Raw genomic sequence first — 88,081 nt, 5'->3', positions numbered from 1 at the left:
AATGGACGATGCCTATTCAAAATTGGGGAATTGTTTTAAACCAATTTACCCTTATATTTGATAAAAGGCTCCGATTATAAAACCGAAGCCTTGACTTTTCAACTTACACACTTTATGGGACAGTGTCACATTGACACCTTTTTATTATATGATTGAAAAGAATATTAATATCTTCCTCCTCTGTCTCCACCTCCACGGTTGTCTCCACCACGGCTGTTTCCACCACCATAACCACCGCGTGAATCTCCACCACGACTGTTATTGTTAAAACTTCTTCTTTCACCTTCTGGTTTTGGTTCAGATTTGTTTACTACGATTGCACGTCCTTGAACAGTAGCTCCGTTCAATTCGTCAATAGCTTTTTGAGCTTCATCATCATTTGTCATTTCAACAAAACCAAATCCTTTACTTCTTCCTGTAAATTTATCTGTGATAATTTTAACTGAATCAACTGCTCCGTAAGCCTCGAAAGACTCTCTTAAATCTGCTTCCTCAATACTGAATGGAAGGCTTCCAACAAAAATATTCATAAGTACTTATTTATAATAATTAGAGCAAATGTACTCTATTTTTATTCTAATCAACTATAAATTAGCATATTTATGATTTAATTTGTGATTTAAAGCTTTTTAACTTTATAACAAATCACTATTTCAACACCGAAAAACTAACTTTTGTTCCTTTATCAATTTCAGAATCAACTGATATAGCGCCGCCAAGGCCTTCAATTAATTTTTTTACTGTAGAAAGCCCAATCCCATTTCCTTTCTTTCCAAATCGATCTTCAACTCCTAAAATCTCAAAAATTTTAAAAATTCTCTCTTGATACTCTTTGGCAATCCCCATTCCATTATCTGAAACATAAAATTGATATTCGAATTCAGACTCTGTAAATCCTATCTCGATTTCAACCTGCTCCTTGTCATTATATTTTACACTATTACTTATTAAGTTTATAAAGATTTGCTGCAAAGCGACTTTATTAACCGCTATTGTTTGATTTTCAAACGATGTTGTAAAACTATAATTCCCTCTTCCATCTATCAGCTGAATAGTATCTTGTATAAAAGATTTTAAATCAAAAACATCTTCCTTCTTTTGTAGAATTGTACCGGTTTTGCTATGATGCAAAATTCCGTCAACTAAATCTTTAAGCGTAATAGATGACATATTCAGCATCTTCACTAATTCTTTTCCGTCATCATCTAGTAGACTATTGTAATCATCCATCAAAACCTCTGTTAAGGCAGTGATGTTTTTAAGAGGAGACCTCATATCATGTGCAGCCACATTAGCAAACATTTCCAATTCGGCTCGCTGTGTTTCCAGTTCTATATTTATTTTTTCTAAAAGCAAATTTGCTTTTTTGAGCTCAAAAAGACTGATAATCTTATTGGACAGCACTTCCATTGCTTTTTGCTGCGTAGCTGTCAATATTTTTGGCTTATTATCCAAAACACACAAAGTCCCCAAAGACAATCCCTCCGAAGTCACTAATGGTGCTCCAGCATAAAAAACCACATTTGGAAGTCCTAACACTAATGGATTATCATAAAATCTTTCGTCGAGACGAGAATTTTCAACTGTAAACAATTGACCTTCATTTAAAATAGCATGTCCACAAAAAGATATTTCTCGGGATGTTTCTTCAAGATCTATGCCAACTTTTGATTTAAACCATTGTCTATCCCCATCAATTAGTGATATTAAAGACATTGGGGTTTCACAAATGATGGAGGCCAAAAGAGTTATCTCATCAAATTCTTTTTCAGAAAAAGTATCAAGAATGGAAAATGACTTTAATGCCTTAATTCTAATTGTTTCATTATCTGGTATTTTGGGCGCTATCATACTATTAGTGTCGATTTGGTATTCAAAAAAAATTCGAAATTATTCTAATAAAAAATTAATTAAACAAACAAAAGTATTTTAGCAATAAGATTTAGAGGCGTCTTTATACATTAATAATTCTTGGTATTCATTGCGAAAGTCAAAAAAAAAGTTGCCTTAAAAAACTATAAATAACCTTGTTTTTAGTGAACAAAAATAAAGGTTTTCAAACTCAATTACCTCTTATCAATATTTAAATTTAACTTAAAAAAAAAGCTAATAAACTATTAGTCATTAAAATAATAAACTTTTTAGATTGTTTCGATAAAAGATGTATCTTTGCACCCTTAATTAATCGAGGTCGAGTACCTCAAAATTTAATCATACGATTATGTCAGTAAAAATTAGATTACAAAGACACGGAAAAAAAGGAAAACCTTTTTACTGGGTTGTAGCTGCAGATGCACGCTCAAAAAGAGATGGTAAATACCTAGAAAAAATTGGTACTTACAATCCAAACACAAATCCTGCTACTGTTGAGTTAAACCTTGATAGCGCAGTAAAATGGTTGCACAATGGTGCTCAACCTACTGATACTGCAAAAGCTATTCTTTCTTACAAAGGAGCTTTATTGAAACACCACCTAGATGGAGGTATTCGTAAAGGTGCTTTGACTCAAGAACAAGCTGACGCAAAATTAGCTGCTTGGTTAGAAGCTAAAGCTGGAAAAGTTGATGCTAAAAAAGAAGGTTTGACTAAAGCTCAAGCTGCTGATAAAGCAAAAGCTTTCAAAGCTGAACAAGAAGTAAACGCAAAACGTTTAGCTGCTGCTGCACAAGCTGAAGCTGATGCTATAGCTGCTGCAACTCCTGCTGTTGAAGAAGAAGTTGCTACTGAAGAAGCTCCTGCTGCCGAAGAAAACAACGAAACAACTGAAGCATAATTTAGAAGGCGAAAATGCGTAAAGAAGATTGTTTCTATTTGGGTAAAATCGCCAAAAAATTTAGTTTTAAAGGAGAAGTCCTTGCCTATTTAGACACCGACGAACCTGAGTTATACGAAAACTTGGAATCAGTGTTTGTTGAATGCAACAAACACTTGGTTCCTTTTTTTATTGAAAATAGCTCATTGCACAAAAATGATTTCCTCAGAATACGTTTTGAAGATGTCACTACCGAAGAAGAAGCCGATGCCATACTTGGCAATGACCTTTATCTTCCTCTAAAAATGTTACCCAAACTTTCAGGTAACAAATTCTACTTTCACGAAGTTATTGGATTTAAAGTAGAAGACAAACGTCTTGGATTTGTTGGTGAAATTCAATCCATCAATGATACTACCGCTCAACCACTTTTCGAAGTACTGAATGGTGATACCGAAATTTTAATACCTATGATTGACCATTTTCTTGTAAAAATTGACAGGGAAAACAAAAAAGTTATCATGGATTTACCAGAAGGGTTAATCGAAATGTACCTTTAGGAACTTTAATCGGTTATTTGGTTAATCTAAAAAATTGAAAGTCACTATGTCTACATTCCAATTCAAACAATTTTCAGTTGACCAAAATCGTTGCGCCATGAAAATTGGTACCGATGGTGTTTTATTGGGTGCTTGGACTCCGATAGAAAAAAATCCATATAGCATTCTCGATATAGGAACCGGAACTGGAATTATAGCTTTAATGCTTTCGCAGAGAAGTCATGCAGAGCAAATTGACGCACTGGAAATTGATGAAGACGCTTACGAGCAAGCTGTAGATAATTTTGAAAATTCTCCTTGGAGCGATCGTTTATTCTGCTTTCATGCCGGAGTAGATGAATTTGTTGAAGAACCCGAAGATGAATATGATCTAATCGTTTCCAACCCTCCCTTTTATACCGAAGATTACAAAAGCGAAAACCAGCAACGTGATTTGGCTCGTTTTGCTGATGCGTTGCCTTTTGAAGATTTAATTGAAGCCGCAGCATTATTGCTTTCAGAAAACGGAATCTTCAGTGTAATTATTCCTTATAAAGAAGAAGAAAATTTCATAGCTATTGCTAAAGATTACGAGTTACATCCTTTAAAAATCACGAGAGTCAAAGGCACACCAACCACCGAAATCAAACGCAGTTTATTGGCTTTCAGCCGAAATGAAAGCGACACCATTTTAACGAATGATTTAATTATCGAAACAGCTAGACATATTTATACTCCTGAATATATCGCACTGACCAAGGATTTTTATTTGAAGATGTAGCACTACAATGCCTTTTCACCTTTCCTTATTAATATTGATTCAAAAATCAACTACGCTGCATTCACTATTTATAATTTAATTCCATTTTATCAGCTTTTCTATATGAAAAAAAAAGCTGTGCCTTGTTAATTCTTTGCTTTAAATCTTATTTTATTTACAAAAAATTACTTAAATTTGATTTGCTTCGAAGAAAAATAAGAATTCAACAACATGCATTTGCCTGACATAAAAACAATTACTAGATCAAAATCGATATAAATTGGTTTAAATTACCAATGGCGCTATTTAAATAGCAATTCGAAAGAAACTTAAAAAGCAAAATACATGAAAAAACATTTAATACTCCTATTCGTTTTTTTATTAACACTAGAATTGTTTTCTCAAGCTCCCGCAATCTCAAACAAAATGTTTTCACTTGGTAGTTATGGCCGAGCAGGAATAGGTTATAGCCTGGGAGCTACAGATAGTGATTTCCCGCAGTCTCTCAACTTAAATGGAATGGGATCCATTGGAGGGCGTTTTGAAGAGAACGATTACTTTGAATTGGCTACAGCCATGCACTTTAAACCAACTGTTGCAGGAAAAGACACAACCAAAATCAATGTCCAAGCGCGATTTTCATTCTATACCACTCAAGGACAATTAATTGGCAATGTATCCAACAAATCAATCGGAGGAATTACAACCGCTTTACCCGAATTATTTGCCGAGGCAAACAACATAATGGGCAGTAATTGGAGTGTATGGCTGGGAGCACGATTATATCGAGGTGATGATATTCACATTATTGATCATTATTATTTCGACGATCATTCGGGGCAAGGTATTGGAATCAAACACAAAAACACTCAATTTACGGTAATTTTCACAGGGTCAATTGACACTACATCAACATTACCTCCCAATTTCTATCTTAATATTGTAAACGGTACTCCTACGTTAGGATTACGCAACAGATATGTTTCTATTTTAGAACATACCCTAATGACTAACAAGGGTTATGTAAAATTACTTGGAGAATTTCAACGTCTTCCATCTGGCACCACTCAAGATGCAACCACAAAATACAATTACCCAGCTGACTTTGGCTATGTTGTAGGTGTAAAATACTACAAAAATATTTCATCCAAACTCCCCGGTTCGTTTAATGCAGTAAGTGCACGTTATGGGGCTGGAATAGCTAATGGAGGTGATGGAGGCAGCAGTCGAACATATATGACCTATGGGGGGCCAAATCTAGAAACAAATAGTTTTAGAAAAGCCTATTCTGTTGCGCTCACCGAAACTTTTTTACTAAACGTAAACAAAAATTATTCTCTGAATGGATATGCTATTTATACGAAAAGCAGAGGAGCCAGCGACAGCTTAAACACAACGACTGATTACCTTGGAAAACAAATATTATTCAATAGAAAACAAGATATAGCACTTGGAGCCAGAGGCACTTGGTACATTAAAAACTGGTTGCATTTATTGCATGAATTTGACCTAGCTTGGCGAAAAGACGGCACCCAGGATTTTGCACAAATGACCAAATTTACTATTGCGCCTACATTGGTCCCAACCTCTGCTCGGGATGTCTGGGCCAGGCCTCATTTTAGGTTGGTTTATAGTGCAGCACACTACAACAAATTCGCAGTAAACAACCTCTATTCTCCCTATCTTGCGCAAAGCGGCACCAAAGACTGGGGGCAATATTTAGGCGTTAAAGTAGAGTGGTGGGTCTGGTAGTCAATAATAAAAACAATAACCCTGATATATAAATTCTGAGAATCACTATATATCAGGGTTATTGTTTTTGTCAAAAAAGAGTAGAGTTTAATTCACCTTTTTACTACTTTACTAAACAGTAAGTACTTCCCGGATCCACATCTCCTTCTGGGAAATTTTTACAAAAAAATGTTCGCTTAAGTGTAAAACAATCCCCGTCAATGCTCACAAAATCCATGACTATTCTGTCGCCTACCTCAATCTGATTCTCAACATTTTTTTTAGTACAAGTCACTTCATATTGACAATCTGTTACCCACTTTACACTCCAAACTAATTGAAGCACTCCATTGTCATAACTTTCTTGTGTTGCTCCTTTTATCTCGAAAGTCTTTTTAGGGTAGTCTGGATTATACGCTTTTATATTTTTTAATTTACTGCAATCCAGTATTTGTGTATTTACCGTTGCTCCTTGTGAGTACCCCATTACTCCTACTAATAGTAATAAAAAAAATGTTATTTGCTTTTTCATAAATGTTATTGGTTAATTTAATTCTCTTTATTGCTAAAACCTAAATGCTTATCAAAAATTTTTCTTATATCTCTCAAAAACCAAAAATTTTTAGTTTTATTTTGATTTTTGAGTTCCTAAAAATGTATTGCTTTTCTTTTTATTAGATAGTTTTAAAAAAACCTGAAAAACTCGTCAAATATATATGATTATTTAGAGAAATGAAAGACTAAATTACAAGTAAAAATTGCATGTTGTAAACAATCAATTTGTAATTAAATATTTAGGATATAATCAAGAAGCCTACTATGAAACTATTTTAATATTTTATAACAATTTATATTAGTTTTGTTATATTTCTTTATGTAGATTTGTATCAATAAAACAGCTATATCATGAGACCAGATTTATTTCAAGCCCCAGATTATTATAATCTAGATGATTTATTAAGTGAGGAACACAAACTAGTTCGTGACTCCGCCCGTGCTTGGGTAAAACGCGAAGTTACCCCTATTATAGAAGAATACGCTCAAAAGGCCGAATTTCCAAAACAGATTATAAAAGGATTGGGAGAAATAGGTGGTTTTGGCCCTTATATCCCTGCCGAATATGGTGGTGCAGGACTAGACCAAATCTCTTATGGGTTAATTATGCAGGAAATTGAACGTGGTGATTCTGGCGTTCGTTCTACTTCATCCGTACAATCCTCTTTGGTGATGTATCCAATCTGGAAATACGGTAACGAAGAACAAAGAATGAAATATTTGCCAAAATTAGCCACTGGAGAATTCATGGGTTGTTTTGGATTGACAGAACCTAATTATGGTTCAGATCCTGGAAGTATGATTACCAACTTTAAAGACATGGGCGACCATTATCTTTTGAATGGTGCTAAAATGTGGATTTCTAATGCTCCATTTGCAGACATAGCCATTGTTTGGGCAAAAAATGAGGAAGGAAGAATACATGGATTAATTGTAGAACGTGGTATGGAAGGTTTTACAACTCCAGAAACACACAATAAATGGTCTCTTCGTGCATCCTCTACCGGAGAATTGATCTTTGATAACGTAAAAGTGCCTAAAGAAAATTTATTACCCAATAAATCGGGATTAGGGGCACCACTAGGGTGCTTGGATTCAGCTCGTTATGGAATTGCTTGGGGTGCTATTGGTGCCGCCATGGATTGCTATGACACTGCCTTGCGTTATGCGAAAGAAAGAATTCAGTTTGACAAGCCTATTGCCGGCACTCAATTACAACAAAAGAAATTAGCCGAAATGATTACCGAAATCACCAAAGCACAATTACTAACATGGAGACTTGGAGTTTTACGAAACGAAGGAAGAGCTACAACAGCTCAAATCTCTATGGCCAAAAGAAACAATGTGGACATGGCCATTCATATTGCGCGTGAAGCCAGACAAATGCTTGGTGGAATGGGTATTACCGGTGAATATTCAATCATGCGTCACATGATGAACCTAGAATCAGTTATTACCTATGAAGGAACGCATGACATTCACTTGCTAATCACAGGAATGGATGTAACCGGAATTCCTGCTTTCAAATAGGACTAAACAACTATTAAAGTATTTATAAAATTGATAGTCAAAGCTTCTTGGAAACGAGAAGCTTTTTTACTTTTACATAAAAAATACCCCCAAATGAACATTTCAATAATCAACTCAAGCATTCAAACTCAAAAACAGGAATTATTAAACCATTCATTGTACGCTAAAATAAATACGATTGAAGATTTACATCAATTTTTAGAAAATCATGTGTATGCAGTTTGGGATTTCATGTCTTTATTAAAAGCGTTGCAAAACAAGTTAACATGTACGACAACTCCTTGGTTTGCGACAACACATCCCGAAACCAGATATTTAATCAATGAAATTGTATTGGCTGAAGAAAGTGATTTAAGCATTGATGGTTGCCGCTTGAGTCATTTTGAAATGTACATTGAAGCCATGCAAGATTGTGGTGCCAAAACTACTTCTATTGAGGAGTTTTTAGAAGAAGTAAACTCACTACAAAACATATTTGTTGCTATTAAAAAAAGTAATTTGCATGCAAACATCAAAGCATTCCTTGATTTTACATTTAGAGTTATCGAGGAAGGAAAACCTCATGAAATTGCAGCAGCATTTACGTTTGGTAGAGAGGATCTCATTCCGAGTATGTTTACAGAGATTTTAAAAAATTTTCAGTTAAATTTTCCAGACAACGATTTAAGTAAATTACTTTATTATTTTGAAAGACATATCGAATTGGATGCTGATGAGCATGGTCCAATGGCAATGAAGATGATAACAGAGCTTTGCGGTGAGGATCCGAAAAAATGGTTGGAGGTAGAAGAAATTTCAATTTTGGCTTTAGAAAAAAGAATAGGACTTTGGGATGCAATCGAAGAACAAATTGTTCGAAAACCTGAAATGGCTTAATGAAAAACGGGGCAAACTAGCTAATAAAAATGTTTAACTCTAATTTACGAATATGATTCAAAAACTATGGATTTTAGTTTTTATAGTAATCCTTTTGTTTGCTGGTTGCCAATCGGATAACAATTCTACCGGAGGTGCAACTACATACACCTCAATTATAAAAGAACCTGTCCAAACATTAGATACCAAAACAAGTACCATACGATATTTGGCACTTGGCGATAGTTATACCATAGGACAAAATGTTTGCGAAACCTGCAAATTCCCTGAACAATTGAAAAACAAGCTTTTTGATCTAAACAATCAAAATACTTTTTTTTTAAATATAATTGCAAAAACCGGGTGGACAACCACTAACTTAATTTCGGCAATAAACAATCAAAATCCGAGTGCTGATTACGATCTGGTCACCTTACTTATTGGTGTTAATAATCAATATCAAGGCAATTCTTTTTCAATATATGAAAAAGAATTGCCCGAACTAGTAAGAAAAGCCACTCTATTAGCCAAAGGAAACAAAACCAATGTTATAGTAATTTCCATCCCAGACTATGCCTATACACCTTATGGAAATGGGAATAAAACTATAACAACGGAAATCGACCGATATAATATTTTTGCTCAAAACTATTGTACGCAAAACAATATATCGTTTATAAACATTACCGATATCACTAGACAAGGCCTGTTAGACCCGAGTCTAGTTGCATCAGATAACTTACATCCTTCAGACAAAGCATATGGCTTGTTTGTCAACCGTATTTTACCGAAGGCAATTGCCGCTGTTTTACAGAAATAATAATTAATTTTCTGGAGCCAATTCCAATTCTAAACCTTCAAGCTTTTCAGTAATAGGAATTTGGCAACCTAACCGGCTGTTTGATTTTACATAAAAAGCTTCAGATAGCATTGCTTCTTCATCATCTCCCATTTCCGGTAATGATACATCATTAAGAACATAACATTGGCATGATGCACACATTGCCATACCCCCACAAGTCCCTTCAACAGGAAGCTCATAGGCTTTGCATAATTCCATTATGTTCATCGCCATATCTGTTGGCGCCTGCAATTCGTGAACAACTCCTTCTCTATCTTTAATTTTTATTAAAACATCCATTCCTGTAATTTATATTTTTAAAAAATAGAAGTCGCTTAACTTCTATTTCAATCTTTTATCTGAAGATCAAAAGCATATTCTTTACGAGTATCCTTATTGTAAATTTTCAGACCAATAATATCCGCTTGATTTATTATAAAAATAATTCTTGAAGCTGCTGTATAAGCCTTGTCAAAGGTTTTAAACACCAAATTACCTTCAAAAGTTAAATTTAATAAACCATTTTTTTCTGTTTTTTCTTTAGTCAATACCTGTGCAGTAAATTCGGCAGAATTGTATGCGCTTTTTTCTACCATATTCGCCTTACCATCGCTAAGTTGTGACAAAAACTCAGCATTCGTTATTTTTAATTGCCCTTTTCTGTTTGATGCTACATTGACCATAGAACTGAAATTGACCTCACTCCATTCATCGTCAACATTAACATAGGTTTTAGAAACATATGCTTCTTGAATTGGCTCTTGTCCGTAACTTTTACAAAGAAATAAAAATAAAATAATTAATAAGTACCGCTTTTTCATAATTCAAGTTTGTAGGTTAGTGCCACAAATTTAAATTTTTATTTGAATTTTCAAAGGAAATAAACTTCAATTATTCACAACATTTTTTACGTATAACGAAAAAAACTGCGGTTTTATTGAGAATTTACAAATAATAATCTTTATAAAAATGCTTTTTAATTACTATTTAACAAGTACGAGTATCGATTTTAACAAGAGCGATCATGACTTTTATCATGTTTTACTTGATATATATTTACTAAAAAACATTACAAATACTATCTATCTACTGGACAATAACTTCTTATTCTCAAGGTCTTTACAAAACATTAATAACCGTCTCTATCTGAGGAGCATACTTTTTTATAGTTGTCTCTACCCCTGCTCTCAAAGTCATTTGATTTACGCTACAACTGGTACAAGCTCCTTCGAGGCGTACTTTTACATGTTTTCCTTCGTCAATAGATATGAGTGTAATATCACCTCCGTCTGAATTCAAGAAAGGCCTGATTTCGTCTAGCGCTTTTAAAACATTATTTGTTAGTTCTTCTGTTTTCATAACTTTTTAAATTTCATCTTTTAGGTAAAGATCAAGAATCTTATTTCTTAACCGCCGAACAACCAGCCATTGTCGTAATTTTGATTGCTTCGGTAGGCTCTAAATTTTCATTTCTATTAACCACCTCAGTTACTACATTACGAGTAATTTCGTCAAAGACAGCTTCAATAACAGAACCCGATTGTAATGCTGCCGGACGGCCGTAATCTCCAGCCTCACGGATGGACTGCACAATTGGGACTTCTCCCAGAAAAGCGACCCCTAAATCTTGTGCAAGATCTTTCGCCCCCTCTTTTCCGAAGATATAATATTTATTAGACGGTAACTCTTCAGGTGTAAAATAAGCCATATTTTCTATAATTCCCAAAACCGGTACATTTATTGCTTCGGATAAAAACATCGAAACTCCTTTTTTGGCATCTGCCAACGCAACGGCTTGTGGCGTACTAACTACTACCGCACCAGTAACTGGTAACGATTGCATAATCGAAAGATGAATATCTCCTGTACCAGGTGGCAAATCAATTAACATAAAATCTAATTCTCCCCAATCCGCATCAAAAATCATCTGATTCAATGCTTTAGAAGCCATTGGACCTCTCCATATTACGGCTTGGCTTGGTGAAGTAAAAAACCCTATAGAAAGTATTTTGATTTCATAACTCTCTACCGGCTTCATTTTTGATTTTCCATTAACCTCTACTGAAATTGGTTTTTCATTTTCAACATCAAACATAATTGGCATAGATGGACCATAAATATCTGCATCTAATACACCTACTGCGAATCCCATTTTGGCCAATGTAACAGCCAAATTTGCAGTAACAGTAGATTTCCCAACACCCCCTTTTCCAGAGGCTACAGCAATTATATTTTTTATACCCGGAATTGATTTCCCTTTAATTTCGTTCTTTTCAGGAACCTCTACTTTTATGTTTACTTTAATTTTTGCGTCAGCAGAAACTAATTCGTGAATTGTTTTTTTGATATCGTCCTCGGCTCTTTTTTTGATGTGCATTGCCGGTGTGTGCAATACCAAGTCTACCACAACTTCATCTCCAAAAGTAACAACGTTTGCAACGGCTCCACTTTCTACCATGTTTTTACCTTCACCAGCAATAGTTATTGTTTCTAATGCTTTAAGGATATCTTTTCTATCTAATTTCATGAGTAATTACTATTTTTTTATTTGGAACATGTACTGCCTTATCCTTTTTTGATCTTGTTTTGAATTAGGCGATTTCATCATAAAAGTTCAAAATAAACTGTTTTTATTTAAACTAATTTTAGATTGCAAAGATAGCGGATTAAGTTCTTAATGTAAAGCATTTGGATTGGATTTATTGATAGTACTGTATAATAACTTCTATAATTGCTGCAGTCTTTTTGGGAATTATAAAATCCTTTCAAAAACAATATCTATAAGCAGAAAAAATGCCAAATTAAATTTCCATTTCAGGTTCCCAAAAAACAGACTCAAAATTCATGATTTGATTATTCACTACTACTACTCCTTCACTTTCCAGTAATTGCTGCATGAGATTGGTGCCGTCAAAATGGTGCTTTCCTGTTAACAATCCATTTCTATTCACTACTCGATGTGCTGGTACATCTTCAAGATTGTGTGCTGCATTCATTGCCCAACCAACCATTCTGGCAGAACCTGCAGATCCCAAAACTTTAGCAATTGCACCATAGGAAGTGACTTTTCCATAAGGTATTTGTCTGGCAATGGCATAAACTCTTTCAAAAAAATTATCGCTTTTTGTTTCCATTTTTTTTATCCAAAATATCCCTTTATGAGCTTGAACAATGTAACTATTGAAACTAATCCCGTAATGGAACCAATAATATAATTTCCATTATTGATCAAAAAAGAGGACTTAGATTCTCTCTTTTTGAAATACACAATATAGAGATAAAAAACCAAGAAAGAACCTGCTACAACCCCAGCCACAAAAGCATAAATAAAGGATTCCAAAAAATAAAAATACCCATAGGAGGAAAGTGTAATGGATACAAAAACATAATAGGGAATGGGGAACAAATTCAAAGCCGAAAGCAACATTCCTAAAAAAAAACGATTGGTTTTACTACGGACTTTGGTTTCCGACTTAGGCAGTTTTGGCTTTTTGGCTTTCCAAAAAAAATAAATGGTTAGCGTTATAAATATAAACAACCCAATCTCTTGAAGTCTACTAATAATATCGGGGCGACTGTTGATAAAATTGGCGAACAACAATGCCAAAAAGGTTTGAAAAAAAACAATTATAGTTGCACCAATAGCAAAAGAAATCGCTTCATTTCTTCCATCTTTCAAGCTCACTTTTGCGGCAGTCATGTTGATTAAACCAGGAGGTGTAATACCAACAGCTGCAACAATAAATCCAAGAAAAAAGGGTAAAAGTAGAGTCATATTCTGTTTGCATTCTCAGATTACAGTCTCAGATTGATAACTGAAAACTGCGAGTGAAAACTATTTAATTTTAAAACGAATATACGTAATTGCTTTGTTAATTTCCAAATATTGTTTTTCGTAAAAAGTCTGAAAAGCAGTTACTTCCTCTGGACTTCCTTCATTTACATACACATTATGATTGGCATACAAAACCTCATGTCCTTCACCATGCAACAATCCTAAAGTGTATCCATGCATAAATTCGCTGTCAGTTTTAAGATTGACAACACCGTCCTTTTTTAAGATTTTTTTATACAATTGCAGAAATTCCGAATTGGTCATTCTGTGTTTGGTTCTTTTGTATTTAATTTGAGGATCTGGGAAAGTAATCCAAATTTCATCAACCTCATTTTCGGCAAAAATATGATTGATCAATTCGATTTGTGTTCGAATAAAAGCCACATTATGCAAACCTGTTTCAACAGCAGTTTTGGCACCACGCCAAAAACGTGCCCCTTTGATATCGATACCTACGAAGTTTTTATTGGGATATCTCTCGGCCAAACCAACAGAATATTCTCCTTTGCCACAACCCAATTCGAGAACTAATGGATTATCATTTTTAAAGAATTCCGAATTCCATTTCCCTCTTAGCGGAAACAAATCCCCTACTACTTCTTCTCTTGTTGGTTGAAAAACATTATTGAATGTTTCGTTTTCTTTGAATCTTTTTAATTTATTTTTGCTTCCCACGATGTAATTGCTATTTCGGCAAAATTAAGGAATTATATAAGAATGAAAGGGTAAGTATAGAAAAAATCAAAAATTATCACTTAGATTGCATCTTTTGCAACAATCCATCTTCAATTGGGGCAATAATTTTTACCACTTCGTTTGTATTATCATTTGGGATTGTCATAGATAAAACATAGTGCTTAATTTTCCAATCTTTACCTATTTTCACTAACACTCCCGAACCTCTACAAATCTTCATTTGTGTATTTAGCAACTCATCAAACCAGGCCAATTTTCCTGATTTATCAAAATAAACATGACGCTCTACTGCCTTAAAATTCCAAGCTTTTCCTCTGTCAAAATAGGGTTTTGCAAAGGCTTGAAAAGCTTTCAAATCCCAATTCTCCGTTGGATCTGTTCCAATGAAAATAGCATCTTCGGTCATCATTCCAAAATAAACATCGAATTTAGCTTCTCCTGCGGCTTTGTGCCAGGCATCAAGCGTTCTGTTAACCTGTTCTTTCTCGTCTGATCCTTTATACTGTAAAGAATCAAAACTAACCAATGCCAACGCGGCTAAACTTAAAAAAAACACTTTCATAAAACTCTTATTTTTCTTTAGGAAGGCTTCCCAATTTTATTTTCATTTCTCCATCTTTTCCGTCCACTACCAACAAATGCAATACTATTCCTTTGTATCGTTTGGCTTCTCTCTCTTTTTTATCCTTTATTTTCAAATCGTCTTCAGGATTTCTAAGTGGTATAGTCAAGCCTAATTTTGTTCCTTTTTTAAAGGAATAAACCCCTCCTATATCTACATTTATTACATTCGAACTTATTTTGAAATAATCAACATCAACCAAACTTCCGTTAATATTTGCATTACCAGACAAATCGTTAAAAACAACATGCTTGAAATCTCTATTAGGAAAAGCATATTTACCTACTTTTTGAATAGGCTTAAAATCGTTTAATGATCCATTTTTGATTTCAAATCTCAAACTTCCCTTTGCTGACTCGTCTACCAAATCGCCTTCTTGGGTCATTTTTATTGACAAATCAGCCTTTGCAGAAAGATTCCCTTTTATATTTTGGGGCTGAAAGGACTTGATGCCAAAATTCTTGAAAGAGGTCAAAAATTGAGGAATATCAACCGTCGCGATATTTACATTTGTTTTTACGTCAAAAATATTTTGCTGTGGAATCAATTGAGAATCGAAAGTAATTTTTCCGCCACAGGTTTCTATTGCCCCTTGTTTTACAAAAAAGTGACGATTATTTGCCGTAATAATTATTTTAGCATTTTTGGCTGTCAAATTGGAATACACCATCTTGTCTAAATTCAAATTCAAGACCACTTGGCATTTTTGAACAAGAGCCATTCTTTTTTTAGTAGCCGCTTGCTTTGTTACTTTTTTCACTTCCACCTTTTTTTGGGAACTGGCCAAAACCCCCATTAATTTCTTGACATCCATAAATGGACTTTTGATATTGAGCACAGCAACCATTTTTTCAGGATTATCGTAATACAGATTTAGAAAATTATCAATTCTCCCGTCCAAAAAAGCAATATTTTTATCCCTTTGGTATTTAATATTCCTCAAAAATAAGGCTTCATCCGTAAAATCGAGAAGAATATTCGTTTGAAAAGTCAGGTTTTTTGGAACATAAAGCATATTTGCATTTTTTATATCCACTTTCCCTGTAAAATGAGGTTTTGAAATACGTAAAGCAACAATATCAACATTGAATTTGAAATCCACATTGGCGGTTCCTCCAGTGAATTTAAATAAATCATCCCCAAAAACATTGCCCAATTTATTCACTTCAAATTTTGAATGAATGTCTCCAGTTGCAATAGGTTTTTCTAAATTATTAATCGCCGCTGTTGGAATAGCTATTGGAATTCCTTCATAGATTCCTTTAAAATTTTTAACAATAACCGCAGAATTGATATCATTATTTCCTAAGCCCTTTTTAAAATTATTAATATATCTACCTGTAAAATTACAGTCGGTAACGGTACCGTCCGGTGAAACTAATACGTTGTCTTTTATTTGGGCATCTACAATAATTTCGGGATCGCCTTCGGCATTCATATCCCCTATAATACTGCATTGGGCATCAAGTGGTTTGGTGATGTTAAAATGATTTAGGATTTTAAACAAATGTGGATCTAACAAATGAGCCGCGTTTAACCATAAAATATGGGTCTTTATGTTGATGTTCATTATTGGATGCTGTTTTTCCAAACCAAAACTTGCTACGATATCAAAATCATCATCGCCAATCCCAAGCCCCTCGGTAACCACGTCAATTTTATTTTTTGCTTTAGAGAAATGAACCGCTAGTTTTCCTTTTACTCTTTTGTCTTTTATAAAACTCCCATGTTTGGTATTAAACGCCATACTTTTGGCAAAAACATCAAGAAAAAGATCAGTTTGAAAGCCATCATCGGTATAGTTTATTTTGCTTTTTAAAGAAGCCACTTCAAAATGAAACAATTTATTTCTTTGAAGGTTTTGGGAAATAAAAACTACATTCTTAAAATCAAGTTCATTGATTTCGGTCTCTGTTGCGCTTTTTGGCTTATTTGTTTTGGGTTTTGGTTTAAAAATATTCGAATTGGAAACGCCGTTTTTATCTTTAAACAAATCAATTTTAGTATCAATCAAAACTACTTTTTCAATATCCACTTTTCTATGTAATAAACTCAGCACGTTCAATCGTACTTCAATTTCTTCTGCCTTCAATACACTTCTTTTGTGAATGGTATACAGACTGTCTCTTAGTTCCACTTTATTCAACACCACTGTAAAATTGGGAAAACCTATCAAAAACTTATATCCCACATCACCAATACTGGCATGCCCAGAAATATTATCATTTATTTTTTGATTGATTTCGGTCAATATGGTTTGTTTGTTTTGAGTAAAATAAATCCGTACTCCAATAAACAAAACCAGTATTAACACAAAAAAACCTATAAAAAAGAAACCTATCTTCTTTCCGATTTTTTTTAATCTGTTGCTATTTACAAATTTTTCTTTTTTTTCTTTAACTTCCTTCATACCAATTATTTAAAATATTGCACAAGCAAAAAAAACAAATCTTTCTTAATTTGGTTTTTTTAAAGTTTGATTGAACAATCCATAAAACAACCGACTTGTATCAAAGTTAAGATAATATATTACAAAAATGGTCGTTATAGCTTAAAAGTTTTAACAGTTTATTACAGTTTTTAAGCAAAAGGTTCATGACATTCTTAAACAAAATTCAACACCATATTAAATGCTTTTTACAACCTACAGCAATAGGAATTCTAAATTTTGTAGTACTTTTGAAACAACTTGCCCTCTAGGGGTTTTTAATCTAAAACAAAAAAATATGCGATCATTAAAAATTTTACTGTTAAGTGCGTTTATGGTATTAGTATCCAATACTCTTTCAGCACAAAAGATGGGAATTAGAGCTGGGGTAAATCTATCGACTATTAGTGGTGATTATGCCAATTCAATAAATCAAACTGGCTATTACGCAGGTATTTACAAAGAAATCCCTTTAGTAAAAAGTCTGCTTTTTATTCAACCTGAAATACAATATTCCAGTCAGGGTTTCAGTAACGATATAGCAGACTACAAGCTTGACTATATCACTGTACCTGTATTAGCAAAAGTATATGTGGTTAAATTGTTGAGTTTTGAAACAGGGCCACAGTTTGGCTTTAAAATAAATGATAAGTCAGATCCAAATAATCCACTTATTGACCCTGACTTTGATTTTGAAACTTTTGACCCGGCATGGGCATTTGGGGCATCGCTGAATCTGCCATTCGGATTATCCATAAATAGTCGTTTCATTAGTAGTTTTAATAGCGTATTCAAAGATGCTAACTACAATGATCAAGGAAAAAGCCAAGTTTTTCAAGTAGGAGCTGCTTTCCAATTTTAGAGAAAACATTCACTATTATCAACACAAAAAGTTGCCTTAAAGTTCATTTCTTTAAGGCACTTTTTTTTGTACATTTATAATAGTAATCTCTAATTCATCCCCTCTATGAGAAAATCTATTGTGTTACTTACCCTCTTTATTTTTTGCTCCTCTCTTTCAATGCTTTCCTGCAAAAAAAAAGATAATGCTTCTTTAAAATTACCCATTACAATCAATGCTTCCACTAAAGTCAAAAGTCTGACACCATTCGACAGTACCTTAGTGCACTCTTTTTTTATAAAATATCCAGCACTTCAAAAATACCAACAAGAGACAACCGAATGCTATCGAAAACGCAATTATCAATACATTTGGTTCGATACCAAAGGCCTGTTGGAAGTAAGTCATTTACTATATAATAAATTAAACAATATGGAAGATGAAGGAATAAAAGCCGTCATTCCATACAAAGAAAAACTGGACTCTCTTTTTCAGAATGCAACCGAAAACCAAAAGGCTACCATCAATGATGAATTGTTGCTTACGTCTTTTTATTTTTTTTATACCCATAAAGTTTTAAAAGGGATAGACGACAAAAAAACTGCCGAATTGGGTTGGCACTTGCCTCGAAAAAAGAAATCCTATGTTAACTATTTAGATTCCATAATTGCCAATCCTTCTCTGATTGATAAAAATGAGAAAGAAGTGCTGGGACAATATTATAGGTTGAAAGAAGTGCTTCAAAAATACAGAAAAACACAAAAAGACAATTCCTGGAATCCGATAGCATTAGATTCCAGCACCACCGCTTTGAAGCTTGGTGATTCATCACAGACCATTGCACAAATCAGACAACGGTTATTTATTCTTGAAGACCTTTCGGCCGACTCCAAAAGTGCTATATACGATGATGTTCTTGCTATAGGAATCTTAAAATACCAAAACCGTAATGGCCTACTCGAGAACCCAATTATTACCGAAAAAATCATTGCCTCGCTAAATGTGCCAATTGAAGACCGCATTAAAACCATTACCGTCAATATGGAACGTTGCCGATGGATCGATGTTGATGTTGCTAAAGCCAAAGAACTAATTGTGGTTAATATTCCATCTTATCAATTGACTTATTTCAAGGAAGGAAAGCCGGTTTTGACCTCAAACGTAGTCGTAGGAAAAGACATGAACAAAACCGTGATTTTTAGTGCCGATATGCGCTATATTGTTTTTAGTCCGTATTGGAATGTACCCAAAAGTATAATCGCCAAAGAGATTAAACCTAGCATAGCCAAAAACCCAAACTATCTGTCCCAACACAATATGGAATGGTATAATGGGGGCATTAGACAAAAACCGGGCCCCAAAAACTCATTGGGATTAGTGAAATTTTTGTTTCCCAACAACAATTCCATTTACTTGCACGATACCCCTTCCAAAAATTTATTTAACGAAGAGAAAAGAGCTTTTAGCCACGGTTGCATACGAGTGGCCAAACCCGTAGAACTCGCAAACGAAATCCTAAAAGACGATAAAAACTGGACTCCCGAAAAGATTGATGCCGCCATGCATAAAGGGAAAGAATCCTGGTACACGCTCAAGAACAAAATCCCCGTTTACATCGGTTATTTTACGGCTTGGGTGGATAACGAGGGTGTTATTCATTTTTATGACGATGTGTACCAAAGAGACGATCGGTTGGCAACGATGCTATTTGAGGAATAACCCTGAATTAAGAAATAGCCTATGTATTTTACTGATCAAACGGATTTATACAGATTATTTATTCCCGATTCAAAAAGACCATATAAAAATTTCCGTGAGAAATCAGCTAAATCTGTGATATCAGTGGGCAATTTACCATTGCAAAAGTAAACTGACATGATCCTATAGGAATCTAGAATATACAACCCTCAATATAAAACAAATGAGGCTATCCCAAAAAGACAGCCTCATTTTATAGGTAATTTGATAATTTGCTAGTGCGCTTTTTGTTTATCGAATGTAGTGCTGAGTACTTTCTTGATTTTGTCTAAGGCACCGTTGAATGCTTTTTCGATAGAATCGGCATGTTCCGTAACAGCGATAGGTTGCATATTGGCTGGACGGGCTTCGATAAGACAGCGCTTGTCTCCAAAACCTGTTTTAGCACTATTTTCATCTCCAAAATGCACTTCGATACGAGTCACTTTATCATCAAAACGAGATAACACTCTTTCGATTTCACTAGAGAAATAAGATTCTAATCTTCCGCTACCTTCTACATTATTGTCTGTGTTGATTTGTACTTTCATATTCTTACTATTAATTAATTTTTAATGCTATATCTCAAAGTTAGGAAATTTTCGGCTCCTTTTTGGCTTTTTAGTAAAACATTATGAAAGAAAATAGCCGTTTTTTGATTTAAATACAGAAGTGTCTGAAAACGAAAAAGATAGTGATTAGTGAACCGTTTTTAGTGATTCGTTTTGCTTTCCAGTAAAGCAATTTCGTGTTCGATTACAGCAATACAATTCTCTAGATTTTTTTCGATTTCATGACTCCAAAATCGAATTACTTTCCAGTTTTGAGCTTCCAGATAATTGTTTACCTCAACATCTCTTTGAATGTTTCGTTCTATTTTCTTTTTCCAAAACTCTGTATTGGTTTTAACTTTGTCTTTTTGGGTTTCCCAGTCTTTGCCGTGGAAGAATTCACTATCGACAAATAGGGCTAATTTGAGTTTTTTGAAGGTTAAATCCGGTGTGCCAAATACAGTTCGATTGTTCTTGCGGTAGCGGTAACCAAGATGCCACAAAGCTTTGGCCAAGCGCACCTCATCTTTGGTATTGGTGGAGCGAATGGCAGACATGATTTTGGAACGTTGAGATGGAGTGATACGATCCATAGCATAACAATTTAGAAATTGCTAATTAAAGTTAGGGAGATTGTTTGGAATACTTTACGAGAACAAACAAAATCTATCTTAGTTAAGATCTAAAACCTTCTCTCTTGTTATAATTTGATTGCTCTCAATTACTTTAACTGTTGGAGGATCGGAAAATTTATATTGTTTTAATTCATTAATCAAATCATTGAATTCATCGCTGGTGGCTACCACAGCTTTATCAAGTCCAATAACATCCCCACTTTTAATTTTCTCTTTCACTTTTTTTGCCTCACTAACATCAAGAGTCACTAAATAGCATAATGCTTTTCTATGAACATATTTTAAAGCAATAGCTTCAAGATCTGCTTGTTTATATCTTTCACGCAAACTGGTCTTTGCTGAGATACATATTGGACCTCGCTCTTTCGTATAAAACATCAAATCATATTTTACATTTGGTACGAACGCAACATTGGCATTTAAATATAATGGTAAAATATTTTCACGAACACATAAAGTCGCTAGAATATATTCAAATACCTTTCCATTAAGATTTTTGTTTTCTTCAGGATGCTGTTTATATGCTTCCCAATAAATCGAAATGTACTCGGACGGTTTGTCGTATTCAATATGTAAAAAATTTGGAAATAGACTATCAAATATAATATTGGCTTTCCCCTCTTCTCCTACAGTTATACCTAGTTGATTCAGTTTACTCATTTTATAAATCGTATTTGTAAATTCAGTTTGAAAAACAATTCTTCATTTTCTTTGTAAACCACACCAAACCCATGCCTTGAAGAGCTTGCAGTGTCCAGTTTTGTGCTATTTATCAGATAGTTTTCAAATTCGTTTTTGTTATAAATATGATAGCATAAAACTTCGCCATCTTCCTTTACTATTAAATAACCTCCAGTTGCATCATACTCTCCAGACCAAACTTTCGAAGGCATCATTCCTAAAGCTATATCCGTCAAAAGTCGCTTAGTTTTGTATGCATAGAATTTATGCTTATTTGAGATGTCAAAATTCAAAGGATTATCCTCTTCTACTTTTGAAATTAAATCGATAATTTTTGAAGAATTACTTGTGTAAAAATTGTAAATTATGCTTGCTAAGATCTCTGGAAGTAAACTATCAATTAAAATCAGATTATTTGAAAAAACTTTCTGTTCTGTTTCGACAAATTGAAAGATCCCTCCTTTATTTACTACGAATTCAATTCGGTCTTTTATTTTACTTCTTGTATCAATGGCATTAATGATATCTATTTCATCTTGATTGAGATTTAATCCATTAATTTTAAAAATAAAGTTGGTTGTTTTCCCAGCATTAAGAAGGGTTGAAGGATTTCCTAATTGTGATTTTATGCTAAACCCAAGAGTTGGTTGCTGATTTGTCCTTTGATCGTGAACAACAATTGTAATGTCAGTTTTAGCACTAGAATCTGCCTTTAACGAAATACAATTAATACTAAGCATAAACTGTTCAATCTCTGGTATAGAAAAAGTAGTTTCTCGGTTAGATTTAATTAAATTCAACAATGAAATAGCTTTGTCCTTAAACTCTTGAATAGGGATTCTTAAAACTTCTCGATTACCTGAAATTAAAACAATGTCATCCTGAATAGAATATTCAAAATCACCATTTGTTCCTGAACGCAATATTTTAATAATAGGATAAAAAACATTTTTTATTTTTAATATATTTTCATCTCCAGGTTGAAGAATCTTATCCCCCAAAAGTTTAAATAAAGTATATATTTCACTCCATTCTCCTTTATTTCCTGTTATCATAATTTGGCTTTTATCAATTCAATAATTTTTTCAGCTGTTGCCTGTATGGCAGGAACTGCAACAGAATTGCCAAATTGTTTATAAGCAGAAGCGTCTGCAACTGGGATAATAAAATTATCTGGAAAACCTTGTAATCTAGCCCATTCTCTAGGTGTCATTTTTCTGATTCCTTCACGGTTAACTTCTCCCTTAATATGAGTTGTCGGAGTAAAATCAGTTATTCGTTTATCTATTACAAGATTTCTTTCTCTTCCCATTCCTCCCACTAAAATTGAATTGGATATTTCATCATCTTTAATAATTGCGAAACCAAATCCATTTCCTTTATCAGCATGTCTCGCTTTATGATTAATCAGAGTTTGTAAATACTGAGTTGATAAATAGTATTTAGTAGGAACAACTTTCTTTTCCTTTACGTTTTTAAAAACTACTTTTTCCTCAAAAGGCTCAGGATATTCAAATGAATTTATGTTTAAATCTTTTCTAAAGCCTACAATATAAATTCGTTCTCTATTTTGTGGTACACCAAACTCTTTAGCATTAATTATTTGTGGTTCTGGAACAAAATATCCCAAATCATTTCTCAAAACGTTTAAAATAGTTTCTAACGTTTTTCCTTTATCATGGCTTCTTAACCCTTTAACATTTTCTAAGAAAATTGCTTTTGGTTTCTTTGTTTTTATAATTTCTGCTACATCAAAAAAAAGAGTTCCTCTTGTATCTTCAAAACCACCTCTTTTCCCTGCAATAGAAAATGCTTGACATGGAAAACCTGCACATAGAACATCAAAATTATCTGGTATATAATTTTTAGTGCTTGCTTTTGTTATATCTCCAAAAGGGGTTTCTCCAAAATTTGCTCTGTATGTTTTTTTAGCATTTTCATCCCATTCGCTTGTAAATACACACTTTCCTCCTAGATTTTGCATTGCCATTCTAAATCCACCAATTCCTGCAAACAAATCGATAAACTTGAAAGTGTAATTTTTTGGAGTTGGAAAAGGAACATTTTCTACTTCAAATAACAATTGTTGTAATGCTACATCAGAAACAATATTTAAATTTTCTTCTTGATTTTTGTATTCAACAATTTCATTTAAATAAATTTTAGCTTCTTTTTCATAGTGTTTTTTCACACCATTATGATAATTATGAAGATAATGGGTCACTACAGCTTTTTTGTTATCATCTTCTTCCAAAGTTCGAATCTTAAACTTTTTTCCATCAAACTCTTCTATTGATATTTGCTCTTTCATTTTCATTTCTTAAAATTTAATTCGTTAAAAAAAGTCGCAAAATCATTATCCAATGCGAGGATTATTTTTTCCATAATTTCTATGGAGACATTTCTTTTTCCTTTCTCAATATCAGAAATATAGGTTCTGTCTACATTTGAAATATTTGCCAAAAATTCAATAGAGAATCCTTTCTGCTCTCTTAGTTCTTTGACTTTAAATCCGAATTTTTCTTTTATATTCATAGTTTATAAAAATAGTTTCGTGAGGACAATTGACCTGCTTACAATTGTCCTCATTCAAGATTAGTTTTCAACGTGTTTTCAGACCAAAAAAAAACACCAATCTCTCGACCGATATTTTTTCCAAGGTTTTGATATTTTACAATTGAATCACTTTAGTTCAGAATTTTACGCTATAACCCCATCATTGGCGTTATGGAGACCATCGTTGGGGTTCAGGAGACCATGCATGGCGTTTGAGACCTCATAGATGGCGTTGTACAACCCCATTTTTGGCGTTCTGAACGTCAACTTAGGGTTTCAGGACGCCAAATTTGATGTTCGAAACGCCATGCATTGCGTCTAAGGCTTATTTTATCAACAAAAATGTTGATTGAAAAAGGAAAGGTTTCAAAATATTTTAAAAAAAACGCCAATCTTTCGACTGGCGTTTTGAGGTTTACAAAAGGTTTATTTTAATTTTCTTCTTCTAAATTTTCGAGTTGTTTTTCTAAAACAATATCGGTTTTAATTCGCTTCACGGTTTCCTTACGGGTGATGAGCAACGGGATGGCAACCCCTGCCGCCAATGCCAAGATGATAAAACAAGCCGAAAGACCGTTCTTTACCGTTTCAAAAAAGAGTTTGGTATAAACCTCTGGATCTTGTTCGGCGGTCAATTTCATCACTCCTACCATCGCTTTGTAGGCAAAAAATCCCGGAATCATAGGTATTAATGCCGGCAGCGCAAAGGTCATAGGTGGGGCCTTGCGGTAATGTGCTGCCAATACACTCAAAAAACCAATAAGACTAGAACCACAAAGGGCCGCAAAAACCAATCCGCTTTCAAGTGAAATCAAATAAAATTTAAGCAATCCACCCAAAGCGGCAATGATGTAAATAATTCCTAAAGTGCGGCGGGGTACATTGAACAGCACAGCAAAACCAATACCGGCACAACCCAACCATATTCCTTTTTCTAATAATGCAAAATCCATTTTAGTGTAAATTAAAAATTAATAATGAAACCATCAATCCCAATGCAATGGCAAAAGCGATAACCAAAACGTTTACGCCTCTGGTGGTTCCGTTTAGTATGTTTCCGTCAATCAAATCCGAAAAAGAATTGATCATAGGCACTCCCGGAATTAAAAACAATACCGAAGTGGATAATGCGTGTATAAATTCGCCTTCGGGGTTCCAAAACGAATAGAGCCCCACCAAGAAGGAAGAGGTTAAGGCTGCAAAAAAGATACACAAATAAAAATTGAATTTGAGTTTCATGGTTTCCTGTCTCACAAACAGCCCCACGAAACTTCCTGAAAAACACAGAATCATTTCGATTAATCCACCTCCAAATAATCTACAAAAAGAGGCTCCTGCCAAGGCCACCAAAAATAAAACGGCAAATCTTGGATATAATGGTTTTCGGTCCAATAATTTCATTTCTTTATTAATGCGCTCCACAGACCATTTTTCTTCAACAATTTTCCAACTCATCGTACTGATGTCTGAAATGAGATTAAAATTGAGGTGCATGTTGGGCACCCATTTTACACTGGTAAAAGTTTTGATGTGATCTTTATACGTTAATGTAATCATCAGGGCATGGTTGGTAATCATTAAATCCGAATCGCAACAAAATGCACTAGCTATTCTGCTAATGGTAACTTTGACACGTTCGGTATTGGCTCCCGAAACGATAAGTAAGGATCCAATTTCCAGGAGCATTTCTCCCAGTTCATATTTGTTTGGTTTTGCAACTATTTCCATATAAATGCGGTTGTTAATTTTACTCTCAAATTTACGGATTTACACCCTTTAAAAGACTGATTTAGCCCCCTAAAACATTAATTTATTTAGAAAATAAATAACAAGTGATTTCCATCGATTTCGCTTGTGGTTAAAAGCAAAAAAAGGGTTCAAAAAAGTGTTGGAGTGTTGTTTTTGGGGTTACTTTTTGACTTTTTGAAGGTCTTTTTTGGGGTTAAGAAACCAGAAAAACGTCAATCGAACGACTAACGTTTACTAAAAGTCTATTTTTTTGGGTGTTATTTTATCGAATCATTATTATTTTCAGATTAAAAAAAGATATTGGTATCTTTTGGATAAACGAAAGGCTTTTTATTAAAAATTATGCCCTAGCCCTGATGGAAGTGAAAAGCCTTTTGAAATAAAATGCCCTTTTTTCTTGAATGAAAAGAGCGACCAGCGGAAGCTCCTTTTTATTCTTAGAAAAAGGGCGTTTTATGAAAAAGCTTGCAGCGTACAGCAGGATCAAGCTCCGTATCAAACTAAGGATTACTTATTGTTGCTAATGTTTTAAATCCCATGTTATAGAGCGTAAAAGCTTGGATGTCGCAAATTTCCTGAATGGTTGCCGCGAGTGATTTTCCAGCTCCATGGCCTGCGTTGATATCGATTCTAATTAAAACGGGGTTCGTTCCTGTTTGTTTTTCCTGCAACTCGGCAGCAAATTTAAAACTGTGTGCCGGAACTACCCTGTCGTCGTGATCGCCCGTAGTGACCAAAGTAGCAGGATATTGAACGCCTGCTTTTATATTTTGGACTGGAGAATACGATTTTAGATACTCAAACATTTCTTTGCTGTCTGACGAGGTTCCATAATCGAAAGCCCAACCGGCACCCGAAGTAAAAGTATGGTAACGCAACATGTCCATCACGCCCACGGCCGGCAAAGCGACTTTCATCAAATCGGGACGTTGCGTCATGGTGGCTCCTACCAATAATCCGCCATTAGATCCGCCTCGTATGGCCAGATAATTTGGGGAAGTATATTGCTGCGCAATCAGGTATTCGGCAGCGGCAATGAAATCATCAAAGACGTTTTGTTTTTGCATTTTGGTTCCCGCATCGTGCCATTTTTTGCCATACTCTCCTCCTCCACGAAGGTTGGCTACGGCGTAGATGCCACCATTTTCCATCCAAACGGCATTCGAAATACCAAAACTTGGCGTCAAGCTAATGTTGAATCCACCGTATCCATAAAGAATGGTTGGGTTGTTTCCGTCGAGTTTCAAACCTTTTTTGTGTGTGATTATCATTGGAACTTTGGTTCCGTCTTTGGACGTATAGAACACTTGGGTAGAAACGTAATCCTCGCTTTTGAAATCTACTTTCGGTTGATCATACACCTCCGATTTTCCTGCTTTTGGTTCAAACGAATAAATCGTCCCCGGTGTGATATAATTGGTAAAGGAATAATAAAGTGTTTTTTCTTCTTTTTTGCTTCCAAATCCAGCAGCTGTACCTAATCCCGGCAATTTAATTTCGCGCACTAATTTACCCGAATACTCATATTGCTTCACTATAGAAACGGCATCTTTCATATAATTGGCAAAGAAATATCCAGCTCCAGTTGTTGGTGTCAAAACATTTTCGGTTTCGGGAATTATGTCTTTCCAATTCTCTGGTTTTGGGTTGTTGACATCCGCACTTACAATGCGTTTGTTGGACGCATTTAAGTCGGTTTCTATAAATAATTTTCCGCCTTCGTTTTCTATGATGTTGTTATCACTGTTGAAATTGTCTACAATCGTTACGATAGGACTGTTGGGTTTGGTCAAATCCTGAATGTACAATTCGTTTCCGTAAGTAGAATTGGAAGCAGTAATCACTAGATAATGGTTGTCTTCGGTTACGCTTCCGCCTACATAACGGCGCTTTTGGTCTGCGCCAAAAATTACTTTGTCATCCTTTTGAGCCGTTCCTAATTTATGGTAATACAATTTATGCTGGTCGGTTTTGGCCGATAGTTCGCTTCCTTCTGGTTTGTCATAACTGGAATAATAGAATCCTTCGTTTCCTTTCCAAGCTATACCGCTAAATTTTACATCCACCAAAGTATCTTCTAATTTCTTGAAAGTATTGACATCCATCAAAATTACTTTTCGCCAGTCGCTACCGCCTTCGGAGATAGAATAGGCTACTTTCGAACCGTCTTTTGAGAAATCGACTCCGCCCAATGAAGTGGTTCCTAATTTTGAAAAGGTATTCGGGTCCAGAAAGACTTCTTCTTTGCCTTTGGCATCTTTGCGATACAAAACCGCTTGATTTTGCAAGCCATTATTTTTGTAATAATAAATGAAATTCCCTTCTTTGAACGGTGCGCTTATTTTTTCGTAATTCCATAATTTTTCAAGTCTGGCTTTCAAAGCCTCTCTAAAAGGAATTTGATCCAAATAATCGTAGGTCACTTTGTTCTCCTCTTTTACCCAAGCAGCTGTTTCCGCCGATTTATCGTCTTCAAGCCAACGGTACGGATCATTTACTTTGGTGTCGAAATACACATCGACCGTTTCGCTTTTTGCAGTTTTGGGATAAGTTATTGGAATTGGTTTTTGGTTTTGCCCCAAAGAAACCATTGAAGTAGATACAGCCATCAGAAATAGGATTTTTTTCATAAATTATTAGGTTAAGTACCTAACAAAAATATGGAAAGATTTAGGAAATTGGAGTTAAAATTTAGCTTGAGATTAAAAAAACTAAAATTTAAGGATACTATTAATGTTTTACTGAAGACATTATAGACAATCATTTTTTTCAAACTATTAAGAAATTAAGATTCATTAAGAAAGACCGTGAGACTTAATGAGTCTTAATTTCTTAATGGTTCAATATTTTTAATTTTTAGTTAACTTTTTTCAGAACAAGGCATAAAAAAACCCAAACAATGTTTGGGTTTACTGTGTGGAGAATATCGGATTCGAACCGACCACCTTCCCGATGAAAAATCGGGACGCTCTAGCTCTTATTCACTATCAAATTTTCAATATATTTTCTACTTTTCATCTTTTTAATTTGCAATTCCCTTTGACAGGCTTCACTTCTGGTAACGAAAGTTTCAAAATATTTTAATTCCCAATCTTTAGCAACTTTTGTGTATTTACTTCTGCTATTCAAATGATCTTGAAGACGTACTTCAACGTCTTGACAAGAACCAACATAATATTTATTAAGTGTAATCGAATAAATAATGTAAGTGTAGTACATAAATAGATTAGGAATAAAAAAACCCAAACTATGTTTGGGTTTTTGTGGAGAATATCGGATTCGAACCGATCACCTCTTGCCTGCCAGGCAAGCGCTCTAGCCAAATGAGCTAATCCCCCAACTGTGGCGCAAATATAACATATAATTATAGGAATATGCAAATTTCAAAAACACTATTCTTTTAAAACCAAAAAAATAATAATTTGCTTCCATTCCTTTTTTTAACTTTACATCAAAATACACCTTATGATTACACCTGATAAAAACGGAACCCTCTTAACAACCATAGCGAACAAAATTGCTACGGTGCAATTTGGTCATCCTGCCAGTAACTCTTTCCCAAGAGTATTGTTGGATCGTTTGACCAATGAACTTACTTTTTTGAGTGACAATGAAGAGATATCTGTAATCATTTTAAAAAGCGAAGGAACAGGAGCCTTTTGCGCTGGCGCTTCTTTTGATGAATTATTGGCGGTTAGTACTCTTGAAGAAGGCACTCGCTTTTTTTCTGGATTTGCCAATTTGATTAATGCGATGCGTTCTTGTAAAAAAATAATCATAGGCCGAATTCATGGTAAGGCCGTGGGAGGTGGCGTAGGTATTGCTGCTGCTTGTGATTATGCACTGGCAACTACTGAAAGTAGTGTAAAATTATCCGAATTGGCCATTGGGATTGGTCCATTTGTGATTGAACCTGCTGTAAGCAGAAAAATAGGAAAAATAGCGATGTCCGAAATGACTTTGGCAGCACACGAATGGAAGACAGCTTTCTGGGGACATCAAAAAGGACTATATGCCAAAATACTGGAAACACAGGAGGAGCTGGATCAAGAAGTAACCGCTTTCTCCAAAAAATTATCTCATTACAACCCAGATGCTCTTTACGAAATGAAAAAAGTGTTTTGGGAAGGTACCGCACATTGGGATAAATTACTAAAAGAAAGAGCCGCAATCTCGGGAAAACTAGTACTTTCTGATTTTTCAAAAAACGCTTTAATCAAATAACAATGACAGCTTTTATACTACTGCTTCAAAAAATAAACATTGAAGAAAAAATTAAAAATGCTCCCAATGAAGGATATCAAATCGGCGTTCTTATCGGATCCTATCTTCCCTTTGTTATATTGGTTTTATTAGCCTATTGGACTTATAATAGTGCAAAAAAAAGAAAAGAGTAATATCTAAAAACAATCTCTCTTTGAAAAAAATAATTCTTTTTGGTGTTATCCTCACTTTGTTTATATCCTGTCAACAACAGGAAAAGCCTGCAATCTCTTTTTATTACTGGAAAACCATTTTTAGGCTTTCGCCAAAAGAAAAAAACTGCTTGATTACAAACCAAGTCAAAAGACTTTATATTCGCTATTTTGATGTCGATCTGATTGAGCAAACTCAAATGCCTTATCCCAGAACTCCGATTCGTTTTGAAACCTCAACTGCTAATTTTGAAATTATCCCTGTCGTGTACATCAAAAACAAGGTGATGCTCGACAAGAAATTAAACGTGTTGGACTTGGCTCAAAAAACAAATAGTTTCATTCAACAAATCAACTCAAAAAAGAACATTGCCATTCAGGAAATCCAAATCGACTGCGATTGGACTTTGGCGAGCAAAGACAATTATTTGCATTTTATAGAAGCTTTTAAAAAGGTTTCAAAAAAGAAACTTTCAGCTACCATTCGTTTGCATCAGATAAAATATTTTAAAAAAACAAAAATCCCAAATGTAGATCGAGGTGTACTGATGTATTACAATATGGGTAAAATAGCAACCGATTCTTTAAATTCAATATACGATCGCAATATTGCCACCCGTTATTTATCAAGTCTAAAGAACTATCCTTTGCCCTTTGACATAGCATTACCTATTTATTCTTGGGGGATCCAAATCAGGGACGGAAAAATAATTGGGCTTAGAAACAAAATTGATGCCCATAATTTAAAAAATAACAGTAGTTTTGTTCTTACAAAAAATAATTGGTTTACCATTACACGTTCGAACTTTCAAGACGGTATTTTTTATAAAGAAAATGACCAATTAAAACTAGAAACAATAGCAGCAAACGATTTGTTCGAAATGGCAAATGATCTTAAAGAAAACACCACACAAAACCCGAAAGAAATTATCTTTTACGATTTAGACGAATTCAATTTAAAAAATTATGAAGAAGGCCTTTTTAAAAAAGTTATTGATTGCTTTTAGCGCACTTACCCTTTTGGTTTACGGAACTATCTATGCTTGTTCCGATGGCGATTGGGGTTGGTCATTTGATTCCAACTTTACACCCGAGACTTTTGTCGACAAGTCCTATTCCCCTCTTTTCTTATCTACGGATGTTTTTTACGGAATTGGATACGATACAGAACATCTTACAAGATTCAACTCCGAAAACATTAAGGATTGGTCTACCTACCTAGAAGGAAAAATCGACGAAAAAGATTTGACTTTTTTCCTGACCGATTCAAGTAGTACGGATGTAGCCGATTTAGTCGTTTATTACAAAAAAGGAAAATCCAACAAATGGACTGATAAATGGAACAAAAAAATTAAATTAAACGACAGCAAGATAAAAGACTTTCTTTTGTTTTTAAATGATGCGCAAATTGTAGAAACGTATTCTACCCAAAAATACGATTCATGGAATTATGACGAAACAGTAAAACCAGAAGTTTTATCAGACCTCAATTGGATCAAAACATTAGAAAAAAAATACAACGAAACCAAAGATCCATTCCTGAAAAACCGCTATTGGTTTCTTATAATCAAAGCTAACTTTTACAGTGATCAACAAATAAATGGAGTTACTTTCTTTAATCAAACGGAAAAAACAGTACCAAAAAATACCTTATATTATAGAGCATTGGCCTATATCGCTGGAATTGAATACAAACAAAAACACTTTGCCAAATCCAACTTTCTCTACAGTCAGGTTTTTGACAAATGCCCAACTATGCGAGTAGTTTCGGCCTATTGTTTTCATCCACAGGAAGAAAAAGACTGGCAGCAATCTCTTTCCATGACAAAAATTAAAGAAGAGAAAGCTGCTCTTTGGGCCATTCAGGGTTATTACAATGACGAAGAAAAAGCCATTGCCGAAATCTATAAATTGCAGCCCAAAAACCAGCACCTTGATTATTTATTAACCCGATTAATTAACAATCAAGAAAACAAAATAGACCAATCGTTCAAAGACAAAACGGTTCTTGAAAACAAAAAAAGAACCAAAGACAGCATCCACAAGTCAACCATCAATTTGGTTACCAAAATTGCAGAATCCGACAAGACAGCAAAGCCCTATTTATGGAATGTGGCGGCAGGCTACCTTGAAACCCTAAACGGAAATTTCAAACAGGCCGACAAGGATTTTGACAAAGCAGAAAATATAATGCCCAAAACAACTTTGGCAATAAATCAAGTAAGATTGCTAAGATTCGTTAATAACCTAAGCAAAATTGACCAGTTGAATCCAGAAAACGAAAAAACGATTCTAGCTGATTTATCTTGGTTGTATTCAGAGTTACCTAAAAATGCCATTGAGAATTTCCGTTATGAAAATGCTACCGCATGGAGCAAAAACTATCTAGCAGCATTATACCGTTCACAAAAAAACACCGTGATGGCCGAAATTTTTAATCACGAGTCTGGTTTTTATGACAATGAAAAACAACTGCTCGCCATGAAGGCTTTCTTATCCAAAGCAAACAAAACCGAAATAGAAAAAATTGGCGCCACTATTTATGAAATCAAACTAGCGGATATTAATTATTTTCAAGGAGTTAAAGCAACTTTTCAAAACAAAATCCCAGAAGCTATAGCATTTATGAAACAAGCTGACGGATTGGAAAAAACAGTTTTTTATGGAAATCCGTTTCTAGGAAACATCAAAGATTGTCACGACTGCGACCATCAAGCTCCTCAAAAAAAGAAATACACCATGCTGGATTTCTTGACCATTATCCAAAAAATGCAAGATAATACCGCTAAGCAAGTCGATCTGTATAACAACAATCTTTTACTTGGAAATGCCTTTTACAACATCACCCATTTTGGTAACGGCCGACTGTTTTATGAAGGAAATATTGCGGGAGAAGGCTCTACACCTGATTTTTTCAGAGATCCAATTCGGGACATGATTACCAATTGCTCTTTGGCGAAAACCTATTATGAAAAAGCATTTATGGCTACAAAAAACAACGAACAAAAAGCCAAATGTCAATATATGATTGCCAAATGTGAACGTAATGATTTCTACAACAAAAAATACTATTCGCTTAATTTATCCACTTGGGACATTCAGGATGACCAAATCAATTTTATCGCTTGGCAAGGTTTCAAGAATCTAAAAGCCAATTATTCGAAAACCAAATATTATCAAGAAATCATCAATGAATGTGGGTATTTCAAAACCTATGCACGAAAATAGTTTTCAAAATCATTAGGGAGTCCCCCGTTGAGAAAAAGGCCTTATTTATGACAACGGTGGTACAGCCCTTTTTCTCAGCGGAGTCGGCTATCTGGGCTACTTCGGTAGCTTCCGTCAAATGAAACTCACTGAACTCCGATGAAAATAAATTTATAGTGAAGTAATCCCTCACTCAGCTTTTACAACATCTTCTATATTTTAATCTAAATTATATTCAAGGAAAATCAAGAATGTGCCATTGCCATACAAAGAATACTAATCTTTGCTCCGGGAATTTTGAGCAACGCTTTCGAGCAAGCTTCAAGAGTCGCTCCTGTGGTTAATACGTCATCAATCAAAAGGAAATGCTTGTTTGTGTCTTCTTCGCTGAAAGCTACATCAAAAACCGTTTCAATTCCTTCGATTCTACCCAAAAGATTTTTTTTGGACTGGGTTTTAGAATATACTTTCCGCATTAAAATGGAATCACTCAAAGGAATTTTAAAATTCTCGGACAAGGCCATTCCAAAATTGGTAACTTGATTATAACCGCGTTCTTTCAAACGTTTTTTATGCAATGGAACAGGAATAATCACATCTATATTTTTTATCATTGCAGTGTTCTTCAAATCGGCAGCATACCATTCTCCTAAAAAAGTGCCAATTTCTTCATGTCCTTTGTATTTTAGATTATGAATTATTTCCTGAACCATTCCTTTTTTATGGAAATACAATAACGCTGAAACATGTTCGACGGGAATTCGGCCATAAAACTTTTTGAACCCTTCATTTTCGGGATTCAAATGATGGTTAGTCAAAGGCAATTCATGTCGGCAAACCGTGCAAATTACATATTCATTTGCACCTATAAATGTTTTACAACAAGCACAAACCTTTGGAAAAAACAAATTAATCAAGGAATTAAGCATAAAAAAATTTATTTATCCATAAAAATAAGAAAATCACCATTTCTAACTTCATTTTTTTCTTTTTTTAATTTCCCTTTTTATATTTTTGCACTATTATGGCAAAACAAGAAGATTTATTTAAGAATGTAGTTTCGCATGCAAAAGAGTACGGATTTATTTTTCCGTCTAGCGAAATATACGATGGTTTAAGTGCTGTCTATGATTATGCACAAAACGGAGTAGAATTAAAAAAGAACATACGCGAATATTGGTGGAAATCGATGGTTCAAATGAACGATAACATCGTAGGACTGGATGCGGCTATATTGATGCATCCAACCACTTGGAAAGCATCGGGTCACGTAGATGCCTTCAATGATCCATTGATAGACAACAAAGATTCCAAAAGAAGATACAGAGCCGATGTACTGATTGAAGATTATGCTGAAAAGTTAAATCTAAAAGCAATCAAAGAAATCGAAAAAGCACGTGCTCGTTTTGGTGACGCTTTCAACGAACAAGAGTTTGTGACCACCAACGCAAGAGTTATGGAATACAAAGCTAAAGAAAGACAAATTCTGGAAAGAATGGGTCGCTCTTTAGGAGCTGGTGATTTAGACGATGTAAAAGCATTAATCGAAGAATTAGAAATTGCTTGTCCAGAATCTGGTTCCAGAAATTGGACCGAAGTACGTCAATTCAACTTGATGTTTGGTACCAAATTAGGCGCATCTGCTGATACCGCTATGGATTTATACTTGCGTCCGGAAACCGCTCAAGGAATTTTTGTGAATTTCTTGAATGTACAAAAATCAGGAAGAATGAAAGTGCCTTTTGGTATAGCACAAACTGGTAAAGCCTTCAGAAATGAAATCGTAGCGAGACAATTCATTTTCCGTATGCGCGAGTTTGAACAAATGGAAATGCAATTTTTTGTTCGCCCAGGCGAAGAAATGCAATGGTACGAGCACTGGAAAACCACTCGTTTGAACTGGCATTTATCCCTTGGTTTAGGAAAAGAAAATTACCGTTTTCATGATCATGAAAAACTAGCTCACTATGCCAATGCAGCTGCGGATATTGAATTTAATTTCCCTTTTGGTTTCAAAGAATTAGAAGGAATTCACTCCAGAACTGATTTTGACCTAAAAGCACACGAACAGTTTTCAGGAAGAAAATTACAATATTTTGATGCCGAATGGAATCAAAATTACGTTCCTTATGTGGTAGAAACTTCAGTAGGACTGGATAGAATGTTCTTGGCTGTTTTTGCAACTTCATTAAAAGAAGAAACATTGGAAGACGGTTCAACCAGAACAGTATTGAAATTACCTGCGGTTCTAGCACCTACAAAAGCTGCCGTTTTACCATTGGTTAAAAAAGATGGATTACCGGAAATTTCCAAAAAAATCATTGATGATTTGAAATGGGATTTCAACGTGGCATATGATGAAAAAGATGCAGTAGGAAGACGCTACAGAAGACAAGATGCACTTGGAACTCCATTTTGTATCACAGTAGATCACCAAACAATCGAAGACCAAACGGTAACCATTCGTCATAGAGATACGATGAAACAAGATCGTGTAGCTATCGCCGACTTGAAATCAATCATAGAAAATGAAGTTTCTATGAAAAACTGGTTGATGAAAATGTAACTATCCAAATATATTTTAAAAAATGCTTCTCGATTGAGAAGCATTTTTTTTGTTTAAAATTTAAAAAAACGTGTATTCCAAATATATGTATTTAATTTACAACTGAATAGTATTTAATTTTTCAATTGCTTTTTATCAAATTGCATTAAAAAAACATAAATTTGAGTGATTTTCTTTCGATTAATCACATAATTATTTATTTATTTTTCCTCAATCGTTCTTTAGGAATAATTATTTTAAATAGAAAAGTATAAATTTAGAAATGCTTAAAAAGAATTAAATAACACCATTAAGTCTTAAAAACATGAATTACACTTATATTATCATAGACGATGACCCCGAAAGCGTTTTAAAAACAAAGGCAATCGCCAGTGAATTTTCTGAATTAAATTTTCTTGCTTCTGCTGACAATTATGCAGATGGAGTAGATTTAATTCTGAAACATATGCCAAGACTTATCTTTTTGGAAATAGATCCCATTGACAAAAACAGCAATCTCACCTTACAGTTAATCAATGGATTAATGATGTATTTAAAGGAATTACCCAAAATTGTCATTACTACTAAGAAAAAAGATTTTGCTTTTGATTGCATTAAATACGAAGTTATTGACTATTTATTAAAACCACTATTGGTTATCGATTTTGTGAAATTGATTCATAAGTTGAATAAAATAAACACTGAAGACGAAGTACTACTCGTTCAAAATACAAGCATAAAAGAAAAACAAAATTTAGCCGATATTGGATTAAAAAACAGCAAAAAATCATTCATTTTATGCGTCAAATCCTATGGCGATCACAGATACATTGATTCTGATGAGATTTGTTATTTCCAAGCTGACAACAATTCTACTGATATCCATCTGAAAAATGGAGAAATGATAACGGCATTCAAAACATTAAAACATTTTGAAACTGTTTTATCCAATCCTTTTGTACGAATACACAACAGCTACATTGTGAATCGAAATTATATCTCTAGAATCCATACGGGAAACTCTTTATGTTACATCAAGAAAACCACGATAAAACTACCGTTTTCAAAGTCTTACAAAACCAATATTGACTTTATAATTTCTGAATTTGCGAATGAAAATTATATAGAAACCTAAAAAAATGTCGTTTGCTCTGAATTGCTATCCATTCACTATCAAACGAATACCATTTACCATAAACCCCTTTTTTTGAATTGATTATCGCAGCTTACTGTGTAGTTTTACAAAAGAATTCCAACACAAACGGAATCAAAAACGTAAAAAATAACAACAACATAAAGCCCAGAAATCATGAAAAAAGCTATTTTAACAATCGGATTATTTACATTAGTATTGGCAACAACTTCATTTGCCTCTCCAAAAATTTCAACTTCTAAAATTGCTGATAATGCAGTAATCACATCTATTGATGGGAATGGTGGACAAGATTCTGGAAGAACTAGAAAGTTAGACTACAATGGTAATTTTTCTAATTCTACGATGAATCAATTATCCGATATTGATGGAAATGGCGGACAAGATTCTGGAGGAGGAAAAAAAATAGACTAACAATTAAATCAAAAATAAGATAAAGGCTGTCATTTACTTGATAGCCTTTTTTTATATGAAAAGTTTTAGTATTTTTGATTCAACTCAAATCCTGATATTGAAAAAATATTATTACATACTAATTCTTTTTTTGGTTGTTGTTTTTGGCTGTACCAAAAATAAAATAGCCTCAAAAAATAATAACACCTCAGAAGACAGTCTTTCTTCCTATCTAACTCTTGCTAATGACGACCATTTGCCCATTACTTACAAAAAAAAATACAATCAAAAGGCATTTGCTATTATAATGAACCAAAAAGACGATTCCATTAATAAAGTCAACCTCTTTAAAGTGGCCAATCGATATTATAATATGAACGATTGGAATGGTTATCTTGAAACCTCTAGACTCATTTTAGAACGTTCCAAAAAAAGTCGTGACACAGTAAATATGGCTAAAGCCTACACATATCTAGGTGATTACTATAGTGCACAATCCATATCTGACAGCGCTTATTTGTACTACTTTAAAGCAGAAAAGTTATACCTTAATCTCAACAGCAATTACAATCTAGCTAAAACCATTTTTAGTAAAGCAAATTTACAGTTCAACGAGAGAGATTATTTTAACAGTGAAATAGCGGTTTTCAAAGCATTGAAAACTCTTAAAGGAGAAAATTCGAATGATTTACTTTATGAGTCCTATAATCTTTTGGGTATTTTATACAATGAAAGGGAAGAATTTGACAGAGCTTTAGAATACCATAATAAAGCGTTGGCCATCATAGACAACCAATCTTTACCATCGGTATTGCAATCGAAAGCATCATCCTTAAACAATATGGGCTATGTGTATTTGAACTTGAAAAATTACAAACAAGCCAAAAGCAATTTCGAAGAAGGGTTGAAACAGGAGCATTTATTTGAAGACAAACCCAAATTATACGCTATGTTACTCGATAATTTAGCCTATGCTAAATTCAAACTTAAAGAGTGGGATGAGCTTCCTGATCAGTTTTATAGAGCTCTTAAAATTAGAGATAGTTTGCATCTTACCGCTGGAGTTATCATCAACAAAACCCATTTGTCTGAATATTTTGCTTCCAAAAATGACACGCTAAAGGCCGTTCAATATGCCAAACAAGCACTTAGGCTCTCCCGTAGTACCAATCGATTGAGAAGCATCCTCGAATCTCTCAAACAAATGGGAGCTGTAGACCCCAAAAATGCTTCTAAATATTCTAAAGAATACATCCTTATTAATGATCTTTTGCAAAAAGCAGAACGCAAAATGGGTGAAAAATTCTCCAGAATAGAATATGAAACCGACGAAATAAAAGTCGAAAACACCAATCTGGAAGGTCAAAATAAGAAACTTTTATTAATTTTCGGATCTTTTATAATATTGGCTATATTATTGTATACCATTAAATTACAAAAGGTCAGACAACGCGAATTAATATTTAAACAACAACAGCAACAAGCGAATGCTGAGATATATAATTTATTAATCAATCAACAAAACACTATAGAAATCAATAGTATTAAAGAAAGAAAAAGAGTGGCACGGGAATTACATGATGGCGTTTTGGGCAGAATGTTTGGTGTACGAATAAATTTAGATAGTTTAAACAAAATAAAAGACGATTCTGGTATCGAAAGACGATTAAATTACCTTTCTGAACTCAAAAACATAGAACAAGATATTCGTGAAATTTCACACAACTTGAATAGAGAAAAATCAGAATTAATTAATAACTTCGTGGCTATAGTCACGAATTTATTCGAAGAACAAAAAAAAACATATACTACTAAGTTTCTTGCACACATCGATCCTACTATAAAATGGGACATAATTGACAATACTGTAAAAATTAATTTATACCGAATTCTTCAAGAATCACTTCAAAATTGTAATAAATATGCAAAAGCAACAAAGATTAAGGTTGAATTCAAAAGACAAAATGACAATTTAGCTTTAAAAATAAGTGATGATGGTATAGGATTTAACATCAACCGAGCTAAAAAAGGTATCGGTCTGCAAAACATAAAAACAAGAACTATAGAATGTGAAGGAACTCTTGAAATAAAATCAAAAAAGGAAGAAGGAACTTCAATAACGATAGTGATTCCAATTCAAAAAACACATAAAACAGTATAAAAATGGTAGTGGATTCAAAAGTGGAAAAATTAATTAAAAAGAATATTTTAATCGTAGACGATCATCCTTTTATAATTGATGGGTATAAAAATGCCATTACACGATACAAACCCAATCTTTACGAATACTCTTTTACTCAAGGCAAAGATTGTGAAACTGGATATAATATTATTTCAAATCCGGAAACACCTCCATTTGATGTTGCTTTTTTGGACATAAGCATGCCTGTTTATGAAGAAAAAGGAATTCTTTCTGGTGAAGATTTAGCTAAATTAATTATCGAATTAATGCCCAATTGCAAAATTATTTTGCTTACCATGTACACTGAATTACTCAAAATTAAAAACATAATAGACTCTATAAATCCAGCCGGCCTAGTGATAAAAAACGACTTAACATTTGATGAGTTACTTTTTGGCTTTGACATTGTATTAAAAGATGAAATCTATTATAGTCATTCTGTAATTAAAATGGCCGATCAAATTAATAATGATTTTGAAGGTATCGACCAATTTGACAAATTAATCTTATTCCATATTTCAAAAGGAACCAAAACAAAAGATATTCCACAATACATTCCAATTTCAATACTTGCTATAGAAAGCAGAAAAGTAGCTTTAAAAGAATTATTTAAAATAGAAACAGGAAATGATATTGATTTAATTCGGGAAGCAAAAGTTAGAGGTATTATCTTTTAACACCTGAAAGCGACAAAAAATAACACTATATTTAAGATTTTTTTTTTGAATGTTTTACTATCTAATTCTATAAAACTTCATAACTATTGATACAATCAACACTAAAGTGGTGAAATTTAAGCAGCCTTCCATAAAATAAAAAATAATTATTTCTTATTTATTAATAACTTTTTAATTTTAAACTCCTTAACCATTAATACTCCTAAAAATCAAAAAGCCACCCAAAAAGGTGACTCTTGATATACTTTAATAATTAATTGTTTACTTTTTTATCACCTTGATAATTTTCGCAGTATTGTTTGATTTTATTTCGGCAAAATAGATGCCTTCTGGAAGATTTGACATATCAATTCTATCAGAGGTTGCATTTATGTTTTTAAAAATCACTTGCTGTCCAAGTCCAGTAAATACTTTTACACTTGTTAATTCTTGATTATAAAATAAATTCAAATTATCATGTACTGGATTTGGATAGTAGGAGAACAGTTTAGAATCAAAATCATCAACACCCAATGTAAAAGAAATTGTAACAGGCAAATTAGCCTCGCTGCTGCAATTATTTAAAGTTTGGGTAGCATAGTACGTTTTTGAATTCTGCAATACAGTTCCATCCACCAAAGGGCTTATCCCTGCAATTGCATCATTATCTGTAGCATACCATTTAATTTCAGTTCCATCGACTATAATATCTGACAAAACTGCACCGCTGCTTAAAGTTTGTATTGCTAATCCGGTTGGAGCAGGCGTTACATTAATGGTAACCATTACCGCTAAACGTATTGTCCCTTCGCAAGAATTTAAAGTTTGACTTGCATAGTACCAAGTATTATTTACCAAATCAGTAGTACTATCCAAAGGAGCACCTCCAGTAGTATCTGAATACCAATTTATTGAAGTACCAGTAGCCAGTAGATTTGATGTTTTTGCAGCATTACAGAATGTTTGTGTAGCAGTTCCTGTTGGTTCAGGAGTCGTACTAATACTTACCGTTATTTTTGAGGCAGGTCCTGACCCGCAAGGTCCAGTTCCGTTTACAGCTATAACACTATATTCTCCGGTTTGATATTGTGCCAAATTATCAATAGCAATACTTTGTGTAGTAGCCGTAAAACCATTTGGTCCTGTCCATAAATAAGAGGCAGCACCTGTTACAGTACCAGCAGTAAGATTAAGTCCTTGTCCAGAACAAACTACAGCGTTACCAGTTATTACTGGTGCTGTTAATAGAACAGAACAAATAGTAAAGGTTCTTTTTTCAGCCAAGCTCCATGCATTACCATTGTCTTTTACCCTAATAAAAACATTGTGATCACCTGAGCTAAGAGTGCTAGTGGCAATATCTGAAAGCGCAACTGTGATTGATTCAGCAGGCGTACCAATGTTAATTACAGTTCCATTTCCTAAACCAGGATCCGTATTAAAGTAGTATTCTCCAGCAACAATAGGTTCAATTGCAGTACTAACTGCAGTTGGCTGCATATACACAACTCTACCTTCATACATACTCCATTTTCCTTTTGAATCTTTGGTTCTAAAAAACAAATTATGAAACCCTTCTGACAATCCTGTAGTGGAAACCTGAGTAGTTATACTAAGAGGATTACCCTGAGTAAATGAAGCTAATGCAGTTCCATTTCCAATACCTGGTTCAGTATCAAAAAAGTATTCTGCAGCTACAATTGGAGAACTGCTTAGTACCAAAGCTTCTGGCTGAACGTAAAAAACCCTACCTTCATACATTCCCCAATTACCATCAATGTCTTTAGATCTGATAAACAAATTGTGAAATCCTTCGGTAAGCGTTGGCAATGCAATTTGAAAATTCTCAGTTACAGTAAGTCCACCTGCAGTGCTTAAGGGGGTTCCTTGACCAACTCCGGGATCGGTGTCTATAAAGTATTCAATAGCTGCAATTGGTTTCACATCAAGCTTAACAATGTTCTTTTTGCAATCTGTTTGATTAATTTCGATATCAATTCCGTTATCATTTCCAATTAAAGTAGGATTACTGCTTACTACACGAATACGATAACCCGTCCCTACAGGTGTAGCCAAAGGTATAACTGCATAGATACTTGTGTTTAATGGCGAATTTAGCGTTCCTATGTTAACTGGACTGCTAAATGACCCTGCGGCATCTGACAATTGAGCCGTAAAAACGTTAGCGTCATCATACTTTCCTGTTATGGCAAAATCTACTGTAACTACAGCACCTCCGCAAAAGTTTTCTCCTTTTACAAGAGCTGTTCCTAAAGTAGTATCTGCCGTTATACCTATTTTTGCTAAAAATGGATTTCTTGTTGTACCATTTAAAGATGTAATACCAAAAATTGTACTGGTAGTATAATACCCATTAATGTAACAATTCCCATCAGCATCAACACCTATTTTGCTGCCCGCATCCTGTCCGCTTTCTCCTGCTTGCTGTAACCAGGCAATATTACCTGTACTATCATATTTGGCTACAAAAATATCACTGATACCACTGCTGGTATTACTAATGTTTAGAGCAGAAAAATCAGTGTTATGTTGAAACCTCCCAGTAACAAAACAATTCCCGTTTGCATCTAATGCAATTCCGTCACCAAAATCAGCATCTAAACCGATTCCGTTTTGAGTCCAAACTACAACACCAGCGGCATTGTATTTTGTGGTAAAAATATCGTAGAATGTCACAGCCGAACTTGAATAAGAGGCACCTGTAACGTAGCTGTTCCCAACAGCATCAGTTACTATGTCATTTCCCATGGAATAATCAGTAGCTCCTTTTTTGTGCCACACTGTATTTCCTGAAGGATCACATTTTCTTATAAAAAAATTTGTATTATAACCATAATCCCTATAAGAACCTGTAAGATATGAATTTCCGTAATTATCAACGGATATACCATTAACTACATTTTCTAAATTCATCACGTTATAATAACCACCGTCCACTTTTGCCCATTGAGCTACCCCCGCTGAATCGTATTTAGCATAAAAAATTTGAACGTAGCCAAAACTTCCTCTATAGGAATATCCTCCTACATAAGAATTTCCAGTAGAATCAATTGCAATACTATTTCCTTGCTCCCCATTTACAGTGCCATATTTTTGAGCCCATACAACATTCCCGTCAACATCATATTTTACAATGAAAATATCTGATTGTCCTGAATTGGATAAAGTTGTTACTCCAAAAGTAACAGAACCTATATAAGATCCAGTAATATAATAATTTCCAGAAGCATCTGCAGTAATATCAGTAGGTATTTCAACACCTGTACCACTACTTCCAGTACGATCCCAAACCAAAGTCCCTGTTGTATCGTATTTCTTGATGTTTACATGTGAACTTATTTGGTTTACAATATAACTGTTTCCTGCAGCATCGGTAAAAATTGAACCATCATCTGTAGTAGTTACAGCACTTATCCCATCTATGTTTGTTGCCCAAGACCAATCAGGTGTTGTCAATTGACTATTGCCATTTACTGTAATAGCGCTTCCATTATCGGTACCTAATACCGCTGGTGCTGCACATATCACTCTGATACGGTATTCAGCTGCAGGAATAGTTAACGAAGGAATAACGCAGTTTATAGGACTAGTTGTGCCTACACCAATGTATTTAGGATAAAAAAAAGAACCTGAAGGATCAGATAATTCTACTGTAAATGTAGCACCCACAGGGAAAGTTCCTTTAGTAGAAAAAGGAACACTTATAGAACCTCCTGCGTTGTAATTATGAGAAGCTAACGGAAGAGTCATAATCATTTCTGTCCCTTCTATAAGATCACCAATTTTAGCAATAAAAGGCTGTCTAGCAACACCATTTAATAAAGTAGTCCCAAAAGTAGTGCTAGTCGTATAATAACCGTTAACATAAGCATTTCCAGCCCCATCAACGCCAATTTTACTGGCAGCATCCTCTCCGCTTTCACCTGCTTGTTGCACCCAGACTACATCGCCTAATTTATCATATTTGGCTACAAAAACGTCACTGATACCGCTGTTAAGGTTACTAATAGCTATAGAACCAAAAGCAGCACTTTGCTGAAACCTCCCTGAAACATAGCAGTTCCCATCCATATCAATAGCAATGCCATCACCATAGTCATTGTCTACACCTCCTGCAGTTTTTGACCATAGAATTTGACCTGAGGCATCATATTTAGTTGTGAAAATATCGTATATTCCTGATGAATAATAAGCTCCTGTTACATAACTGTTTCCAACTGCATCAGTGATAATGTCATTACCAATAGAATAATCAGTAGCTCCTTTTTTGTGCCACACTGTATTTCCTGAAGGATCACATTTTCTTATAAAAAAGCTTCTGTTGTAATTATAATCTCGATTAGAACCTGTAAGATATGAATTTCCATAATTATCAACGGATATACCATTAACTACATTTTCTAAATTCATCACGTTATAATAACCACCGTCCACTTTTGTCCATTGAGCTACACCAGCTGAATCGTATTTAGCATAAAAAATTTGAACATAGCCAAAACTTCCTCTATAGGAATATCCTCCTATATAAGAATTCCCAGTAGCATCAATTGCAATACTATTTCCTTGCTCTCCGTTTACAGTGCCATATTTTTGAGCCCATACAACATTCCCGTCAACATCATATTTTACAATAAAAATATCTGATTGTCCTGAATTGGATAAGGTTGTTACTCCAAAAGTAGCAGAACCTGTATAAGAACCAGTAATATAATAATTACCTGCTTCGTCTGCAATAATGTCAGTTGGGTTTTCAACTCCGACACCACTGCTTCCAACACGATCCCAAACCAAAGTTCCAGTTGCATCGTATTTTTTGATGTTTACGTGCGAACTTATTTGGCTTACAACATAACTGTTTCCAGCTGTGTCCGTAAAAATTGAGCCATCATCTGCAGTAGCTACAGCGCTTGCCCCAGTTATGTTTGTTGCCCAAGCCCAGTTCGGAGTAGGCACTGTTTGGGCATTAATTTGTGATCCATACAATGTAGAGAGTATCACAAATAATATAAATATTATTTTTTTCATCGTGAATCGGGTTTTAGATTAGAATTTTTAAATTCAGAAATGATTTGAAAATCTTTCTTATTGTTGGCCTTTAGCCATAAATTCTATATTTAAAGTCCCGTTTTGAGGTAGTACAGAATTTTGAATATCCATACTAGTTATTTGAGGTATATTTGTGGCTCCTGTTGTGTTGGGAGATGGATAACTACCACCATAGATACCAATATCTGTTCCGTCAGTTCCATATTTAAAACCTAATGAAGTGGCTAATAAAGTCCAGTCGTGTTTTGTAGCATCTTCAAGTGTAATATTCAATGGTATTGTTGTTGTAAATTGTGCGTCAACAGTGTTTACGTTTCCTACCCCCGTATTGTTTGTTGGAGGAAAAGTTTTGTAGTTTGCTGGGTCAGCATAAATCATTATATTTTTATTCCAAGTATTTTGAGAATTATAAGCATCATAACTAGAAGAAGGCTCTATCATAATGTTATTAGTAACTGTGGCATATTTTACGGTATACAAGAAATTTCCACTTAAGAAAATATTATTGGTAACTATTACGCTTGGCTTGTCTGAATAATATATACCTGACGATGAAATTACATTATTGCTTATGATTGTGTTTTTAAAATTGTTGACAGCAAAATAATTAGCAAAATTATTCCGACATATCCAACCAGACCCCAAAATAGATACATTAGAAGAAATAAAATTTCTTTCTAAAGTAATATTATTGACAGCTAAAGATCCGCCAGACCCAGAAACTCCAATAAAATTTATTCCTTTTATGGTGCTCCCAGTTGGTAAAGTAGTCGAATTTCCTTGGCTTAAATAAATATAATTTAATAGTGTTGAAAAATTAAACTGCGTACCTTTAACATGATGTCCAGCGCCAATAAGTACAAGACGTTTGTTTAGTGTAACATCGCCGTAACTGGTTTGAGAACCATGAATGTAAATAGTATCCCCAACTGCTGAGGCATCAACAGCTGTCTGTACAGAAGTATATTGTCCTGCACCAACTGATCCATTGTTTACGGTTCTAATGGTTGCAGTCGCAGTAAATGCTGTAACTGCAAGTACAAATAAAAAGTAGATTTTTTTCATTTTTGGAAATTTTAATTTTGCCTACTCTTTATTAGGATTTTCAGCTTGCTCCTTATTTTATTTAATTATTGAAGGGTTATTTTCTAACTTATTTTATAATTTGTGTTTTTGAAAATCTCTAATGATAAATCATCTCTTCAAATTGACATGTGCTATACATTATTATTTATATACCGAATTAGACACGAAAACAAAGATTATGCAATAATTAAAAATCTTATTTCATAAAATATAATATAAAACACTCGTTATTAACTCAATGCTAAATGAGAACTCAAACTTAAATTAAACAGGAGTACAATTCAATACCCATTAATGGGTATTTTTCAGAAGTAATAAATAGTACTTAATGACTTTATTGCAAAAAATTAGTCTTAGTTCACAGTAAATACAAAACAAAAAAAGCCGCCTCAAGTATGAGACGGCTTTGTGTGTGTGTAGTTATGAGTTTTATTCGCTTATAGCATCCCAACCCCTTGCTTTTAAAGGGATTTTAGTATTAGCTCTGGTTATAAGATGAATCCCTTCGCTTTCTTGAGTCATGTGCCCAATGATGCTGAAATTTGGATTTCCTTTAATTTTTTCAAAATCATCCATAGCAATGGTAAAAAGTAATTCATAATCCTCTCCTCCATTAATCGCTACTGTTGTACTATCAATATTAAATTCTTCGCAAACATTGATAAATTGAGGGTCAATTGGCAATTTATCCTCATACAAATTGCAACCAACCCCTGATTGTTTGCACAGATGCATAATCTCTGAAGACAATCCATCAGAAATATCAATCATAGCAGTTGGTTTTATTTCTAAAGCATGCAATAAAGTACGCACATCTTTACGGGCTTCTGGTTTTAATTGGCGCTCAATCAAATAGGTATATGCATCCAAATCAGGTTGTGAATTAGGATTGACTTGAAAAACTTGTTTCTCACGTTCCAATACCTGCAATCCCATATAAGCGGCTCCAATATCTCCCGTTACTATTAATAAATCGGTTTTTTTTGCACCATTTCGATACACAATTTCATCCTCCTCTGCTTCACCAAGAGCAGTAATACTAATTATTAATCCTTTTTGAGAAGAGGTTGTATCTCCCCCGATTACATCGACTTTGTATTCTTGGGCTGCGTGTGCAATTCCTTCATATAATTCTTCTAATGCTTCCAATGGAAAGCGATTAGACACCGCTATAGAAACAGTAATTTGTGTTGGTCTGGCATTCATCGCGCAGATATCAGATACATTAACTACAACAGCTTTGTATCCTAAATGTTTTAAAGGCATATAAGCCAAATCAAAATGGACTCCTTCGATCAATAAATCGGTTGAAACAATCACTTTTTTCTCTTTGAAATCCAATACAGCTGCGTCATCTCCAATTCCTTTTAGTGTAGAAGGCTGGGTAATTTCGAAGTTCTTCGTTAAATGGTCTATTAATCCAAATTCACCTAATTGTGCTATGCTGGTACGTTGCGGAGTTTTATCTTCAATCATTTTGTTTATTTATTGCTTTTTGGTTTTTACCAAGGCTGCAAAGGTACGAAGTTGATTTGCTTTATAAATTTAAAATTGATATGATTTTACGAAGCCTTTTTCATCTGATTCCCATATTTTTTTTGCATCTTTAATCTCTTAAAAAACAAAAAATGAACACATACGACATTGTTACTCTCACTGTAAATCCCGCATTAGACAAAAGCACCCATTTTAAAGGATTGGTTGCCGAACAGAAAATTCGTTGTTCGGAACCTCGTTTTGATGCTGGAGGTGGCGGAATCAATGTTTCCAAAGCTATTTCTCGTTTGGGAGGATTATCTTTAGCAGTGTTCACTTCTGGAGGACCGTTGGGCAAAATGTTGGAAGAATTGGTTGCCAAAGAAGCCATTACCTTTCAAGCTATTCCTATTCAAACCTGGACTAGAGAAAGTTTTGTAGCAGTAGATGACAATACCAATTCCCAATATCGTTTTGGTTTTACCGGAGGAGAAATCACCGATGAAGAAGAACAAACTGTACTGAATACCATAGCCAACTTAAAGCCTAAATTCATGGTTGCCAGTGGTAGTCTTAACGAAGGTTTGTCTTCTGATTTTTATAAAAAAGTTGCCGAAATCGCTAAAAAATCCAATTCAAAATTGATAGTAGATACCTCAGGAGAAGCCTTGAATAAAGTTTTAGAAACGGGAGCTTATCTTATCAAACCAAACGTTGGGGAACTCGCCAAATTAATAGGCGTTGAACGATTAGAAATGGAAGAAGTCAATGAAGCGGCCAAACAAATCATAGCCAAGGGCGGTGCTGAAATTGTAGTGGTTTCACTCGGGCCTCAAGGAGCTGTTCTCGTAACCAAAGACAATTATGAATTTGCTCCGGCTCCCAATGTCGCCAAGAAAAGTACCGTTGGTGCCGGTGACAGTATGGTTGGTGGAATGGTTTGGGCGCTTTCGCAAAATAAAAGCTTAAAAGAAGTAATCCGTTGGGGTGTTGCCTGTGGGTCTGCAGCCACGATGAACGAAGGGACGCAATTGTTCAAAGGTTCAGATGCACAACGCTTGTTTGATTGGTTGAAGGATAAATAAAAAAGGAAGCCCCCTAGCCCCCGAAGGGGGAACAAATACAGCCTGATGATTTTAGTCGTAAGGTTTTTTTCTTTATTAATAATTCAATAAAAAAAACCTGACAATTTTTACATCATCAGGTTTTCTATATTTTTATTCCAATTCCCGCTTCGGGGGCTAGGAGGCTTTAATCATTCAATTTTAATACCGCCATAAACGCTTCTTGCGGAATTTCAACATTTCCTACTTGGCGCATACGCTTTTTACCTTTTTTCTGTTTTTCCAACAATTTACGTTTACGGGAAATATCCCCACCGTAACATTTGGCAGTAACGTCTTTTCGTAAGGCCTTAATCGTTTCACGTGCAATAATTTTAGCACCAATCGCCGCTTGAATAGGAATATCAAATTGTTGTCTCGGAATCAATTCACGCAATTTCTCGGTCATTTTTTTACCAATGTTATACGCATTGTCTTCGTGAATCAACGCAGAAAGCGCATCAACTGTTTGACCATTCAATAAAACATCCAATCGAACTAATTTTGAAGTTTTCATTCCAATTGGAGAATAATCAAATGAAGCATAGCCTTTTGAAACTGTTTTCAATCTGTCGTAAAAATCAAATACAATCTCCGCCAAAGGCATATCGAAATTTAACTCTACGCGCTCTGTTGTCAAATACGTCTGATTCGTAATTTGACCCCGTTTTTCAATACACAAACTCATTACATTTCCAACAAAGTCAGCTTTAGTAATAATAGTTGCTTTAATATAAGGCTCCTCAACTCGGTCTAAGCGAGATGGTTCTGGTAAATCAGATGGATTGTTAACTATAAAAGCAGTTTCCGGATGCTTTTTGGTGTAAGCCAAATACGAAACGTTCGGAACCGTAGTGATTACCGTCATATCAAACTCACGCTCCAATCGTTCTTGAATAATCTCCATGTGCAACATTCCTAAGAATCCACATCGGAAACCAAATCCCAAAGCCGCAGAACTTTCGGGAACAAATACCAATGAAGCATCATTCAATTGCAGTTTTTCCATAGAAGAACGCAAATCCTCATAATCTTCTGTATCTACAGGATAAATCCCGGCAAATACCATTGGTTTTACATCCTCAAAACCAGTAATCATATTCGTTGTAGGCGTTTTGGCATCCGTAATCGTATCTCCTACTTTTACTTCTTTGGCTTCTTTAATTCCCGAAATCAAATACCCAACATCTCCTGTCGAAATCACATTTTTAGGAACTTGATTCAATTTCAAAGTCCCCACTTCATCGGCAAAATATTCATTGCCCGTAGCCATGAATTTTATTTTTTGTCCTTTGCGAATTTCTCCATTTTTTACACGGAAAATTACTTCGATACCACGAAACGGATTGTAATGCGAATCAAATATCAAAGCCTGAAGAGGCTCGTCTTTCACCCCTTTTGGAGGTGGAATTTTTTCAATAATCGCAGCCAATATATTTTCTACACCAAAACCAGTTTTACCCGAAGCGTGAATAATATCTTCCAACTTACATCCAAGCAAGTCAATAATATCGTCACTTACTTCCTCTGGATTGGCACTTGGTAAATCTACTTTGTTCAAAACCGGAATAATTTCCAAGTCATTTTCAAGAGCTAAATACAAGTTAGAAATCGTTTGTGCCTGAATACTTTGTGCAGCATCCACAATCAATAACGCACCTTCACAAGCCGCAATCGAACGCGAAACTTCATAAGAGAAATCCACGTGACCCGGAGTATCAATCAGGTTCAAGATATAATCTTCCCCTTTATACTTATATTCCATCTGTATGGCATGACTTTTAATCGTGATACCACGCTCACGCTCCAAGTCCATATTATCAAGCAATTGCGCCTTTTCTTCACGGGCAGTTACTGTTTGGGTTGCCCCCAATAAACGATCCGCCAATGTACTTTTTCCGTGGTCAATATGTGCAATGATGCAAAAATTTCTAATATGTTTCATGTGTAATTTTTATTTACTTTTTGGAACATCCAATGCTCCGCAAGTCATCTTCTAAATAATATCAAATTTTATGTAAACTTGTGCTTTGTAATGAGGGCGTGACCACAAGGGCCGGGCTATTCGCTACAAGTCCTCGCAAAGTTCCGCTATCGCTGCACTTTACTGTGGGCTTTTCGCTGCTATCCCTCACGCAGTAAAGCGACAATTAATCTGCAAATATAGTTTAAATTCAGGAGTTTCAAAGTGTCGAATTCGTAAACTAACACCTTTAATAAGAAGTCTTTCTTCGTTACTCTTTCTTGTATTCGTCTAAAAACCGTAATTTTGCAAAAAATTTAAGGACGATGATTAAGATTGGCAACATTATATTACCCGAATTTCCCCTACTGTTAGCGCCTATGGAAGATGTGAGTGACCCTCCATTCCGCAGATTGTGCAAAACACATGGCGCCGACTTAATGTACTCCGAATTTATTTCTTCCGAAGGCCTAATCCGCGACGCCATCAAAAGCCGAATGAAATTAGACATCTTCGATTACGAAAGACCTGTGGGAATTCAAATTTTTGGTGGAGACGAAGAGGCAATGGCACTTTCCTCAAAAATAGTTTCTACCGTAAACCCTGATCTAATAGACATCAATTTTGGTTGTCCTGTCAAGAAAGTCGTTTGCAAAGGAGCCGGTGCCGGAGTTTTAAAAGACGTAGATTTAATGATCCGTTTGACACAAGCCGTTATCGACAGCACGCATTTGCCGGTTACCGTAAAAACACGTTTAGGATGGGACGACAGCTCCATAAATATTGATGAAGTTGCCGAGCGTTTGCAAGACATTGGTGTTGCCGCTTTGAGCATCCATGCCAGAACCCGTGCCCAAATGTACAAAGGCCATTCCGACTGGTCGCACATTGCCCGTGTCAAAAATAACCCAAGAATCACAATGCCAATTTTTGGAAATGGCGATATTGATTCTCCCGAAAAAGCATTGCATTATAAAAATGAATACGGCATCGACGGAATAATGATAGGTCGCGCCGCTATTGGTTATCCTTGGATTTTTAACGAAATCAAACATTACTTCAAAACTGGAGAACATTTAGCAAAACCAACAGTTGCAGACAGAGTCGAAGCGGTTCGCAATCACCTTACTTGGGCAATGGAATGGAAAGGAGAACGTCTTGGTATTGTTGAAACTCGTCCGCATTACACTAATTATTTCAAAGGAATTCATTCGTTCAAAACATACAGACAAAAACTAGTAACCCTAGACCGTCCTGAGGAATTATTTTCGCATTTGGATGTTATTAAAGAGGCTTATGCTGATTATGAGGTGGTGTAATAATTGATTCTTCTCTTTTATTTTGTAAAATAAAAATTACTTTTGCAAAAAAATATAAGATGAAAAATTATTTAGTTTTAGGTTTATTTTTAATAAGTTTTTTAGCAAAAGCACAAGAATCAGAAAAAGTATCGGTTGAGAAAAATTTGAACAGTATACAGGCTGGATTAGTTAGTCTTAGTTTTCGAAACGAAACACGATTGGAACGAAAAATTACACTAAGAAGTGAAATTGGACTCTCAACCGGGTCTTCTACAGTGAAATATCCTGATGGCACAACGGAAGCGTCTTTTTTAATCGTACCGTATATTAATATTGAGCCACGTTGGTATTATGGTTTAGACCGTCGTAGTCGTTTGAACAAAAATACAATAAATAACGGTTCTAATTATTTCTCTCTTTTGACGACTTATGTTCCCAGTAGAATGGCTTTGGTCAATACCAAAGATTTTGAAGTCGCACCTTTCATTGCTATAATTCCTGAATATGGTATCCGAAGAACAAGTATTCGTAAGCATTTTTACTCAGAATGTTCTGCTGGAATTGGCTATAGACATAATTTTTTTGACAAATCTTATAATTACACCATTGATGAAAATGAAGTAATTATTGATGTTCAATTCAAATTCGGTTATATCTTCTAGCCTGAGTTCGATTAGTACTTCTTTTCTTTTTTGTTATGCTATGAAAAACTAAATAGCATGCCTAGCCCTGATAGAAGTGGAAATCCTTTTTGTTTTTTCTTTAAAAACAAAAAGATTATAACGAATAGCAGGACTAATAGTCTTGAATACTTCAAATGTGGTGCTCCAAATTATTCGTATGCTAGAAAAATGGACGTTTTGTAGTTTTTGCCAGGAGTATTTAAAGCGAAAAATCTTTTTTGATTATTTAACCCAACAGCTTCTTACTCACCCGGCTGCTCGCAATCAGCGAAGCAATAAAACCAAGGGTAATAATAGTTAGCATAACTATTAAAACATTTTCAAAAGTAAAAACTACGGGATAAGCCAGTGTAGGAGTTATCATTATCAACTCATACTGTTGCTGCAGTAACACAAAAACGATACCCAATAACAAACCGATAATTCCGCCAAAAACACTCAGCAGTGTCCCTTGCAGTAAAAATATATTGCGCAAATCCTTGATATCAGTCCCGAGATTAAAAAGTGTTTTTAGGTTTCCTTTTTTATCCAAAATCATCATGATAAGCGCACCGATTAAATTAAAAAGCGCCACAATAATTACAAGTGTAAATATCAAATATACCGCAATATTTTCGGTATTCAGCATTTTATACAAAGCTTCATTAAGCTGTTCCTTGTTTTTTACGGTAATTTTATTGTTGAAAATTGCCTGCAGTTTTTGGAGAACCGCAGCTTCATCAGCATCTTTCTTTAATTTGATTTCAAGATGAGAAATCTGATTGGTTTTGTATTCCAATAATTCCTGTGCCAAGCCTAAATCTGCAAACACATATTTCGAATCCAAATCTTCGCTAATCGCATAAATTCCAACTGGAAAAACATCCGTCGAATTAAATGCTTGAGCAGGGTTTTCAATAGTTCCTTTGCCAGGTTTTGGCACAAAAACCTCGAATGAATTATTATAATCCAACAAACCCATCGAGAACTTTTGAGCAATGCCATATCCTACAACTACTTGATAGGTGTCTGGTTTTAGCCATTGTCCATTGTATAATTTTTTACTAAAATCGCTAACGGCGTTAAAAGTAGCATCAACACCTTTTAAGTAAGTAACCTCTTGTTTTCCATTAAAAGTAAACAATACTCGCTCTTCAATAACCTTCGAATAGGAAGCAACGCCTTCAATTGCTGCAATCTCTTCTTCCTGTTTGGGTACAATAAAAAAAGATTTTCCAAGCGTACTGCTTACTTTAAGGTCGGGGTCAATATCATTGGTAAAAGAAAGACTGAATTCCTTCAAGCCCGTAAAAACTGAGAGCACGACAAACAATGCCATGGCTCCCACAATAATTCCCATACTAGCAATACGATTAATAATATTGATAGCATTATTTTTGCTTTTGCTAAAAATATACCGCTTGGCTATGTGTAGAGGAAAATTCAAACTTTATTGAAATCTGCGTTTGTCCAACAAATCTCTATTCTCAATCGGATTTTCTTGATTTTTCAAGGCATTATCAATCTTCTCGATATAATCCAAAGAGTCATCAATAAAGAAAACCAAATTTGGCACTTTACGCAATTGCAAACGTACTCTTTGCGATAAATCGTGCTTAATTAAAGTCGAATTAGCCTTAATCCCCACCAACGTTTCCGCTGCTTTTTCTTGAGGAAAAATACTTAAATGCACCGTCGCCACAGACAAATCTGTAGTCACAACAACTTTGGATACTGAAATTATCAAATTCGTAATTCCATTTTTTCTCACTTCACCTTGCAGAATGTCAACCAAATCTTTTTGGATCACCCCACCTATTTTTTTCTGTCTATTTGTTTCCATGTTGCAAAAATACTATTTTTTTGAGAGACCACCTTACAAAGTCATAAACTCATAAAGTTTTTTATATTTGTTTTATGATTTAGGAGCAGAATTAGGAGCGAAAGATTAGGCTTTTTTAGGAGACAAAGTTCCTGCTGTCCGCTATATTCCATCTCGCAGAAAAAACGAGATGGAATGCCACTTCCATCAGGGCTAAAAACAAACAATAGTCCTTTTTGGGAACAATTCAAAAAAATAAAAAACACAAACCATCACACAATGAGAAAAATAGAACACATTGGCATCGCAGTCAAAAACCTTGAAGTATCCAATTTGTTATTTGAAAAACTCTTTGGCACCCCAGCCTATAAACAAGAAGAAGTCGCCAGTGAAGGCGTAAAAACATCTTTCTTCTTGAACGGACCCAATAAAATAGAACTCCTCGAAGCCACCAATCCCGAAAGCCCCATAGCCAAGTTCCTGGAAAAAAAAGGAGAAGGAATACACCACATCGCTTTTGACGTAGAAGACATTCTTTCCGAAATTGAACGCCTCAAATCCGAAGGATTCACAGTCCTAAACGAAACCCCAAAAAAAGGAGCCGACAATAAATTAGTCGCTTTTTTACATCCAAAAGGCACCAATGGCGTATTAATCGAACTCTGTCAGGAAATAAAATAAATAAATTCAGAATTTAGTCCATTCATAATCAGTTATTTTCAAAACTGATTCCCACTAACCACTAAACTCTTCAAAAATCTACCCTAAAAATACTTGTAGTAATAAAATAAATGTAGTAATATTGCAAACTCTTAACCGGTCCTATAGCTCAGCTGGTTAGAGCACCTGACTCATAATCAGGTGGTCCCTGGTTCGAGCCCAGGTGGGACCACATTTAAAATTAAGCCTTTACATTTATAACGTAAAGGCTTTTTTTTTGATTTTAAGATATTATAAAAAAATAAACCCGTAGGTTTTTACGTTATTTTATGAAGTCGTAATTTATTTAAACGTTAAATTATGCATTTAATCGCAAGAAGCACCCTCCCAATTATAAAAAATAATCATAGATTTGCAACTTAAAAATATTAATGATAAACAGTTTCAAATTATTTTAATAAATTCAATTTATTACCTTTACTAAACCTATGAAGATAAATTCTAATAAATCTGTTTTTAAAATAATCCTACTGCTTTTTTGCGTTTTTGGACCAGTAGTATGCGCTCAAGCCCAAGGAGGCCCAGGAAACCCAGGAAATCCAGGAGGACCACCCGAATACCCCATCAACGAAAACCTAATCCTATTATTCCCCGTAGGAACATTATTTGGATTCTACATTATATACAAACATTCACAAAACAAAAAAAGACCTATTTTGAAATAGGTCTTTTTTTGTTTTGTACACATTTATCGACTACTTATTATAAAGCTTAGAAACATATTTTCCTATTACATCAAACTCTAGATTTACTTTGGTTCCAACTACAAACGAATTGAAATTAGTATGCTCATAAGTATAAGGGATAATAGCCACACTAAAATTAGATGCTCCCGAATTCACTACAGTTAAACTAACTCCATTTACTGTTATAGAACCTTTCTCAATAGTTATGTTTTGCAACAAACCGTCATACTCGAAGGTGTAAAGCCAACTTCCATTGGTTTCTTCAGCAACAACACATGTTCCTATTTGATCCACGTGCCCCTGAACAATATGTCCATCTAAGCGATCCCCCAACTTCATTGCTCTTTCCAGATTAACATTATCTCCAACCTTCCAATTCGAAATATTGGTTTTTTTAATCGTCTCACCAATGGCTGTAACCGTATAATAATTACCTTCAATAGCAACAACCGTCAAACATATTCCGTTATGGGCAACACTCTGATCAATTTTTAACTCTTCCGTAATAGACGATTTAATCGTAATATGAATATTATCTTGCTCTTTTTTAACCTCTTGGACAGTTCCAAGTGTTTCAATAATTCCTGTAAACATTTCTTGTTTTATTTTACTAAATTTGCACTTCAAAATTAGCAATAAATAACCAGAGGACATTATGAAAAAAGCAGAAAATATAATCGTAGGAATTTCAATAGGAGATTTAAACGGTATTGGAAGCGAAGTGGTTCTGAAAACATTCGAGGATACTCGTATGTTAGAACTATGTACCCCTGTTATTTTTGCCAATGTAAAAATACTGTCATTCGTTAGAAAAAATTTCGAATCCACAGTCGCTTTACATGGTATAGACAGACTCGATCAAATTGTTGTGGGCAAAGTAAATGTATTCAATCTTTGGAAAGAAGGAATTGATTTAAACCTAGGGACAAATGATGAAAAAGTGGGCGAATATGCTATAAAATCTTTTGTAGCAGCTACTAAAGCACTAAAAGATGGCGAAATAGACGTATTGGTAACTGCGCCAATAAACAAATACAACATTCAATCTGAATCGTTTAAATTCCCTGGACATACTGACTATTTAAACCAGGAATTAGAAGGCGATGCATTGATGCTAATGGTGCAAGACAACTTAAGAGTAGGCTTATTAACGGATCACATCCCCCTAAACGAAGTGGCTTCACATTTGACTGAAGAGCTAATTTTCAAAAAAATTGAAACTATAAAACAAACTTTAATTCAGGATTTCAGTATCAATAAACCTAAAATTGCAGTTCTTGGCCTTAACCCGCATTGTGGAGACGGAGGCGTTATTGGAACCGAAGAGGATACTGTATTAAAACCGGCCTTAAAAAAATTATTCGAAAAAGGCACCTTAGTTTTTGGTCCTTTTGCAGCAGACGGTTTTTTCGGAAGTAATCAATATGAAAAATACGATGCCATTATAGCCACATATCACGATCAAGGATTAATCCCTTTTAAAACACTTTCCTTTGGAAATGGAGTAAACTACACTGCAGGATTAAACAAAATAAGAACGTCCCCAGATCATGGAACCGCTTATGACATTGCCGGAAAGAACAAAGCCGACTATAATTCTTTCAAAGAAGCTGTTTACCTTGCAATTGACATTTATAATTCAAGAAATGAATACGGTGAAATCAGCCAAAAGCCTTTAAAAACAAAAGAAAAACAGTTATAAACAAAAAAAGGTGAATAACATTATTAGATTTGTAATTATTTTATATCTTTGCACTCCCGAAGTTTAGGGCAAATTGTTGTTGAAATGAGCAAGACAAAAGAATATGTAATTCCTTTCGTAGGATTGAAGCTAGGCAAACATAAATTTGAGTATCAAATAAATAATGCGTTCTTTGAAATCTTTGATTATAATGAATTTCAAAATTCAGACATCAAAGTAAATGTAGTTTTAGACAAACAAAGCAATCTATTGGAGATTAGCTTCAAACACCAAGGAACTGTTAATGTACCTTGCGATCTTACAAGCGAAGATTTTGATTTACCTGTTAAAGGAAAAATAAAACTAATTGTTCGATTTGGAGACACTTACAATAATGACAATGAAGAGTTGCTAATATTGCCTTTCGGTGAGTTTGAAATAGACATCGCTCAATATATTTATGAGATGATTGTACTTTCCATACCATTAAGAAGAGTACATCCTGGTATAAAGGATGGCAGTTTAAACACAGAAGCTTTGAATAAACTGAAAGAATTGACAATTAAAGAGCAAAAGAAAGAAAAAGAAGAAAAAGAAAAAGAGAATATAGACCCGCGTTGGGACAAATTAAAGCAACTATTAACGGATAAATAATATAGTAAAATGGCACATCCAAAGAGAAAAATCTCAAAAACTAGAAGAGACAAAAGAAGAACACATTACAAAGCTACTGTAGCTCAAATCGCTACATGTCCTATTACTGGAGAAGCACATTTATACCACAGAGCTTACTGGCATGAAGGAAAAATGTACTACAGAGGACAAGTTGTTATAGATAAATCTGTAGCTCTTGCTTAATACGTTTTTGTAAATAATACTAGAACTCTCACTACGTGAGAGTTTTTTTTGTTGTTTATAATTTCCCTCAAATAAGAAACCCTAAAACATATTGTTTGGTTTTTTTATTGTAAATTTAAAGTCTTTTAAAAATTTTTCAAATGGCAACATTTGACAATAAATAATCGCATATAATGAGTACAATTACAGCCGCAATTACCGCAGTTGGTGGTTATGTTCCTGACTTTGTTCTTTCCAACAAAGTTCTGGAAACTATGGTAGATACAAATGACGAATGGATAACCACACGCACCGGGATTAAAGAAAGAAGAATACTAAAAGATGCCGATAAAGGAACTTCTTTTCTTGCTATAAAAGCTGCACAAGATTTAATAGCTAAAGCAAATATTGACCCACTTGAAATAGATTTAATTTTAATGGCAACTGCAACCGCAGATATGCCAGTAGCTTCTACAGGAGTATATGTAGCAACTGAAATAGGTGCTACAAACGCGTTTGCATACGACTTACAAGCTGCTTGTTCCAGTTTCCTTTATGGAATGTCAACCGCCGCCGCTTACATCCAATCTGGAAGATACAAAAAAGTATTACTTATTGGCGCCGATAAAATGTCTTCAATTGTAGATTATAAAGACAGGGCAACTTGTATTATTTTTGGAGATGGTGCTGGAGCCGTTTTATTCGAACCTAATTATGAAGGTTACGGCCTACAAGACGAATATTTAAGAAGTGATGGTGTTGGTCGTGATTTCTTGAAAATTCCGGCCGGAGGTTCCTTACTTCCAACCTCATTAGAAACCGTAAATGACAACAAACACAATATCATTCAAGATGGTAAAACTGTTTTCAAATACGCCGTTACTAATATGGCCGATGCCAGTGAATTGATTCTAAAAAGAAATAATTTGACCAATGACGATGTAAATTGGTTAGTACCACATCAAGCAAACAAACGCATTATCGACGCTACAGCTCATAGAATGAACTTAGAGGACGACAAAGTATTAATGAATATTGAAAAATACGGAAATACCACTTCAGCGACTTTACCTTTAGTATTGTACGATTTTGAACACCTTTTCAAGAAAGGCGACACTATCATTTTTGCTGCTTTTGGAGGTGGATTTACTTGGGGATCTATTTACTTAACTTGGGCTTACGATAAAAAATAAATTAAACTAAAAAGAAATAATTATGGATTTAAAAGAAATTCAAAATCTAATCAAATTTGTAGCAAATTCAGGTGTTGCAGAAGTAAAATTAGAAATGGATGATGTTAAAATCACCATCAGAACTACTTTAGAAGGAAGCGTAACCGAAACAACTTACGTACAACAGCTACCTTCTCAAAATGCACTTCCTCAAGCTGCAGCTCCTCAACAAATAGCTCCTGTTGCTGCTGCCCCAGAAGCTCCAGTAGTAGAAAACGCACATTATGTCACTATAAAATCACCAATTATTGGTACTTTTTACAGAAAACCTGCTCCAGACAAACCAATGTTTGTAGAAGTTGGTAAATCGATCGCAAAAGGAGATGTTCTTTGTGTTATTGAAGCCATGAAATTATTCAACGAAATTGAATCTGAAATATCCGGTAAAATTGTAAAAATATTGGTAGACGATATGTCACCAGTAGAATTTGACCAACCTTTATTCTTAGTAGATCCATCTTAATTTTAGATTTTAGATTGCAGATTTTAGATTGCAGGTTTGATTTTAAATCAAACTAAAAAACTAATTATCTAATTATCAAAATTGCCTAATTATCTAATTGAAAAAAAATGTTTAAAAAAATACTAATCGCAAATAGAGGAGAAATCGCGCTTCGTGTCATCCGAACTTGTAGAGAAATGGGTATCAAAACAGTAGCCGTTTATTCTACTGCAGATGCCGAAAGCTTACATGTAAAATTTGCTGACGAAGCCGTTTGTATTGGGCCACCTCCAAGTAACTTGTCTTATTTAAAGATGTCCAATATTATTGCTGCTGCCGAAATTACAAATGCAGATGCAATACATCCTGGTTACGGATTCCTTTCTGAAAACGCAAAATTTTCTAAAATTTGTCAAGAACACAATATAAAATTCATCGGTGCGTCTCCAGAAATGATTGACAGAATGGGTGATAAAGCTTCTGCAAAAGCAACGATGATCGAAGCTGGTGTACCATGTGTACCAGGATCAGTTGGAATCTTAGAGTCTTTTGAACAAGCAGCAGAATTAGCCAATAAATTTGGATACCCTGTAATGCTAAAAGCAACTGCCGGTGGTGGAGGTAAAGGAATGAGAGCCGTTTGGGCTCCAGAAGATTTACTGAAAGCATGGGAAGGTGCGCGTCAAGAATCGGCGGCAGCTTTTGGAAATGACGGAATGTATCTTGAAAAATTAATTGAAGAACCACGCCATATCGAAATTCAAGTAGTTGGTGATTCTTATGGTAAAGCATGTCACCTTTCTGAAAGAGACTGCTCTGTTCAACGTCGTCATCAAAAATTGACTGAGGAAACTCCTTCTCCATTTATGACCGACGAATTGCGTACCAAAATGGGAGAAGCAGCTGTAAAAGCAGCAGAATATATAAAATACGAAGGTGCTGGAACTGTTGAGTTTTTGGTGGACAAACACAGAAACTTTTACTTCATGGAAATGAATACTCGTATCCAAGTGGAGCACCCTATTACGGAACAAGTAGTAGATTACGACTTAATTCGTGAGCAAATTCTAGTTGCTGCAGGTGTGCCAATTTCCGGAAGAAACTACCTTCCTCAACTGCACGCTATCGAATGTCGTATCAATGCTGAAGATCCTTACAACGACTTCAGACCTTCACCAGGAAAAATCACTACGCTACATATGCCAGGTGGTCATGGAGTACGCCTCGACACACACGTGTATTCAGGCTATACAATTCCACCAAATTACGATTCGATGATTGCCAAATTGATTACTACAGCCCAAACTCGTGAAGAAGCTATCAGTAAAATGAGAAGAGCATTAGACGAATTCGTAATCGAAGGCATTAAAACAACCATTCCTTTCCACAGACAATTAATGGATGATCCAAGATATATCGCAGGAGATTACACCACTGCCTTCATGGATACTTTCAAAATGAATGACCCAGAATAAATAAATATTAAATCCCATTCACCTGAATGGGATTTTTTTTTGCACTTAAACCATCCTAAAACACTTCCTCTTAAAAGTGTTTTGGCGTGCCACCAGCTTGAAAAAAGGGCAATATACTTTGTCTTCATTACCCTTTTTCCCAGCTGCTGTCGGGCTATCCACGCTACTTTGGTAGCTAGTTTCAAATGAAATTCATTGAACTCCTCTGAAAATAAATGTATAGTGAAGAATCCCTCACGCAACCGTTGAACAACATTTTTCTAAAATTAAAATCAAAAAAGACCTTACAACACGTAGGTTCTTTTTTTGAAATCCAAATAAGTGTGTAAAAATTACCCACTATATACCAAAAAATACACACTTAGAGAGTGCTGCTAAATTCTACCTTTTTTCTTAAAATACTAAAAACAAGACAACTATGCGAATTTTAGACAGATTAAAGCGCTTGGCATGATAATTTCATTAAGTAAAAATATAAAACTTAAAAAATTATTATCATGAAAAAATTAATCTTATCAGCCGCAATCATTTTAGGGAGTTTCTCAGCATTTGCACAACAATCAACTCCACCAAAATCAGAAGTAACAACTCAAACTGTTCAAGATCCGTATACAGAAATTAAAGTGGAAGAAGTGCCAGAAGCAGTAAAAAGCGCCTTAATAAAAGCATATCCAACAGCAATCCTTGACAAAGCTTTTATCAATGAGAAAAAAGAATATAAACTACAAGTGACAGTTGGCGACAAAGTGGGAGCATTATATGCCGATGCAACTGGAGCCTGGATAAAAAAATAATTTTACAAAACAAACAACTACATTAAATCATTAAAAAACAATTAGTATGAAAAAGTTAATCTTATCCGCAGCAATTATTTTGGGAAGTTTCGCATCTTTTGCACAAACTTCAACCCCTACAAAAACGGCAGTTTCAACACAAACAGCTGAAGAAAAATACACAGAAATCAAGCTGGAAGAAGTTCCTAGTTCAGTGATATTAGCCCTAAAAACGGCAACGCCAGAAGCTGTTATTGAAAAAGCATATATCAATGAAAAAAAAGAATTTAAATTAGAAATAAAAGTTGGTGACCAGAAGTCTACTGTTTACACGGATGCAGCTGGGAACTTGACAAAAAAATAAGTTGGGGAACTTAGTATTCAGACTGAAGAGGGAGAAAGATTCAATGAATCTCTCTCCTTTTTTTATATGTTTATTATGAATATCTAATTTTAATAACTTTACATTAGCCGATAAAGTTAAAACCTATGTCAAAGATTTTGTTGATAGAAGACGATGTTTCCTTTTGCAAGATGTTGGAGAATTTTCTCGTAAAAAAATCTTACCTTGTAACAACTGCATTTACAGCAGAAGAAGCAAAAACTAAAATTAAAAGTCAAAATTTTGACCTTATAATTACAGATTTAAGACTTCCTAACTACGATGGAATTCAGCTTATGTCTGAATTCAAAAGCGCATATCCAACAATTCCAGTTATCCTGATGACTGGTTATTCTGATGTTAATACAGCAGTAAAAGCCATAAAAAATGGTGCCGCCGATTACATTTCAAAACCATTTAATCCGGAAGAAGTTCTACTTGTTATTGCAAACACATTAAAATTTCCTGTTTCAAGCATTGCAAATAATACGATTGTTACTACTGCCAAAAACCATAATTCATCAGATGGAGAAGTTGTTTTAGGGATTTCAGGAGCATCAAAAAAATTGACAGAATACATTCAACTGGTAAGCCCAACCGATATGTCTGTCCTAATCATTGGCGAAAGCGGAACTGGAAAAGAGGTTATAGCAAAAAGCATTCATCAAAACAGCCCCAGGAAAAACAACAATTTTATAGCCGTCGATTGTGGAGCAATACCAAAAGAATTGGCTGCCAGTGAGTTTTTTGGCCATTTAAAAGGTTCTTTTACAGGAGCCATAAATGACAAAATAGGTTGTTTTGAGGCTGCTAATAAGGGAACATTATTTCTTGATGAAATAGGAAATCTTTCTTATGAAAACCAAATTCAGCTCTTAAGAGCATTACAGGAAAGGAAAATAAAACCCGTAGGCAGTAACAAAGAAATCAATGTTGATATCCGAATAATTACGGCAACAAATGAAGACTTAAGAGAAGCTGTAAAGAATGGAACTTTCCGTGAAGATTTATACCATCGAATCAATGAATTCTCGATTCAATCACCTTCACTAATTGAACGAGATGGAGATTTAATGATTTTTGCCGATTTCTTTCTTAGCAAAGCAAATCAACAACTAAATAAAAATATTATCGGATTTTCAACAGAAGTGGTGACTATTTTTGAAAATTACAGATGGCCTGGAAATCTTAGAGAACTTCAAAATATTATAAAACGAGCCACCTTATTATCCCAAGGCGATTTTATTGAGAAAAGTACACTCCCGTTTGAAGTTTTTCAAATCGAAACCAAATTCACTAGTGATTTTTCTTTGATTGAAAATGAAAAGGATGCCATTTTGAATGCTTTGGAACAAGCCAAAAACAACAAATCTGAAGCCGCAAAACTCCTTAAAATAAACAGAAAAACATTATATAATAAATTAAAACAGCACGATATCAATTAGCTTATTTCTTTTTCCAAAAGCAAAAAAAGCGATGTAATTGAATTCTTCAAGACTTTGAACTTAACTTCAATTTCCTCAAATAAAAATTCTTTAGATTCTAAATCATTTAAAATCTGAACAATTTCATTTGCTTCAATTTGTTTAAACATTGGACTCATTCTATGCGCCGTCTCCTGTACTTTTAAACTACTTTTCTCAAAAATTGCTACTTCTAGTATAGCTAAATTTTCTTTTGTTGATGCCCTAAACGAAAACAAAAACTCTTTTATAACATCTTCCTCATTTGACAAAAATGATTTCAACTCGGTTAATGAATAACTTTTTGTTAAATCAACTCCTTGTTTGATTTCTATATCTGTAGAAAACTGTGATTCCCTATCATTCAAAATGGAATCTATAATTTCCAACAATATTTTTGGAGAATATGGCTTTCGTATCACTTTGGCAAATCCTGCTTTTATATAAATTTCCGTTTCCAAATCGGTTCTTCCGGTTATTGCTATAACAGGTTTTTTTTCTAAATTTATAGTAGACGACTCCTTTAGTTTTCTTAAAAACAGAAACCCATCCATTTCCGGCATTTGAATATCGGTAATGATAAAGTCAAATGAAATGCTCTCCAATGCATCAAGTACAGCCGAAGCATTACTAAAAGACAACACTTTGAAATTATTCTGTTTTAAAATTTCTGTCGTCAAGTTCAATAAATTAATGTCATCATCAACAATAACAGCGGTTAATGCATTATTGAAATCACTTATTCCTATCGATTTTTGAGAAGAAGAATCAAACAACAATGGAAGTTGAATCTCAAAAACGCTGCCTTGTCCATAAATACTCTTTAGGCTCAATTTTCCACCCAGAATTTCCACCATTTTTTTTGAAATCGTTAATCCTAAACCTGTTCCTCCATATTTTTTTTCGATGTTTTCATTGGCTTGGGTAAATTCTTCGAAAATTAATTGTTGTTTGTCATCCTGTATTCCAATTCCAGAATCTTCGATTTTAATTGTAAAGAAATGGTTTTCAACATTGGCACTGACTTCAATTTTAATAAATCCTTCAGCAGTAAATTTAAAGGCATTTCCAATTATATTGGTAACAATTTGCCTCAACCGAAATGGATCTCCAATGATTTTATCTTTAAAAATGGTATCGATTTCAATAGAAAGCAGGATTTGTTTCTGTTCGTATACGGATTGAATACTTTTTGCAACTTCATTTATAATGTCATTCAGAGAAAAAGGAAGTTTTTCTATTGCAATTTTCCCAGCTTCAATTTGGGTAAAATCAAGCAAATCCTGAATCAGATTTGTCATGTATTCTGAAGACCCTTTAATATTTTTTGCAAAATACAATTGCTTCTTTGTCAGCTCAGAATTCCCTAAAAGTTCCGTATATCCAACAATTGTACTTAATGGTGTTTTTAAATCGTGACTGACAGTAGAGATAAGTTGCTCTCGATTCCTGAGTAATCTTTTGGTTTTGCTGTTTGCTTCCTCGAGTTGTCTTTTGTACAATTGCGTTTTTGAAAAATCATTTAGAATCAAAATCAAAAAAAGCAAAGTGGAAAACAATCCAAGAACGGCCGCTATAGTAACGATTTGATTGTTGCGTTTTAGTGAATTTTCCTTTTCTAAATAGTTTCGCGTTGTGTTTCTTATAATTTCTCTTTCAATAATACTCAAAACTTTTCTTAATTGGTCTGAGATTAACAGTTCATTTTGAAGCAGCTTGTTTTCTTCAAAATTCAATGTGAATTTCTTTTTTAAAGTTGCATTCTTAACCTCATTGAGTAAGGTTTTGGAGACCATTATAATCGAATCCGATTCCTTTTTACTCAGTGTATTTGAACTATCATCTGGTATGTTTTCATTCAAATAAGCCACATATTTTTTAAGAACGCTTCGTTGATATTTACCCAAGTCAGCAGGCCTTTTAATAAAATCTTCCAGCTGAAGTTTTCTAAGCGACGACTCCATTTTTGTCAAATCATTAATGGCTTTTTTGAGTGCCGTTTCATCATTTGTTTTATTTTTTATTGCTTTAAGTTGCCTTATGTTATATGTCTTTTTGGACAATAAAAGCTTCACACTATCCAACAAAGTAATCTGATATTGAGTTGTGACCAATAATTTTAGAGAATCAATTTCTGCTTTTAAAGAATCCGTTTTGTAGATATAATTTTTAAAATCCTTCTTCGAATCGGATTGAATAGTTATCCTGGCTAAACTTTCGGTTTCATATATATTAGAAAGCAAATTACTAACTTTTAAAATCTTACTATTTGCTTTAGCTGCCTTACTCTCTGCCTCAGAAAACCCTCTGTTTTCAGAATATAAAAACCAACTTACACCAACAAACAGCACTGCCAAAACCAGATAACTGATAAATATTTTTATAGGAATATAGCTTTTTTTACTGTTCATATTTCAAAGATAACAATTACAAAAATGAATAGACTTTATTATAGAAATCTATACTAGCTTAATTAGTATTAAAAACAAAAAAACCCCACAATAGGTGAGGTTTCTTGTAATTATTAGGAATAGTTTTACTAAGCCCCGATTTTTTTAGCAATATCAGTTGGAACACCACCTTTATTAACCATCAATGAAGTCGTTTTGTATTTTACAAAATTCTTGCTAACATACAAATAACCTTTATAGTCATTAGTTGCTCCCCAAGAATTTTTTACAATATAATACTCTTTACCCATTTGATCTTTGGCAATACCAACAATATGCATAGCATGATCATCTGTAGTTTGATAATTGTCAAATGCTTTTTGACGAATTTCCTCAGTGATTTCCAATTCCTCTTTTGGACCGTTGAACATGTTTTCTTTTTCAACAGCAGTCATATCATCATACTTTTTTGTAGGAACATAAGCCACTCCATTTTTCCAGCTAAAACTCTTCTCACTCACATCTGATGCCCAGGCAACTGTATAACCGTTTTTCAATGCATTGTCAATAACAGTAGTCATATCATTCATTTTGATATTGTAAACCATATCAAATGACCAGTTATCAGGAACCATCATCATCGTTTTGGAATAATACGGCACATTTGCATAGGAAGCAAATTCAACATATTCGTCTGGATTAATCCCTACCACTTCTTTAGCAAAAGTTTGTGGTGTATAGCTTTTTCCTTTGTATGTAAAATTCTCAGGAACTTGACCCAAATAAGAATCAATTACTGCAGCGTATGCTTTTTCCCAGTTTGGAGTCAATTCTCCATTTGGATTTTTTACAACTGCGGCCAATAGAGCTTCAGTCAAAGATGCCATTTCAGCGAATTTATTTTTAGATGTTCCATAATTTAAACCCGTATATACTTCTTGAGGAACAGCTCCGTATTTTTTATACATATTTGTGACATCGTGCAATTCTCCACCATCACCCAGAGTTACAGCTCCATGCATGCGCACGTAGTTTTTTCCTTTTTCAACATAAGCATTACGCGCCTAAAAAACTTGAGATAATTCTACAGGTTGTTTCCCCATTCTAATCATTTCTGATTCTAAAAAAGAATTAGTAGAATAACTCCAACAAGTCCCTGAAGACCCTTGGTTTTTGATCGGAGTATTTGCCAAGTTAATCACATCTGTAAACTTGAAACTTTCTGCACTTTTTTCGCTAACATTTACTTTTAATGAGTTGACCAATCCGTCTTGAGCAGTCATTGTATGTATCCCAACAACTAGAGTAGTTGCGATAAGAAACGATTTAATGGGTAATTTATACATCTTTAAAATTGGTTAAGGTTTTGCTATATGTAACAAAAAAACAAATATTGTTACATTATTGCTATTAAATTATCAATTAATTTATGTCTTACAAGGTTTCTTTAAGCCATTTATAAAACTCTTTTTGCCAAACCTGAGCATTTTGAGGTTTTAGAACCCAATGATTTTCTTCTGGAAAATAGAGGAATCTACTTTTAATTCCTCGTATCTGCGCCGCTTGAAAAGCTTCCTGCCCTTGCCCAATCGGTACTCTGAAATCAATTCCTCCTTGTATAATCAAAATTGGTGTGTTCCAGTTTTGAACATTGTTTATAGGATTGAATTTTGTGTACGCTTTTTGTGCAGCTGCATTATCTTTTTCCCAGTAAGGTCCGCCGAAATCCCAATTATTAAAGAAAACTTCTTCGGTAGTTCCAAACATACTTTGCGTGTTGAAAACTCCATCGTGGGCTATAAATGTTTTGAATCTATTGTTATGGATTCCTGCCAAATAAAAAACAGAATATCCACCATAACTAGCACCAACACAACCTAAGCGGGCTTTGTCAACATAACTTTCTTTGGCAACATCATCAATAGCCGAAAGATAATCGTCCATCACTTGTCCGCCCCAATCTTTACTGATTTGCTCATTCCAATTTACCCCGTGACCTTGCATTCCACGGCGATTTGGAGCTACAACTACATATCCATTTGCGGCCATTAATTGGAAATTCCAACGGAATGAATACGATTGTGTTAAAGGCGATTGTGGTCCTCCTTGACAAAATAATAGCGTTGGATATTTTTTAGTGGCATCAAAATTTGGTGGCAAAATTACCCATACCAACATTTTTTTCCCGTCGGTAGTTGTTACGTAACGTCTTTCGGTTTTGCTTAAAGCCAACGTCGAGTAAGTCTCAGTATTTACATTACTCAATTGTTTCCAAGTTTTTTTCTTCAAATTATAGGAGAAAATTTCCGCTGCATGATTCATATCGGTTCTAGTAACAATCACTTCATCTCCTGAGAAACCAACCAAATCGTGCACATCAAAATCACCTTTTGTAATTTGTTTTACAATAATCGCAATTTTTGTCAAACCAGGAAAATTAACTTCAAAAAGCTGTAATGTTCCGTCAATTGGAGCTATAAAATATATCTTTTTGCCATCATTACTCCACTTGAAGCTGGTTACTGTTCCATCCCAGTTAGCAGTAAGATTCATCTTCATCCCTTTGAAACTAACAATCAAATCGTTTTTGTCTGCTTCATAACCATCGCGTTTCATTTGCAACCAAGTCAAATCTCCTGAAGGTGAAAATTGTGGAGCTGTATCATATCCAAAATTCCCCTCTGTTCTATTGATAGTCTTACCTGTCTCTAGATTGTATTCATAAATATTAGTGTCTGTTGAAAGAGCATATTGAGTTCCTGCTTTTTTCTTGCATACATACACTATACTTTTACCATCTGGAGACCAATTATAATCTTCATCACCACCAAAAGGTTTTTGAGGACTATCAAAGTTTTCTCCTTTTAAAATATCTATTCCTTCTGCGCCTTCCTTATTTTCTTTGTAAAAAACATGATTGAATTTACCTTCGTTCCACGTATCCCAATGACGATAATCCAGACCATTATAAATTTGAACGTTCGATTTATCTAAATTAGGGTAATAGTCTTTCCCTAAAACATTATCAATTTTTACTTCTTGGTTGTAAACGATGTATTTCCCGTCTGGAGAAATATTTTTGTCCACCAAAATTTCTTTTGTATCCTTAATTTCTACAACTGTTCCACTGCTAATAGCAACGGTATAATATTTGGAACTAGATTTGTTTTCTTCGACTGAAGGTGTCGATACTTTGTAAGCAATATTTTTGCCGTCTTTTGAAATTCCTAAAGGAGTAATTCGTCCTAATTTCCAAAGTAATTCCGGAGTCATTACATTTTGAGCACTTGCAGTTAAACTCATCATTGTTAGCATTAAAAGGATTGTTTTTCTCATAATTATTTAAAATACATATTCAGTTTTCAAATATAACATTATAATCATCAATTAGAATAAATAGCAACACATAAAAAAAACTTAAAAAAAGCGACTCTTTTAGTGCCAAAAAAAATTGTAAAAACTAAGTAGTTTTAAAAATTTCAACGGTTAATAGCGTGATAAAAAAACACAACACTAATACAATAATACTGGCAATTATTATTTTTTTCAGAAATGACTGTTCAATTTTTTGAACTTCAAAATCTATATTTACAATACTTTTGAACTCTTCAAGCGATTCAACAGTCTCTGAGTACTTAGCCCATCCACCGTCTTCATAAATTTGTCTACCAAAATCAGTTAAATCACATCTAAATCCCTGCTCCTTTTCTAATACAACAAGGCCTTTATGATCTAAAATTTCTGCAAATCTTTTTGAGTTTTTAAGATTAAAACCAAATTCATCCTTAAAATTGATTCGCATCATAAATTGGGACTTGGACGTATATAGCAGTTTTAAGTTTACTTCTATAAGTTCATCTATATTTTCAAACATAACAAAATAATTTAGTCCTATTTTTAACTTGAACCCATATTATCTATCTGAAAAATAATAATACTAGCTCCTTTTTGAAACCAGATATCTTGACACAATTATAATGCCAAACTGTTGTTTTTATTGAACATTAATTTTTATACTATGAGAAAAAAAATCGTTTTAAAAAAAATCAATCGAATTAACTACATATTAAAAATGTAATACTCGAAAACTAGAAAATTTATTTAATTTTATAAAAAAAAATCAAATGCAACTTAGCTATTGGGAATTAAAAAATTGGTTCACTAATGTAGATTTCACTATCGTTGGCAGTGGAATTGTAGGTTTACATGCAGGGTTACGCTTGCGTGAAAAATATCCTGAGAGCAAAATATTGATTCTCGAAAAAGGAATGTTACCACAAGGAGCCAGCACCAAAAATGCTGGATTTGCTTGCTTTGGAAGTATTTCAGAAATTATTGATGATTTAAAAACACACACCGAGGAAGAAGTTATTCAACTCATCCAAAAAAGATGGAGCGGTCTACAATTATTAAGAAAACGTCTTGGTGACAACACAATAGATTTCAAAGCCTATGGTGGTTATGAATTGTTTTTAAAGGATGACGAAAGTAGTTATAGTGAATGTTCAAATAAGTTGTCTTTTATAAATGAAATCTTAAAACCATTATTTAAAGCTGATGTGTTTGCCAAAGAAGTTGATCGTTTTGGTTTTGGAGAAATCAACGAATATTTGATTTTCAATCCTTTTGAAGCTCAAATTGACACTGGAAATATGATGCAGGCCTTATTAAAACAAGCCTATGAGAAAGATATTTTAATATTAAACCAACAAACCGTTACCTCCTTTTTGGATAACGAAAACGGTGTTGAAGTTGCACTCGGTGATTTTAGTTTCACTAGCAAAAAATTATTGTTCGCCACCAATGGTTTTGCCAATGAATTAACCAAAGGCGGAGTGAAACCAGCAAGAGCACAGGTTTTAATCACAGAACCAATTCCTAACTTAGACATAAAAGGAACATTTCATTTGGACAAAGGCTATTATTATTTTAGAAATATTGGTGATCGAATACTCCTTGGAGGAGGCAGAAATCTTGATTTTGAAACCGAAAATACAACCGAATTTGGTCAAACAAAAATTGTGCAGGAAAAATTGGAAAATCTATTAAAAGTAGTAATTTTACCTAATTACAATGTAAAAATTGAACACCGCTGGAGTGGAATCATGGGCATTGGAAATAGCAAAAAACCAATTGTTACCCAACTCTCCGAAAACGTCTACTGTGGTGTTCGATTAGGCGGAATGGGAGTAGCAATAGGCAGTTTAATTGGAACCGAATTAGCAGATTTAGTATAGAGCTACTCATAAAAAACAACCCCAAAACATGCAAAAAACTACTTTAGTAATCCTTTTTTCTTTTTTCAATCTACTTTTTTTAAAAGCCAACAACAAAACAGAATCCACTACCACTAATTTAGACTTTGTAATTACAGTTTCATTAACAGGTGAAACTATGATTGAATATCTTAATTATGATGTTTATACTACTTACGAATGGGAATTTGAATATGGTCCAGAAGGATTTCTACCTGGACAAGGAACTTCTGTGAAGGTTTCGGGATGGGATTTTTACCGTTTCACACTAAATCCATTAAAAAAATATGTTTTTAGGATTAGGGAAAATCATTTCAATGGAACCGCAATTGCATGGACTGATTGGTCACAAACTCAAACAGTATTTGCGACAAATGATAATTATTATTCTTTGGGCTACGCCATTGATTTTAATAATACAACCGAAAAAGATTTAGAATGGAAAGGTTTATTATACAACAATCCTAAAAATGAAGCCAATATAGGATTGACAAGTTATAATAATCATGGAGATAATTTAGGCTCTTCAATAACTATGACAAATTTAGACAAAAGCACTAATGGTCATGTCGCTTTTATTTCTCCAAAATTTAAAGATTTAGCAGCAGAAAGAAAAATACGCTTTTGGGTTTATAGTTACGATTCTAATGAAGAACTTCTTGTAGGGACAATGACGGATCCAAATGACCCAAGCACTTTCCATTTACTATCCGAGGTTGAAAGAGCAACTACAACCAACTGGGAACAGAGAACCATTTATTTTAACAATTACAAAGGAAATGACCAGTATATTGTGTTCAAATTCAAAAATAAATCTTATAACTATATTGGTGATGCAGAAATTTATATTGACGACATTAGCTATGAGGAGGCTTCAAATTGTTATGACCAATCTAATTTTGCAGTTACAAATATTCAGGAAAATACAGCTCAAATAAGTTTTGATTCTTCAAATCAAACTAATTTTCAAGTAAGTTTAAAAAATATTTATACAAGAACGACAGAAACATTTAACATTCAAAGCAGTCCATTCGTTTTAAGTAATTTGACAGGAAATAGCGATTATGAAGTAAAAGTACGAGCAAATTGCATCGATGATTTATATTCCAATTGGACTCCAACAATTAGCTTCAAAACCGTTTGCAATGATTTTTCAGGAACTTATACAACCTCTTTTGAAGGGTCTGATTATATAGATCCTTGTTGGAGCACGAATACTAATTATGCGATAATAACAAAAGACAAAAACGTTAATTGGAGTTTAAAACCATTGCCTAAAACTGGGTCGCAAATGATTATAATGGATTCTTATGGTGATTCATACAGTGGCCAAAAATCATATCTGATAACCCCATACATTGCAAATTTAGAAGCTACAAAAAGGATTAGATTCAGCCTTCTTGCTTATAGTTCAAGCCAAACTTACAATGACAATTCTCTGACCATAGGAACTATGTCTGACCCAAAAGATGCCACTACTTTCATTCCTTTGAAAACAATTTTAGCATCAGAAATGAATGAAATTGACAATCCTGACAAATTAGGCATTTGGAAAGAACATACTATTTATTTGGACAATTATCTAAAAAGCAATAACCACCATTATCTCGCTTTAAAACAAAATGAATCAGCTAAATCAATTTTTTGCATAGATGATTTTGTTTATGAAGATTCCCCTCTATGTATAGAGCCTTTAAACCCTAGAACTCTTAGCTCTGGTATTGATTTTGCAACAGTTACTTGGGACAATTACAAATCTGCATCAGAATGGCAGATAGAATATGGCCCTAAAGGATTTGCACATGGATCCGGAACTATCGTAAATGCGACCTCCTTCCCTTTTAAAATTACTGAATCTGTTTTAGACAATACTGTTTATGACTTCTATGTTCGTGCTAAATGTGATACTGAATATAGCGATTGGTCTGACAGAGGCTATTTTAGAACCAAATGCTCAGGGGTAAATGTAGGATATAGTGATGATTTTGAAAACTTAGCTTTTGAAAAGAGTGGCTGTTGGACTAGAATTGTGCCTTATATAAATGAAAGATATTGGGATAAAAATCAATTTATAACAACAACTACCCAACCAGTAAAAAGCGGTTCGCATTCGGTATATATGCTAAATCAATTAGACGCTCCTTATCCTCCCGGTGAAGGAGAAAAAACAGATAGAGTAGTTCTTGTTTCGCCTAGATTCAAAGATTTCGATAATTACAAAAAAACAAGTTTTTGGATGCTTTCCCCAAATGAGTCTACCAATTCAGCTGTAGAAATTATCATCGGAACTCTTTCAGATCCAGAGGACTATACCACTTTTACCTCTTACAAAACAATTGCGATTCCTGTTGAAAATATAGGAAAATGGCTCAAATATGAAATTGATTTCTCAAATTATTATGGCACAGACAAATACATTGGTATTAAACAAAGTGTAAACAATGCCCGCAATAGAAGATTGTATATTGATGATTTTGAGTATACCCAAAACAATTGCCCAAGACCAGGCCAATTAGGCGCGATACAATCAGGAACTGATAGTGCCTCTTTGGATTGGAAAGACAATAACACTCAAAAACAATCTGACAGCTGGGAAATTGAATATGGTCCAAAAGGATTTGCAGAAGGGACAGGGACTTTAATAACTATAAAAACAAATCCATTTAATTTAACTGGACTAGTTGAAGATTCATACGATTACAGGGTTCGTACCTATTGTGAAGCAAATATAGCGAGTGATTGGAGTGACCGATATACCTTCAGAATCACATGTGCTAAAACGGCTCCCTTTGTAGAAAATTTTGATTCTTATAAAAATAATTACGGTGATGTTATCGATTTTTGCTGGACCTATAATAACCATCAATATTCTCGTATTGATGAATTTAGCTTGACAAATATAAACAGTGCTCCAAATGTTTATTCATTACAAGATGAATCAGGGACTGCTTATTTAATTTCTCCTTTTTTATCTGATTTTGACAACCTTAAAAAAATAAAATTCTGGATTTTTAGTAGATTGTCAACATATACTAAATCAGGTAATTTAATTGTCGGAACAATAAAAAACCCTTTAGATCTTTCCACTTTTGAACCGTATCAATCTATTTCTTTTGATGAAATAAGAAAAACTCCACAATACGGAAAAGAATATAATATTGATTTTTCAGCATATAACGGATCCAATAAACAAATAGCATTTAAGTTTGAAAGCGAGCCAAATGAATATCTTAGCACCAATACAATTTTAATTGATGATTTTTATTATGACCAAACATTAGAATGCTATGAGCCAATTGATGTTGTTTTTTCTAACATTAACAACAACTCAGTCCATATCAATTGGACATCTGGAAATCAATTGCCACAAAATGTTGAAATAGAATATGGCCTTCCGGGTTTTACTCAAGGTACAGGAACTATTTTAAAAACAAACGAGAATGAGATTACTGTTATAAATCTGCAGACAGGAACTTCCTATGACTTCTATTTTATGACTAATTGCAATTCCGGAAACTCAATCACTGTTGGTCCGAAAAGGATCGAAACTACCTGCAATATAATACCCTTACCTTGGGTAGAAAAGTTTACTAATTTGAGCACTTATGGCGAAAATCTGCTCCCAGATTGTTTTAAGCATCTGTATGGAGATATGTTTTCGAAAAATAGGGCAGAACAAGATACCTATTACAATTATGGGTATGATTATTTGAGAAATGGGTATGATGACAGCAGTTATTTATATATTAAAGGAAGCCATTTAACACAAATAATGACCCCCATGTTTCATTTGAGTGCAGGTACAACTTATAAGTTCAGTTTAAAAGGCAGAAATAGTTATGAGTATCGCTCTCAGGGGGTTCGTATATCAGCAGGAAGAGGCCAAAATGATTATAATATGGAAACTACTCTACAGGGTACAGGAAGGCTTACCGAATATAATTACAGTGATGTTACCTATTATTACACTCCTCTTGTTTCTGGCGATTATAGCTTTCTAATGGACTTCTCAAATCCAGGAGCGCCAAATTTGCTAGTGGATAATTTTGAATTAAATGAGGGATATTCATCTAGTATAAATGCCAAAACTGCAACTATTAAATATGATTTTGAAAGTCCGTTAGATGAGACTTTAATTTTGGAAAGCACAAGAGAAAGTTCGGCAGTTGTTTCTCAAGATCCTTCAAACGATACCAACAATCTAATAGCCATGAATGGAAGTAGCGATTCGAAAAATTGGAAAAGTGTTACTCCACAATTAAAAAAAACTATTTCAAAATTATCTTCAAATGCATCAAATATTTGGGAAGCAAATCCAGACTTCATAACAAAATTAAACATGAAAGTAGATGCCCGAAACGCTCAAACGCTATTTATGCAATTTGACCTCAAACAAACTTATAATCAAAGCAATAACGAATCTGTATTTAGAGTTCTTGTTAATGGTAAAATGATTGGGAGTGAAATTAAACCAATTACAAATGATGCAGATCAATTTGCAACCATAAAATATGATTTAACTCCATACGCAGGATCTGAAATTCGAATTTCTTTACAGCACATCGGAAAGTATATATATGACATAGGTGACAATGCCTATATGGACAACCTCGTGTTTAGCCCAACAGCAACTTTATCGATTACAGAAAATGAATTTGAAAATTTAAAATATTATCCAAATCCTATTGAAAATACTCTAAACATAGAAAGTAATTCGTTAATTTCAAAAGTTGAAGTTTATAATTTTAATGGACAATTACTTTTCGAAAGTGAATTTTCAAAATTAAATGTGAGCATTGATTTCAAAAAATATGCTACAGGTGTCTATTTAATTAATGTTACAAATGAGGACAAGAAAAAAACTTTTAAAGTCATTAAAAAATAAACGTAATAAAAACTACTTTTGATTCAAAATTAAAACAGTTTAAAAGCATCCGATTTAGTATAAAATGGCGACCAAAATAACACCCAAAAAGACAACAAAAAAACCCGTCAAAAAAAACAACAAAAGTTTTATGACCAAAGTAAAATGGTTTTTACTAAAATCTTTGTTGTGGTTTTTTGGGATTTCAATTTCTTTGGTAGTCCTTTTTAAATTTGTACCTGTTCCATTTACTCCTTTAATGGTGATTCGTTATTTTGAGAATAAAGCGGCTGGGAAAGAAATTTATTTCAGCCATAATTGGGAACCGCTTGATAAAATTTCGATGAATTTGCAAAAAGCAGTAATCGCCAGTGAAGACGGAACTTTCCTTACGCATAATGGTTTTGATTTTATTGCGATGCAAAAAGCCTACAAAAGCAATGAAAGAGGCCGAAAAATAAAAGGTGGAAGTACCATCTCGCAGCAAACCGCTAAGAATGTTTTTCTTTGGCAAGGGCGAAGCTACCTCCGAAAAGGCTTGGAAGCTTATTTTACAGTTTTGATAGAACTTATTTGGGGCAAAGAACGTATTATGGAAGTCTACCTCAACAGCATCGAAATGGGTGACGGCGTTTATGGAGCTTATGCTGCAACAGAACATTGGTACCGAAAAGACGCTTCAAGCCTTACAATGACTCAAGCAGCGGGAATAGCTGCAATATTACCCAATCCCAGAAAGTATAAAGCCACGAGTTCTTCCTCATATATCAATAATAGGAAGACAAAAATTGTTCGGATTATGAGACACATCGGCAAAATTGAATATTAAAATCAAACCCCAATAACAATTTGCTATTGGGGTTTGTTATTTTTTTTGAAATCTTAAACTTTAGAATTTAAAAGCAACTCCAAGTACAAAATTCCTTCCTAGATTGGGTATTCCAGCAGTGGCCAGACGAGACAAATGTGGGATATATGTTTTGTTGAGTAAATTATTCCCATTAAAGTTTAGGTCAAAAGCGGTTTTACCCAGCTTTATTTTACCTCCAAAACCCATATTCAACAACGTATAACCATCCGAAGAGATATCAAAACCGCTTACCTTGTCCTGACTGAAAGTGGTCGAAACATTGAAAGTAGCAAAAGCATCCTCAAGCCATTTTCCAATTACAAAATCAGTTTTTATGGTGTTGTCCCAATTGTTGGCCGGAATTTGAGGTAAGTAACCACCATTTTGCAGTTTTCCAGTAACGGTTTCAAAACTGGATTCAATATGCAACCAATCCAAAGGATGCGGGTGAATGTGCAATGCAACTTCACCACCATACAAATTGGCATTGTTTTGAATGTAGTCATACACTTTAAATCCTCCAATTTCAGTACCCGATGGCGACGAATAAATGTAATCGTTAATATGATTGTAAAAACCACTCACACTAAACTCAAAGTGAGTGCTTTTGTATTCTAAATCCAAATCGGTTTGCAGATTTTGCTCAGTTTTTAAATTGGGATTTCCTATCTCATATCGAAAAGTACCTTCGTGTACCCCATTAGAAGACAACTCCGCCAAATTTGGCGCTCTAAAACCTGTTGCGGCATTCAACCGGAAAGACAAATCCTTAGCAAAATTGGTTTTATACCCCAATGAGGCGTTGAAACTATCATAGTTTTTGTTAAGCGCTTCAAAATATCCTTCTTCCCCGACAATTCCATGTTCATCTGAAACCAAATGCCTGTAGTCAAACCGAAGCCCTCCTTGGATTGAGTTTACACCCCAATTATAAATTCCAGTTCCGAAAACTCCAAAATCATTGGTTGTTGCATTTGGAATTAAAAATTCATTGGCCAAATTTTTATTTTCCTGTGACATTCCTTGAACTCCTGCAATTGTTTCAAATTTACCAAGCTTTGGCAAATAGTATTTGACATTATAATCGAAGGTGTTTAAAATCATATGCAAAGACGCAACGTTGCTGTCTTCAAACTCGGAACGGTCATTTTGAATATATCCTAAATTCACATCCAATTTTGAATCACTAAAAAACAAGGTATTATTTAAGGAAAATAAATTATTGAAAACACCTTGCTTAGGATAGGCTGTTTTCTTGGTTGTGCTTTGATCTGCAATACCATCTTCAGGAATTCCAACATCCAAATTATTGTAATTGTATCTCAAAACACTCGAAAACTTAGCATTACTGTATCCAATTCCTGCTTTAAAATCCATTTCCTGAAAACGCGTGTTGGTAACTCGATCTCCATCGGGAATTTTATAATCGGATTGGGTGTTGTAAGCGCCGCGAATCAAGTATTTCCAATTATTGGTAGATGTTTTCAACCCCAAAGTAGTGCTACTCCCAAGCGTATTCGAAAACAATCGTTGTCCAAAATCCCCTTGAAAAGTATTGGCTAAAGCAAATTTTTCGGGATTAAAAAACAAAACTCCACCCAATGCATCTGAGCCATAAAGCAACGAAGCTGGCCCTTTTATAACCTCGACATTTTCAACTCCGGAATCATTTAAACCCAAGCCATGTTCATCACCAAACTGTTGATTTTCTAACCGAACGCCTTGAGTATACACCAAAACTCGGTTGCCACTCAATCCCCGAATGACAGGTTTCCCGATTGATGTTCCGGTAGAGACTTGAGAAACTCCAGGAATAGTAGCCAAGCCTTCTATCAAAGTGGCACTCCCTTTTTCCTGCATTGATTTGACGCTTTCTCGGTCTACTTTCATCACATTTTGAGATTGCAATTTAGAAAATGGTGTAGAGACAATTACCTCATCCATTTGGAAAGCGATTTCATCCAGAATAACATCTAGCGTCTTTGTATTTTGAACTTTTTCAATCTTTTTGTTTTGGGTTGCAAATCCTTCGGATGAAAACACAAGTGTTAAATCCCCATTTGGTAGCGCTGTCAAAGTGTACATTCCGTTTTCATCCGTCTTGGTTGATTTATGGAATTCGGTTGCATCGACGGTAACCCCTGACAAAGGATTATTTTTAGCATCCGTAACTTTTCCCGATATCGAATTTTGGGCTTGTATAAAAGTAGTAAGCCCCAGAAATAGAGCCAATATGATTGATTTCATCTTTATAATTGTATTGTTACTAATCAAATCACTATATAAAAAAAGTGATAAATAATTAAAAATGTTTATTAAGAATTGTAGAAATATGGACAAAGTCTTTAGACCCTCATTGCGCAATTGGCCACAGAAAACACTGATTTAAAGGATTGACACTGATTTCTGTTTTAGCGTGTATTATGGTCTATGCCAAAACACTGCCAATAAAGTTCTGTTGTGTTTCCAAAAATGTACTATGTTGGCTTTTTAGCCCTGATGGAAGGGAAAATCCTTTTTGAACGCTTTTTCAGCGGGCAAAAAGATTGGAACCCCGATAGCTATCGGGAGCAGGAACGATGTTTGCTGATAACGCCAATTCTTTCGCTTCAAATAACTTTTGTCTGAACTATTTTATAATTTAAAAAAGCTAGTTTAGACGTAATTTGGGGGACCACGATGCGAATACAAACTACCCGAAAACGAAAAAACGCTTTCTGTGTTTGCAAAGAAATAAGGGATTTTCCAATTTCCTGTGAAGAATACAGGGGAATAATTTATTGGAGTTATAAAACTGCTGAACCCAAATTGACAAACATAACAATGGTCAAAATTATGATGCTGATGGGTAAATTCAGAGCTAGAATTATAAGTATGATGACATTGTTTTTGAGAAAACTTTTCTTGTAAGTGCCCAATGCTGTCCACCGACTGAAACACTATTGAGAACAATACTGCAACAACCAAAGAAAGATTAAGTATAAAGTGTTTCTTTTTCATCACTGCAAAGGTAACAAAACAAAAAAACTACAACCGCTTAAAGTTGTAGTTTTCTGATTTAAAATATCTAAAAATGGATTAAACCAATTTTGCCGCAATTAAGTATTCTGCAATTTGAATGGTGTTAGTCGCTGCACCTTTTCTCAAATTATCGGCAACGATCCACATGTTCAAAGTGTTTGCTTGGCTTTCGTCACGACGAATTCTACCAACGAAAACTTCATTTTTTCCTTCTGCATAACGAGGCATTGGATAAGTGAAAGTATCTAAATTGTCTTGCACTACAATACCATCTGTATGGTGCAAAATGTTTCTTACTTCGTTTACATCAAAATCATTAGTAAATTCAATGTTTACGGCTTCGCTATGTCCACCAACAACTGGTACACGAACAGCAGTTGCCGTTACTTTGATAGAATCATCGCTTAAGATTTTTTTGGTTTCGTTAACTAATTTCATTTCTTCTTTGGTGTATCCGTTGTCTTCAAAACTATCACATTGCGGAATACAGTTTCTGTTGATTTTGTATTTGTAAACCATATCACCTTCGATACCGGCAACTTCGTTTTCAAATTGTTGAACCGCTTTTACACCCGTTCCTGTGATGGATTGGTAAGTAGAAACAATCACACGTTTGATGTTGTATTTTTTATGCAATGGCGCTAAAGCTAATACCATTTGAATAGTAGAACAGTTTGGATTGGCAATGATTTTATCTTCTTTTGTCAATTCACCTGCGTTGATTTCCGGAACCACTAATTTCTTGGTTGGATCCATTCTCCATGCCGAAGAATTATCAATAACAGTAGTTCCTGCAGCTGCAAATTTTGGAGCCCACTCTAATGAAGTTCCTCCGCCTGCAGAGAACAATGCAATATCCGCTTTCATATCAACAGCTGTTTGCATTCCAACTACTTTGTATTTTTTTCCTTGAAACTCAATCTCTTTTCCTACTGATTTTTCAGAAGCAACGGGGATTAATTCGGTTACAGGAAAATTTCTTTCTGCCAAAACTTTCAACATTATTTCGCCAACCATTCCGGTAGCACCAACAACTGCTATTCTCATCGTATATATTTTATAAATGTATATTTATTTTTGAAGTACAAAAGTAAGTAATATTCAAAAGATAACAAGGGGTGTCACAAAAATTAACAAATTGTTATAAATCAAACAAAATAGAAAAACCACCCCTTTATAGAGTGGTTTGGTTAGAATATGTAGTGAGCGGTATTATTTCTTTAGCAAATCCCTAATTTGGGTAAGTAATTCTTCCTGTGTTGGTCCAGCGGGTGGAGCTTCAACCACAACTTCTTGTTTTTTAGTTTTTTCATAGGCTTTCAAAACCATAAAAATACAGAAGCCAATAATAACAAAATCAAACACGGTTTGAATAAAAGCACCATAATTCAAAGCTACTTCTGCAATTGCCGGCGCTTTTTCCGTTCCATTTTCCATAACAGCCGGAACAGCATCTTGGAGAACAATTTTTAGATTTTTAAAATCTACTTTTCCTAATAGCAGCCCAATTGGCGGCATCAAAACATCATTGGTAAACGAAGTCACAATTTTTCCAAAAGCGCCCCCAACGATTACGGCTGTTGCCAAATTTACTATTTCACCTTTCATCAAAAAGGCCTTAAAATCACTTATAAATCCCATATCTTATTGGTTTTAACTTGATTAATAACGTAACGAATATACTTATTTTTTAAAAATAAATACTATTATTCTCTATAAAAAACACGCTTTACTCGTTGCGAAATACTTGTCAAGATTTCATACGGAATCGTCTTCAATTGTTCCGCCATATAAGTTACTGTTGGGCTTTCGCCAAAAATTACTACCGAATCCCCTTCTTTGCATTCAATCTCAGTTACGTCCACCATTAACATATCCATACAAACACTTCCTAGAATGGGCGCTTTTTTATTTTTTATAGTTACAAAACCAACTCCATTTCCCCAACTTCTGGCAATACCATCAGCATAACCAATAGGAATTGTCGCAATACGGGATTCTCTGTTGGCCATAAATCGTCTGCCGTAGCCAACACTTTCTCCCAATTGAATGGTTCTAATCTGTGAAATGATAGATTTTAGAGTCCCCACATTTTCAAGGTATTTTTGTTCTTCGCTATCATTAGAAACTCCATAAAGACCAATTCCCAGACGAACCATATCGTATTGGGCTTGCGGAAAATTGCTGATCCCAGACGTATTCAAAATGTGACGAATAGGAGTAATTTGTAATTTGTTCATTAATTGAGACGATAACTTTTCGAATAAATTAATTTGATATGCAACAAAATCTTTGTGCTGCAAATCATCACTTGTGGCCAAATGAGATAGAATACTCTTTACTTTGACGGTTTGATTTCCTTTTAAAGTGACAATCAAATCATCTATAGTGTTAGCTTCAAAACCCAAACGATGCATTCCGGTATCTAACTTTATATGTATCGGAAAATCTTTTAATTTCTTTTGTTCCGCAATCTTCAAGAAAGCATTCAGTCCTTTTAGACTATAAATTTCAGGTTCTAATTGATGCTGAATGATTGCCGGGAAGCTAGTATTTTCAGGATTCAAAACCATAATGGGTAATTTTATACCCGCGGTCTTCAACGAGATTCCTTCATCTGCGAAGGCCACTCCCAAATAATCTACCTTGTGATGTTCAAGTAATTTTGCAATTTCAAAACCTCCGCTTCCATAACCAAACGCTTTTACCATCGCCATCATTTTGGTGGTCGGTTTTAGTTTTGACTTAAAGAAATTAAAATTATGGCTTATCGCATTCAGATTGATTTCAAGAACCGTTTCATGCGTTTTTTCAGCCAATGCCGCCACGATTTCTTCAAACTGAAAAGATCGTGCTCCTTTGATTAGAATGGTTTCGTTTTCAAAATTCAATTGCTCCACATGTACTAAAAACGTATTGGTGTCTTTATAAAAAACAGCATTGGGGAGCTTTGTTTTTAAGGTCGAAATCGTTTCACCAATTCCGATAAAACGACTGATGTTATTCGAAATAATGAGTTCAGCCACTTTTGAATACAACACTTCATTCGACAATCCGCTCTGAAAAATATCCGAAAGCACAACTGTTTTTTTCTGATGCTGTTTTTGATTTTCCAGAAAATCCAATGCAATTTTTAGCGATTGAAAATCGGAACTGTAACTGTCATCAATCAAACTACAATTGTTAATTCCTTTTTTTACTTTCAAACGCATTTCAATCGGATACAACAATTCTATCCTATTCTGAATTGTTTTGGCATCATATTCCAAATACAATAAAACCAAAAGACAAGAAATCACATTTTCGACCGACGCATCATCCACAAAAGGAATTTCTAAAGTCGAGACATTCCCTTTATAATTGTATTCAACGAATGTGTTTTCGTGGGTATGTTCTTTTTTGGATATAAAAACAGTCGCAGTTGTATCTGCAAAAGACCAAGAAATAGCTTTTGTTTTTGGGCTAATAAATTGCTCTACTTTATTGTTTTTTTGATAAATTACTACTTCCGAATGGTTGAAAAGCAGCATTTTTTCTTTTATTTTTTCTTCTAAACTGGCAAAACCTTCATCATGTGCAGAACCTATATTGGTCAAAATTCCAATTGTTGGCTGAATGATTTTTTGGAGTTGCTCCATTTCTGAAACAGTCGAAATTCCAGCTTCAAAAATTCCGAGGTTATGTTGTTCGTTGATGGCAAGTACCGAAAGGGGAACTCCTACTTGGGAATTATAACTTTTAGGGCTTCGAATAACATTAAAATCAGGACTCAAAAGAAAGTTGAGCCATTCCTTGACGATTGTTTTACCATTACTTCCTGTCACGCCAATAATCGGAAATGAAAAAAGACTTCGATAATGTGCGGCAATTTGTTGTAAAGCCTCTAAAGTATTTTTGACAACTAAAAAATTAGCTTTCCCTTCAAGTCCATCAGGAATATGAGTCACTACAAAATTGTGAACACCCTTGGTAATTAAATCTTTTAGGTATATATGAGCGTCGTTATTGATTCCTACTAATGCAAAAAAAAGTGTTTTTTCATTGTTTTGCAAAGAACGACTGTCGATGGATATGGTGTCTATAGTTTCTCCTGTTGGATTTCCATTCCATTTCGAATTTAGGATACTTTCAATATTTGCACTATTTAAATTCAATCTTGGTCTTTATTATTAGTTTTTTGACTCTCCACATTTTTATCATCTTTCCGCATCGCGTGATAATAGGCAGCACGGCTTAAAGGCTCATATTCTTCGGTTTCACCAAGCATTACGAGTTTATCATTGTCGGTTTTTCGAAAACTATAATTAGCTAAATTTCCCGTTCGGGTACACACCGCATGCACTTTCGTAACATACTCAGCTGTGGCCATAAGTGCAGGCATTGGACCAAAAGGATTTCCCTTAAAATCCATGTCCAAACCAGCAACAATCACACGAATCCCCTGATTGGCAAGGTCATTGCAAACTGTAACAATTTCGTCATCAAAAAACTGCGCTTCATCAATCCCAACCACATCACAACCTTGTGCCAAAATCGCGATATTGGCTGCTGCAGGAACAGGCGTAGAACGAATTTCGTTGCTGTCGTGAGATACTACCATTTCCTCATGATAACGAGTATCAATAGCAGGTTTAAAAATCTCAACTTTTTGCTTGGCAAATTGCGCTCGTTTTAGTCTACGAATGAGTTCTTCGGTTTTGCCCGAAAACATGGAGCCACAAATGACTTCAATCCATCCAAACTGCTCTTTATGATTTACTGTGTTTTCGAGAAACATTTTGTATTTTTCTACCTTAAAAAATGAATAGTTTTTATTACTTTGTAACGGTAATAAATCGATTGGGTAAACTTCAATTTTACCTCGTTTCAAAAGTAGATAATTTTTATCAATTCAGAAATTTGAGAGGTCTTATTTCAATAATAAAAAAGTTAATCCCTCATCAACGATTACAAACAAACAACAATTTTATAAAAAGCCATATTCATTATAATTTCAGAAGCCATGAAAAAAAAATTGGAAGCCGACTTAATCAGCATTGCTCATAGAATTTTGCAACTTAAAAACAAATCTGATATCAATCAATTGTTTTTAGAAACACAGAAATTATATGAAAAATTAGCTGTTTTACGATTTGTTGAAGAGCATTTTGGAGAAGCGAAGCCTACTATTGGTCAAGCTGAAGTGGTAGAAAAAATGAAAGAGTTTTTTGAGAATATTGCTTTGCCTGAATTTCAGAGACCTGCAACAATCATTAATACGACAACAGATGAAACTCCAATAATAGAAACTGTTGCTGACGAAATAATAGAAGAAGAAGCAGAAAACAAAATTGAACCAGAAGTCGTTGCACCAGCCGAACAGCATCCTGCTTCGATCACTCCAGACCCTTTCGTTACGGCAGAAGAATTAGAAGAAATTATTGCTGAAAAATTAGAAATTGAGACACCAATCGAAAAACCATTGTTCACTTTAGAAGAAACTGAAATTGAACCTGTAAAAAAGGAAGAAACTCAAAAGAAAAAAGAAGCGGTTCAGATTTCCTTTGATGATCTACTTGGCGGAAAATATATTGACCCTGATTTTGTGAAAGTTACTCCATCAGATAAAAAGCAAGAATCTGAAGTCCCAAAAACAACCCCTTCTTTTGAATTTGAAAAAGAGACTGCTCCGAATGCTACTCCCACAATAGTTGAAAAAGAAGAACCCAAATCGGTTACATTGAATGACAAATTGGCAAAAGAAATCACTATTGGGTTGAACGACCGAATTGCTTTTGTCAAACATTTATTTGGTGGAAATAATGAGGATTACAATCGTGTGCTTAATCAACTTATCACATTTGACACTTTTCAGGAAACCAAAACTTTTATTGATGAGATGGTAAAACCCGATTACAACAATTGGGAAGGAAAAGAAGAATACGAACATCGCTTTATGGAAATCATAGAGAAAAAATTCTTATCCTTTTAAGAATTAAATCACCTATTATATTTTATCAAATCCTTTCTTTAAGCCATAAAAATGTCAAAATTATATATCGTCCCTACTCCCATTGGCAACCTCGAAGACATGACCTTTCGTGCCATTAGGATTCTTAAAGAAGTAGATTTAATCCTTGCCGAAGACACCAGAACGAGTGGTAAATTGCTTAAACATTTTGAGATTGGCACACACATGCACAGCCATCACATGCATAACGAACACAAAACAATCGAAAATGTAATTTCGAGATTAAAAGCCGGTGAAAACATAGCCTTAATATCAGACGCTGGAACACCAGCGATTTCCGATCCTGGCTTTTTGTTGACTCGTGCTTGTATTGAAAACGGAATTGCAGTAGAATGTTTACCTGGTGCAACAGCTTTTGTTCCTGCCCTTGTCAATAGCGGATTACCTAATGATAAATTTGTTTTCGAAGGTTTTCTTCCTGAAAAAAAAGGAAGACAAACTCGTTATTTGGAACTTGCCGAAGAAACTCGTACCATGATTCTCTATGTTTCTCCTCATAAATTAGTTAAAACTTTGGTTGAATTCATTACTTATTTTGGCGAAGACCGCACTATTTGCGTTTGCAGAGAATTGTCAAAATTGCACGAAGAAAACATAAGAGGAACCACTCGTGAAGTCCTTACCCACTTTGAAAAAACAGCTCCTCGGGGTGAAATCGTTGTCGTTGTCGCAGGAAAACCAATTGTGAAAGAAGCTAAGAAAAGTAAATTCTCGAAAGACGAATAAATCATGCCTGAACCTAAAATTTACATTATTGGCGCTGGATTAACTGGTTTGACTATCGCTTATTTACTTCAGAAAAAAGGAATACACGCTCAACTATTAGAAGCAAATTCAAGAATTGGAGGGCGAATTGAAACTATTTCAGGAGAATCTGGCGTAACGATAGAAATGGGAGCTACATGGTTTAGCCAACAACACCCTTCTCTATTAGCCTTACTAGACGAACTCGAGTTACCTTATTTTAAGCAACACACTAGTGGGATTTCACTTTTTGAAACGATGTCTTTTGTGCCTCCGCAAAAATTTGAAATACCAGAGACAGAGGCCGTTTCCTATCGATTAGAAGGCGGTT

General features: G+C 34.4%; 77 protein-coding genes, 2 tRNA genes and 1 pseudogene (1 of these 80 cut by a window edge). 39 read left to right on the top strand and 41 right to left on the bottom strand.

Going from position 1 to position 88,081, the window contains the following annotated elements:
• Positions 1-164 precede the first annotated feature (164 nt).
• On the bottom strand, positions 165-530 hold the full coding sequence (gene rbp / locus KZH69_RS01790; RefSeq protein WP_116759447.1) for an RNA-binding regulator: 366 nt from the start codon (positions 528-530) through the stop codon (positions 165-167).
• A gap of 118 nt (positions 531-648) precedes the next feature.
• Complete coding sequence (locus tag KZH69_RS01785) at positions 649-1,851, bottom strand: sensor histidine kinase (protein WP_219315744.1); 1,203 nt, start codon at positions 1,849-1,851, stop codon at positions 649-651.
• A 370-nt stretch (positions 1,852-2,221) separates the two neighbouring features.
• On the opposite strand from KZH69_RS01785, the gene KZH69_RS01780 reads away from it, so the two are divergent.
• From KZH69_RS01780 to KZH69_RS01765, 4 genes are all read left to right on the top strand, one after another.
• Positions 2,222-2,773 carry a 30S ribosomal protein S16 gene (locus tag KZH69_RS01780; protein ID WP_219315743.1) on the top strand — a complete coding sequence of 184 codons (552 nt, stop codon included), beginning with the start codon at positions 2,222-2,224 and terminating at the stop codon, positions 2,771-2,773.
• A 14-nt stretch (positions 2,774-2,787) separates the two neighbouring features.
• Positions 2,788-3,312, top strand: coding sequence for a ribosome maturation factor RimM (gene rimM / locus KZH69_RS01775; RefSeq protein WP_219315742.1), 525 nt, complete (start codon positions 2,788-2,790; stop codon positions 3,310-3,312).
• A 97-nt stretch (positions 3,313-3,409) separates the two neighbouring features.
• Positions 3,410-4,072 (top strand): tRNA1(Val) (adenine(37)-N6)-methyltransferase, encoded by a 663-nt coding sequence (locus tag KZH69_RS01770; protein ID WP_255557617.1) that lies wholly within the window; start codon positions 3,410-3,412, stop codon positions 4,070-4,072.
• A 324-nt stretch (positions 4,073-4,396) separates the two neighbouring features.
• Positions 4,397-5,803, top strand: coding sequence for a carbohydrate porin (locus KZH69_RS01765; RefSeq protein WP_219315740.1), 1,407 nt, complete (start codon positions 4,397-4,399; stop codon positions 5,801-5,803).
• A gap of 103 nt (positions 5,804-5,906) precedes the next feature.
• Here the strand turns inward: KZH69_RS01765 and KZH69_RS01760 are convergent, their stop codons facing one another.
• Positions 5,907-6,314, bottom strand: a complete 408-nt coding sequence (locus tag KZH69_RS01760; protein ID WP_219315739.1) for a hypothetical protein — start codon at positions 6,312-6,314, stop codon at positions 5,907-5,909.
• A 374-nt stretch (positions 6,315-6,688) separates the two neighbouring features.
• Here KZH69_RS01760 and KZH69_RS01755 point away from each other — a divergent pair, with 374 nt between their 5' ends.
• The 3 genes from KZH69_RS01755 to KZH69_RS01745 all read left to right on the top strand — a co-directional run bounded on the left by KZH69_RS01755 (position 6,689) and on the right by KZH69_RS01745 (position 9,542).
• On the top strand, positions 6,689-7,867 hold the full coding sequence (locus KZH69_RS01755; RefSeq protein ID WP_219315738.1) for an acyl-CoA dehydrogenase family protein: 1,179 nt from the start codon (positions 6,689-6,691) through the stop codon (positions 7,865-7,867).
• A gap of 93 nt (positions 7,868-7,960) precedes the next feature.
• Positions 7,961-8,743 (top strand): DUF3050 domain-containing protein, encoded by a 783-nt coding sequence (locus KZH69_RS01750; RefSeq protein WP_219315737.1) that lies wholly within the window; start codon positions 7,961-7,963, stop codon positions 8,741-8,743.
• Positions 8,744-8,795: 52 nt separating this feature from the next.
• Positions 8,796-9,542, top strand: a complete 747-nt coding sequence (locus KZH69_RS01745; RefSeq protein ID WP_219315736.1) for an SGNH/GDSL hydrolase family protein — start codon at positions 8,796-8,798, stop codon at positions 9,540-9,542.
• Positions 9,543-9,545: 3 nt separating this feature from the next.
• On the opposite strand, the gene KZH69_RS01740 is transcribed toward KZH69_RS01745, so the two are convergent.
• The 9 genes from KZH69_RS01740 to KZH69_RS01700 all read right to left on the bottom strand — a co-directional run bounded on the left by KZH69_RS01740 (position 9,546) and on the right by KZH69_RS01700 (position 17,126).
• Positions 9,546-9,863 carry a 2Fe-2S iron-sulfur cluster-binding family protein gene (locus KZH69_RS01740; RefSeq protein WP_219315735.1) on the bottom strand — a complete coding sequence of 106 codons (318 nt, stop codon included), beginning with the start codon at positions 9,861-9,863 and terminating at the stop codon, positions 9,546-9,548.
• Positions 9,864-9,910: 47 nt separating this feature from the next.
• Positions 9,911-10,384, bottom strand: a complete 474-nt coding sequence (locus KZH69_RS01735) for a hypothetical protein (RefSeq protein WP_219315734.1) — start codon at positions 10,382-10,384, stop codon at positions 9,911-9,913.
• Between the two features lie 298 nt (positions 10,385-10,682).
• Complete coding sequence (locus tag KZH69_RS01730) at positions 10,683-10,922, bottom strand: NifU family protein (RefSeq protein WP_219315733.1); 240 nt, start codon at positions 10,920-10,922, stop codon at positions 10,683-10,685.
• Between the two features lie 40 nt (positions 10,923-10,962).
• On the bottom strand, positions 10,963-12,090 hold the full coding sequence (locus KZH69_RS01725; RefSeq protein ID WP_219315732.1) for an Mrp/NBP35 family ATP-binding protein: 1,128 nt from the start codon (positions 12,088-12,090) through the stop codon (positions 10,963-10,965).
• Positions 12,091-12,364: 274 nt separating this feature from the next.
• On the bottom strand, positions 12,365-12,697 hold the full coding sequence (locus KZH69_RS01720; protein ID WP_219315731.1) for an MGMT family protein: 333 nt from the start codon (positions 12,695-12,697) through the stop codon (positions 12,365-12,367).
• A gap of 5 nt (positions 12,698-12,702) precedes the next feature.
• Positions 12,703-13,338, bottom strand: a complete 636-nt coding sequence (locus tag KZH69_RS01715) for a LysE family transporter (protein WP_219315730.1) — start codon at positions 13,336-13,338, stop codon at positions 12,703-12,705.
• Positions 13,339-13,398: 60 nt separating this feature from the next.
• Positions 13,399-14,073, bottom strand: a complete 675-nt coding sequence (gene trmB, locus KZH69_RS01710; protein ID WP_219315729.1) for a tRNA (guanosine(46)-N7)-methyltransferase TrmB — start codon at positions 14,071-14,073, stop codon at positions 13,399-13,401.
• A 76-nt stretch (positions 14,074-14,149) separates the two neighbouring features.
• Positions 14,150-14,656, bottom strand: coding sequence for a nuclear transport factor 2 family protein (locus KZH69_RS01705; protein ID WP_219315728.1), 507 nt, complete (start codon positions 14,654-14,656; stop codon positions 14,150-14,152).
• Between the two features lie 7 nt (positions 14,657-14,663).
• Positions 14,664-17,126: an AsmA family protein gene (locus KZH69_RS01700; RefSeq protein ID WP_219315727.1), complete on the bottom strand. Its 2,463-nt coding sequence runs from the start codon at positions 17,124-17,126 to the stop codon at positions 14,664-14,666.
• A 316-nt stretch (positions 17,127-17,442) separates the two neighbouring features.
• On the opposite strand from KZH69_RS01700, the gene KZH69_RS01695 reads away from it, so the two are divergent.
• Together KZH69_RS01695 and KZH69_RS01690 are read left to right on the top strand one after the other, a co-directional pair.
• Complete coding sequence (locus KZH69_RS01695; protein WP_219315726.1) at positions 17,443-18,006, top strand: porin family protein; 564 nt, start codon at positions 17,443-17,445, stop codon at positions 18,004-18,006.
• A gap of 105 nt (positions 18,007-18,111) precedes the next feature.
• The gene (locus KZH69_RS01690) at positions 18,112-19,704 is read left to right on the top strand and encodes a L,D-transpeptidase family protein (protein WP_219315725.1); all 1,593 of its coding nucleotides are present in this window, start codon (positions 18,112-18,114) and stop codon (positions 19,702-19,704) included.
• A gap of 254 nt (positions 19,705-19,958) precedes the next feature.
• Here the strand turns inward: KZH69_RS01690 and KZH69_RS01685 are convergent, their stop codons facing one another.
• The 11 genes from KZH69_RS01685 to KZH69_RS01635 form a co-directional block, all read right to left on the bottom strand.
• Complete coding sequence (locus KZH69_RS01685) at positions 19,959-20,273, bottom strand: HPF/RaiA family ribosome-associated protein (protein ID WP_219315724.1); 315 nt, start codon at positions 20,271-20,273, stop codon at positions 19,959-19,961.
• A gap of 161 nt (positions 20,274-20,434) precedes the next feature.
• Positions 20,435-20,866: a very short patch repair endonuclease gene (locus KZH69_RS01680; RefSeq protein WP_219315723.1), complete on the bottom strand. Its 432-nt coding sequence runs from the start codon at positions 20,864-20,866 to the stop codon at positions 20,435-20,437.
• A gap of 78 nt (positions 20,867-20,944) precedes the next feature.
• The gene (locus KZH69_RS01675) at positions 20,945-21,568 is read right to left on the bottom strand and encodes a hypothetical protein (protein ID WP_219315722.1); all 624 of its coding nucleotides are present in this window, start codon (positions 21,566-21,568) and stop codon (positions 20,945-20,947) included.
• Positions 21,565-22,644 carry an HpaII family restriction endonuclease gene (locus KZH69_RS01670; RefSeq protein ID WP_219315721.1) on the bottom strand — a complete coding sequence of 360 codons (1,080 nt, stop codon included), beginning with the start codon at positions 22,642-22,644 and terminating at the stop codon, positions 21,565-21,567. The genes KZH69_RS01675 and KZH69_RS01670 overlap by 4 nt, the downstream gene beginning before the upstream one ends.
• Complete coding sequence (locus tag KZH69_RS01665) at positions 22,641-23,906, bottom strand: DNA cytosine methyltransferase (RefSeq protein WP_219315720.1); 1,266 nt, start codon at positions 23,904-23,906, stop codon at positions 22,641-22,643. Before KZH69_RS01665 ends, KZH69_RS01670 begins: the two co-directional genes overlap by 4 nt.
• Entirely contained in the window at positions 23,903-24,124 is a 222-nt protein-coding gene (locus tag KZH69_RS01660) for a helix-turn-helix domain-containing protein (protein WP_219315719.1), read from the bottom strand. The genes KZH69_RS01665 and KZH69_RS01660 overlap by 4 nt, the downstream gene beginning before the upstream one ends.
• Positions 24,125-24,576: 452 nt before the next feature.
• Positions 24,577-25,098 carry a threonine/serine exporter family protein gene (locus tag KZH69_RS01655; RefSeq protein WP_219315718.1) on the bottom strand — a complete coding sequence of 174 codons (522 nt, stop codon included), beginning with the start codon at positions 25,096-25,098 and terminating at the stop codon, positions 24,577-24,579.
• A gap of 1 nt (position 25,099) precedes the next feature.
• Positions 25,100-25,873, bottom strand: coding sequence for a threonine/serine exporter family protein (locus KZH69_RS01650; RefSeq protein WP_219315717.1), 774 nt, complete (start codon positions 25,871-25,873; stop codon positions 25,100-25,102).
• Positions 25,874-26,394: 521 nt separating this feature from the next.
• Positions 26,395-28,524 (bottom strand): prolyl oligopeptidase family serine peptidase, encoded by a 2,130-nt coding sequence (locus KZH69_RS01645; RefSeq protein WP_219315716.1) that lies wholly within the window; start codon positions 28,522-28,524, stop codon positions 26,395-26,397.
• A gap of 340 nt (positions 28,525-28,864) precedes the next feature.
• On the bottom strand, positions 28,865-29,113 hold the full coding sequence (locus KZH69_RS01640; protein WP_219315715.1) for a GIY-YIG nuclease family protein: 249 nt from the start codon (positions 29,111-29,113) through the stop codon (positions 28,865-28,867).
• A 45-nt stretch (positions 29,114-29,158) separates the two neighbouring features.
• Positions 29,159-29,232, bottom strand: a tRNA-Ala gene (locus tag KZH69_RS01635).
• Positions 29,233-29,359: 127 nt separating this feature from the next.
• On the opposite strand from KZH69_RS01635, the gene KZH69_RS01630 reads away from it, so the two are divergent.
• From KZH69_RS01630 to KZH69_RS01615, 4 genes are read left to right on the top strand one after another with little or no spacing between them, the layout of a single operon-like run.
• The gene (locus KZH69_RS01630; protein WP_219315714.1) at positions 29,360-30,118 is read left to right on the top strand and encodes an enoyl-CoA hydratase/isomerase family protein; all 759 of its coding nucleotides are present in this window, start codon (positions 29,360-29,362) and stop codon (positions 30,116-30,118) included.
• A 2-nt stretch (positions 30,119-30,120) separates the two neighbouring features.
• A complete protein-coding gene (locus KZH69_RS01625; protein WP_219315713.1) occupies positions 30,121-30,291 on the top strand; it encodes a hypothetical protein in 171 nt (56 codons plus the stop codon).
• A gap of 20 nt (positions 30,292-30,311) precedes the next feature.
• Complete coding sequence (locus tag KZH69_RS01620; protein WP_219315712.1) at positions 30,312-31,316, top strand: hypothetical protein; 1,005 nt, start codon at positions 30,312-30,314, stop codon at positions 31,314-31,316.
• Complete coding sequence (locus KZH69_RS01615) at positions 31,276-33,537, top strand: hypothetical protein (protein WP_219315711.1); 2,262 nt, start codon at positions 31,276-31,278, stop codon at positions 33,535-33,537. Before KZH69_RS01620 ends, KZH69_RS01615 begins: the two co-directional genes overlap by 41 nt.
• 224 nt (positions 33,538-33,761) lie before the next feature.
• On the opposite strand, the gene KZH69_RS01610 is transcribed toward KZH69_RS01615, so the two are convergent.
• The gene (locus tag KZH69_RS01610; RefSeq protein WP_219315710.1) at positions 33,762-34,445 is read right to left on the bottom strand and encodes a ComF family protein; all 684 of its coding nucleotides are present in this window, start codon (positions 34,443-34,445) and stop codon (positions 33,762-33,764) included.
• 95 nt (positions 34,446-34,540) lie between these two features.
• On the opposite strand from KZH69_RS01610, the gene KZH69_RS01605 reads away from it, so the two are divergent.
• The 5 genes from KZH69_RS01605 (at position 34,541) to KZH69_RS01585 (ending at position 40,466) form a co-directional block, all read left to right on the top strand.
• Positions 34,541-36,082 carry a glycine--tRNA ligase gene (locus KZH69_RS01605; RefSeq protein WP_219315709.1) on the top strand — a complete coding sequence of 514 codons (1,542 nt, stop codon included), beginning with the start codon at positions 34,541-34,543 and terminating at the stop codon, positions 36,080-36,082.
• Positions 36,083-36,386: 304 nt separating this feature from the next.
• On the top strand, positions 36,387-37,196 hold the full coding sequence (locus KZH69_RS01600; protein ID WP_219315708.1) for a LytR/AlgR family response regulator transcription factor: 810 nt from the start codon (positions 36,387-36,389) through the stop codon (positions 37,194-37,196).
• A 174-nt stretch (positions 37,197-37,370) separates the two neighbouring features.
• Complete coding sequence (locus KZH69_RS01595) at positions 37,371-37,628, top strand: hypothetical protein (RefSeq protein ID WP_219315707.1); 258 nt, start codon at positions 37,371-37,373, stop codon at positions 37,626-37,628.
• A gap of 55 nt (positions 37,629-37,683) precedes the next feature.
• Positions 37,684-39,768, top strand: coding sequence for a tetratricopeptide repeat-containing sensor histidine kinase (locus KZH69_RS01590; protein ID WP_219315706.1), 2,085 nt, complete (start codon positions 37,684-37,686; stop codon positions 39,766-39,768).
• A 2-nt stretch (positions 39,769-39,770) separates the two neighbouring features.
• Entirely contained in the window at positions 39,771-40,466 is a 696-nt protein-coding gene (locus tag KZH69_RS01585; RefSeq protein WP_219315705.1) for a response regulator, read from the top strand.
• 261 nt (positions 40,467-40,727) lie between these two features.
• Here the strand turns inward: KZH69_RS01585 and KZH69_RS01580 are convergent, their stop codons facing one another.
• The 3 genes from KZH69_RS01580 to thiL all read right to left on the bottom strand — a co-directional run bounded on the left by KZH69_RS01580 (position 40,728) and on the right by thiL (position 48,074).
• Entirely contained in the window at positions 40,728-45,491 is a 4,764-nt protein-coding gene (locus KZH69_RS01580; RefSeq protein WP_219315704.1) for a T9SS type A sorting domain-containing protein, read from the bottom strand.
• Positions 45,492-45,548: 57 nt separating this feature from the next.
• Positions 45,549-46,577, bottom strand: coding sequence for a right-handed parallel beta-helix repeat-containing protein (locus tag KZH69_RS01575; protein ID WP_219315703.1), 1,029 nt, complete (start codon positions 46,575-46,577; stop codon positions 45,549-45,551).
• Positions 46,578-47,027: 450 nt separating this feature from the next.
• Positions 47,028-48,074, bottom strand: a complete 1,047-nt coding sequence (gene thiL / locus KZH69_RS01570; RefSeq protein WP_219315702.1) for a thiamine-phosphate kinase — start codon at positions 48,072-48,074, stop codon at positions 47,028-47,030.
• A 152-nt stretch (positions 48,075-48,226) separates the two neighbouring features.
• Between thiL and KZH69_RS01565 the strand changes: the two genes are divergently transcribed.
• Positions 48,227-49,159: a 1-phosphofructokinase family hexose kinase gene (locus tag KZH69_RS01565; RefSeq protein WP_219315701.1), complete on the top strand. Its 933-nt coding sequence runs from the start codon at positions 48,227-48,229 to the stop codon at positions 49,157-49,159.
• 166 nt (positions 49,160-49,325) lie between these two features.
• On the opposite strand, the gene lepA is transcribed toward KZH69_RS01565, so the two are convergent.
• Positions 49,326-51,122 (bottom strand): translation elongation factor 4, encoded by a 1,797-nt coding sequence (gene lepA, locus KZH69_RS01560; protein WP_219315700.1) that lies wholly within the window; start codon positions 51,120-51,122, stop codon positions 49,326-49,328.
• Between the two features lie 344 nt (positions 51,123-51,466).
• Here lepA and dusB point away from each other — a divergent pair, with 344 nt between their 5' ends.
• Both dusB and KZH69_RS01550 read left to right on the top strand, forming a co-directional pair.
• Complete coding sequence (gene dusB, locus KZH69_RS01555; protein ID WP_219315699.1) at positions 51,467-52,459, top strand: tRNA dihydrouridine synthase DusB; 993 nt, start codon at positions 51,467-51,469, stop codon at positions 52,457-52,459.
• 59 nt (positions 52,460-52,518) lie between these two features.
• Positions 52,519-53,103: a hypothetical protein gene (locus KZH69_RS01550; RefSeq protein WP_219315698.1), complete on the top strand. Its 585-nt coding sequence runs from the start codon at positions 52,519-52,521 to the stop codon at positions 53,101-53,103.
• Between the two features lie 247 nt (positions 53,104-53,350).
• Here KZH69_RS01550 and KZH69_RS01545 read toward each other — a convergent pair whose 3' ends face one another.
• Together KZH69_RS01545 and rbfA are read right to left on the bottom strand one after the other, a co-directional pair.
• Positions 53,351-54,550, bottom strand: coding sequence for an ABC transporter permease (locus tag KZH69_RS01545; RefSeq protein WP_219315697.1), 1,200 nt, complete (start codon positions 54,548-54,550; stop codon positions 53,351-53,353).
• Between the two features lie 3 nt (positions 54,551-54,553).
• Positions 54,554-54,946, bottom strand: coding sequence for a 30S ribosome-binding factor RbfA (gene rbfA / locus KZH69_RS01540; protein WP_100432845.1), 393 nt, complete (start codon positions 54,944-54,946; stop codon positions 54,554-54,556).
• Between the two features lie 258 nt (positions 54,947-55,204).
• On the opposite strand from rbfA, the gene mce reads away from it, so the two are divergent.
• The 3 genes from mce (at position 55,205) to KZH69_RS01525 (ending at position 56,310) form a co-directional block, all read left to right on the top strand.
• Positions 55,205-55,606: a methylmalonyl-CoA epimerase gene (gene mce, locus KZH69_RS01535; protein ID WP_219315696.1), complete on the top strand. Its 402-nt coding sequence runs from the start codon at positions 55,205-55,207 to the stop codon at positions 55,604-55,606.
• 137 nt (positions 55,607-55,743) lie between these two features.
• Positions 55,744-55,817, top strand: a tRNA-Ile gene (locus tag KZH69_RS01530).
• 256 nt (positions 55,818-56,073) lie between these two features.
• Positions 56,074-56,310, top strand: a complete 237-nt coding sequence (locus KZH69_RS01525; RefSeq protein WP_219315695.1) for a hypothetical protein — start codon at positions 56,074-56,076, stop codon at positions 56,308-56,310.
• 30 nt (positions 56,311-56,340) lie between these two features.
• Here KZH69_RS01525 and KZH69_RS01520 read toward each other — a convergent pair whose 3' ends face one another.
• Positions 56,341-56,925, bottom strand: a complete 585-nt coding sequence (locus KZH69_RS01520; protein WP_219315694.1) for a riboflavin synthase — start codon at positions 56,923-56,925, stop codon at positions 56,341-56,343.
• 58 nt (positions 56,926-56,983) lie between these two features.
• On the opposite strand from KZH69_RS01520, the gene pdxA reads away from it, so the two are divergent.
• The 9 genes from pdxA to KZH69_RS01475 all read left to right on the top strand — a co-directional run bounded on the left by pdxA (position 56,984) and on the right by KZH69_RS01475 (position 64,598).
• Complete coding sequence (gene pdxA, locus KZH69_RS01515) at positions 56,984-58,033, top strand: 4-hydroxythreonine-4-phosphate dehydrogenase PdxA (protein WP_219315750.1); 1,050 nt, start codon at positions 56,984-56,986, stop codon at positions 58,031-58,033.
• Between the two features lie 84 nt (positions 58,034-58,117).
• Positions 58,118-58,666, top strand: coding sequence for a YceD family protein (locus KZH69_RS01510; RefSeq protein WP_219315693.1), 549 nt, complete (start codon positions 58,118-58,120; stop codon positions 58,664-58,666).
• Between the two features lie 9 nt (positions 58,667-58,675).
• Complete coding sequence (gene rpmF / locus KZH69_RS01505) at positions 58,676-58,870, top strand: 50S ribosomal protein L32 (protein ID WP_022828950.1); 195 nt, start codon at positions 58,676-58,678, stop codon at positions 58,868-58,870.
• A 173-nt stretch (positions 58,871-59,043) separates the two neighbouring features.
• The gene (locus tag KZH69_RS01500) at positions 59,044-60,042 is read left to right on the top strand and encodes a beta-ketoacyl-ACP synthase III (protein WP_219315692.1); all 999 of its coding nucleotides are present in this window, start codon (positions 59,044-59,046) and stop codon (positions 60,040-60,042) included.
• A gap of 22 nt (positions 60,043-60,064) precedes the next feature.
• Entirely contained in the window at positions 60,065-60,544 is a 480-nt protein-coding gene (accB, locus tag KZH69_RS01495) for an acetyl-CoA carboxylase biotin carboxyl carrier protein (protein WP_219315691.1), read from the top strand.
• A gap of 107 nt (positions 60,545-60,651) precedes the next feature.
• Positions 60,652-61,998: an acetyl-CoA carboxylase biotin carboxylase subunit gene (gene accC / locus KZH69_RS01490; protein WP_219315690.1), complete on the top strand. Its 1,347-nt coding sequence runs from the start codon at positions 60,652-60,654 to the stop codon at positions 61,996-61,998.
• A gap of 497 nt (positions 61,999-62,495) precedes the next feature.
• Entirely contained in the window at positions 62,496-62,792 is a 297-nt protein-coding gene (locus KZH69_RS01485; RefSeq protein ID WP_219315689.1) for a hypothetical protein, read from the top strand.
• 46 nt (positions 62,793-62,838) lie between these two features.
• A complete protein-coding gene (locus KZH69_RS01480; protein ID WP_219315688.1) occupies positions 62,839-63,135 on the top strand; it encodes a hypothetical protein in 297 nt (98 codons plus the stop codon).
• A gap of 125 nt (positions 63,136-63,260) precedes the next feature.
• A complete protein-coding gene (locus KZH69_RS01475) occupies positions 63,261-64,598 on the top strand; it encodes a sigma-54-dependent transcriptional regulator (RefSeq protein ID WP_219315687.1) in 1,338 nt (445 codons plus the stop codon).
• Here KZH69_RS01475 and KZH69_RS01470 read toward each other — a convergent pair.
• The 4 genes and pseudogenes from KZH69_RS01470 to KZH69_RS01455 form a co-directional block, all read right to left on the bottom strand.
• Positions 64,595-67,027, bottom strand: a complete 2,433-nt coding sequence (locus KZH69_RS01470) for a hybrid sensor histidine kinase/response regulator (protein ID WP_219315686.1) — start codon at positions 67,025-67,027, stop codon at positions 64,595-64,597. The genes KZH69_RS01475 and KZH69_RS01470 overlap by 4 nt on opposite strands.
• Positions 67,028-67,155: 128 nt before the next feature.
• A pseudogene (locus KZH69_RS01465) lies at positions 67,156-68,352 on the bottom strand (C1 family peptidase).
• An 88-nt stretch (positions 68,353-68,440) separates the two neighbouring features.
• The gene (locus KZH69_RS01460) at positions 68,441-70,342 is read right to left on the bottom strand and encodes a S9 family peptidase (RefSeq protein ID WP_219315685.1); all 1,902 of its coding nucleotides are present in this window, start codon (positions 70,340-70,342) and stop codon (positions 68,441-68,443) included.
• A gap of 124 nt (positions 70,343-70,466) precedes the next feature.
• Complete coding sequence (locus tag KZH69_RS01455) at positions 70,467-70,880, bottom strand: hypothetical protein (RefSeq protein WP_219315684.1); 414 nt, start codon at positions 70,878-70,880, stop codon at positions 70,467-70,469.
• A gap of 250 nt (positions 70,881-71,130) precedes the next feature.
• Between KZH69_RS01455 and KZH69_RS01450 the strand changes: the two genes are divergently transcribed.
• The 3 genes from KZH69_RS01450 (at position 71,131) to mtgA (ending at position 77,954) form a co-directional block, all read left to right on the top strand.
• Complete coding sequence (locus KZH69_RS01450; protein ID WP_219315683.1) at positions 71,131-72,243, top strand: NAD(P)/FAD-dependent oxidoreductase; 1,113 nt, start codon at positions 71,131-71,133, stop codon at positions 72,241-72,243.
• A 28-nt stretch (positions 72,244-72,271) separates the two neighbouring features.
• Positions 72,272-77,146 carry a T9SS-dependent choice-of-anchor J family protein gene (locus KZH69_RS01445; protein WP_219315682.1) on the top strand — a complete coding sequence of 1,625 codons (4,875 nt, stop codon included), beginning with the start codon at positions 72,272-72,274 and terminating at the stop codon, positions 77,144-77,146.
• A gap of 64 nt (positions 77,147-77,210) precedes the next feature.
• The gene (gene mtgA / locus KZH69_RS01440; RefSeq protein WP_219315681.1) at positions 77,211-77,954 is read left to right on the top strand and encodes a monofunctional biosynthetic peptidoglycan transglycosylase; all 744 of its coding nucleotides are present in this window, start codon (positions 77,211-77,213) and stop codon (positions 77,952-77,954) included.
• Between the two features lie 60 nt (positions 77,955-78,014).
• Here mtgA and KZH69_RS01435 read toward each other — a convergent pair whose 3' ends face one another.
• The 6 genes from KZH69_RS01435 to KZH69_RS01410 all read right to left on the bottom strand — a co-directional run bounded on the left by KZH69_RS01435 (position 78,015) and on the right by KZH69_RS01410 (position 85,773).
• A complete protein-coding gene (locus tag KZH69_RS01435; protein WP_219315680.1) occupies positions 78,015-80,222 on the bottom strand; it encodes a TonB-dependent receptor in 2,208 nt (735 codons plus the stop codon).
• Positions 80,223-80,630: 408 nt separating this feature from the next.
• A complete protein-coding gene (locus KZH69_RS01430) occupies positions 80,631-80,975 on the bottom strand; it encodes a hypothetical protein (RefSeq protein WP_219315679.1) in 345 nt (114 codons plus the stop codon).
• A gap of 78 nt (positions 80,976-81,053) precedes the next feature.
• On the bottom strand, positions 81,054-82,043 hold the full coding sequence (locus KZH69_RS01425; RefSeq protein WP_219315678.1) for an aspartate-semialdehyde dehydrogenase: 990 nt from the start codon (positions 82,041-82,043) through the stop codon (positions 81,054-81,056).
• Positions 82,044-82,208: 165 nt separating this feature from the next.
• Positions 82,209-82,637, bottom strand: coding sequence for a large-conductance mechanosensitive channel protein MscL (gene mscL / locus KZH69_RS01420; protein ID WP_219315677.1), 429 nt, complete (start codon positions 82,635-82,637; stop codon positions 82,209-82,211).
• Between the two features lie 65 nt (positions 82,638-82,702).
• A complete protein-coding gene (locus KZH69_RS01415) occupies positions 82,703-85,150 on the bottom strand; it encodes a bifunctional UDP-N-acetylmuramoyl-tripeptide:D-alanyl-D-alanine ligase/alanine racemase (RefSeq protein ID WP_219315676.1) in 2,448 nt (815 codons plus the stop codon).
• Positions 85,147-85,773, bottom strand: a complete 627-nt coding sequence (locus KZH69_RS01410) for a thymidine kinase (RefSeq protein WP_219315749.1) — start codon at positions 85,771-85,773, stop codon at positions 85,147-85,149. The genes KZH69_RS01415 and KZH69_RS01410 overlap by 4 nt, the downstream gene beginning before the upstream one ends.
• A gap of 225 nt (positions 85,774-85,998) precedes the next feature.
• On the opposite strand from KZH69_RS01410, the gene KZH69_RS01405 reads away from it, so the two are divergent.
• The 3 genes in view from KZH69_RS01405 to KZH69_RS01395 are tightly spaced (at most 51 nt apart) and all read left to right on the top strand, a layout consistent with a single transcriptional unit that may run on beyond the window.
• The gene (locus tag KZH69_RS01405; RefSeq protein WP_219315675.1) at positions 85,999-86,967 is read left to right on the top strand and encodes a DUF8457 domain-containing protein; all 969 of its coding nucleotides are present in this window, start codon (positions 85,999-86,001) and stop codon (positions 86,965-86,967) included.
• Positions 86,968-87,018: 51 nt separating this feature from the next.
• Complete coding sequence (gene rsmI, locus KZH69_RS01400) at positions 87,019-87,732, top strand: 16S rRNA (cytidine(1402)-2'-O)-methyltransferase (RefSeq protein ID WP_219315674.1); 714 nt, start codon at positions 87,019-87,021, stop codon at positions 87,730-87,732.
• Positions 87,733-87,735: 3 nt separating this feature from the next.
• A protein-coding gene (locus KZH69_RS01395; protein WP_219315673.1) for a flavin monoamine oxidase family protein crosses the window boundary here: on the top strand, positions 87,736-88,081 show its start. 707 nt of this gene lie beyond the right edge of the window; only the first 346 of its 1,053 coding nucleotides appear in the window; its start codon is at positions 87,736-87,738; its stop codon lies off the right edge, out of view.

Source organism: Flavobacterium taihuense (assembly GCF_019351435.1).
Classification (GTDB): domain Bacteria; phylum Bacteroidota; class Bacteroidia; order Flavobacteriales; family Flavobacteriaceae; genus Flavobacterium; species Flavobacterium taihuense.
Note: the sequence above shows the minus strand (reverse complement) of the source record. Positions and strands in the feature narration are given on the sequence as shown.

Excerpts from the sequence above, each read along its gene's own strand:
- KZH69_RS01600 (WP_219315708.1), top strand. The coding sequence starts at position 36,387 with ATGAATTACACTTATATTATCATAGACGATGACCCCGAAAGCGTTTTA.
- KZH69_RS01715 (WP_219315730.1), bottom strand. The coding sequence starts at position 13,338 with ATGACTCTACTTTTACCCTTTTTTCTTGGATTTATTGTTGCAGCTGTT.
- KZH69_RS01720 (WP_219315731.1), bottom strand. The coding sequence starts at position 12,697 with ATGGAAACAAAAAGCGATAATTTTTTTGAAAGAGTTTATGCCATTGCC.
- KZH69_RS01430 (WP_219315679.1), bottom strand. The coding sequence starts at position 80,975 with ATGAAAAAGAAACACTTTATACTTAATCTTTCTTTGGTTGTTGCAGTA.
- KZH69_RS01665 (WP_219315720.1), bottom strand. The coding sequence starts at position 23,906 with ATGAAAATGAAAGAGCAAATATCAATAGAAGAGTTTGATGGAAAAAAG.
- rbp (WP_116759447.1), bottom strand. The coding sequence starts at position 530 with ATGAATATTTTTGTTGGAAGCCTTCCATTCAGTATTGAGGAAGCAGAT.
- KZH69_RS01690 (WP_219315725.1), top strand. The coding sequence starts at position 18,112 with ATGAGAAAATCTATTGTGTTACTTACCCTCTTTATTTTTTGCTCCTCT.
- KZH69_RS01610 (WP_219315710.1), bottom strand. The coding sequence starts at position 34,445 with ATGCTTAATTCCTTGATTAATTTGTTTTTTCCAAAGGTTTGTGCTTGT.
- KZH69_RS01445 (WP_219315682.1), top strand. The coding sequence starts at position 72,272 with ATGCAAAAAACTACTTTAGTAATCCTTTTTTCTTTTTTCAATCTACTT.
- KZH69_RS01580 (WP_219315704.1), bottom strand. The coding sequence starts at position 45,491 with ATGAAAAAAATAATATTTATATTATTTGTGATACTCTCTACATTGTAT.
- KZH69_RS01755 (WP_219315738.1), top strand. The coding sequence starts at position 6,689 with ATGAGACCAGATTTATTTCAAGCCCCAGATTATTATAATCTAGATGAT.
- KZH69_RS01765 (WP_219315740.1), top strand. The coding sequence starts at position 4,397 with ATGAAAAAACATTTAATACTCCTATTCGTTTTTTTATTAACACTAGAA.
- KZH69_RS01660 (WP_219315719.1), bottom strand. The coding sequence starts at position 24,124 with ATGAATATAAAAGAAAAATTCGGATTTAAAGTCAAAGAACTAAGAGAG.
- dusB (WP_219315699.1), top strand. The coding sequence starts at position 51,467 with ATGATTAAGATTGGCAACATTATATTACCCGAATTTCCCCTACTGTTA.
- KZH69_RS01650 (WP_219315717.1), bottom strand. The coding sequence starts at position 25,873 with ATGGAAATAGTTGCAAAACCAAACAAATATGAACTGGGAGAAATGCTC.
- KZH69_RS01525 (WP_219315695.1), top strand. The coding sequence starts at position 56,074 with ATGAAGATAAATTCTAATAAATCTGTTTTTAAAATAATCCTACTGCTT.
- KZH69_RS01700 (WP_219315727.1), bottom strand. The coding sequence starts at position 17,126 with ATGAAGGAAGTTAAAGAAAAAAAAGAAAAATTTGTAAATAGCAACAGA.
- KZH69_RS01675 (WP_219315722.1), bottom strand. The coding sequence starts at position 21,568 with ATGAGTAAACTGAATCAACTAGGTATAACTGTAGGAGAAGAGGGGAAA.
- KZH69_RS01730 (WP_219315733.1), bottom strand. The coding sequence starts at position 10,922 with ATGAAAACAGAAGAACTAACAAATAATGTTTTAAAAGCGCTAGACGAA.
- KZH69_RS01410 (WP_219315749.1), bottom strand. The coding sequence starts at position 85,773 with ATGTTTCTCGAAAACACAGTAAATCATAAAGAGCAGTTTGGATGGATT.
- KZH69_RS01655 (WP_219315718.1), bottom strand. The coding sequence starts at position 25,098 with ATGGATTTTGCATTATTAGAAAAAGGAATATGGTTGGGTTGTGCCGGT.
- mscL (WP_219315677.1), bottom strand. The coding sequence starts at position 82,637 with ATGGGATTTATAAGTGATTTTAAGGCCTTTTTGATGAAAGGTGAAATA.
- KZH69_RS01705 (WP_219315728.1), bottom strand. The coding sequence starts at position 14,656 with ATGAAAGTGTTTTTTTTAAGTTTAGCCGCGTTGGCATTGGTTAGTTTT.
- KZH69_RS01680 (WP_219315723.1), bottom strand. The coding sequence starts at position 20,866 with ATGGATCGTATCACTCCATCTCAACGTTCCAAAATCATGTCTGCCATT.
- KZH69_RS01735 (WP_219315734.1), bottom strand. The coding sequence starts at position 10,384 with ATGAAAAAGCGGTACTTATTAATTATTTTATTTTTATTTCTTTGTAAA.
- KZH69_RS01470 (WP_219315686.1), bottom strand. The coding sequence starts at position 67,027 with ATGAACAGTAAAAAAAGCTATATTCCTATAAAAATATTTATCAGTTAT.
- KZH69_RS01460 (WP_219315685.1), bottom strand. The coding sequence starts at position 70,342 with ATGAGAAAAACAATCCTTTTAATGCTAACAATGATGAGTTTAACTGCA.
- KZH69_RS01625 (WP_219315713.1), top strand. The coding sequence starts at position 30,121 with ATGACAGCTTTTATACTACTGCTTCAAAAAATAAACATTGAAGAAAAA.
- KZH69_RS01550 (WP_219315698.1), top strand. The coding sequence starts at position 52,519 with ATGAAAAATTATTTAGTTTTAGGTTTATTTTTAATAAGTTTTTTAGCA.
- KZH69_RS01425 (WP_219315678.1), bottom strand. The coding sequence starts at position 82,043 with ATGAGAATAGCAGTTGTTGGTGCTACCGGAATGGTTGGCGAAATAATG.
- rimM (WP_219315742.1), top strand. The coding sequence starts at position 2,788 with ATGCGTAAAGAAGATTGTTTCTATTTGGGTAAAATCGCCAAAAAATTT.
- KZH69_RS01485 (WP_219315689.1), top strand. The coding sequence starts at position 62,496 with ATGAAAAAATTAATCTTATCAGCCGCAATCATTTTAGGGAGTTTCTCA.
- lepA (WP_219315700.1), bottom strand. The coding sequence starts at position 51,122 with ATGAAACATATTAGAAATTTTTGCATCATTGCACATATTGACCACGGA.
- KZH69_RS01760 (WP_219315739.1), bottom strand. The coding sequence starts at position 6,314 with ATGAAAAAGCAAATAACATTTTTTTTATTACTATTAGTAGGAGTAATG.
- KZH69_RS01745 (WP_219315736.1), top strand. The coding sequence starts at position 8,796 with ATGATTCAAAAACTATGGATTTTAGTTTTTATAGTAATCCTTTTGTTT.
- mce (WP_219315696.1), top strand. The coding sequence starts at position 55,205 with ATGAGAAAAATAGAACACATTGGCATCGCAGTCAAAAACCTTGAAGTA.
- KZH69_RS01615 (WP_219315711.1), top strand. The coding sequence starts at position 31,276 with ATGAAGAAGGCCTTTTTAAAAAAGTTATTGATTGCTTTTAGCGCACTT.
- accC (WP_219315690.1), top strand. The coding sequence starts at position 60,652 with ATGTTTAAAAAAATACTAATCGCAAATAGAGGAGAAATCGCGCTTCGT.
- KZH69_RS01740 (WP_219315735.1), bottom strand. The coding sequence starts at position 9,863 with ATGGATGTTTTAATAAAAATTAAAGATAGAGAAGGAGTTGTTCACGAA.
- KZH69_RS01785 (WP_219315744.1), bottom strand. The coding sequence starts at position 1,851 with ATGATAGCGCCCAAAATACCAGATAATGAAACAATTAGAATTAAGGCA.
- KZH69_RS01595 (WP_219315707.1), top strand. The coding sequence starts at position 37,371 with ATGAAAAAAGCTATTTTAACAATCGGATTATTTACATTAGTATTGGCA.
- KZH69_RS01725 (WP_219315732.1), bottom strand. The coding sequence starts at position 12,090 with ATGAAATTAGATAGAAAAGATATCCTTAAAGCATTAGAAACAATAACT.
- KZH69_RS01645 (WP_219315716.1), bottom strand. The coding sequence starts at position 28,524 with ATGAAAAAAATCCTATTTCTGATGGCTGTATCTACTTCAATGGTTTCT.
- KZH69_RS01605 (WP_219315709.1), top strand. The coding sequence starts at position 34,541 with ATGGCAAAACAAGAAGATTTATTTAAGAATGTAGTTTCGCATGCAAAA.
- KZH69_RS01780 (WP_219315743.1), top strand. The coding sequence starts at position 2,222 with ATGTCAGTAAAAATTAGATTACAAAGACACGGAAAAAAAGGAAAACCT.
- KZH69_RS01450 (WP_219315683.1), top strand. The coding sequence starts at position 71,131 with ATGCAACTTAGCTATTGGGAATTAAAAAATTGGTTCACTAATGTAGAT.
- KZH69_RS01405 (WP_219315675.1), top strand. The coding sequence starts at position 85,999 with ATGAAAAAAAAATTGGAAGCCGACTTAATCAGCATTGCTCATAGAATT.
- KZH69_RS01585 (WP_219315705.1), top strand. The coding sequence starts at position 39,771 with ATGGTAGTGGATTCAAAAGTGGAAAAATTAATTAAAAAGAATATTTTA.
- KZH69_RS01630 (WP_219315714.1), top strand. The coding sequence starts at position 29,360 with ATGATTACACCTGATAAAAACGGAACCCTCTTAACAACCATAGCGAAC.
- KZH69_RS01590 (WP_219315706.1), top strand. The coding sequence starts at position 37,684 with ATGAAAAGTTTTAGTATTTTTGATTCAACTCAAATCCTGATATTGAAA.
- rpmF (WP_022828950.1), top strand. The coding sequence starts at position 58,676 with ATGGCACATCCAAAGAGAAAAATCTCAAAAACTAGAAGAGACAAAAGA.
- KZH69_RS01685 (WP_219315724.1), bottom strand. The coding sequence starts at position 20,273 with ATGAAAGTACAAATCAACACAGACAATAATGTAGAAGGTAGCGGAAGA.
- mtgA (WP_219315681.1), top strand. The coding sequence starts at position 77,211 with ATGGCGACCAAAATAACACCCAAAAAGACAACAAAAAAACCCGTCAAA.
- accB (WP_219315691.1), top strand. The coding sequence starts at position 60,065 with ATGGATTTAAAAGAAATTCAAAATCTAATCAAATTTGTAGCAAATTCA.
- KZH69_RS01565 (WP_219315701.1), top strand. The coding sequence starts at position 48,227 with ATGAACACATACGACATTGTTACTCTCACTGTAAATCCCGCATTAGAC.
- KZH69_RS01510 (WP_219315693.1), top strand. The coding sequence starts at position 58,118 with ATGAGCAAGACAAAAGAATATGTAATTCCTTTCGTAGGATTGAAGCTA.
- KZH69_RS01455 (WP_219315684.1), bottom strand. The coding sequence starts at position 70,880 with ATGTTTGAAAATATAGATGAACTTATAGAAGTAAACTTAAAACTGCTA.
- rsmI (WP_219315674.1), top strand. The coding sequence starts at position 87,019 with ATGTCAAAATTATATATCGTCCCTACTCCCATTGGCAACCTCGAAGAC.
- KZH69_RS01475 (WP_219315687.1), top strand. The coding sequence starts at position 63,261 with ATGTCAAAGATTTTGTTGATAGAAGACGATGTTTCCTTTTGCAAGATG.
- KZH69_RS01480 (WP_219315688.1), top strand. The coding sequence starts at position 62,839 with ATGAAAAAGTTAATCTTATCCGCAGCAATTATTTTGGGAAGTTTCGCA.
- KZH69_RS01770 (WP_255557617.1), top strand. The coding sequence starts at position 3,410 with ATGAAAATTGGTACCGATGGTGTTTTATTGGGTGCTTGGACTCCGATA.
- KZH69_RS01750 (WP_219315737.1), top strand. The coding sequence starts at position 7,961 with ATGAACATTTCAATAATCAACTCAAGCATTCAAACTCAAAAACAGGAA.
- rbfA (WP_100432845.1), bottom strand. The coding sequence starts at position 54,946 with ATGGAAACAAATAGACAGAAAAAAATAGGTGGGGTGATCCAAAAAGAT.
- KZH69_RS01500 (WP_219315692.1), top strand. The coding sequence starts at position 59,044 with ATGAGTACAATTACAGCCGCAATTACCGCAGTTGGTGGTTATGTTCCT.
- thiL (WP_219315702.1), bottom strand. The coding sequence starts at position 48,074 with ATGATTGAAGATAAAACTCCGCAACGTACCAGCATAGCACAATTAGGT.
- KZH69_RS01640 (WP_219315715.1), bottom strand. The coding sequence starts at position 29,113 with ATGTACTACACTTACATTATTTATTCGATTACACTTAATAAATATTAT.
- KZH69_RS01520 (WP_219315694.1), bottom strand. The coding sequence starts at position 56,925 with ATGTTTACAGGAATTATTGAAACACTTGGAACTGTCCAAGAGGTTAAA.
- KZH69_RS01670 (WP_219315721.1), bottom strand. The coding sequence starts at position 22,644 with ATGATAACAGGAAATAAAGGAGAATGGAGTGAAATATATACTTTATTT.
- KZH69_RS01435 (WP_219315680.1), bottom strand. The coding sequence starts at position 80,222 with ATGAAATCAATCATATTGGCTCTATTTCTGGGGCTTACTACTTTTATA.
- KZH69_RS01575 (WP_219315703.1), bottom strand. The coding sequence starts at position 46,577 with ATGAAAAAAATCTACTTTTTATTTGTACTTGCAGTTACAGCATTTACT.
- KZH69_RS01695 (WP_219315726.1), top strand. The coding sequence starts at position 17,443 with ATGCGATCATTAAAAATTTTACTGTTAAGTGCGTTTATGGTATTAGTA.